Genomic DNA, 83991 nt, shown 5'->3' on the forward strand with positions numbered 1-83991 from the left:
AAATGGCCAAAAACTACAAGCACTAAGAGCAAATGAAACTATTAAAAGAATAGTATTGCTATTTATTCCTCCAAACAGCATAGCTAACGAGGCAATTAATACAAGTATTACTCCTGCGCGTAACATTAATAAAGAAAATATTTGCACAAACTGCATTCGTTTAATTTTAAATGCCAAACCAATATAAATAAGTACTAATGGAGTCATAATAATACTTAGCCTTGAAAAGGTATCCTTAAAAAAACTAGGAAGCATAGTAAGGTTAACACCAAAAACTACAAAGAGTAAGGCGGCAAAAATAAAAATATTAACGGGTTCTTTTAGAATTGAAATAAATAGATTTTTAATCTTCCTTGAATTCCCAATAACTCCAACTACATCTTGATTGTTTTGATAGTACCATTTCATTGCAATAATATACAATACAACAAGTACAAAAACTTTATTTCCTAAATCTGCCATTGCAGCTTTAGCTAAATAATCGTCTCCTAAAAATTCTAATATAAACGGAAAAGACGATAAGCCAGGAGCAAGAGAAGGGACAAGCAACCTACTTGTTCTTCCTATGGCAGTATTTTTTTCAATCCCTACCAAAGGAAGCATTAAACCAGTAATAAAGTATAAAACTACATTTAATAAAATTGCTAAAAATGGAAGTGAAATTAATGCCATACTAATATTCACCTTTAATAAAGCAATAAAAATAGTGGCAGGCAATGCAAGGTTTAAAATTATTTTTTTTAACCCTGTAACTTCTTCTGGACTTTTAAACTTAAGCTTGAGTAGAAATCCTATTAAAATAAATAGCAGTAATGATATGGTTTTTTGTAAAGCAAACTCCATTAAACAAGTATTTGATTAATTGCCTCAGCAAAATATTTCATTTCTTCCGTTGTTCCCATACTCACTCTACACCAATCTTGATCCCAAAATTTAAAGGCCCTAACCACCACTTTCCTTTCATATATTTTATCAAGAAATTCGTCTCCTGCCATTTCTATAGGAAATAGAACAAAGTTTGTTTGAGATGGGAGGTAGGAAATATTTTTTTTCTCTAATAAATTGTAGGTAAATTGTTTTGCTTCAGTAATTTTTGACTTACAATCTTCCACAAAATCAACATCGTCTAAACTAGCATTGGCAGCAGCTATTGTAGGCCCTGTAATTCCCATTCCACCTCTAGTAATTTTATTAATTTCATCTAAAGAATTCTTATTTCCTAACATATATCCAATGCGCAGTCCAGCCATTCCATATATTTTGGAAAAAGTACGAGCTACAAACACATTTTTTCCTTTTGCAACCAGAGGAGCCATGCTATTATTTAACCCACCTTCTGACAATTCTATATAAGCTTCATCAATAAAAATAGGAACCTTGTCTGATACGCGATCACAAAAATCATAAAGCTTTTTGGTGTCTGTTAATGTTCCTGTTGGGTTATTAGGATTTGTAATGTACACTAACTTTGTATCTGCATCTATAGCAGCTTCCATAGCATCTAGATCGTGTTGAAAATCTTTAGTGAGCTTAATAGGCTTCCAATTGCCGCCTGAAGCTTTTGCTACTTGAACCAAAGACATATAACAAGGGTCTCCACTAATAACATTTCCTCCATCTCTAAAATAAACCAAGGCGGTTTTCTCTAATAAATCAGACGACCCAGGTCCCATCATAATATTATCTGTAGTAACTCCTTCTTTTTGCGCTATTTTTCCTACTAATTCTCCTAAAGACCGCCATGAATAATGATTCCCTTCTGTAACAGCCTCTTGAAAGGCCTTTGATGCTTTTAAGGATGGTCCATATGGATTTTCATTCCATACCAATCTAGCTTTTACCGTACTTAAATCTGGAAATCTAGGGGGAGTAAACTCTTTAAAGCTAGTTAAATTGGAATTAAACATAAAAGGCTGTTTATTTCCATGCGCATAATCTGCCGTTGCACTCCATAAATCTATTGGTGTTAAAGCTAATGCTCCAGCAGCTAATGCTCCTTTTTTAAACCATTCTCTTCGGCTATTATTCTTTAGGTTTTTCATTTCTTGTAGATTAATTAAGTTAAGTTGCTACAAGTTATAGCAGACTAACAAAATTTCCTATGAGAAAAAATTAAAACCGAAGCTGTTAAATTTTAATATTTATAAAATAAAACGGATATATTGTGATATTTTAATCATAAATGTTAAAAACAAGATTATTTCATCTCAATTTTAACATTAAAAAGAAGTGACTTAATTCGCCAAAACACCTGCTATTCCTAACACAGGAACAGCAACCTCATTGCTCTCTGAAATCTGATACTCGTTAAAAAGGAATTTTTTTTCGTATAATTTATTATCAGCAAAAAAAGTAAGAAAAAACTCGTTTTTCAGTTTAAAAACCTCCTCTTGGATAAGTTCTACTTTCCTAAAAGATTTAGCTTCCAAATCTCCAAGTCCATGGCGCATAGTTGTAGTTTTTAACGCTTCTCCATAACCTTTAGAAACCAAAATAGTTCCTTCTATTGCACTTTCCCTATTATTTATAAGATAGATATACCAAGTTTTTGAAAGGTGCTTTTCGTCCCACTCATTTACAGCAGCAACATAAACTTCTTCAGCAATAGGGATTTCTATATCTTTTTTCATGTTTTATTTATCGTTTTAACGGTTACATGGAACCTCCAAATAATCATTCTGCTATGTGTCTAAAAATATAGACATAGATATTTATTATAAGTAAAATACCTCGGAACAATTCACGGGGCATTAAAAGGAAAAACCAAAAACATTCCAAAGCAAGCTTCGGAGCATTCAAATTTCGATTATTGAGTAATTATAAAACAGATTTAAATTGTTTTAAGAAACGGATATCGTTTTCACTAAGCATTCTAATGTCCGAAATTTGATGCAACAATAAAGCAATTCTATCTATCCCCATTCCAAAGGCAAATCCAGAATATTCTTTAGAATCAATTCCACAATTTTCTAACACATTAGGGTCTACCATTCCGCAACCCATAATTTCCAACCATCCTGTACCTTTGGTCATTCTGTAATCGGTTTCGGTTTCTAAGCCCCAATACACATCTACCTCAGCACTAGGTTCTGTAAATGGAAAATAAGATGGACGTAAACGAATCTTAGACTTCCCAAACATTTCTGTAGTAAAATACTGTAGAGTTTGTTTTAAATCGGCAAACGAAACTCCCTTATCAATATACAATCCTTCTACTTGATGGAAAAAGCAATGCGACCGAGAAGAAATAGCCTCATTTCTAAAAACACGCCCAGGAGAAATCGTTCTAATTGGCGGTTTATTATTTTCCATATAACGCACTTGCACAGACGACGTATGCGTACGCAATAAAACATCCGGATTAGTTTGCACAAAAAACGTATCCTGCATATCTCTAGCAGGATGGTATTCTGGTAAATTTAATGCCGTAAAATTATGCCAATCGTCTTCAATTTCTGGCCCTTCAGAAACATTAAATCCAATCCGAGAAAATATATCAATAATTTGATTTTTAACAATAGAAATTGGATGTCTTCCTCCCAATTCCAATGGCATTGCAGGTCGCGTTAAATCGCCATACAAATTTTCTGTAGGCTGAGCACTCTCTAAAGCTTCTTTTAAAGAATTCACCTTTTCCTGTGCAGTATTTTTTAACTGGTTAATTACCTGTCCAAATTCTTTCTTCTGCTCATTAGGAACATTCTTAAATTCAGCAAAAAAGTCATTTAAAAGTCCTTTTTTTCCTAGATATTCAATTCTAAATGCTTCAACCTCATCTAAAGTAACCGCTGTAAAGCCTTTTACTTTCTCAATATGTTCCTTAATAGTATCAATCATAACCATTTTTTCTTTGGAAGGGCAAATTTAAAGATTTCTAAAGAATATTTGCCGTTTCCTTCAACTTATAATTCTTTTTTAGAAGCTTTTTAGCTTGCGAAAATATAAATCGCTGTTTCCCGCTTTCCCCACTACACGGCTGTTTGTCTCTGCCAAACAGACGGGGTAGTTGGCTCAATCGGGGCTAGCAGCTATAACTAGCGCACTCTATATTGTTTTTTTACTATTCTATATAACCACTATCTGTAAAATACTGTACAATAGCTTCTTTCATCAAAACCGACTGTTCTCCTGCTTTTAGAGTAGGTAATTGCTCTTTCATTACATAATGTGGCCAACCATCATCATCAAAAAAATCAAACTCATAATATCCATAAGGCTCTAAAAGTCGGCAAATAGCAATATGCATTAAATTAAGCTTTTCGTCCTTTTTAAACTTTCTATTAAGTTGCCCAAGCTCTTGAACTCCTATTAAATAAATAATAGCATCAAGCTCTAATTCATCCCCATCTGCAAATTGATTTGAGAGTTTTCCAACCAACAAATCCCATTTCATTTTTAAAACCTCGTCTCTTGCCATTTTATAATTTTGTGCAAAAGTAAGAAGATAATTTTTCTATTAACATCATAGCATTTTAATTTCTAAAAATCTAAAATGTATATTTGTTAAAATGATTTTCTGAATGAATTACATTGACATCGTTTTAGGCGGACTTATTATCTTCGGAATTGTACGCGGATTTATGAAAGGGCTTTTTATAGAAGTAGCCTCCTTAGTTGCTCTTATTCTTGGAATCTATGGCGCCATCCACTTTTCATATTTTGTGGGCGACTTCCTTCAAGAAAAAGTCGACTGGGAACAAAAATACGTTAGCCTTACTGCCTTTGCTATCACTTTTATCATTATAATATTAGCTGTCTCTCTTATAGGAAAACTACTTACAAAAATTGCTAATTTAGCTGCTTTAGGCTTATTAAATAGATTCTTTGGAGCTGCTTTTGGCGGATTAAAAATAATAGTAATTCTAGGGGCTATTTTAATTTTTATAGACAGAACCAATCAAACTATTGAGTTTATAAAGCAAGAAACTATAGACAACTCAGCTACCTATAAACCCGTTAAAGAGATTGGAGGCTTTGTTTTTGATTGGGTGCTTAGAGAAACTTCCTAAAATATTAAATATAGTATCTGAATAAAGATACAAGACCCTATACTATAGGAGAAAAGAATAAATTATAGTTCCCACAAGTTATTATTTATAGAGGAAATTTTTCGTTTCTTTTCTATTTTAAACAAAAAAATGGCTGTTTAAAAAGTAATTTATAATTGTTAAAACTAAGCTTTTCGAAGTTTTAAACAACTAATACTCAAAAGCATCCTTCAACAAGCTCAGGATAACATTTAAAGTTTAGATACTTTTTAGACAGCCACTTCAATTATTAAATGGTAGCTTAATCTAAATGATAGATTTCCATAATATTTTTCAAAATACCATCTAAATCAATCTTTAAGTCAATTAATTTTCCAGTATGAATATCAAATACCCAACCATGAACTTTAAGTCCTCTACTACGAACCGCTTTTTGTACAGTTGCAGTTTTAATAAGGTTTACACATTGCTCTTGAACATTTAACTCCACTAAACGGTCGTAACGCTTATCTTCATCGTCAATAGCATTTAATTCGGTTTTATGTAAACGGTATACATCTCTAATATTTCTTAACCATGGATTTAAAATTCCTAAATCTGCCGATTGCATAGCTGCTTTTACACCTCCACAAGAAAAATGTCCACAAACCACTACATGGTTTACTTTTAAATGGTTAACGGCGTAATCTAATACAGACATTGCATTCAAGTCTGTTCCTACAACCATATTTGCAATGTTTCTATGAACAAAAACCTCACCTGGCTGTAAACCCATTAAATCCTCTGCAGTTACCCTACTATCAGAACAACCTATGTATAGTAACTCTGGACTTTGTCCTTTTCCTAAATCTTCAAAATAATTTGAATCTACATCAAGTTTAGATTCAATCCACTTTTTATTATTGTCAAATACCTTATCTAAATTCATTCTAATATTTTTCTTAAAATTAAACTTTTTTATATAATTTATTAAGCTGCTTCGCTATTTTTTGCTCTAAAAAATGAAGTGTAATTTTTAGGGTTGTACACAACTCCTTTGTTGGAAATTAACTTAACTTCTATATTTTTATCTTTCGCTTTAATAGCAAAATCATCTAGAATTTCCAAAATGTCATAGTTCAATCGTAGCGTTTTTGTAACATCTAACTCCAGAAGAGTATCATTTGGCAACGCATTTAGCTCTTTCAGAATTGCTCCTTTATTCAGAAAAGAAATCTCTTCTGCTAAAGTCATTTTTACAATATGACTCCCTTCATCTGTTTTCTCAATATGTAAGAAGTGTGAGTTTTGATAGTTCTTTATTAAAATCATTGTAATCCCTACAGCCAATCCTAATCCTATTCCCATTAATAAATCTGTAAACACTACTCCTAAAACAGTTACAATAAAAGGAATAAATTGTTCTTTTCCCAACTTAAACATCTGCTTAAACAATGCTGGTTTTGCTAATTTATAACCTACAATAAGTAAGATTGCCGCTAATACAGCAAGTGGTATTTTATTAAGTAATAATGGAATTAAAATTACAGATCCAAGGAGCAACACTCCATGAATAATTGCCGATAATTTTGTTTTACCTCCCGATTGAAGGTTAGCAGAACTACGCACAATAACTTGTGTAATTGGAAGTCCACCTATAAATCCAGAAACAATGTTTCCTGCTCCTTGTGCAAAAAGCTCTCTATTGGTAGGTGTTGTTCTTTTTTCTGGATCCATTTTATCTGTTGCTTCCACACACAAAAGTGTTTCTAAACTTGCTACAATCGCAATTGTAACACCAGTTACCCATACTTGCGGGTTTGTAATTGCTGCAAAATTAGGAAACGTAAACTGCCCAATAAAATCTGAAGCACTTTCTGGTACAGGTACCGATACTAAATGGTCTGTAGCTATTCCAAAACTAGAGTTAGAATCTACTAACATATAATATAAAATCCCAACAATTACGGCTACTAATGGCCCAGGGATAATTTTAAATATATCGTGTTTCTTTGATAATACTTTTTCCCAAAACAGTAAAATAAACAACGAAATGCACGTTACTAAAATGGCTCCTGGAGAGATAAAATCTAACATAGAACCTAATGCCGAAAACGTATTCTCACCATCTAATTGGAAAAAATCTAAATCTCCCTCATAATCGGAATCATATCCAAAAGCATGCGGTATTTGCTTTAAAAAAATAATAACCCCTATGGCAGCCAACATCCCCTTAATTACAGATGAAGGAAAATAATACCCAATAATACCTGCCTTTAAAACACCTAAGAGAATTTGAATTACACCTCCAATAATTACCGCAACTAAAAAATTCTCAAATCCTAAAGAGGCTATTGCAGCTAAAACAATAACTGCCAATCCAGCTGCTGGTCCACTTACTCCAATGGAAGAACCACTTATACTACCAACTACAATACCTCCAACAATACCAGCTATTAAACCAGAAAATAAAGGGGCACCACTGGCTAATGCAATCCCTAAACACAATGGTAGGGCTACGAAAAACACGACAAGACTCGCCGGTAAATCATTTTTTAGATGTTTAAACATAACTAACTATATTTTTGTTTTCACAAGAGGTGAAAACTTATTAAAATTTTACTTAAAATTTGCGTGAAAAACGTGTAGGTAATCAGATTTTAAATAGAATAATAAACAATAGTTAGCATATTGGAAATAACCCAATTTTTACTCTTAAAGTAGAAACTATTGGAAATAATATTCCTTAAATCTAATTAGGAAATATATTCTGGAGGTGGAATAATAACATCCATCACTTGACTATAGTGATGTTTTACGAAGTAATGGTAATTTTTTCTTTTTGTAATAATCTGAGAAATATAAAAACCTTCCTCTTTTGGGTAAGGTAACTCTTTGAGTTCTTTTAATTCACTGCTAGTATTATTGTCCTTCTTCTCTTCTTCTGTCATACTATAAAAGTAGGATACGTCTGCATCTTTCTCAACAACAGTCAATATAGCTGGAGTTATTAAGAAGGAGCAAAATATAAAGAGGAAAAAACCCACAAATATTTTCTTATTCGTATTCAATACTGACAATTAATTAACATCAATAACAAATATAATGTTTGTTACTGAATTATCTGTTAAGGATTTTTTAAAAGTCTTTAATTTCTTTTAAATCAGTATCGGGTAGCCAACCTATTTTACCATCTGCTAGCTTAATCTTTTTCCAACCTCCTAAGGTTTCCAAAATATTAACTTTAGTCCCTTCATGCAATAAAAATACCTCGGTGCTGCCCATATTAGGTTCTGACATTACAGAAGTTTCTTTAGCAAAAATTATGGCAGGTTTTCTATTGTTTTCTACTCCGTATTGGTAATATGAAAAACCATAACTAGCTATAGAAAATAACAGGAATAAAATACTTAGCGCAAAATAAATCCGCTTTCTTGTATGGTAGCTAGCAAAGTAATACAGTAAGAAACCAACAACAAACAACACCATAAATAAAATAGACAGAATAGCCCATGTATTGTATGATAATTTAAAGATTATATTGGTGGCTAATTTTGCTAAACCAGTTTGCGGCATCACATCAATAGCATCTACCGTCATGTTTTCTGCAAAGTGCAAATTATTTTTAATATCTGCATCATTAGGAGAAAGCAAGAGAGCTTTTTCATAATAATAGATACTTGGTGCTATTTGATTTAATTTATAATATCCATTGGCTAAATTATAATAAAGAGCAGCAGAATGAACTCCACTTTGAGATACCTCAAGATATTTTTCTATTGCTTTTTGATATTTCCCCTCGTTGTATAAATCGTTACCTTGCTTAAACACCGCTTCATTTTGGGCTACCCCAACATAAGCTGTCAATAAAAACAACGTAAAAACAAATCCGCTAAGTAAACTTTTACAAGCCTTCATCATGATTTAAACTGTTTATCGATTAACGAAATAACTTCGGCTGCTTTATTGTAATCGCTTTGCATTTCTGCTGTTGTACTTGGAGAATACCTTGCCAATTCACAACTTTTTAGTAATGCTATAAAATTATCTACCCCCTGCTTTTCTACATTTTTAGAAAGTAGTAATTCACTTATTTTTTCTTTACTAAATTCAGACGTTACCAACTTCAATTTTGCTCGTAAGTAATTATGTAGCGCTCTTTCTAAAGATTCGTAGAATGCCTCTTTATTACCAAGATTTCTTTTTGCTTCTGATAAATATTTCTTAGCCAACTTATTAGCCTTTCTAACTCTATTGCCAACTACATCTCCAGCCATAGCTGCTCTTTTCTTCCCTATTAAAATAGCAATAGGAATTAAAAGTAAAGGAACTAGTAGCAATATATAATACAAAATAGAACCGAAGAAAACAGAAGCTTCTTTAGCATATAAATTGGTGTCTAATTTTATAAATCTAAATTGGTCGCCCAAGGTAGCTATAGGTTGCTTATTGATAGCATCACTATCTCTGGTCGCTTCATTTGCTACCGCAGCACTGGACGGTCCTTCATAAACATTTATTAGGGATTGTTGTGAAGTAACTGTTTTGTATTTCTCTTCTTTAGGATCAAAATAAGAGAATGCTACGCCAGGAATAGGATACTTCCCTTTGAATTGCGGAACAATAGTATAATTGTCGGAAATTTTTCCGCTCATTCCAGATAAATTCGTAGAAACATTTTCTTCATGTTCAGGCTCATAAACCTCCAACGAACTTGGAAGCGTAAGCTTTGGCAAGTTAAAAAGTTTTAAGTTTCCTTTTCCAGTTACCTGAATTTTAGCAGTTAAAGATTCGTTCGCTTTTAAATCGGATTTTGAAGTAATTACATCAAAATCAAATTGTCCAACAGCACCTGTAAATCCTGCTGGTTTTCCAGCCTCTGGAAGTGGTTTTACTTTAATAATACGTTGCCCAGCAGTAACTGTTTTATTAGTTTGCGTAAACAATCTTCCGCCAAAAACATCTCTCCTATTAGTTGGAACATCTACAGTTACATCCAATGAGAGCGGTTCAATTTCTAAAGAGCCCGTTTTTTGAGGATATAATACTACACGTTTTAAAACCACATAACGGTATTGTTTTCCTTCGTACAAACCATTCTCTACCTGAAATCTGGTAACTTTTATATCTTGAGACCAAAAATTATTATACGTTGGATTTGCCTTCGGAAGAAAATTAGAAACATTAATGCTTGGACTCACATACAATTTGTAAACCACACTTACTGCCTCATTTAAATACGGACTCCCATTAGATACCTCAGCTACTAAATGCAAATTATCATCTGCAATATCATCGGCAGAAGGCGGCGCATTCGGGTCGTTAACCGCTTCGGTTACCTCTATTTTTATAGGCGTTGTTTTATACGTATTTCCTTCTATTTCAACTTTAGCCTGCTGAATTGTAAAATTCCCTTTGGACAAAGGTGTTAAAACGTAAGAATACGATTTTGAAAAAGAACGTTTTCCATTTACCCAAGAATGACTAACAGATTGATTTGGCCCCATTAAAACTCTAAAACCTTCAAAAGAAGGTGGCACAAAATTATCGCCATCCTTATTCATGCTAAATTCTACACGTAAGCGCTCATTTACGCCAAGTTTTTTCTTACTAGCATTGGCCTCAAACTGCACTTCTTCCTCTTGAGAGAATAAAACTCCCGAGAAACATATAAAAAAAGTAAGTATTAAAAATTTAATTTTCATTTTTTACCAATCTTTTTCAGATTTTACTGGTGCTCCTTTTACTTTTTCAGCATTTATTTTTTCTTGAACTTTCTTTTCTTCGTTGTTCATCGCCTCCAAAATATTTTTTACCTGCTGAGGTGATAATTGATTAGGACGAGGTTGTTGCTGTTGCTCTTGAGGCTTATCTCCAGGATTCTGCTTTTGATCTTGCTTATCGTTCTTTCCTTCGTCTTGTTTTTGATCTTCAGGATTCTCGCCTTGCTCGTCCTTATTGTCGCCTTCATTATTTTTATCATCTTCCTTCCCTTGATCGTCTTTTTTTTCATCTCCCTCATCCCCATCTTTCTTATCCTGATTGTCTTTATTATCCTGATTCTGATCTTGGTTATCTTTATTCTCGTCTTGCTTATCGTCTTTATTTTGATCCTGATTATTCTTATTTTCGTCTTGCTGTTTCTTTAGCATTTCTTTTGCCAATGCTAAGTTATAGCGAGTTTCTTCATCCGCTGGATCATTTCTCAACGCTTCTTTATAAGCCTCTACCGCCTTTTGATATTCTTTATTTTTCATAAATACATTCCCTAAATTATGGTATGCACTATGTTTTTCTTCTTTAGTTTTTGCAGTAGTTCCAGCCTCTTTATAACGCATAAAGGCCTCTCCCATACTTTCTTGCTTATAATACACATTTCCTAAGTTGTACTTTGCTTTTGCATTGTCCGAACTTTTAGAAACTGCTTTTCTATACTCCATTTCTGCTGCAATAGCATCAGAACTCTCTTCAAGCACTTCATTTCCTTTATAAGTATACTCAACAGATTCATTTAAAGCTTTTTGCTTAGCCTTTTCTATCGATTCTGTGTCTTGTGCTTTTACTACTGAAAATGAAAAAAGTCCCAAAATAGCTAAAAAAATCATTTTTCCGCTAACAGAAATCTCTTTTATGCTGATAATTTTTGTGTTACTTTTCATCTTTCTTCGTTTCATTAAACAAGTTTAACTTCTGAATCCAAACTGTTTTTCTTTCCAATAAGAAAATATCTAGAAACAAGAACAAAATTGCAGCTGCAATAAACCACTGAAACTGATCTTTAAAATCGGCATATTGCTTGGATTCAAATTCAGTTTTATCCATTTTTGTTAACGTATCCGTTACAAAATCAATTACAGATTCGGTATTTGATCCGTTAATATATTCCCCATCTCCTTCCGAAGCTATTTCTCTTAAAACAGTTTCATTAAGCTGTGTAATTACAACCTCTCCCTGCTGGTCTTTTTTATAAGAATCTATAATTCCATTTATTCTGATAGGTATCGGACCTCCTTTTTTGGTTCCTACACCAATGGTAAAAATTTTTATCCCTGCTTTTTCAGCTTTTTCTACAGACTCTAATGCCATATCCGAATGATCTTCTCCATCGGAAATTAAAAACAAGACCCTATTTGTCTGATCTTGATCGTCATAATACGTAGTTGCCAAATCAATAGCCTCATTTATGGCTGTTCCTTGAGACGACATCATATCTGTATTCATGCTCTGTAAAAACATTTTCCCTGCCGCATAATCTGTTGTAATTGGCAACTGCGGATACGCCTGTCCCGCATATGCAATAATCCCTATCCGATCGCTCGCCAAATTATTTATAATCTCAGAAACTATTCGCTTTGCTTTTTCCAATCTGTTGGGAGCAATATCTTCTGCCTCCATACTTTTTGAAACATCAATAGCAAAAACAATATCTACCCCTTCTCTTTTAACTGTTTCAAGCTTTGTGCCAATTTTAGGATTTACCAAAGCAATTGCCAAACATGCAATTGCTAGCATAATAAACACCAACTTTAGCAACGATTTAAACGTTGATTTGTTTGGACTTAATCTTTCTAATGATACCGCATTGGCAAACTTTTTCTGAGTTCTTTTTTGCCAAAACTTAAACCCTAAAAAGAGCAATAACAATACTGGAATTAAAACCAGTACGTAGAAATATATTTTTTCGTCTAACTGATATATATCCATAACTTATACAAAACTTCTAAAAACAGTATATCTCAATAAATATTCCAACATTAAGAGTCCGCATGCTAAAAGTGCAAACATTCTAAACTCCTCTTCATAATTGTAATATTTAAACTCTTCAATATCGGTTTTTTCTAATTTATTAATCTCTTCGTAAATCTCCGATAGCTTTTCATTATCGGTAGCTCTAAAATAAACCCCTCCAGTTTTTTCTGCAATATCTTTAAGCAAAGCTTCATCAATTTCTACCTTACTCATTCCATATCTAAAACTTCCATCAGGATTGTATGCAATTGGAGACAACGCCATCCCATTACTTCCCAATCCAATGGTATAGGTTTTTATTCCATACTCAATTGCCAAACTTGCAGCAGTTTGCGGCTCTATAAATCCAGAGTTATTCACTCCATCGGTTAGTAAGATAATTACTTTGCTTTTAGCCTTGCTATCTTTTAATCTATTTACAGAAGTAGCTAATCCCATTCCTATTGCTGTTCCATCCTCTAATTGTCCGTATTTAATATCGTTTAAAGAGCGTAGCACAATAGCTTTATCACTTGTAATAGGGGTTTTAGTAAAACTTTCTGCTGCATAAACCACCAGCCCAATACGGTCGTTAACACGTTCTTTTATAAAGTCCGCAGCTACTTTTTTTAAGGCAGTTAGTCTGTTTGGTTTTAAATCTCGTGCTAACATACTTGAAGAAACATCAATAGCCATTACAATATCTATTCCTCGTGTAGTTTTAGTACGTGTTGAAATATCTTCTTTTTGTGGTCTTGCCATTGCAACAATCAAAGCTGATAACGCCAATAATCTTAAAACAAATAACAAAGGTTTTAATTTAGCCAGCATTGAAGGCGCTCCTTTAAAGCCTTTTATACTCGATATTTTTAAAGAAGCTGTTTCTTTTTTTCGTTTAAAAAAATACCAAACAATAGCCACTGGAAGCATTAAAAACAACCAGAAAAATTGTGGATTTGCAAATTGTATATTTTCAAACATAATTAGCTTTCTGTTTTAAAATCTATAGAATTGGTAATTTTCTCAACAATCTGTTCTGCATAAAGATCATCTTTAGGATACACCATAATTAGCTGCTGAAACCCTCCATTTTGTACAAAACTGAGAATAACATACGCTGCTTCTCTGGTTTTTTTACTTTCTGGGTTGTCTATTTCCAGTGTTCCAAATACTTTATTCCCTTTCTTTCCTGTTGGTGTAACTACCTCATCTTGTTTTACAACCATATTTTTAGCTCCCGCTTCTTCCACTTTTGCCAAAGCAGCATCTATTGCTTTTTTAGCATCAAAATCGGCTTCCTTTTTATAAGTAGAAATGGTAGCTTGAATATAAAAATTACTTTGCAAGCCTCCATATTCAAAGACCTGATAACTATTTGTTCCAGCGCCTTCTATACTTTTCGGGATTTTATTATTTCGTTTAAGCACTTTTGGAGTTTCTAAATAAATAGCTGGAAACCCATAAGAACTTCCTACCCATTGCTCCTCTAATAAAGATTTTGTTGGGTGACCAAAAACAGAATCTTTTACATTACTAAAGCCATATTTGTAGGTAAAAATTCCAGCCACAATAATTAAAACTCCAATTCCAGCCGCAATTGCATATTTAATTTGCTGTTGCTTCTTTTTACGTTTAAAATTGGCTACATATTCTTCTTGCTCCATTAGCTCTTCCTCTGTTGGTTCTGGAAGCGCTTCTTTAGTTTTAACAACTATTTGTTCTATTGATTTTCTATCGCGATCAATAGCAGAATTTTCTGGAGTGTTTTTTGCAAATTTTACTAAATCGGCTGTTTGAAGTACATTTTTAAACTGACTAATAGTATCGTTATCTATTTTTAAACTTCCAGCATCTCTAAGCATTTCCATTTTGGTAATTAATTCGTCGGTGGTGCTTTCTAAAGCCGAAATATGTACATCTTCTTCTAAATAAGAACGTACAATATTTGTCAATTCAGAATAGTATTCTTTGTATTCAGACTGAATTAGATATTTTGATTCGTCTAGTTTTTTTAATTCCGCAATGGCACGATCGTATGGCGGAAGCAATGCTATTTTTTCTTCTTGTGTTAATGGTTTTTTTCTGAAAACAAACCAATATAATAAGCCTCCTACAATAGCAGCAATAACAAGTCCTCCTAACACCCATTTCCACCAATCGCCAAATGGTTTTTCTACCTGCGCTAAGCCTTTAATGTCGTACATTTTTTGCTTAGTAGTATCTACCACAACTGTATTTACTTCAATCTTTAAAGAATCTGTAAAATAAGGCTTATTGTTAATCATTACCTGTTGACGCGGTAGGGTATAGGTCCCAGAATCAAATTGCGTTAATGCATATTTTTTTATTAAGTTGAATTTATCTTGATTGATTAGCGTATCTGTAGGCAAGGCTTCTACTACTTCTAGCGGCATAAAAGTCTGTCCTTCTGGAAAAATTACCTGCGAAGTTGTATCTGCTTCAACTTCAAAAGTAAAATGAATTTGCTCTCCAATTTTTATAGAAGTAGAATCTACCGAAGATTTTACCTGAGGGGTAGACTGTGCAAAAGCAATACAGGATAGGCAATAGAACACAAGCAACAAAATGCTCGACTTTTTGTTAAGCAACCTATTAAACGTATTCTTAAATATTAAATTAATCATTTTTTTCAAATTTCCTGATAGTAAGATTTGGCTTATCCTCTTCGTTTAAAATATCCTAATAATTTTTTTACATAACTCTCATCAATCCGACTACTAATTACGCCTGCTCCACTTTTTGTAAATACCGTTTGGTAATAATTTACACGATCTAAATAATATTTGACATATTGATTTCTAACAGTTTTAGATTTTGTATTTACCAACATAAGCTCGCCAGTTTCGGCATCTTCCATTTGTACAAAACCAATATTAGGAATGCTTTCTTCTTTTTCGTCGTAAATTCTAATTCCTGTAATATCGTGTTTATTGGCGGCTATTTTAAGTGCATGCTCATATTTATCTGACATAAAATCGGACAGTACAAAAGCAATTACTTTTTTCTTACTAACACTCGACATGAATTTAAGCGCTCCATTGATATCTGTGTTTTTATTTTTTGGCTGAAATTCTATCAACTCTCTAATAATTCTCAACACATGAAACCTACCTTTTTTTGGAGGAATGTATAATTCTATTTGGTCTGAGAATAATATCAATCCTATCTTATCGTTATTCTGCATAGCAGAAAATGCCAAGGTGGCCGAAATTTCTGTAATGATATCTTTTTTGAATTGATCTGTAGTTCCAAAAAGTTCCGACCCAGAAACATCCACCATAAGCATCATGGTGAGTTCTCGTTCTTCTTCAAAAACTTTAATAAAAGGCTCGTTATAACGCGCAGTTACATTCCAATCGATATTTCTTACGTCATCTCCAAATTGATAACTCCGCACCTCGCTAAATGTCATTCCACGACCTTTAAAAGTAGAATGATATTCTCCTCCAAAAATATGGTCGCTCAACCGACGCGTTTTAATCTCTATTTTCCTAACCTTCTTTAGTAGCTCTTTAGTATCCATTTTTCGATTTAAAAATCAACTACCTCGAGGCAAGCCAACGAAGTATTTAAACGAAACAAATTTAACTTATTTCGACGCTGAGCGTCGGGATTTGAAATCTTTAATTCGCAACAATCATTCATTGCAAATCATTAATAGCTATTCCAAAATCCTATGGAACCTCTATTTCGTTTACGATCTTGTTAATAATTTCCTCAGAAGTAATACTTTCCGCTTCCGCTTCATAAGTAATTCCAACTCTATGACGGAGTACATCGTGTACAACGGCTCTTACGTCTTCTGGAATTACATACCCTCTACGCTTAATAAATGCATAACATTTTGCAGCCATTGCCAAGTTGATACTTCCCCTTGGAGATGCTCCAAAACTAATAAGTGGTTTTAAATCTGATAAATTATATTTCTCTGGATAACGTGTTGCGAAGATGATATCCAATATATATTTTTCAATTTTTTCATCCATATAAACCTCTCTTACCGAAGCTTGCGCTCTTAATATTTGGTCTATAGAAACTACTTGATTTACTTTATTGAATTCTCCCTTTAAATTAGCACGAATAATAAGTTGCTCTTCGTCTAATTTTGGGTAATTAATAACTGTTTTCAGCATAAAACGGTCAACCTGTGCTTCTGGCAATGGGTAAGTTCCTTCTTGCTCCACAGGGTTTTGAGTAGCCATTACTAAAAAAGGTTTGTCTAAAATAAAAGTCTCATCTCCAATAGTAACTTGCTTTTCTTGCATTGCCTCTAGCAAAGCAGACTGTACTTTTGCTGGTGCACGGTTAATCTCATCTGCCAATACAAAGTTTGCAAAAATTGGACCTTTCTTAATAGAAAAATCATTATCCTTCATATTGTAAATAAGTGTTCCCACCACATCGGCAGGTAATAAATCGGGAGTAAATTGCACCCTGCTAAAACTTCCATGCACTGCTTTTGCAAGTGTATTAATTGCTAAAGTTTTTGCTAATCCAGGAACTCCTTCTAATAAAATATGTCCTTGACCTAAAAGACCAATCAACAATCTTTCTACCATGTGTTTTTGACCAACAATAACCTTGTTCATTTCCAAGGTTAATACATCGATAAAAGCACTTTCTTTTTCAATTTTTTCGTTAATAGCGTTAATATCCAACGTAGTATTTTGCTCCATTTATGTTAATTTTTTGAGGCATCAATATAACACCATCTATATTAGGACGCAAATTGAAAATTTATTTAGACTGTGGCTGTTAACAATAGGTTAAAAAATTAAGAGTAGCCTAAAGATTAGACTACTCTTAATATATTTTTATGGATTTTTAACTATTCTAAGGTAATATCGCCTAAAGCAGTAGCTTCTCCGTCTACAACTTCTACAGCTGTAATCTCCTTAATGTTAAAAGCAGAACCTTCTGCTGGTGTTAGTGTTAAAACATATGTACCAGCAGGAACCCCTTCTAGTGTAAACACTCCTTCTGCATTTGTATCAGCAGAAACAATTTCTTCATCTACCACAATAGATGCTGTAACTGTAGCATCGGCATTTACAACTGTTCCTGAAATACTTCCACCAGAAATTTGCATTAATTCAATAGCTCCAATATCTGCAACTTCTCCATTTTCTACTGCTACCTCTTCCACTGTTGCTTCGGCATAACCAGAAGCCTCATCTGGAGTTAGCATAACGTTATACGTTCCAGCAGGAACTCCGTTTAAAACAAAAAGTCCTTCCTCGTTTGTATAGGTTGAAATAGTATCTTGATCTGCAACCACCCAAGCCAATGTCTGGAAATCTACTGGGGTAACAGCTCCCATAATTCTCCCTGAATTAACTACTGTACTTGCATTAATTACAGGTTTTAAAATAATATTATCTGAATTCCCAGCGTCAACAATCGACTTATCTGCATCAAAGTCAAGAATTAATTCATACGTATAACCGCCTTCTAATTCTGTATCTTCAAGCTTTATTTTTAATCCAGATTGTTGTGCGCTTGGAGTTTTTAAAGGGAACTCCTCTCCATCAATTACAACTGTATTATTATCTCCTAAAACAAGTCTAATTTGTTCTACTTCTCCAGCAGGAATTTCGTTATCTGCAAGTACAACACTTGCTCCTCCTGTTAACTCTAATAAGTCATAAACTCCAGCGTTTATTTCTCCTATAGTTTCCCAACCACCTTCTTCATCGTCGGTTCGGTTAATCATAACATCTTGAATGTCAATATTTACCTTCTCGTAATCTCCAGGGGCATCTACTAATTTAACAGTTACTTTAGCCATATCCGAAGAAGGCACATCGCTACCATTATTGTCGTCGTCGCTACAACTTGCAGCTACAAATAAAACTGCAAAAGCCATTAATACTCTTTGCGATAATTTTTTAAGATTTTTCATCATTGGGTTTGTTTATTGTTAATTTTTAATTCCTAAAACCTCTTGCGCAAGCGGTCTCTTTTTTATTTACGCCTGTAAAAGAAACTATAGATGTTAATAAATGTTAATATTGTAAAACTGTTTTATTGTGCAAAAACTTCACTTTTTTACTGAAGTAAATTTTAAGCTGCAATTAACTACCTCGAGGTATTCAAAGAAAAAATATTTGACTCATTTCGATGCAGACCACTTTATCAAACATAGACAGGCTTTAGCGGAATCAAATCTTGATTATTAAGTAAAAACTGTTGAAACTTTATAATTCCTAACTACATTTTTTACACACGGATATTTTATGTTTATTTTTAACTTCTGAAACTTCTTGTAGAGGGATTTATTACAACTGAAGTAATCACCTCCAAAAAAGAAAGAAGCGAAGGTTTATTGGAATAATGATTCTTTAATCAACTACCTCGAGGCAAGCCTACGAGTATTCAAAAGAAAATAATTTAACCCATTTCGACGTAAAGCCCTTCGATAAACTCAGGACAGGCTCTGGGGAATAAAACCCTCAATGGGGGATTTAATTATAAAAGATATTGAAAACTAAATGTTTAAATTTATTGATGTGAAAGATAAAATTGCACTTATAACAGGAGCTACAAGTGGAATAGGAGAAGCCACAGCAAAATTATTTGCTAACCATGGAATCCATTTAATTCTATGTGGAAGAAGAGAGGAACGTTTGGAAAAACTTAAACAAGAGCTTTCTTCAAAAGTAAAAGTCCATACCCTGAAGTTTGATATCCGAAACAAAGAGCATGTTTTTGAAGCTATTAAAAGTATTCCTTCAGCATTTAAAAAAATAGATATTTTAATAAACAATGCAGGAAATGCGCACGGACTATCCCCTATTGACAAAGGAGAAATTTCCGACTGGGAAGCTATGATAGATATTAATGTAAAAGGACTTTTATATGTTTCTAAAGCTATTGTCCCTACTATGGTGGGGCAAAAATCTGGACACATTATTAATATTGGCTCTACAGCCGGAAAAGAAGTATACCCAAATGGAAATGTATATTGCGCTAGTAAACATGCCGTAGATGCTATTAACCAAGGAATGCGAATTGATTTGCATGCGCATGGAATTCGTGTTGGCGCTATCAATCCAGGGTTGGTAGAAACAGAGTTTAGCCAAGTACGCTTTAAAGGAGATACCGAAAAAGCTGATGCGGTTTATAAAGGATTCTCTCCACTAAAGCCAGAAGATATTGCAGATATTATCTACTTTACTGTTTCTAGACCAGCACATGTTAATATTGTCGACCTTATTGTAATGCCAAGCGACCAAGCTACAAGTACAATTGTAAATAAAAATAATTAGACCTTCTAAGGCAACACAATAACTATTATGTCTTGATCCACTAAAATAAAATCTGCTAACTAGGGCAAATACAAAAGTATTCAGACAAAAAAACTTTAATCCATTTCGATGTAAAACACTTCGATATACTCAGAACAGGCTCTGGGAATTAAACCCTTGATGAAGGATTTAAAAACTAAAAGAGTTATCCGCTTTTAGTTTATAAATCTACTTTATATCTTTAATGTCAAACAATTAAGGATACCTTGTCGGATGATTAATAAACGCTTGCTCGTAAAAAACCTATTGGCTCATAACGACGAAAACAGTTTTTATGACAAAAAGCGCTTTATAAATATTGGAGATAAAGAAGGCAAAGCAAAGTTTATTAAACACATTTGTGCGCTTGCAAACTCTAACCCCAACAACAATTCTTTCATTGTTGTTGGGGTAGAAGACGAAGACAATAAAATTGTTGGTGTTGACTTTTTTGACGATAGTAAAATTCAGAATTTAGTAAATGCGTATATCGAAAATGCACCTTTTGTTTCCTATGAAAACATTTATTTCCCAGACCTCCCCGAAGGAAAAGTTGTAGGTTTGGTTACCATTCGTTCATCTGGAAAATTGGCGGCTCTTAAAAAAAACATCTGGAAATATTGGGGCGGAAGTGTATTTTTTAGAGATGGTAGCATTAGCATGCCTAAAATTTTTGATATCGAAATAAAAGACACCAACTCTACCATTGTTAACGAAATAGAACAACACGCCAAAAACAATATTGAGCTTACTTTAGATGGCGTTATTGATTTTATAAATAACAAACACCGCGATTTAGAATCCGATTACAAAGTATTTAAAGAACAATTTGTAGTTTGTTGGGCAGGAAATATCAAAAAAGTAGATTCTAAAATCTATTATTCTCGTGTAGATATTGAACTAATAAATGAGCAAGTAAAGCTTTTTTATTCCGCTTTAGATGAAGTAGAAATCTCGTATAACGATAATTCCTTTTCAATAACAGAATATGTTCAATTAGGACTCAACACTAACAAGAAATTTTATCCTCTTGAAAAAGTAGAAATTCGTTTTAACAATAATGGCTCCTATAAAATTGATAGCACCCTAATTTTCGATCCACCGCAATACGACCGAAAAATGTTATATCATATATTTAACACCAACAATACTATTTTAGAAAAGCTCAAAAAAGGACTCCCATTAAATCCCCGCGATGAAAAAGATCTAAAAAATATTCCTGCAACCCATCTTATTTGTTATTTAAACGGTTTTTCTGGTGCCAAACAAATGCTAGAAGACTACCGTTGGTTTGTAAAAGACCACAATAAAGAAGTGTACGCTTCTCTTAAAGAAGCATTGAGAATTCTTAGAAAGGTTCAATATTCTTAGTTTATAACAACTTCCTTTTTGGTTAACCATCTTTTTATATAAAAAAACATAATGTCCAAGTAAAAATACAAGACCGCTTCGCTATAAGAAAAAAAGAGCAAGAGGTCTATTTTGAAAACCTCATTTAAACCTTTTCAACGTAGAACCCTTAGATATACTCAGAACAGGCTCTAGGAATAAAACTCTCAATTAGGGATATAAGTCATTCCAACATAACACCTTTTTAATGAACTTATATTTAACTTTGAGACACCCCCTTTAAGAGATTAAAAACCGATTTGACTAGCAGTTGGCAATGCATTTATAGCCCCAAATTGTGTGGTAGTAATTGCACCAGCCTTATTTGAAATAGCAATCATCTTTTGGATTTTATTATAATCTTTCAATACAGTTTCCAAATTCTCTTCTAAAGAAAGTTGATATAAAAAACACCCTACAAAAGCATCTCCGGCTCCAGTAGTATCCACAGGATTTACTTTTGTACTTTCTATAATAATAGTTTCATTTTCCATACTTAAAAAAGTTCCTTTGCTTCCTAAAGTAACCGTAAGGAGTTTAATTCCATGCTTATGAAAAATCTGAGAAGCTTCTAATAATGTTTCTTTTCCGGATATTAACAACGCCTCTTCCTCACTAAATTTTGCAAAATCAGCTTTTTCAATAAAAGGAATACATTTTTTTATAAATTCATTTTCTCTTCCCTTCCATAAGTCTGCTCTAAAATTAGGATCAAAACTTATAAAAGCATTTTCTTTAACTGCATCAATTAAATAAGCTGTATAAGCCTCCTCTAAGTCCCCTCCTAAAAAACAGGTTGCTGCACCAAAATGTACTATCTGGTTTTTAAATTGAGTGGCTAACTTCTTAGTGTAATTTAATTCTTTATCTGCTCCTCTATTAAATACAAAATCGCGTTCCCCATTAGCAGCTATAGAAACAAAAGCCAATGTTGTAAAGATGTTTGAACGCTGTAAATTCTTAATTCCCACCTCATTTTTTTGAAGTGTTTCAGCTAAAAAATCTCCAAAAGCATCATTCCCAACACAACCCACAAACTCACTTTTCCCTTTCAATTTTGCAATTGCCGCTGCTACATTTGCTGGCGCTCCTCCTGCTTTTTTAGTAAACTCCTTAGCTTTAGATAAATCTGCTCCTTGGTTTTCAGCAACAAAATCAATTAGCAATTCTCCAATACAATAAACTTTTTTCATTCCAATCATAAGTTGTAATTTCACCATAAATATACTCTAAAAAGTAATTTCATGACAAAAAGAACGCTTGTAATTGGCGATATTCACGGTGCTTTTCGTGCTTTAGAGCAAGTTTTAGAACGTGCAAATGTAACAGAAAACGATACCCTTATTTTTTTAGGCGATTATGTGGATGGATGGAGCGAATCGCCTCAAGTTATTGACAAGCTCATTGAATTAAAAAGTTCCAATGCCTGTGTTTTTATCAAAGGAAATCATGACGCTCTTTTTTTAGATTGGCTAACAAAACAAGACGATAATGAACTATGGTTATTCCACGGTGGAAAAGCTACTGTTGATGCCTACCAAGAGCTTGATAAAACTAAAATAGACCTTCATATTAGGTTTTTAGAATCGCTTAATAATTATCATTTAGATTCAGAAAACCGACTTTTTGTACACGCAGGATTTACCAATTTACACGGTGTTACTAAAGAATATTTTCCAGAAATGATGTATTGGGATCGTTCGCTTTGGGAAATGCTTTTAGCTATGGATAAAAATTTATCAGAAGAAAATCCATTTTATCCGCAGCGATTAAAACATTATAAAGAAATATACATTGGTCATACCCCAACAATAAGAATTGGACAAACTACCCCCATAAATATTGCCAATGTTTGGAATATGGATACTGGCGCTGCTTATAAAAGTCCGCTAACCATAATGGATATCAACACCAAAGAATATTGGCAGAGTGACAATGCAAACGAACTTTACCCTGAAGAAACTGGTAGAAATTAAAAGGGCTGTCTAAAAAATATCTAAACTTTAAAGTCATCCTTCAACAAGCTCAGTTTGACACCATTTCGACAAGCTCAGTTTGACACCGTTTTGACAAGCTTAATTTGATACCATTTCGAGCTCAAGGTGACAACTGTAAATTACTTTTTAGACAACCCCTTTAACATATTTAAGTAATCTATATTTCTGTAACTCTAAGTGTATTAACCATTCCTTTTTCTTTAATTGGCATGGCTGCAAGGCTAATCATCATATCTCCTTTTTCTAGGAATCCTTTTTCTTGCGCTATTTTATTTACATCTTCAATAGTTTGATCGGTGCTTACAAACTTATCATAATAAAAAGCTTTTACACCCCACAGCAAGCTCAATTGTGTTACAATTCTATGGTTAGAAGTAAACACTAAAATATGAGCTTTTGGTCTCCACGCTGAAATCTGAAAAGCCGTATATCCACTATTAGTAAGTGTTGAAATAACTTTTGCATTAATTTCATTTGCCATACTAGCCGCATGAAAACACACAGATTTTGTAATATATCTTTTAGTTTTTATATGAGGTGGCTCTTGAGGAACTTTAATCAACGGAGAATGCTCTACACTATCAATAATACTGGCCATTCTTTCTATAACTTGTACAGGATATGACCCTACAGAAGTTTCTCCAGAAAGCATTACTGCATCTGCTCCATCCATAACAGAGTTTGCAACATCGTTTACCTCTGCTCTAGTAGGAGTTAAACTAGAAATCATAGTTTCCATCATTTGCGTAGCAATAATAACTGGAATTCTAGCTTTTTTAGCTCTTAAAACTAATTGCTTTTGAACTAGAGGAACCTCTTGAGCAGGAATTTCTACCCCTAGATCTCCACGAGCAACCATCAAACCATCACAGTGTGCAACAATTTTGTCTATATTTTCTACTGCTTCTGGTTTTTCTATTTTAGCTACAATCGGAATTTTATTATCTGTATGTTCAGCAATTAATTTCTGAAGATCCATTAGATCCTCACTATGACGAACAAAAGAAAGCGCCATCCAATCCACATCTTGCTTAATAGCAAAAATTGCGTCTTTAATATCTTTTTTGGTAAGCGCTGGTAAAGATATATTTGTATTAGGAAGGTTTACTCCTTTTTTAGACCTTAGTGGTCCTCCTTGGATAACTTTAGCTTTTACCTCTGCTTTCCCATCTGTAGTAACAACTTCAAACATTAGTTTTCCATCGTCTAATAAAATACGCTCCCCTGGTTTTACATCTCTAGGAAACTCTTTGTAATTCATGTAAACACGCTCTGCAGTACCTTCAAATGGTTCTCCAGTAACAAAGGTAATTTCGTCTCCTTTGCTTACAATTACATCTTCTTTCATTACTCCAACACGGAGTTTAGGACCTTGAAGGTCGGCAAGAATAGCGGTGTTATAATTAAATTCTTTATTTAAAGAACGAATCATTTCAATACGTTCCTTAACATCATCGTAATCTGCATGCGAAAAATTAATTCTAAACACATTTACGCCAGCTTCTATCATGTCTTTTAAGACCTCTCTAGTGCTTGTGGCAGGACCAAGCGTTGCTACAATTTTTGTCTTTTTTCTATTAGGCATTCGTTAGAAAAATTAAGTTATTTTTATATTTTAGTTGTTGTGCTTCTATTTTATATGCGGTAATAATACCAGGTATTTTATTTAATTTACTTATTACTTCTAAGGCTTTATTATAAGCTCCATCTTCGTCTATTTTAAGAAAATAGTCCACTTTACTATATTCAGGAATAAAAAAAGCGCGCTGTATTGAACTATTTTCAAACAAACTTATATCTTCTCTTTTTTGCTGAATATTAACTTTATTCTTAATCAAACTCCATGTTATTTCATTTGCCTCATCAAACCACTTATAAGCTGGCATACTCACCCGATCTGCAATGTTTACATCAACATCCAACCGTTTCAATTTTATTTTAAATACTAAATTTAAAAAATAAGCTAACCTATAATCGTCTAAAGAACCGTGAATAGCGATTAAGGTATATGAGTGTTCATAAAAATCATCTAATAGTTTATAGATAGCCATAAATGAGTTTACACGGAATTGTAAATATATAATTATAACTCTGACTTAGCAACTTTTAAGTCCTTGATTGCAATGAATTTAAAACGAAAACGTTGTAGTTTACATTTAATTATTCATCTATTTTGTGTTGCAATGCATAGTAAGCCCTTTTAGATGCGCTTTCTTCAGCTTTTTTCTTAGAAGTAGCTCTTGCTTTAGAAATTAACTCTTTGTTAATATAGAGTTTTACTGCAAAATGCTTTATGTCGTCGTTTCCATTATCTTCATAAGTATCAAATAGAAATTCTTTTTTTTCTTTTTGACACCATTCAATAATTAAGCTTTTGTAGCTTATAATTTTTCCTTCAAGATTTTCAATATCTACATAAGGTTTAATTACGCGTTGCTTAATAAATCGTTCACAATAATGATAGCCTCTATCAAGAAAAATAGCCCCTACTAAAGCTTCGAAAACATTTCCATGTATATTATCTCCAAAGTGCTCATTTGGGATTTTACTTTTTACAAATTTTATAAGATTAAGGTCTTTTCCTAATTCGTTTAAATGCTCTCTACTTACAATTTTAGAACGCATTTTAGTTAAATACCCTTCATCTCCCGTAGGAACTTCATTATATAAATAGTGCGAAATAATAGAACCCAACATAGTATCCCCTAAAAATTCTAGTCGCTCATAATTAACAGGTAATCCTTTTTCATCTTTTATATTAACAGAACGATGTGTAAAGGCTTTCCTATAAAGCGCTATTTTTTTAGGTTTAAATCCTAAAATTCGGTAGATTTCTAAAAAAAAATCCCCGTCATCTTGTGACCGGGAATTTAATATTTTTCGAATGATCTTCATTCAGTGAGATTGATATCTAATCTAGCTTTTTAAACACTACGCAAGCATTATGCCCTCCAAATCCAAAAGTATTACTCATTGCTACTTTAACTTCTCTCTTTTGTGGCTCGTTAAGCGTAAGATTAAGTTTAGGATCAATGTTTTCGTCTACTGTAGAATGGTTAATTGTTGGAGGAATAACACTTTTTTCTATAGCCATAATTGAGGCAATAGCTTCTACAGCACCGGCAGCACCTAATAAGTGACCTGTCATAGATTTTGTAGAGTTAATGTTAATATTATAGGCATCTTCTCCAAACACTTTACTTATTGCTTTAAGTTCTGCTACATCTCCTAGAGGTGTAGAAGTACCATGCGTATTAATTGCATCTACTTCAGATGGTTTTAATCCTGCATTCTCTAAACAATTTTTCATAACAGCAACAACGCCAATTCCCTCTGGATGCGGTGCCGTCATGTGGTAAGCATCAGAAGATAAACCTCCACCAACAACTTCTGCATAAATTTTTGCTCCACGTGCAATTGCGTGGTCATATTCCTCAAGTACTAAAGCTCCAGATCCTTCTCCGAGCACAAAACCATCTCGATTTGCATCAAATGGTCTAGAAGCCGATTTCGGATCATCATTTCTAGTACTCATGGCATGCATCGCATTAAATCCTCCCATTCCTGCGGCTGTTACGGCTGCTTCAGAACCTCCTGTTATTACAACATCGGTAGTTCCTAAACGAATAGAATTTAGCGCATCGATAATAGCATTTGCCGACGATGCACATGCGGATACAGTGGTATAATTAGGGCCCATGAAACCATGCTTTATGGAAATCAATCCAGGCGCTATGTCTGCAATCATTTTAGGAATAAAGAAAGGATTAAACCTCGGACTTCCATCGCCCAAAGCATAATTAGTAACTTCTTCTTGAAAAGTTTCTAATCCACCAATTCCTGCTCCCCAAATAACGCCAACTCTATACTTGTTAACCTTTTCGATGTCAAGTCCTGAATCTTTCAAGGCCTCATCTGCCGTTACCATGGCATATTGAGCAAAGCGGTCCATACGTCTCGCTTCCTTTCGATCTATAAAGTCTGTAGGATCAAAATTTTTAACTTCACAGGCGAATTGTGTTTTAAATTTGGACGCATCAAAATGGGTTACTGGAGCAGCTCCACTAACGCCATTTAAAAGACTGTTCCAATATTCGTCTACAGTGTTCCCTATGGGTGTTAATGCTCCTAATCCTGTTACTACAACTCGCTTTAGTTTCATCTGAATATTTTTTATTCTGATAAATAATCTACCAAAAAAATTTATTCACGCAATATAGCATGAATAAATTTTTTGGTCTATTTTTTTATAAAAACGTTTATTTTGCTTCTTCGATATACTTAACTGCTTGACCAACAGTAGCAATGTTTTCAGCTTGATCGTCTGGAATTTGGATATCAAATTCTTTTTCGAATTCCATGATCAATTCCACAGTGTCTAATGAGTCCGCTCCTAGGTCGTTGGTGAAGCTAGCTTCAGCCACAACCTCGTTTTCATCTACACCTAATTTGTCTACGATAATCGCTTTTACTCTTGATGCAATGTCTGACATAATTTTTTTGTTTTAAAATTTAATTGTTGGCAAAAATAAAAAACTTTGCTTTAAAAAAACGTTTTGAGGCTAAAATGTGCTTTTAAAGTTAATAATTTTTAATTCAACTATTTAATTTTTGCCTTCTATTTCTTAATTTTTATTCTTTTTTTTGCCTAGAAATTAAATCATTACATTCTATGAAAAGCATCGTAATATTAGCCTCTGGCTCGGGAACCAATGCTGAAAATATTATAAAATATTTTGAGAAATCTACAACCGCATCGGTTACCATGGTGCTGTCAAATAAAAAAGATGCAAAAGTGCTCGATCGAGCAAATAATTATGGAAAAAGTGCTATTTCTTTCAATAAAACAGCTTTTTCAAATGGTCATATCGTCGAGTTATTGTCAACTTTGAATCCAGATTTAATAGTTTTAGCAGGCTTTTTATGGAAAGTCCCTTCAGCAATAATTAATGCCTTTCCTGATAAAATTATAAATATCCATCCTGCCTTACTTCCAAAATATGGCGGAAAAGGAATGTATGGAATGCGCGTTCATGAAGCAGTTGTAGAAAATAAAGAGGTAGAATCTGGAATTACTATTCATTATGTAAATGAAAATTATGATGAAGGAAGCATTATTTTTCAAGCAAAAGTTCAAATTACTTCTACCGATACCGCTGAAGATGTGGCACATAAAATTCACCAATTAGAATATATGCATTTCCCTAAAATTATTGAAAAAGTATTGAATGACTAAACACGATGTACATATTTATACTGATGGATCTTCTAGAGGAAATCCAGGCCCTGGTGGCTACGGAATTGTAATGGAGTGGGTAGGAAAACCGTATAAAAAAGAGTTTTCTGAAGGGTTTAAAAAAACTACCAATAACCGTATGGAACTTCTAGCTGTAATTGAAGCCCTTAAAAAGTTAAAAAAAAGTAATACATTAGTAAAAGTTTTTTCCGACTCTAAGTATGTAGTAGATGCCGTAGAAAAAGGTTGGGTATTTGGCTGGGAAAAGAAAAATTTTAAGGATAAAAAAAATCCAGATTTATGGATTGAGTTCTTAAAAGAATATAGAAAGCAAAAAGTGAATTTTCAATGGATAAAGGGTCATAATAATCATCCGCAAAATGAACGTTGTGATTTTTTAGCTGTAGAAGCTTCAAAAAAACCAAACCTCCCTATAGACAAAGGATTTGAAAATAGTAGCACATAAGGTATCATTCAGAAAAAAATAAAATTAACGCCCCCATGAAAATTTTAACACTTCTCTGCATCTACTCCATAAGCTTTATTACAAACGCTCAGGAATGGAATTTAAAAAGAAATTCCAACAAAATTAAAGTCTACACAAGATCCTTGGATTCCACCAAATTTAATGAATATAAAGCTATTCTTGTTGCCAATTCCACCCCAGAAAAGGCAATTAAAATAATTACAGATGGCAACAACTTAAAAAACTGGAATTATAAAACCCCAAAAAGCGAAGTACTTAAAAAGGTTTCTGAAACAGAATATATTTTTTGGATGGAAAACGACTTACCATGGCCTGTAAACGATCGAGACAACATCTCCAGAGTAACCATTAACCAAACAGATGCATCCACTTATAAAATAAACATTGAACCCGCCGATAGCAGCTATGTAAAAGCCAATAAAAATGTAATTAGGATGGATAATTTTAAGGGGTATTGGTTAATAAAACCGATTGGGAAAGACTCGGTAGAAGTTACGCAACAAATGTATGGAGACCCTAAAGGAAACATTCCTTCTTGGATAGCAAATTCTATTCTCACAACATTTCCTTACCATTCTTTTGAAAAACTGAAAGAGATACTGGAAAACTAAGCTTATATTTGCAAAAAAATTATTGCATGGGTAAATTACTAATTGTAGGAAGTGTAGCTTTTGATGCTATTGAAACTCCTTTTGGTAAAACTGATAAAATTCTTGGTGGAGCAGCGCCATTTATAGGGTTAGCAGCTTCTCAATTTAATGTAGAAAGTGCTATCGTATCTATTGTTGGAAACGATTTTCCTCAGGAATATTTAGATCTTTTTACTGACAGAAACATCGACATTAGCGGTATTGAAGTTGTAAAAGACGGAAAAACTTTCTTTTGGAAAGGCAAATACCACAACGACCTTAATTCTCGAGACACTTTAGAAACTCAACTAAATGTACTAGCAGATTTCAATCCTATTGTTCCGAAAAGTTTTAAAGATGCTGACGTTTTAATGTTAGGAAATCTAAATCCTTCCGTCCAATTAAGTGTTATTGACCAAATGGAAGTGAAGCCAAAACTTATTGTTTTAGATACAATGAACTTCTGGATGGATATTGCTTTAGAAGAACTAATGGAAGTGATTGCAAAAGTAGATGTTATTACTATTAATGATGAAGAAGCCAGACAATTGTCTGGAGAATATTCTTTAGTAAAAGCTGCTAAAAAAATCCATACTATGGGACCTAAATATGTGGTAATTAAAAAAGGAGAACACGGAGCATTACTTTTCCATAAAGGAAGTATTTTCTTTGCTCCTGCTTTACCATTAGAAGAAGTTTTTGATCCTACTGGTGCTGGAGACACGTTTGCTGGAGGTTTCTCGGGTTATATTGCAAAAACCGACGATTATTCTTTTGACAACATGAAAAATGCTGTGATTCACGGTTCGAATCTCGCTTCTTTCAATGTAGAGAAATTTGGATCCGAAAGGCTTCAAGAGCTCACAAAAGAAGAAGTATATAAAAGACTCACACAATTTAAGAGTCTGACACAATTTGATATAAAACTTACATAAATAAACCACTGCCCTGAATAATTTCGGGGTTTTTTATTCGATTATAATGAGTGACGCTATTAAACACGAATGTGGAATTGCACTAGTTAGACTGCTAAAACCATTAGAGTACTATAAAGAAAAGTACGGAACTGCATATTACGGTATCAATAAAATGTACCTAATGATGGAGAAGCAACATAACAGAGGGCAAGATGGAGCAGGATTTGCCAGCATTAAATTAAATATGCAACCAGGAGAGCGCTATATGAGTCGTGTACGCTCAAACCAAGCACAGCCTATCCAAGATATTTTTAATCAAATTAACTCTCGTATTAACGACGAGTTGAAGGAAAACCCTGAGTACAACGATAGTATTGATATCCAAAAACGTGAAATTCCTTATCTAGGAGAGTTAATGTTAGGGCACGTACGTTACGGTACTTTTGGTAAAAATAGCATAGAAAGTGTACATCCATTTCTAAGACAAAACAACTGGATGCACAGAAACTTAATTGTAGCTGGAAACTTTAACATGACCAATGTTAACGAGCTATTTTCAAACCTAATTCGTATTGGGCAACACCCAAAAGAAAAGGCAGATACAATTACAGTAATGGAAAAAATAGGTCACTTTTTAGATGATGCTGTTTCCAAACTTTATAAGCAAATTAAGAAGGAAGGCTATACAAAAATGGAAGCTTCTCCAATTATTGCTGAAAGATTAAACGTAGCCAAAATCTTAAGAAAAGCTGCTAAGAATTTCGACGGAGGTTATGCTATGGCAGGACTTATTGGACATGGAGATGCTTTTGTATTAAGAGATCCAGCAGGAATCCGCCCTACATATTACTACCAAGATGACGAAGTAGTAGTTGTTGCTTCAGAAAGACCTGTAATTCAAACCGTTTTCAATGTAAATTTTGATGATGTAAAGGAACTAGATCCTGGAAAAGCTATTATCATAAAAAAAGATGGCTCTACTTCTACTAAAAAAATATTAGACCCTTTAGAAAGAAAAGCATGTTCTTTTGAACGAATCTATTTCTCTAGAGGAAGTGATGCTGAAATTTATCAGGAAAGAAAAAACTTAGGACGTTTCTTACTTCCAAAAATCTTAAAAGCTATTGATGAAGATATTGAAAACACAGTATTTTCGTATATTCCAAATACAGCGGAAACCTCTTTCTACGGAATGGTAAAACAAGCTCAAGATTTTTTAAATGAGAAGAAAGAAGAGGAAATACTCAAAGAGGGGGCTAACCTTACTAGCGAACGTTTACACGAAATACTTTCTAAAAGACCTCGTATTGAAAAGGTAGCTATAAAAGATGCAAAACTACGTACTTTTATTACCGAAGATAGTAGTAGAGACGATTTAGTAACTCATGTTTACGATGTTACTTACGGATCTGTAAAGCCAACCGATAATCTTGTTATTATAGATGATAGTATTGTTAGAGGTACTACATTAAAAAAGAGTATCCTTAGAATTTTAGACAGATTACACCCTAAAACAATTATTGTGGTTTCTTCTGCACCGCAAATTCGTTATCCAGACTGCTATGGTATTGACATGGCACGTATGGAAGATCTAATTGCCTTTAAAGCTGCTTTGGCTTTACATGAAGAAAGAGGAACTATAGCTATTGTAGAAGAAGTATATAAACACTGTAAAAATCAAGTAGATTTACCTGACTCAGAAGTTGAAAATGCTGTTCAAGCTTTTTATGAACCATTTACAGATGAAGAAATTTCTGCTAAAATTTCAGAACTTCTATGCCCAGAAGGAATAAATGCCGAAGTGCAAATTATCTATCAAACAGTTGAAAATTTACACAAAGCATGTCCTAAAAATTTAGGAGATTGGTATTTTACAGGTAATTACCCTACAGCAGGAGGAAATAGAGTAGTAAACCGTTCATTTATGAACTTTTACGAAGGAGTGCAAGGGAGAGCTTATTAAAAGCTCATTGCACTTTAACGTTAAAATATGCAATTTAACTGATTCTTAACTTAAAAATAGCACATATATCATATCTTTGCTTATACCATAGCATAAGTAGGTTAAGTTCATGGTAAGATTTGGGGCAAAAAAGGTGGATTAATTTCCACCTTTTTTATTTTCTACACTTTTAAGCTTCACTTTTAGAATTTCATAAATAAAATATCTCAAAGATAATTCTGGAACATTAGAAAAATATTTTGATGTAAGCGTTGAAATATTTGAGTGCATACATTTAATGTTGTATTCCATAAGCAACATTCATTTCATCTAACAAAACGTGCATTATATCCGATTCTTAAAGACAGAAACATTAGCAGTTTATATATTTACACTACCATAGCATAAGTAGGTTAAGTTCATGGTAAGATTTGGGGCAAAAAGGGCGGATTAATTTCCGCCCTTTTTATTTTTATAATCTTATTCCTTCTAAAATAACATAAAAAAACGCCTGTAAATACAGACGTTTCTTAGATTTATATTAAAGATTTTACACTTTTAATTCCCAACCTTTTCTATAAGTTCCTGTAACCCATTTATTAGCATCTGGGTAATTGGTTACTTTCATATTCTCGCCATCCCATAAAATTTTCTTTCTTCCAGGATAGTCGTATGGAGCCCAATCTCCCACTTTTTTACCAGGTTGTAACACTTTATACTGGAAGGCTTTTATAGCTAAATTTCCCATCAAAACAGCTTCTGTTAATGGTCCAGCATAAGAAAATGGTGACGAAGTTTCAATTCCTTTTAAACATCCATCAACAAAATTATTATAATGTCCACCAATAGCTCCATCTACACGTTTAAGATGTTCTTTAGGGAATGCACCTACTTTATCTTTATAATGATTTAAGATTCTAGGATTTTCTGAATACGCATCCGTTACTAAAATTCCTTTTTCACCATAAAAAATAGAACCTCCTCCTGGATCTCCAATAGTTTCTCCTTCTTGTAATTCTTCAGGAATTTTAGGCATAATTCCGCCATCATACCAATTTACTTCAATATCACCATGAGCTTCTGTATTAAACTTCAATCTAACAATAGAAGAAGGCGGACAAGCTTCATCATAATTTGCTTCTACAAAATCTCCAGACCAAACAGTAGTACAACTAGCCTCTGCTTCCGTTGGATATCCTAACTTTAAAGTTCTAAATGGAGTTTCCAAAATATGGCATCCCATATCTCCTAAGGCTCCAGTTCCAAAATCCCACCAACCACGCCATTTAAATGGCAAATAAGCCGAATTGTAGGGTCTAAACTCTGCAGGTCCCAACCACTGATTCCAATCCAACGTATCTGGTACAGGCTCTCCATCTGGACTATTTCTAAGTCCTTGCGGCCAAACAGGACGGTTTGTCCAACAATCAACTTTAAGAACCTTTCCAATAACCCCTGCTTCAATCCACTCTTGAGTAGTTCTTGCACCATCTGAAGAACTTCCTTGATTCCCCATTTGCGTAACAATTCCCTGCTCTTTAGTAACCTTAGACATTAGGCGAGCTTCAGCTATAGTGTGCGTAAGAGGTTTCTCTACATACGCGTGCTTTTTAGCTTGCATAAAAGGAATGGCTACTGTAGCATGATTATGGTCTGGCGTTGCCACCATAATTGCATCTATATCTTTTAAATGATTATCGTATACTTTTCTAAAATCGCTATAAGTTTTTGCCTTGGGGTGTGCATTAAAAGTGTCTTTTGCTCTAACATTATCCACATCACACAAAGCAACATACTTTACTTTTTTAGTATTGTAAAGCTCTTTTATAACTTGACCTCCTCTTCCGCCAACTCCAACACCCGCCATGTAAAGGGTGTCACTTGGAGGAACATGAATTCCTCCCATTACATGAGAAGGTACAATGTAAAGTGCGCTTCCTGCTGCCGCTGTGCTTTTAATAAAATTTCTCCGTTTCATTTATTAAATCATTAAAGTTTTTATTGGTTACTGATAATTTGGCAAAAAAGTTACGTAAAAAATTTAGAAGAATAATTCATTTGGTGAATGGATTTTTTCCATAATTTTGGAAAATGTCCAAAGAAAAGAATATCATAAAAGGAAGAGGCGCACAGCTGAATGTTCGGAATAAATTTCTTGAAGCATCTCATGAAACAAGAGATGATTTCTTGGAATATTGCAGATTAGAAGGAGAAGTAGCAGATAAAAATAAGACGAGCTATTTAGAAGTATTTCCAAAAACAATTGTAAATAAAGTAACCAGTCCAGATGTAGGAATGGCTTATTCCATGAATCCATATCAAGGATGTGAGCATGGGTGCATTTACTGTTACGCTAGGAACTCCCATGAATACTGGGGTTATAGCGCCGGTTTGGATTTTGAACGAAAAATTTTAGTCAAAAAAAACGCTCCTCACCTTTTAGAACAAAAGCTTTTAAGTAAAAATTGGAGCGCTAAAACTATTGTTATGGCAGGAAACACAGATTGTTATCAACCTGCGGAACAAGAATTTAGAATTACGCGGAAATGCTTAGAAATATTCTTGAAGTACAAACATCCTGTAGCAATTATTACCAAAAATGCCTTTATTAGAAGGGATTTAGATTTATTAAAAGAACTTACTGCCCATGGTCTTATTGCAGTAAATATCTCGATTACTTCCTTGAGCGAAGAAACTAGAAGGGTTTTAGAGCCAAGAACTGCCAGTATTAAAAAAAGGTTAGAAACTGTAAAACTGCTCAGCGAGAACAACATCCCTGTTAACGTAATGATTGCCCCTATTATTCCAGCCATAAATAGTCATGAAATATTACCCTTAGCTAAAGCGGTAAAAGAGCATGGTGCACTGTCCATTGCCTTTACAATGGTTAGGTTAAACGGAGCTATTGGAGAAATTTTTACTGATTGGATACAAAAAACACTTCCAGATAAAGCAGAAAAAGTATTACATCAAATAGCAGAATGCCACGGCGGAAGCTTAAACGATAGCAGGTATGGCGTTAGAAAAACTGGAGAAGGGAAAATTGCAGAACAAATTCACAACCTCATTAGAATTGCCAGAAACACCTATTTTAAGGATACTGATTTCCCTAAATTAAACCATAGTTTATTTGAAATGCAGCGTCATAAAATGAAGTATAACTCCAATGGACAAACAAGTTTATTCTAAAAATTCACCCTTCAGAAATTACAATAATAGCTGTCTGTTAAAGGAATTTATTATAGAAATAAAAAATCGGCTTTATGAATAACTCATAAAGCCGATTTCCTAAAAAACGAACTTAAGTAAACTCCCTTAGAATAAGCCCACGAAGCATTAAAGGAAAACCTAAAAATATTTTAACGCTAGCATCGGAGTATTCAAATCTCCCTTAGAGAATATTCTTATCTTAAATAGGAGATACGTCTTCCAACTTTTCAACAACTTCTTCTTTTTTACTTCTGAATTTAAGTTTTATTAAATACACTATGTAAAATAATAAAGGAACTATAATTAGGGTTAAGAATGTAGCTATAAACAGCCCAAAAATAACTGTCCAAGCTAAAGGTCCCCAAAAAATTACGTTATCTCCTCCCATATAAATATCAGGATTGAAATTGGTAAATAGAGAGAAGAAATCGATATTCAATCCAATTGCCAAAGGAATTAATCCTAAAATAGTTGTAATGGCAGTAAGTAAAACTGGTCTTAATCTTGCTCTACCAGACATAACCAATACCTCTTTCATATCATCTTTTGGAAGTATATCTTCATTTTCATTTAAGCCTAACTTTATTTTTCTTCTATCGATAAGAATTTGTGCATAGTCGAGCAATACAACCCCATTATTTACTACAATCCCCGCCAGAGAAATAATTCCCATCATGGTCATCATAATAACAAACGACCACCCTGTAATCATCAAGCCTCCAAAAACACCTATAAAACTTAAGAAAATAGCTAACATGATAATTGTAGGCTTAGAAATTGAACTAAATTGGAAGATAAGAATCAACATAATAAGTCCTAATCCAGAGAAAAAGGCACCCATTAAGAAGTTCATTTGCTTTTGCTGCTCCTCTAATTGTCCTGTATAGTCTATATGAATGTCTTCTGAAACTTCAAAATTATTCATTTCCTTTTGGATTTTTCCTACAACAGCACCAGCATCTGTATACCCTGGAGCCAATCCAGAATAAACGGTTACCACACGTTTTAAGTCTCTATGTTTAATTGCACTAAAAGAAGACGTGTTTTTTTGTTTAGCAACCGCTGAAACAGGAATTTCTTTTATTTGTCCAGATGCTTGATCACGAAAAATTATATTTTGATCGAATAACGCACTTGGATTATACCTCAAATCTTCATTAAAACGAACATAAATATCGTAATCGTCTCCATCTTCTTTATAAATCCCTGCTTTCTCTCCAAAAATAGAACGTCTTAATTGATTTCCTACTTGACCAACTGCAACGCCTAATTCCCCAGCCTTTTGTCTGTCTACCTCAACAACCATTGCTGGTTTATCTTTGTTTACATCAATTTTAAGCTCTTCAACCCCAGCTACATTTCTAGTGTTGATATAATCGCGCATTTTTTCTGCGTTAACAATTAATTCATCATAATCTTCTCCACTTAACTCAATATTAATTGGATAACCAGAAGGAGGCCCCGCAACATCTTTTTCTACTGAAATAGCAATTCCAGGAAAAACACCTTTCAAGGCTTCTTGAACCTTTTTACGAAGCACTTCACTATCTTTTCCACGACGGTATTTATACTCTCGCATGGTTGCGGTAATCTTCCCTTTGTGAGGCATTTCTGCACTAGAACCACCATCTGTTTGTGGGTTTCCAGCTCCTTCTCCTACTTGAGAAACAGCAGATTCTACCATGTAATTATAATCGCCATCCATGTATTCATCAGCATTTAAAACTGAATATACACGTTTTTCAATTTCTTTAGTAATGGCATTAGTTTTATCAATATCGGTCCCTTGAGGATACTCAATATAAACTATAATTTGATTTGGTTTGTTATCTGGGAAAAACTCAACTTTAGTTCTACCACTTCCTAAGGAAGCGCCAAACAACATAAACACAACAATTAACAAAGCAAAAGTACTTACAACATAAACCCCAGGTCTCCATCCATCAAGAGATTTTTTCAGAAAATTCTGATACTTATTCTCCAGCCAAGTTAACGTATGTTTTTGGAAATAATCTGCAGAGCCTTTTAACCAATATCTGTATACCCAGAACATAATGGCAGTAAAAATCATCAAGGTTCCAATTCCACGAATAGCACCACCGAGTATTAAAATGAGTAGCCCAGGAACTCCTAAAATTATACTCAGTCTAATAAGTTGTTTTCTAGTAAGCTTTTTTTCGGCAGTGTCCATAAATTGAGACACCAACATAGAGTTCATAAAAATTGCCACCACTAAAGACGAGCCTAGAACTACAGAAAGTGTAATTGGAAAATACTTCATAAACTCCCCCATTACTCCTGGCCACATTCCTAGCGGAATAAAGGCAGCAACCGTAGTTGCAGTTGAAATAATAATAGGGAAAGCAATCTCTCCAATTCCTTTTTTAGCAGCCTCTATTCGGGACATTTTTTCTTCATCCATCAATCGGTAAACATTTTCTACAACCACAATACCGTTATCTACCAACATCCCTAATCCCATAATTAAACCGAAGAGAATCATGGTATTTAGTGTGTAACCTAATGCCTGCAAAATCATGAACGACATAAACATGGACATTGGAATTGCAAATCCTACAAAAAGTGCATTTCTAAATCCTAAAAAGAACATTAATACTCCTACAACTAGAATAATTCCGAAGATGATATTATTTACAAGGTCGTTTACTTGATTTAATGTTTGCGATGATTGATCGTTAGCTACAGTAATTGATAAATCTAGCGGAAAATAATTTTTCTCTGCTGTTTTTATAATTTCTCGAATCTTTTCTGAAGCCTCAATCATATTCTTCCCTGCTCTCTTTTTTACATCGAGCATTACTACACTTTCTCCAAATTCTCGTGCAAAAGTAGTTTTGTCTTCCTCTTTAAAAGTTACCTCAGCAATATCTCTTAAATAAACAACCCCATCTTGAGATTTTACTACAAAATTATTGAGTTCCTTAGGATTTTCTACTTCTCCTAAAATTCTAATTGTTCTACGTTGTCCACTAGCAATCATGTTCCCCGCAGACATAGTAACATTTCCGTTTCGAATGGTGTTGAGTACATCATCAAAGCTAATTTTAGCAGCCATCATTTTATAAACATCTACAGCTACTTCAACTTCTTTCTCTTGTGCTCCTCTAATATCTACCTGCTTAATCTCTGGAAGCTCTTCAATTTTATCTTCAAGGTACTCTCCAAACTCTTTTAATTTATCAACAGGATAATCTCCTTGAATATTGATATTTAAAATTGGCATTTCCTCAGACAAATTAAGGTCGAACACATTTGGCTCTACTTTTGCGCCATTAAAAACAGGCCAATCTTCTCCTGCCTTTTCAGCATCTACCTCATCTTTAACTTTTTGCTTTGCGGCTTCTACAGTAATATCTTCATCAAACTCAACAGTAATAATAGCATAATCTTCTTGAGAAGTAGAAAGAATTTCCACTACATTACTTACATTTTTAAGTTCGTCTTCTAATGGATCTGTAATTAATCTTTCTATATCTTCAGCAGTATTTCCAGGATATGGAGTACTGATGTATATTTTAGTTTCTTTTACTTCGGGAAACGACTCTCTAGGCATTCCGAAGTAGGCAGAAACCCCCAGAGCAAGAACAATCGCTATCATTACATAGATAGTCGTTTTATTCTCGATAGCCCAGGACGAAAGTCCAAATTCTTTATCGGCGTTTTTATTAATTTTACTCATGGACTATTGCTTTAATATTTGAACGTTTTGTCCTTCTTGAACACTACGTGCCCCTTCTTTTATGATATGGTCTCCAGCTTTGATTCCTTCTAAAACCTCCACTAAATCTCCTTGTGTTTTTCCTGTTTGGATAATAGATTGATGCACTTCTGCTTCTCCACTGTCTTGAATATTTGTAGCGATATACACATATTGATTTCCATCGGCATTTTCAGAAATTACACTTTGAGGAATCAAGAAAGCATTTTCACTAGTATAATCGTTAATAATAACTTTAGCAGTTAAGTTTGGCTTTATCAATCCGTCTTTATTTGGTACGCCAACTTCAATTTTAAAAGAGCGGTTATTTGGATTAATGTAATTACTTACTTGTCTTATTTCAGTATCAATCTTTTTATTAATTACAGGAAAATCTGCAATTACTTTAGTTCCTTTTTCAATACTTGCTAAATATTTTTCTGGGACTTCAGACTCGATATACATATTGTCTAAACTCACAATCCGCATTAAAGGCGTTCCTTGCGCAACATTGCTACCTTGGTCTGACATAACTTCTTCTATTGTTCCAGAAAACGGAGCCACCACAGTAGCTTTAGCTAACTGACTTTCTAATTGAGAAACCGCACTTTTGTTAGATTCGTATTGTGTTTGTGCTTGTAAATACTGAATTTCAGAACCAATGTTTTGTTCCCACAATCTTTTTTGACGCTCATAAGTTGTTTGTGCTAAACTCTCTTGCGCCTTTAATTGTGCCAATTGTGCTCCAAGTCCGCCCTCATCAATTCTAGCTAAAACCTGACCTTTTCTAACTTCCTGACCTTCTTTTACTAAAACCTGTTGAAGCGCACCAGAATATTCGGCATTAATAATTATGTTTTCTTTTGTACTTACACTTCCTTGTAATTCTATATAATGATTAAAAAGCGAATCTTTTGCTTTAAAAGCTGTTACTAAAACATAATTTTTTGTTGTATCTAGCTTTTTAACAGCTTCATTAAGTGCTTTTAAATCTGTACTTAAGGCATCGTGTTCTAAATTTACTTCTTCCCGCTTTGCCTTTATTTGTTCTAAATTTCCGCTTGCTATAACATCTTCTACAGATTTATTATCGCCACCCCCACAAGATGCCAAAATTACGGCTGTTAATATGATTAAATATGTCTGTTTCATTTTTATGCTGATTTAGTTTTTTTCTGAATAATCTCTATTTGAAAGTTGAGGGGTATTTAATACCGTTTCTAATGTTGCTTTGGTATCTATAACATCCAACATGGAATTTATATATTCTTGTTGGGCAGTATATAACTGTGTTTGTGCTTGTCTTAAATCAAAACTTGTAGTAATTCCTTCTCTATATTTAATAAGGTTTTTACTTTCAATACGCTCAGCAAGTTTTAAATTGCTTTCTGCTGTTTGGTAGTTTTCAATAGCAAATTTATAATTGCTCTTTGCTCTTTCTAAGTCAAGATTTATTTGTTGTGTAGCCTGAACAAAATCTGTTTTTGATTGCTCCAATGCAATTTTTGCTTGTTGTGTTCTAGCGCTTCTTTGTAAGGAACTAAAAATTGGAATGTTCATGCTCACCCCAAGTACTGAAGATTGAAACCAAGAAGTTTCACTATCAAAAAATACAAATTCATTATCAAAAGCAGAAGTTCCATAATTAACAAAACCATTAATAGATGGCAACGCCTTACTCTTTTCAAGCTTTAATTCCAACTCTCTTTGTTCGGTTAAATTCTGAGCAATTCTATAATCTACATTATTCTCAAAATTAAACTCTGTTTCTGTAAGAGCCAAAGCAATACTCTCTGTAGTAAGTGTTTCCAAACTATCTTCAAGATTTACCTCTGCATCTACTGGAATTCCCAATGCTAAATTCAACATTTGCTTAGCTATAGATTCCATTCTTTCAGAATTACTCAACTGATTTTGAATTTGCGATGTGGTAATTTGCAATTGCTCTACATCTTCTTCCTCTGCAAAACCATTATCGTACATGGCTTGAGTTTCTTTTAAATTATCTTTTAAAGTAGCAAGGTTCTTTTCAAAAATAGCAACACTTTCTTGCGTTAATAAAACACTCCCATAGGCATTAATAACCCCTTTTCTAACTTCTAGAAGCGTTTTTTCGTTTGTATTCTCATTATAATCCACAAATACTTTTGCTGCTTTAAGTCCTACTAAATAAGAGCCATCAAAAATAAGCTGTGTTAAAGTTCCTGTAAGCGACATGTTTTGCTTTGTCCCAAAAACTACAGGCACAAAACTACCAGGAGCTCCACCAGCAATCTCCCCAGGGATAAGCGTTACAGGTTGTTTTAATTGATTCTGATAATCTACAACCCCATCTATTTGAGGCAAACCAGCAGCAGTAGTTTCCCACTTCTTTTTAATAGATTTTGCAATTTCTCGCCTTGAATTAATTGCTGTATAACTACTATCTAAGGCAAAATTTACCGCTTCTTCCATAGAAAAACTGTAATTTCTCTCCTGAGAAAAGCCTAAGCTAGAAATTAGTAATATGGCGATGATTGTTAATTTTCTCATCGGTTAGTTTTTGTTTTCGTTAATAAATTCATTTAAAATTTTAAGTCCACTTTCTGTGGCAATTCCACAGATATGATATTCTAGAAATTTAGTTCCCAACTCATCTGGGGCATACAAATCTATAGGGAATATTTCTGTGTCTTTTATTCCTACCATCCCACTAAAATATATTCGAGCTATAAAATCAACATCCAACTCTTTTCTAAAAAGTCCCATCTCAATTCCTTTTGCAATATTCTCCGATACACTCTCACGCATTACCTCAAATTGTTTTAAAATAAGTCGCTCATAGATTCTTGGATAATACTTTTTTAGTTGAAATTGCGCAGACGACTTCTTGTCTTTCATATAATCTCCTACAAATCTTTTTATATGAAACAATTCTTCTATAGGGTTATGAGCTGCTTCACAGATAAATTCTATTCCGCTGCAAATCGATTCAAAAATATAGAAAGCGGTTGCCTCTACTAATGCTGTTTTTGTTTTGAAATGCTGATATATTGTTTTTTTTGACATCCCTAACTCGTCAGCAATATCATCCATAGTAACGCTTTTAAACCCAAGGCTTAAAAACATTTCTGTTGCTTTATCAAGTATTTTTTCTTTCATAATTAGGGGCAAAGATACTACAGGAAACTTTAAAAACAATAAAAGTTTCCAAAGTATTTTCAATTATTTAACATTGAAATGCAATTGGGGAATTTTTTAATTATGGTATTTTAGCCAAAAATTGACTTTATGTTATCTATCGAAGCTTACAGAGACGCTTTTATTAGTCACTTAGAAAAAGAAATTGTCACAAAAGAGCCTGTAAATTTATACAAACCAATACATTACATTTTAAACTTAGGCGGAAAACGTTTACGTCCAGTGCTAACTTTAATGACTGCTGATATTTTTGGAACAGACTATAAAAAAGCTATGCACGCAGCCATGGCTGTTGAAATGTTTCATAATTTTTCTTTAGTCCATGACGACATTATGGACGATGCTCCTCTTAGAAGAGGCAAAGAAACGGTACATGAGAAATGGGATTTAAACACTGGAATTCTTTCTGGAGACGCAATGCTTATTGTAGCGTATCAATTTTTTGAAAATTATGATGCTGAAACTTTTCAGCAATTGGCAAAACTTTTTAGCAAAACAGCAATAGAGGTTTGCGAGGGTCAGCAATATGATGTTGATTTTGAAACTAGAGATGATGTAACCATCGATGAATACTTAAAAATGATAACCTATAAAACAGCCGTTCTTGTTGGAGCTGCTATGAAAATGGGAGCCATAATAAGCAAAACCGATGAAAAAGAAGCACAAGCTATTTATGATTTTGGACTTAATTTAGGGATTGCTTTTCAGTTAAAAGATGATTATTTAGATGCTTTTGGAGACCCAAAAACATTTGGAAAGCAAGTAGGAGGAGATATTATAGAAAACAAAAAAACATATTTATATTTAAAAACTCTCGAACATTTAAATACAGAAGAAGCAGAACAATTACATCATTTATACTCTATTAATCCAAATGAATCTTCCAATAAAGTACAAGCTGTTAAAGAATTAATGGTTTCCAGCAAAGCATCCGACGCTACTTTAAAAGCAATTGAAGCGTATACCGAAAAAGCATTAAACGTTCTTGAGGAATTAGCAATAGCAGCTCCTAAAAAAGAAGTTTTAAGAGCTTTTGCTAATATGCTAATGGGCAGACAAGTATAGTTAATACCTTTTAATCCAACTGATAACGAACTCCTACAAAACCTCGAATCCCTTGGTTTGGTCCATACACATAGGAAGGATCAAATGTAAGTGCATACGGATTATTGGGAGTTGCTTGCGCATTCCCTTGTGCATCAAAAATTACATTTTTATCAAAAGGGTCGTTAGCACGAGCTATTATAAATGGATTTCCTTTGTTTGGTGTCCAATTCAATAAATTTTTTACACCTCCATATATTTCGAAGTTTTTAAATCCATCATAAGTAAATTGTATGTTTTGAATACTCCAAACAGGAGAATACTCTTTTCGAGGATCCAACTCCCCTAAGAGAGGTAATCGCATCGGGCCATAAATATTTCCAGTATAATCTATATTTAAATTCCAAGGCACTATTTTATATGATATTCCCCATGTTCCAGAAAACTGTTCTGTTAGAATTTGCCGAGTGGTAATTCCATTTTCTGTTTGCGAAACATTCATAAAAGTCCCTCCTAAATTTATTTTTATTCCATTGCAGAAAACCATATCCACATTTGCACTTACCCCTGTACTCACTGCATATCCGTCCAAATTATCATATATAATTTCATTCGGATTAGTATCATAATCTGGTAAAATCATATTTGTAAAATAGGTATACCATGCCGACATATCCAAACCAATAAAACTATTGTTTTGTGTGTAAATTTTCTTCAAGTAATTAATATTAACATTATAGGATTTTTCTGGCTTTAATTCTTCTTCAATAACTACATCTCGAGCCCCAGTGAGGGCAGCATGATCTTCAGTAAAAAGATTAACTACTCTAAATCCAGTCCCAGCATTGAGTCGCAAAATATCATTTTCAGAAAGACTCCACTTATAAGCCATCCTCGGTGTAAAAATATTTCCATGACGCTTATCATAATCGTAACGCATTCCTAAAAGAAGGGTATGTTTTTTATTAAATTTTACTTCATCTTGAATAAAAATACTTGGAATAGTAACTTCATCTGGATTATTTTTATCCATTTCTGCTGTTGCAGCAGTATTATCATCGTAGAAATTATAGCGCAAAGCTGCACCAAAAAGTAAATCGTGTTTATTTATTTTTTTATCCCAAGTAAGCTGCCCAAATCCAATCCGTTGATCTGCCAAATAGGGAACATCTCCGTAAACCGAATTCTGATTATGGTCTGTATATGAAAAAGTAAAAAGGAAGTTTTCTTTAAAAGGAAGTTGATATTTTCCAAGAAATTCCCATCTAGACGTATAGATACTTTCTCCATAAATTTCATCACCTCCTCTATATTCTGGAGTCCATTGCAATTCTCCTCCCCATCTATCTTCATAAAAATAACGTGATGCTAAAGAGAATAAACGGTTATCTTTTCTCTTAAAATCCCACTTTTGAAATAAAGAAATACGATTCTGCAAAGTAAGATCAGTAAAATTATCGTTGTTATTGTCTATAGTCTGATTAAAATTAAAGTAATTAGCTCCAAATAAAAAGGAAGTTTTTTTACCTAACAAGGCTCTGTATCCAACATCCAAATTAAATTCTCCCCAAGAAGAAACAAAAGTATCTACCGTAAGTTTTGGGGCATATTGTGGAGTTTTTGTAATTATATTTATGAGCCCCCCAACCGCTTCGCTCCCATATAAAGAAGAAGCTGGTCCTTTAATAATTTCCATTCTTTCAATCAAAGAATTTGGAATTCCAGAAAGTCCATACACCGTTGATAATCCGCTTACAATAGGCATTCCATCAATTAAAACCATTGTATAAGGACCTTCTAATCCGTTTATATGAATATCTCCAGTATTACAAATATTACAATTAAGCTGTGGACGGACTCCATTTACGTTCTGCAAAGCTTCAAAAACATTTGCAGTAGGATTTTTTTTAAAAAATGCAGGCTTATATACCTCTACAGGCACTGGCGTTTCCATCCTACTTACAGGTTTCAAAGTTCCAGTAATTACAACCTCCTCCAAACTAGAATTTTCGTGCAATATAAAATTTACAGTTAGCGAATTTTCCTTCACATTAATTTTTTTGCTTTCCGTAGAAAAACCAGTATAAGAAGCTACAATTATATGTTCTCCATTACTGATATTATTAATTTCAAAAACTCCATTCTCATCGGTTGATGTTCCATTTTGCGTTCCTTTTATATACACATTCGCATAAGCTAACGGACTCCCACCTGAAGTAACAACACCTTTTACTTGTTGAGAAAATACCGAATCAAATGAAATCAAGGCTATTAATAGTACTAAATATTTATTATTAATTTTCATCTAAAATAATTTTTAGACAAATCTAAAAATTTGTTTTTAAATAATAAAATGTATTTTTGTACAAACTAAAAATAGCATGACGCTTTCAGAAGAAGATTATATTAAAGCCATATATCATTTATCAAAAGATGAGCAAAAAGGAGTTTCTACCAATGCCATAGCGGCACAAATGGACACCAAAGCATCATCTGTTACTGATATGATAAAAAGGTTAGCAGAAAAAAAAGTGGTTCATTATAAAAAATACCAAGGAGCTAGATTAACAGAAGAAGGAAAAGCATATGCGGCAAAAATTATACGTAAACATAGGCTATGGGAGTTTTTTTTAGTTGAAAAACTTAATTTTTCTTGGGATGAAGTTCATGATATTGCAGAAGAATTAGAGCATATAAAAAGTGATAAACTTATTGAGAAACTAGATACTTTTTTAGATTATCCTAGAATAGATCCACATGGCGATCCAATTCCAGACAGTAATGGAAACATTAAAAAAGTGGAAAAAACACTCCTTTGTTCAATAAAAAAAGGAAAAAAAGGAATTGTGGTAGGAGTGAAAGATTCTTCTTCAGAGTTTTTAAGATATCTCGACAAACTAAACATTGCGTTAGGAGAAGAAATTACGGTATTAAACAAGGAACCTTTTGACAACTCAGTGCTAATAAAACTCAATGATTCTGAGATTAATATCTCCGCTATGACTGCCAATAATATCTTCCTGAAAACTAATTAATATGTCTAAGGAGAGTCACCATTCATTGGATGAAGTCCATGAAAGTATTAATACTACTTCCCAAAAATCTCTTTGGAAACGTATCCTTTCATTCTTTGGACCAGCCTATTTAATAAGTGTTGGTTATATGGATCCTGGAAATTGGGCTACCGATATAGCAGGAGGAAGTCAATTTGGATATTCCTTACTTTGGGTGTTATTAATGTCTAATATTATGGCATTATTACTGCAAAGTTTAAGTGCACGTTTAGGAATTGTTAGAGGTAAAGATTTGGCTCAAGCCTCTAAAGAGAGTTATCCAAAATTTATAAACTACATTCTTTATTTTTTAGCTGAAATTGCCATAGCGGCAACAGATTTAGCAGAAGTACTTGGAATGGCAATTGGTTTACAGCTGTTATTTGACATTCCATTACTCTGGGGTGTCTGTTTTACCATGCTTGATACCTTCTTGTTACTTTTTTTAATAAATAAAGGTATTCGGAAAATGGAAGCCTTTATTATTGCACTAATAAGTATTATAGGACTCTCTTTTCTTTTTGAAATGTTTTTTGCAAAGCCAGATTTTACAGCTGTAGCCTCTGGATTAATTCCATCTATTCCAGACAGTGACGCTTTATATATTGCTATTGGAATTATTGGTGCTACAGTAATGCCTCACAATTTATATTTACATTCGTCTTTAGTACAAACTAGAAAATTTAATAGGGATTTTAAAAGCATAAAGCAGGCAATTAAGTACAATTTAATCGACTCGACAATTGCTTTAAACCTTGCTTTTTTTGTGAATGCTGCTATTTTGATCCTTGCTGCCGCCACATTCTATAAAAATGGGATGTTTCAAATTGCAGAAATTCAAGATGCACATAAATTATTAGCACCATTATTAGGTTCTAAATGGGCACCAATCCTTTTTGCTCTTGCATTAATTGCTGCCGGACAAAGCTCTACCGTTACTGGAACACTAGCGGGACAAATTGTAATGGAAGGGTATTTAAATCTGAGAATTCAACCTTGGGTACGAAGAATTATAACGAGAATTCTAGCTATAGTACCTGCGGTATTAACCATTTTAATTTTAGGAGAAGGAGCAACAGGAAAACTTCTCGTTTTTAGTCAGGTTATTTTAAGCTTACAATTAGGCTTTGCCGTTATTCCTCTCATACATTTTGTAAGTAATAAAAAATTAATGGGAAAATTTGCCATTAAAACACCTATTAAAATTATTTCTTGGATAATTGCTTTGGTCATTATTTCTTTAAATATAAAACTCGTTTACAACGAAGTTTCTAAATGGCTACTCACTAGCCAACACCCTCTATGGATCTGGGTAGTTATAATTCCTCTAGCTATTGGAGCTATTGCGCTGCTTTTTTATATTTTATTTTATCCCACTCATAAAGAACGGAAAGAAAAACATGTTCCTCATATTGATAAAGTTCAATTTAATAAACTCCCTACTGCACATGATTATACAAACATTGCAATTGCAATTGATTTTTCTGAGGCTGATAAAAAAGGGATTGATATGGCTCTAAAATTAGGTAAGAATAATGCTGAATACACACTAATTCATATTGTAGAAACTGCTGGAGCTTTAATTTACGGTAAAGAGATTAACGACCATGAAGCAGCAACCGACAAGGAATACTTAGAGTCTTATCAAAAAATATTAATAGCACAAGGCTATAAAGTCGATATAAAATTGGATTTTGGGAGTCCAAAAAAGCAAATCCCAAAAATTATAAATAACGGAAATTACAATCTTCTCATTATGGGAACTCATGGTCATGAATTTTTTAAAGACTTAATTTTCGGAACAACGATTGACAAAGTACGTCATCGAGTAAAAACACCAGTATTAATTGTAAAATAACCAATCCTTATGTTTAACGATATTGTAAATTATTTAAGAGAAATAGATCCTACTTTAGCTGCTTTTTATGCAACCCTTTTTACTTGGGGACTTACAGCAATAGGTGCTTCTCTCGTTTTTTTCTTTAAAAAAATGAATCGGAAACTCTTTGATGGAATGTTAGGGTTTACGGGAGGTGTAATGGTTGCCGCTAGTTTCTGGAGCTTATTAGCACCAGGAATTGAAATGAGCCCTGGAGAAGGATTTATAAAAACCATCCCGGCAGTTACTGGCTTTGGATTAGGAGCTTTATTTATCTTCGCCTTAGATAAAATACTACCTCATTTACATGTTAATTTTAAAATGAGCGAAAAAGAAGGTATTAAAACCCCTTGGCATAAATCTGTATTACTTACACTTGCTATTACCATGCATAATATTCCTGAAGGATTAGCAATTGGAGTTTTATTTGGGGGTGTTGCCGCTGGAATTCCAGAAGCTTCTATTGAAGGTGCTGTTATTTTAGCACTTGGTATTGGAATTCAGAATTTTCCTGAAGGTTTTGCTGTAGCTATGCCCTTGCGAGGCTTAGGTTTAAGTAGATGGAAAAGCTTTAACTACGGACAATTATCGGCTATTGTAGAGCCTATTGCTGCTGTTCTCGGCGCATGGGCAGTACTTACCTTTGAGCCAATTTTACCATATGCACTCTGCTTTGCTGCTGGTGCAATGATTTTTGTAGTGGTAGAAGAAGTAGTTCCAGAATCTCAACAAGCAAACCATACCGATATCTCTACCTTAGGTTTTATTGGTGGTTTTATTGTAATGATGACTTTAGACGTGGCATTGGGTTAATTTTACCCAATAATAAATACTAAAATTGATACTTGAACGAAATTTTTTTAGTTTGCAGACGATGTATGGTCGCTTATTATAACCCATTGTCCATCAAACTTACGCCATACCAATGTAAAATAACCACTTAAATCGCCTATAGTTCTTTTTAAATAAAAGGATCCTATCATTTGCGCTACCCCGTCTTTTACTTGTTGTAGTTTAATTACTTCAAAAGTTAATTTCCCCATTGCAGTAGTATCTGGGTAACTTTTTAGGTAGCGCTCTTTTGTTGCCTCCCATCCAAATACAGCCCCCGAGGAACCTGAAAAGGCTAAATCTTCAGATTTCCAATACCCTTCCATAAATGCTGGGATATCTCCTCGATTCCAAGCTAGTTCTTGCTGATTAAAAACCTCTAAAATTTCAGATTTATTAATATCCGAAAGCTTTTCTTGTGCTGTAATAATTCCTAAAGAAAAACAAAAAAATAGTAGCGTATTGTATAGTTTTTTCATTCGAAAAATTTTAAGTTAATTTTCAATATTTTATATAATTAAGCGCTAGTGTCTGAACAAAGATACAAGACCGCTTCGCTGTATAATAAAAGACCAAACTGTAATGACCATAAAATCTTGCTTTCTTAAAAACCTTCACTTTCTTTATCCTTTTGTAAAGGTTATTATTTTAGTCATTGCAAGCCTCTCAAAGAGAGTTTTATCAGTATAAATTTAAAGGAACAAAATATGAATTATTATCCAAAGTAAAGTTACTTTAATAATCCTCAGGCTAAGATTTATGGAATTAGACTTTCCACGAAGAATCAATCTACTAAATCAAGAGAAGCTTCAATGATGTGTAGCGATGACCATTGCTGGCTTTTTGCTTCTTGATAAATAGCAACTAACCTTTCTTTATAATCGCTCATGAGTCCGTGTTGCATGGTATATTTAACAGCTTCATCAAAAGACTTTGCCATACTCTTATAAAAAGCATCACTTTTAAGCATTTTTTCTTTATTAAAAGTTTGAGCTATTTCAATGTTAAACCACATTACATCTGCAACTAGAATTGAATTAACTCCCAACTCTAAAAAATGTTTTATATATTTTTGAGCGATGGAACGTCTGGCTTTTGGTTTTCTTCTAGTTACTGGGAAATACTCGTTAGCAATTTTTGTTTTTGCTTCGTCAATTAATTTATCTTCTTTCGGATTAAAAACAAAATCATAATACACTTTTACGTCTTTAAAGCGAGTATATAAATCTAAAACTTGTGCCTCAAGTTCTTTCTTTTTTAAAGTTTGAAGATACTTTTTTAAATCGCGTTTCGACATATATTAATGGCAGTTACAATCTCCTTCCCCGCAGTTTCCGTTATTATTTTTCCCTAATAAGGAATTAAGTGTTTTAGGGAATATAAATTTAAGCGTTAAATATGCAACAGCTAAAATTAAGATGATATAAACTATAATACTTTGAAAATCCATTCTAAAACTATTTAATTAATTGATACGCAATTAGCGCTACAACATAAGCAAATCCACTCATAAATATTAACTGAGCGGCAGGCCATTTCCAACTATTTGTTTCTCGTTTTACAATAGCAAGTGTACTCATACATTGCATTGCAAAGGCATAAAACAATAGTAACGAAATTCCAGAAGCTAAATTAAACAGCGGCGCTCCTGTTTCGGGATGCGTTTCTGATGCCATTCTGTTTTTTATAGTCTCTTCTTCGTCACTTCCAACGCTATAAATTGTTGCTAATGTTCCTACAAAAACTTCTCTAGCTGCAAACGAACTGATTACTGCTATTCCTATTTTCCAATCGTATCCTAAGGGTAAAATAGCAGGTTCTATTGCTTTTCCAGCAATCCCAATATAAGAATTTCGTAATTTATAAGACGCTATTTTTGTAGAAAGTTCGTCCTCCGATAAATGTTGAGACTCGCTTTGCGCAGTAATTATCTCTGCTGCATTATGGAACTTCTCTGAAGGACCATTGGAAGCTAGAAACCATAAAACTATAGAAATGGCTAAAATAATTTTACCTGCGCCAAACACAAAGCTTTTTGTTTTTTCCACCACCGTAATAACTACATTTTTTAACAACGGAAGCTTATAACTTGGCATTTCTACCACAAAGAAAGTTCTACTTTTTATTTTTAAAATTTTATTTAAGAGCCATGCAGAAAAAACGGCCATTCCAAAACCTAATAAATATAGCAACATCAAGGTAAAACCTTGCAGATTCATCCCTAAAAAACGATCGTTTGGAATAACCAATGAGATAATAATTAGATATACAGGGAGCCTAGCAGAACAGGTTGTAAAAGGAGTTACCAAAATAGTAATAAGGCGCTCTTTCCAGTTCTCTATATTTCTGGTAGCCATTACCGCTGGAATAGCACAAGCAGTTCCAGAAATTAAAGGCACCACACTCTTCCCACTTAGCCCAAACTTACGCATTATTCTATCCATTAAAAATACAACGCGACTCATATATCCAGATTCTTCTAGGATGGAAATAAAGAGAAATAAAAAGGCTATTTGTGGAATGAAAATCACAATTCCTCCAAGTCCAGGAATAATACCTTCAGCAATTAAATTGGTTAACGTCCCCGGTGGTAAGGTTTCTTTTGCCCACTCACTAAACGATGCAAAAGTAGCATCAATAAAATCCATTGGATAGCTACTCCAATCGTAAATAGCTTGAAAAATAGTAAGAAGTATTAAAAAGAAAATTACATATCCCCATATTTTATGGGTTAAAATTCTATCTAAAGAAGCACGAAACCCTTTAGCAGCATTTTCATCAACTTTATAACCTTCTTTTAAAACTCCATTTATAAATTGGTATCGCAACACCGTTTCTTTGTGTTGCATTCTTTTTAATTCTGATTTAGATTTTGTGGAAAAAGCAGAAGTATCTTTCACTAAATTCCTATCTAAATTAACAAAGTTAGCATCTTGAGTAATTACCAACCATAATTTATAAATATCCTGTTGTGGGAAAGCCGACTTTAATCCGCCGAAATATTCAGAATCTATAACCGTTGCATCTACGCAAGGTTCTGTAGATATATTTTTATAGTTTGTAATTAATTCTTTTAGATTATCTATCCCTTGCTTTTTACGTGTACTTACAACAGCAACCTTGGTATTTAATCTCTTTTCAAGAATTTCTTGGTCTATAGAAATCCCTCTCCGCTCCATTCTATCTGCCATATTAACAACTAGAATAGTCGGTATTTTTAAATCTTTAATTTGTGTAAAAAGAAGTAAATTTCTTTTAAGGTTTTCAACGTCTGTAACAACAATAGCAACATCTGGAAAGTCTTTGTCGTTTTTATTCAGCAACAATTCTATAACTACATTTTCGTCAAGAGAATTGGCGTTTAAACTATACGTTCCTGGTAAATCTATAATATGAGCTTTTACGCCTCTCGGAAGTTTACAAACCCCTTCCTTTTTTTCAACCGTAATTCCTGGGTAATTCCCTACTTTTTGATTTAATCCTGTTAACTGATTAAATACTGAAGTCTTTCCTGTATTTGGATTCCCTATGAGGGCAACATTAATCTGCTTACTCATATGGCATTGTTTTCAATAATGTCTATTTCTATCTGAAGCGCAGTTTCTCGACGAATTGCCAAAAACGAACCATTTATGTTTAAATACAAAGGGTCTTTAAAAGGCGCTATTTGGAGCAGTTCAACTTCATTCCCCGGCAAACAACCCATTTCAAGGAGCTTAATTGGGATAATATCTGTAGAAAATTCTTTTATAATGGCGCGTTCGCCTCGTTTTAAATGTGCAATTGTCAACTTCAAACCTTATTTAGATTCATTTTAAGTAAGCAAAAGTAATATAAAAATTAGGTTTGAAGAAATTATTTAATAGATGTTTATGACGATTGGCAAGAAAACAGTAGGCAGTAGGCAGTGTTCAGAAGACGGAAGTCCGAAGTCGGAAGACAGAATGCAGTGTTCAGAAGACAGAAGACAGAAGACAGAAGGTAAAAAACTTCCCTGAAACATCGTAACAACATAACTCGATAACTTCTTAACTTTTTGATTCAAAGTTGCAAAGAGGCAAAGGTTCAAAGGGACAAAGGGACAAAGGGACAAAGTTATAAATATGCTAATTTGGAAATGAGGAAATGAAATGAAGACGGAAGTCGGGAGTTGGGAGACAGAATGCAGTGTTCAGAAGACAGAAGACAGAAGACAGAAGACAGAAGACAGAAGACAGAAGACAGAAGACAGAAGACAGAAGACAGAAGGTAAAAAACTTCCCTGAAACATCGTAACAACATAACTGGATAACTTCTTAACTTTTTGATTCAAAGTTGCAAAGAGGCAAAGGTTCAAAGGTACAAAGGGACAAAGCTATAAATTTGGAAATGAGGAAATGAAATAAAGACGGAAGTCGGGAGTTGGGAGACAGAAAACAGAAGACAGAAGGTAAAAAACTTTCCTAAAAACATGCTCTAAGCTATTTGCTGTCCTCTCTTTACTCCCGACTTCTTCAATTTTTCAATACAAAGAAAAATATTCAGTTGGCAGTTTTTTCTTTATAAACTTCTGTCTTCGGACTTCTGACTTCACAGATCTATATTCTCTTCTCTTTATTCTTATTAGCTTCGGTCTTCCGTCTTCCGACCTCTTTCAATCCTTCAATCTTTAAATTTTTCAATAAAAAGAAAAGTGTTCAGTAAGCAGTTTCTTCTTTGTAACAGCGTAACTCCATAACAGCGTAACTTTTTGACTCAAAGAGGCTAAGGTTCAAAGAGACAGAGGGGCAAAGTTATAAATATGCTAATTTGGAAATGAGGAAATGAAATAAAGACGGAAGTCGGGAGTTGGGAGACAGAATGCAGTGTTCAGAAGACAGAAGGTAAAAAACTTCCCTGAAACATCGTAACAACACAACTCGATAACTTTTTGACTCAAAGAGGCAAAGGTTCAAAGGGACAGAGGGGCAAAGTTATAAATATGCTAATTTGGAAATGAGGAAATGAAATGAAGACGGAAGTCCGAAGTAGGGAGTCGTTGTATTCAGTAAGATGTAGGATTTAGGGAGTTTTTTTCTTTGTAACAGCGTAACTCCATAACAGCGTAACTTTTTGACTCAAAGGTGCAGAGAGGCTAAGTTATGATTGTATAAATTGTCGAATTTTTTATTGTTTATGGTAAACTAAAGATTCTCAAAAGAATAAGGATACAAATCTATATTCCCTTCTCTGTATTCTTATTAGCTTCCGACTTCGGTCTTCCGTCTTCCGACCTCTTTCAATCCTTCAATCTTTAAATTTTTCAATAAAAAAAGGATTCAGTAAGCAGTTTTTTTCTTTGTAACATCGTAACAACATAACTCGATAACTTCTTAACTTTTCACTTTACAAACTCTCCACTCCCACCTTTCAACTCAAAAAAAACCTAAGAACCAGATTTATACTCATTTTTTAGCACTTCAATATCGTGTAGGAGTTGTTGGATATCTTCTTCTTTAGTGCCATCGTAAAAACCACGAATTCGTTTCTCTTTATCAACTAAAATAAAGTTTTCGGTATGAATCATATCAAAAGGGCCGCCATCTCCAACAGTTTTAACAGCCAAATAACTTTTACGAGCAAGGTTATAAATCTGTTTTTTATCTCCAGTAACCATATTCCATTTACTGTCAACAACCCCTTTTTCTTCTGCATACGCTTTGAGTCGCGGTACAGAATCTATAACAGGCGTAACCGAGTGAGAAAGCAACATCACCTCGGGATCGTTTATAATTTTTTCCTGAATTCTAACCATATTATCGGTCATCATTGGACAGATAGAAAGACAAGTAGTAAAAAAGAAATCGGCTACATAAATTTTATCTTTATAATTGGCTTCCGTAATAGTATCTCCATTTTGATTTATCAATTTAAAAGGAGCAATTTTATGATACTTCCTAATGTATTGCACACTAGTGTCCACCAATTCCGCATTCACCATAGAAGGTTCGTAAATAGCCAAACGCTCCTTTGGTTTTAGGGCTTGGTAAATTAAACTGATAATAATTACCGAAAGTACAAAAAGGGTAATAAATAAGTATTTGAATTTGCTAAAGAATTGTAGCATCTTGTTACATTTAATGTGCTTGCAAAAATACAACAATAGGCAGGAAAAATGAGCTTTTTATCTTAAAACCATCATAAAAACTTAGGCATACTTCATTTTGATTGTGCTATATAGAAGTAAAACGTTACTTTTGTCCGATTGAAAATGAAACCTAATTTATGAGTCCAATTTTAGTTAAGGCTATTCAACTTTTTTTAAGTTTATCTATACTTATTATTTTACATGAGCTTGGTCATTTTATTCCAGCCAAAATCTTTAAAACTCGTGTTGAGAAATTCTTTTTATTCTTTGATGTAAAATTCGCTTTATTCAAAAAGAAAATAGGCGAAACCGAATATGGTATCGGGTGGCTTCCATTGGGAGGTTATGTTAAAATTTCGGGAATGATAGATGAGAGCATGGACAAGGAGCAGATGGCACAACCACCTCAACCATGGGAATTCCGTTCCAAACCAGCTTGGCAACGTTTAATTATTATGTTAGGCGGGGTTACTGTAAACCTTTTACTTGGTTTCTTTATCTATGCCATGGTATTATATGCTTGGGGAAGTAATGAAGTTTCTCAAAATGTTTTTCCAAATGGATTTGCAGTTGCAGATCAAATAGAGCAATATGGATTTAAAGATGGAGACAAAATATTAAAAATTGATGGCAAAGCTCCTGAAAATATACTAGATATAAGCAGATTGGTTGTTGTTAGAGGCATTGAAAATATAGAAGTAAAGCATCCTAACGGCAAAACTGAAACTTTAAGTTTGCCCGATACCTTAGGCACCTATTTATACAAACAAGGAGTTTTAAAACCTTTTACACCCCGTACAGCTCCAATTTTAGATAGTATATTTCCCGATAGACCTGCTGCTATGGCTGGACTGCAAACTAACGACAGAATTGTTTCTGTAGATGGTAATGCTATTACTTTTGCTGATGAATTTTCCGACAAGCTAAAAAATGCAAACGGGAAGGCTTTAAGTCTTGTTGTTGAAAGAAATAAAATTACCGACACCATATCGGTTACTCCAGAAGAAGATAATACTATTGGAATTTCCTATGGATATTCTTTAACTGAAAAAGATATTACCAAGAAAACATATAGCTTAGCGGAAGCTATTCCTGCAGGAATTAACTACGGATATTGGACCTTAAGAGATTATATAAGCTCCATGAAGTTTCTTTTTACCAAAAAAGGAGCTACAGAAGTAGGTGGATTTGGAACCATTGCGAAGCTTTTTCCTGAGACATGGGACTGGCAAGGATTCTGGCTTTCTACCGCCTTTATATCTATAATTCTGGCATTTATGAACATTTTACCAATTCCAGCACTCGATGGAGGACATGTAATGTTCTTATTATATGAAATGATTACGGGAAGAAAACCAAGTGAAAAATTCTTAGAATATGCACAAATGATTGGTTTCTTTATATTAATTGCATTACTTTTGTACGCCAACGGAAACGACCTTTATAAGGCGATTTTCAAATAAAATAAAAAAGTTTATTTTTTGTTTGGTGTAAAGAAAAAAACATATATATTTGCATCCGCAAAACAGGAATAAAAAGCTTCTCAAGCAAGCATCTATAAAGGCTTAGAAGTATTTAAATATAAATTCCTCCTTAGCTCAGTTGGTTAGAGCATCTGACTGTTAATCAGAGGGTCCTTGGTTCGAGCCCAAGAGGGGGAGCAAAATTAGAATCCAGTCTACAAAATAGGCTGGATTTTTTGCTTTTATAAGCTTTTGTAATGCAGGTTTAACTACATTAACTGCATTTTACGTATTTCCACTAAAAAGTCAACTTGTTAAGTTTTTTGAGAGAAATTAGGTTTCTAATTAGGTTCCCAAAAAAATATATTGGGTTCCCATTATCAAAACTGAATTGTATGCCAATTGTTCAACTTAAAACGAATTGGTTATGCATCAAGAAAAATTATCAATCCTTTATGTAGTTAGTAAAACTAAAACAAACAAGAGAGGTGTCTGCCCTATCATTTGCAGAATTACATTTAAGAAGAAAAGAAAGCCATTTAATACTGGATTATTTGTAAATCCTGATGATTGGAATTCCAAAAAACAGCTAGCAGTATCTAATAGCAAAAACAACTCCATTCTTAATGCAGAATTAGCACTGATTAAATCTAAACTTGAAAAAGCATATCTAAAACTTCAATTAGAAGATAATGACTTTACAGTTAATGATATTCTGCTAAAATATCTAAACAAGAATGTAAAAAAAGAAGATGGTGTTGTTAGTTATTTCAAAAAATACTTAGCTAAACAAGAAAAACTTATCGGTAAGGATATAAAAAGAGCTACTTGGAATAAATTCAATTATGTCTGCAACCATGTAGCTTCATTCATACAAAACGAATATAAAAAGAATGACTATCCACTTAATAAACTTAATCAGCAGTTTTTAGATGATTTAGAATACTATCTGAAAATAGAAAAGAACCAAGCTCAGATAACAATAAACAAGTCTATACAGCGCTTTAGGAAGCCTATTAAAATAGCTGTATCAGAAGGCTACTTAGACAAAGATCCGTTTATGCTACACAAACCAAAGAAAGTAACTAAAAGCGTCGTTTTCTTAAACCAGAAGGAATTAGAAAAAATAGAAAATCATAGCTTCCATCAAAGTAGATTAGAATTTGTACGAGATTTATTCATCTTCTGTTGCTACACTGGTTTAGCCTATAATGAAATGAGTCGACTAGAAAATAGGCATATAATTAATGGGTTTGATGGAAACAAGTGGATTCAGATGAAAAGAGAAAAAACAGGAAAAGACATAGCTGTTCCTTTACTCCCAAAGGCTTGCAATATTATGGTAAAGTATGATTCTGGATATAAAAATAAATATGTATTCCCTAAAATCAGTAATCAGAAAATCAATTCATATCTAAAAGAGATTGCAGTAATTATTGGTATTGATAAAAGAGTAACCCATCATACCGCTAGAAAAACCTTTGCTTCTACAGTACTTCTTTACAACAATGTACCCATGGAAATAGTATCTGAATTATTGGGACATTCAAGCATGAGTATTACTGAAGATTATTATGGAAAAATAGTTAAAAAGAAAGTAAGTGAAGAAATCAACATTTTAATGAAAAAATTAAATAAATAAACCAAATACGGAAAACCGTAAATATAAAACTCAATAAATCATTATTTTTAAATCAAACTAATACTACTATGAGATTATTTAAATTATTAACTACACTTTTAATTATAGGACTATATCTATCTTGTTCAAATGAAAATAACTCCAAAGAAGAACATAAAATATGGAGGGCTGAGGAATATTCTTTTACTTCAATAAATCAAATGAACAGTTTTTTAGATGGAGATTTAAATAAAAAGCAACCTTTAGTATATATATACGATATATCTGGAAACTTAATCGAACTTCACAAATATGATTATAAAGGGAGAATCTCAAATTCAATAATTTACGAATATGATTCCTTTGGTAATAGAATAAAATTTAACCGAAAGGATTCTAATATTTTTGGTAAATATGAACACACCTCCGGAATTAGCAAAATAGACAACAATAGAGTGATCGAAGAGTCTTTTATTAATAAAAATGGCGATATATATTTAACTGCGTACTATAATTACTTTAAAGATAGTATAAATATAACTGGCAGAAGGTTTAACGACAACATACCCTACACTCCTGATTTTGAAATCTTTCCTGACAACAATAATTTACAATTGAGATATGGATATAATTATTCAAATCAGAATAGTATAAATTTGCAAATATCGAAATATGTTTTTAACAAAAAAGGCTTGTTAGATTCTGTATACTATAGTTCAGGTAATAGTTTCGGTAAAAGATTTGGAACTCAATATAAGTATGAGTACAATAAAAAAAATCAATGGATTAAAAAATTTGAAATACGATTAAATAAAGAGCCTATTGAATATAAAAGGCGAGATAAAACAATTTTAATAACTGATACTATTAAGAGTATTAAATATAGAAAAATTATTAATTACCCAAATGAAATTGAAAATGACAGTAAGTTTGTGGGCGCTTGGAATGATTATAAATCTAATGATTGGATAGTTTTTTCTTTGGACGGAAAATTTGAGATTGGTAATTCTGATAGAATAGAGTATCAAGGAGAATGGAAATTAGACTCAGACTATCCTTCAATAACCATACAAGAAGAATATCCGAAAAAATATGCATATAAGTTTACAAATAAGCAAAACTTGATTTTGTATAATTTTGAAAACGGGAAAGAGATAAGTGTTTTAACAAGAAAATAAACCCATATACTTACAGACAATTGATCTATTAATTTAGCATCCTGCTTTAGAACAAGAGTTTTAGGCAAAAACTATTAATTTTTATTATTAATTACCACAAACAGAGTATATTAAAGACAGATACAGAAAACCCTACACGAAATAGACTCTCTTTTTTGGATTTACAATCTGTATAAACGAGTAACAATCCATACATCACCCCCCCTGCTTTAGTAATTGGGGGGACACCCCCGTCATTGTATAACTTATAACTTTTAAAATTATGGTAACCGTAAAAGATTTTAAGACCATCACCAAAAGTGAAGGTGAGAGTTTCTATGCTTTAATACTTCAAGGAGGTGTTGAACCTGTTAAAAGTGAAAAAACAGGAAGGATTTATTTTACTGCTAGAACAAGCACAGTTCCTACAACTTTTGATAAAGAAACATGCAAAAATTTAGTAGGCACTCAGTTTAATGGAGAAATTAGACGAATAGATTGCGAACCCTATCAATATGTAATTGAAGATAGCGGAGAGGTATTACAGCTTACCCATCGCTGGGAGTATGTTGATGAGAATTTAGAAGTCTTAAATCAACATGTTATGAATGCTAATGAAAAAATTATCTAACTAAAACTTAATATAACAGATTTAAAGAGTTCCTATTATGGAGCTCTTTTTTTGTTATATGGTTAATAAAAAATAGAATTATGAAATTACAAGTAGCTCAAAGAGAAATAATTAAACTTAGAATAGGTCTTTCTGGAGCATCAGGGTTTGGCAAGACGTATTCCGCATTACTATTAGCCTATGGCATAACAAACGATTGGACTAAAATAGCCATAATAGATACAGAAAACAACAGTGCTAATTTATATGCAAATCTGGGCGATTTTAATGTTTTACAATTAAATGAACCATATAGCCCAGAACGGTATATTCAAGCCATTAGAGCCTGTGAAAATGCTAAAATGGAGGTTATTATTATTGATAGCATAACACACGAATGGCAAGGCAAAGGAGGATGTTTGGAAATTCATGAAAAATTGGGAGGTCGGTTCCAAGATTGGGCTAAAATAACCCCTCGCCATACTGCTTTTATAGATGCAATTTTACAATCTAAATGTCATGTAATTACAACTGTTCGTAGAAAAATAGATTATTCAATGGAATCAGATATGAATGGTAAAACAAAAGTAGTAAAACATGGTACTAAAGAAATAACAAGAGAAGGATTTGAATATGAACTTACGGTAAACTTAGAACTGATTAATGATAAACACTTAGCTAAAGCATCAAAAGACAGAACTGGTCTATTTATGAATAAACCTGAGTTTGTTATTAACTCCACAACTGGGAAGAAATTAGTGGAATGGGGCCAAGGCATATATTCTATAGATAAGATAAAAGATGAAATTAATGAATGTACTACTATTGAAGGCTTACGTCACCTTTACAATAAATATCATTTTATTAAGTCACAAATTCAACCTCTTATAATAGAGAAAAAAACTGAGTTAGAAAACATCAAAACTCACTTATTAAACGATTCAGAAGTATTAAATCACCAAAAAAATAAAAAAAATGGAAATCATAACTAACAACCATGTAATTAGAGACGAGGAAGTTTTATCTATAAATGAGAATAAACAATTTATAGGAGCAAATACAGTTGAAGTAACATTAAATCATTTAAAAAACGATTGTATTATCCCAGTATTTAGTAAGGATAACGAAACCACAATAAGCCATTATGAATTTATTAATGAAACTCAAAACATAGTTGAGGATTTACTTCCTGAATTTACTCCAAACAAGCCTAATATCAGAGTTTCTCATATGATTAAGGGAAGAATACCGTCTGCCATAGGAAAGCCCGTAAAAGAGCTCGTAGAGCATGAAAAAACCATTTATTATGAAAGATGTGCTTTCCTAATTGAAATACCTCAAATACAGACTAAGATACAAAACAACACCCTTTCTTTAACTGTAGGTGGAGTGCGATCTTTAAATCAAGAGAATCTTTATAGTAAAAAAACAGTTGAGAAATTTAAAGTTTTTATAGGGTTTCAAAACAAAGTGTGCACAAACCTATGTGTAAGCACAGATGGTTTATGTAATGAAATTAGAATTTCTTCTATTTCAGAATTACATACAGGCATTTTAAACTTATTTAAAGAATACAATCAGCAAGAGCAAATAGAAGCTCTCAACAATATGAGCTCACACTCTCTTTCTGAAAAGCAGTTTGCCCACCTTATAGGTAGATTAAGGATGTACCAACATTTACCAAAAAACGAACAGTGCGGCATATTCCCTGTACTATTAAACGACTCACAGATTAACAATGTAGTTAAAGAATATTATAATTGTTCAAATTTCAGTAGAAATTCTAATGGAGATATCAACCTATGGCGGTTATATAATTTATTAACCGAGGCAAATAAATCCAGTTATATAGATAGTTTCTTAGAACGATCGGTAAACTCTTTCGAGCTAGTCCAAAACATAGGTGTTTCATTAAAAAACGGAACACCAAATTGGTTTTTAAATAATTAATTTATTCATATTTCTACAGTTTATGAATGAGAAGCAATGGGCTGATTTGTTAAAATATGCTTCCCCATATAGTATTCTTGTAGTTACCTTTTACGGTCGAATTATAGAGCTAAAATGTCCGTTTAAGGTTGAATTGAAATACAATATTGCCACAATGAAAGAGGGAGAATTAGTATCTGTAGAGCAAGTAAAAATAAGTAGCTCTTTAATAACAGTTTATATAATTCACGGGGAAGCATATTACTACTATCATTTCAATATTATAATCGAATAATGAGGTTAAATCTATTATCTATATATAAGTAGATACTTAAAAGTAATTATTTATTTAATAAATAACCCTTTATAACAGCAGTAAAATAAGGGCTCAACACAACTTGAGCTCTTATTTATTTAAAAAAGTAATATTTTTTTTGGTTATTAAAAAAATTATTCTTTCTTTTGCAAAAATTCAAATGAAGCTAAGGACATTAAATTACAAAATTCTTCAAATTATATTATAAAAATTTAAGCTTCAAACAAAATTCCATAAAGGACATATTTTGATATGCCTATATACTAACATATAATTCTAGATATGTATAGTAAATAGGTAAAAGGACATTAATTATATTATAAATAAATGTATTATAATAATATTAAACTGGTAACTAGTATTAGTACAATTACTACTAACTATGTTACCCCTTTATCTACAGATATATTAACAACAGAAAACCCTTTTACAGCAAGGGTTTTAAGAGTATTTTACGGAAAATTTTTAAGTCTTTTTAATGACACTTTTCCGACTCCGTTATGCAGAGCTAAAACCATTTCAATTCCTAGAGGAGTTAAAAGAGCAATAGAAAGATTACCAAAGAATATCCTCAACAGGATAGATAAGAATAAGGATATAGCTGTTGAAAAATGCTTAATTATGGTATCAAACTTAACATCCACTATCTTTAAAGAGAATGATGAAGGGTATAAATGTCTATCTTCTAAAATTCTACATAAACAATTAAAAAAAGGGAATAAGAATACGTATAACTATACTCATGTTTTAAATGCATTAATGTATGGAGCTTACCCCATAATAGAGTGTAAAAGAAATAAAAAAAATCGTGAAACATACCAATCTGGAGTAGCTTCAAAACAATACAAACTAACAGATAAATTTCATGAAAAAGATTTAACAACATATAAATTAAAAAACCCTGATTCCATTAGCAAAAGGAAGCAGTTAATTCTTGAAAAACAAAAAGAGGCTAAAAAAAATCCTATTGGCAAGAATTTATTATCAGTATATGGGAGAATTACAATTCCATCTAATGAAGAAATTATTAAGCATGGAAAAGAGTTAATAAAGCAAGGGTATAAAACTAAAAAAGGTAAACAACTATCATCCTTGAATAAAAAACCTAAGAAGCACTATAAAGATAGAGAAAATAGAAGCTTTATTGAAGATAGTATAAAGAAGTTCAAACACTTAACTTCACATGGATATATGACTCCAATTATTGGAGACTCTAAATCAGGGGGAAGAGTGTTTGATAGCTTTAATCTTATGCCTTCCTGGATAAGAGAATTGTGTTTAATTGACGGAGAAAAGATAGTAGAGTTAGATTTTACTGCATTACATCCAAATATTGCTATATCCATCTATGGGGGTAAAATAAAATATCTAACTCATCAGGATGTTGCAAAATCATTGGGAAAAGAAATTAAAGAAGTTAAAAGAGAGCATTTAGCCTTTTTTAATAAAAATCCAAAGCATATGAAAAAAAGCATTCTATTTAATTACTATAAAAAGAATGAACCAAAAATGCTTAATAAAATCTTACAAGATAAAACTCGAAACGGCTATAAGAGCACTTCTAGGCTGCTATTTAAGAAAGAGGTGGATATCATGTCAGAGGTAATAGAAAAGCTCAACAGAGAGGATATATATGTTCTTTATGTCTATGATGCACTGTACTGTAAAGAGAGTGATTCTGATAGAGTTAAGGAAGTAATGGACAAGACTAGAAAAGACCATGGAGTCTTTACATGTGTAAAATAAAAATGAATCAAAAAATTATATATAAGGTAATAAATACTAAGAATAATAAAATATATATAGGTGCTACAACGGTCAGTTTAGAATCAAGGAAATACGACCATTTATTAAAAGCTAGAATTAATAAAGGAAGTATCTTACATAAAGCAATAGCTACATTTAAACCAGAGGACTTTAATTGGGTACAGTTAGACACCGCAAGTAATAATAATGAATTAGCAGAAAAAGAGAAACAGTATATTCTTAAGTATAATTCAAAAGAAGATGGATATAATGCCGATTCAGGTGGTGGTATTAAAAAAACCGTTTATCAGTACAGCAAAAAAGGTGAATTATTAGCAGAATATGATTGTTTAGAAAGTGCGGCAAATGCAGTTAATGTGCACAAAAACTCAATAAGCAATACCTGTTTAGGGCAGAATAAAACTTGCACAGGATTTTATTGGAGTTATAAATTGTATGAAAAATATCCCATTATTTTGGATTTCAGGAAAAAGAAAGTTCTCCAAATAGATTTAAAAGATAAAATAGTTAACGAATTTGACTCTGTATCAGAAGCCAGCAGGGTAACAGGAATATCTAAAACCTGTATTGCAAGAGTCTGTAGGTCTGAAAGGAAACAAACGAGCGGATACAAATTTAAATATAAATAGAATTAAGAGGGGTAGCAGAAATGCTACTCCTTTTCTTTTAGAACTAAGCAACAGCATATTTAATATTTAAAACATAAATTCTATTATTTATAATGCTATATTATATTTTTAGAAAAATTCTACATTTTAACACCTCTAAACTGAGTTCTAAAAGCTTTTATTTTAGCATTGAAGATTATTATTCACAATTTAATTATTGCTTTTATAAGGGGTTAAATAATAGCATTACGGTTTTCCGTAAGTCTTTTTTATAAGAGTTAAGTAGTTTTGATATCTATAAACTACAACCCTATGAAAAACATAATCCTAACTGTCTTTTTGCTGTTATTAACCTACGGAACTCAGGCACAATCTTGCGATGAATTAATGGAATTTGTAAAATCTGAAAGCTATGGTTCAACTTATAATAGCCCTAGTAGTACGGCAATTTCCAAGGTTACATTTTACACTACCACCATAGATTATCAAACTTATTATTTTGCTATTGTATGTTTTAAAAAGAATGAATACTCTTATAATTGTAGCGAGTACTTATACCAAGTAGCTTCTAATACAAAACTTAATTACTCTTACGATTACCTCAACAGTGCAGGAAAAGCATTTTGGAAACACATCCAGCCTTATAATGAAAATTTAGGGTGTGCACCCGACTTTTAACCGATGTCTTATTTTAACCATTTTATATATCCTTACATTCATACCTAGAATAAATCATTTGTTTATTTTTACATTTCGTGCTTAAACTAAATACCAAAAATGTCTGAAGATCATAAAAAACTACTCGAACAACAATTGTGGAATATCGCCAATACCCTCCGTGGGAAAATGGGAGCAGATGAGTTTAGAGACTACATCTTAGGCTTTATATTTTACAAATACCTATCGGAAAAACAATACATATATGCCAATTACTTATTAGAGGGAGAAGAAGAAACCGATTACCATAAAGTAACCGATGCAGATACTTTGGATGCTATTATGGACGAATCTCTTAATAAACTAGGCTATTTTTTAAAACCTAACGAGCTTTTTCATACCATTGCTGCCAAAGGAAATACAAAAAATGAAGGGCAAAGCAGTTTTATTCTAGAAGATTTAGAGCGTATTCTTAACAGTATCGAGCAAAGTACCATGGGTACAGAAAGTGAAGACGATTTTGTTAAGCTCTTTGAAGATTTAGATTTAGGAAGCACCAAACTTGGAAGAACGGTAGAGGCTAGAAACGAGCTAATTGCTAAAGTCTTGTTTCATTTAAATAAAATAGATTTTAAGCTCGAAGATACCGATGCCGATGTTTTAGGAGATGCTTATGAGTATTTAATTGCTCAATTTGCTTCTGGAGCAGGAAAAAAAGCAGGGGAATTTTATACTCCTCAGCAGGTATCTACCATTTTAGCAAAATTAGTTACCGCTGGTAAAAAAAGACTTAAAAGTGTGTACGATCCAACCTGTGGGAGTGGATCTTTACTGCTACGAGTGGCAAAAGAGGTAGAAGATATAGATGAGTTTTACGGACAAGAACTCAACCGTACTACTTACAACTTGGCTCGTATGAATATGATTTTACACGATGTACACTACCGCCAATTCGATTTAAAACAAGAAGACACCCTAGAGAACCCACAACACCTCGACCAACGGTTTGAAGCCATTGTAGCCAACCCGCCGTTTTCTGCTAAATGGAAAGGAAAAGACAACCCTTTAAACAACAACGACGAACGGTTTTCTCAATACGGAAAGTTAGCCCCTAGCAGTAAGGCAGATTTTGCTTTTGTACAACATATGATTCACCAATTGGCAGACAATGGCACCATGGCTTGTGTGCTACCACACGGTGTATTATTTAGAGGAGCTGCAGAAGGACACATACGAGAATACCTTATAAAAAACCTAAACTACCTCGATGCTGTAATAGGCTTGCCTGCCAATATATTTTACGGAACAAGCATTCCTACCTGTATTTTAGTATTGAGTAAATGCCGTACAGAAACCGAAAATGTACTGTTTATAGATGCCTCTCAGCATTTTGAAAAGGTAGGAAACCAAAACCAGCTACGAGGAGAAGATATCGATAAAATTATAGATACTTATAAAGAAAGAACCACTACCGATAAATACAGTTATGTAGCTACTTTAGAAGAAATTGCAGAGAACGACTACAATTTAAACATCCCACGGTATGTAGATACTTTTGAAGAAGAAGAGCCAGTAGACCTACAAGCGGTAGCACAGCAATTACAAGCTTTAGAAGGAAATATACAAGCTGTAGACAAAGAAATAGCCGCATTTTGTAAAGAGCTAGCAATAGAAAAACCTTTTTAAGATGAAGGAAAAAAAATTAGTACCCACCTTGCGGTTTCCTGAGTTTGAAGGAGAATGGAAGAAAAAAGCAATAAATAAAATAGCTTCAGTAGTAGGTGGTGGCACACCTTCAACTTCAAATAAAGAATACTGGAATGGAAACATTAATTGGTTTACCCCAACAGAAATAAAACATAATTACGTAGAATCCAGTACAAGAAAAATAAGTGAATTAGGTTTAAAAAAATCCTCTGCAACTTTATTACCAAAAGGAACAATACTATTAACTACAAGGGCTACTATTGGCGAAGTTTCAATTGCCAATAAAGAATGTACAACAAATCAAGGATTTCAATCTTTAATAGTTAATAAACTTAATTCAATCTATTTTGTCTTTAATTTAATAAAAAACAATAAAAAGCAACTTTATAAAAGAGCAAATGGATCTACATTTTCTGAAATTAGTAAAAAAGAAGTCGAAAAAATAAAAGTTTTAATCCCCTCCCTCCCTGAGCAACAAAAAATAGCTTCCTTTTTAACATCGGTAGATGAAAAAATACGCTTGTTAACCGAGAAAAAAGCATTGTTGGAGCAGTACAAAAAAGGAGTGATGCAGCAACTATTTAGTCAGCAACTCCGCTTTAAAGACGACAATGGCAAAGATTTCCCAGATTGGGAAGAGAAGAGATTGGGGGAGATTGGAGACATTGTTACTGGGAAAACTCCCAAAACATCCGATAAAGCCTTATGGAATGGTAATATAGCTTTTATAACTCCTACAGATATTGGAATGAATAAATATCAATTATTGGTAAACAGAACAGTTAAGGATAATAAAAAAATAAAAATCTTACCAGTAGGTACAGTAGTATATACTTGTATCGCTTCAATAGGTAAAATATCTATTACTACTCAGCCCTCAATTACTAATCAACAGATAAACTCAGTCATAGTGAATAAACAGGTGCTTTCTGAATTCTTATATTATTCACTATTAAAAATGACACCTAAAATAAAGGCTACACTATCAAATAATACTTTACCAATTATAAATAAAACAGAATTTTCAACATTTAAAATTTCTCTCCCATCCAAAAAAGAACAAACCAAGATAGCAGACTTTTTAAGCAGTATCGATACCAAAATAGAAAAGGTAGCTACACAGCTACAACACACCCAGCAATTTAAAAAAGGCTTGTTGCAGCAATTGTTTGTGTAAAATGGAGAAAACAACAACTATGAAAATATTACTAGAAAAAGTAGGGACAGTACTTAAACAACAAGAAGCCTCAAGAATAGCCAAAGGAGAAACCTTTAATATCTTTTCTATTCTAAAAATGGAAAGAGCAGAAGTAAATACACACTCTGCTTTTCTAGCCGAGCTACTCAACCCAAAAGGTTCTCACCTAATGGGCGGTGTTTTTTTAGAGGCTTTTCTGTCGGTTATTAATCATCCTACAGCAATAGACATTCCTACCGCCAAAGTGTTTGTAGAATACTACATAGGCATGGTTAAAGAAACCACAGGCGGTCGTATCGATATTCTTATAAAAGATGGTAAAGGAACTTGTATCACTATAGAAAACAAAATAGATGCAGGAGACCAAAACAACCAATTAGTTCGGTATAAAAATTATAATACTGAAAAGAACACTGTTTATTACCTCAATATAGATGGTAAAGACCCTAGCAATAGCAGTAAAGGAGGGTTGGAAACAGGAAACGATTTCTCCATTATTAGTTACAGAGACGAGATTATAGCATGGCTACAGCAATGTTTATACATTTCCGCAGAGCAACCCCTACTTAGAGAGAGCATTAAACAATACTTATTGTTAATTAAAAAAATAACAAATACTTTGGATAATACACAGGAAAAAGAAGTCACAAATCTTATAATAAACCACCTAGAAGAAGCGGAACAAATTACTGTTAAATACAACAAGGTTTTAGAAGAAATAAGAGAAAATTTTAGAACTAAATTAAATACTTATTTAAAAAATCTACAGGAAACAGGGGAGTTATTAGAAGAGTTTGAGCCAATAGAGAAACATAAAAATGTTAATGATAGTTATTCAGGAATTTGGATACCTTTAAAAGAGAATCCTAAAAAAATGTTTGGCATAAGTAGTTTTAGCGGCAAAGGGCATGTAAATGGAAATTTCTTTATTGGTTTGTACGACCAGTTAAATAAAGAAAAATACCCTGTAGAAAATTACAACACCATTACTACTAATCCAGACTGGGTGCACCATCAGTTACTTACATATACTTTTAATGAAGATTCTGAGTATATAATAAACCTTGGAGATAAAAAGTTTATAAAGTACATCGCAGAAGATGCTAACTTAGAAAGTGTTTTAAAAGAAGTAGAATCACAAGTAAAAATCTTTATAAAAGAGCATATAAAATATCTAAATGGAAGTAAATGATAATGATACTTTTTTAAACAATGAAGTTTGGGTGTTAACATTTGGAGCTGCCTTTCAGCGAGCCAATATTTATAATAAAACAGCTACACAAGCTCAAAAGAAACAGTTTAAAAATGAACTCAGGTTTTATATTGAAAAGCTCGTTTTAGAAGAATACCACAAGGAAGGTATTACCGATGAAGCCCATATAAACAACATAAACTCAATAGTAAACTATACAATTAACTATAATAAAGAAAACAATATTTTAAGTAATGGAAAGTTAAACTTTGGAGTTAGTCAAAAGCTATTAAATTTATATTTAAAATATAAATGGTGCTTAAAAGAGATTCCTACACCACCACATTTTCCTGTAGATAGAAGGATACAATCTATTCTTAAAATGAAAAAGATTGCTTCTTGGACACAAATGAGCGATTCAAAAGAATACGAAAAAATTATAGCAGCAGTTAGGGACTTGGCAAAGACGGAAGAACTTTCGGTTGCACACTATGAGTTAAAATATTTTCAAAGAAGTCAGAATATCTAAACAACCAAAAAGTTCCCAATATTTAAAAAGACTGCTGTAGAATTGTCTTTGTTAAAGTGAACTTTAAACAAACTAAAGAATACTATAATTAAAACTATATAATGAAATTTACCTACCACCTTATTTTTGTATTATTTTTTCTAATCTCATGCTCTAATGAAACAGATGACGAAACGGATACCAATTGCTCCATTACACCTACCCTACTTACGGAAGAAGTAGAAAATATTACAGATGTTAGTGCTGAATTTAACGGACTAATAACCCCGCCAACCTGTGAGAGTACGGTTACTACTCAAGGTTTTGTGTATGCAAAAACTACCTTCCCTAAAACAGACGATACTGTACTAGAAATAAATGGAGACAACATATCGTACGAAGTAACAAATCTAGAACCAAACACCAAGTATTATGTAAGGACATTTTTTGTAAATCCTACAGGAGAGTATTACGGCAATCAAGTAGAGTTTACTACTTCTGTGGGAGATATAGAAATAGAAACTAAAAACATTCAAAATATTACCCACAATAGCGTAAAAAGTGGAGCAGTTATTAATAATGATGGCGGTGGAAGCATTATAAACAAAGGAGTATGCTGGAGCACCTCGCCAAGCCCAACAATAGAAGATAATGTAGTAGAAAATGATTCTGAAAATCTAGATTTCGATTCAGAAGTTACAGGTTTAACAAGTAACACCACCTATTATTTAAGAGCTTATGCTACCAACGAAAAAGGAACTACTTATGGGGAAGAAAAGATGTTTAAAACCATCACATCAAACTATAAGGTTGAGTTAAAAATAACAGGACATATCGACCGATGTAGTGTTACAGCAGAATATTTTTATTATGAATTAAATTATTATTTTGATGATAATGATGCCATTTTTGAACCAGCAGAAGGGTTAAATGAAACTACCTATAACCATTCACAAGAGGGAGCAGTTAATGAAGAATTAATAATTTCTATTCATCTTGCTCAGTTTGATCCTGACAATCCAAACGAAAAATTTATAGGGAATTATTTAGAAGACATCCCAATTGTAATTACAAATACAGAAACGAATGAGGTAGTTGTAAATACTGAATTACCCTATTTAATTATTTGTACTGATGCTTATTATAAAACTATTTTTAGCTTTAACCCAAATGATGGAAGCTATAATATCGAACAATTAACATCTAGTTTTAATTTTTTATAATTCTATTTTATTAAGAAATTAACCTTTTTTAATTGCTATGACTAAACAGCCAGAACAAATACTAGAAAATAACCTTATAGAGCAGTTAGCAGACTTAGGCTATAAAAAGGTTATTCTAAAAGATGAAAAAGAATTACTTGCCAACTTAAAAGCACAATTAGAGAAGCATAATAAAACTAAGCTATCCGATGCTGAATTTGCACAAGTAACGAATCATCTAAGCAAGGGAAATGTATTTGAAAAGGCTAAAACTCTAAGAGATAAAGTACAATACACCAAAGACAACGGAGAAACAGGGTATTTAGAGTTTATAAATCAAATTCATTGGTGCCAAAATGAGTTTCAGGTAGCACAGCAAATTACACAAGAGGGAAGTTATAAAACCAGATACGATGTTACCTTACTTATAAATGGCTTGCCATTAGTACAAATAGAGCTTAAAAGAAGAGGCTTAGAGCTTAAAGAAGCCTTTAACCAAATAAACAGGTATCATAGGCATTCTTTTTGGGCTAATACAGGCTTATTTCAGTATGTACAACTATTTGTTATAAGTAATGGTGTAAACACAAAGTACTATGCTAATAATAAGAAACAGAGTTTTAAACAAACCTTTTTCTGGAGCGAGCAAAACAACAAAATCATTACTCAGTTAAAAGATTTTGCCAATGTATTTTTAGAGCCTTGCCATGTTTCTAAAATGATTACTAAATATGTAGTCCTTAATGAAGCTCAAAAAATGCTCATGGTGCTCCGCCCTTACCAATATTATGCTACGGAAGCTATTGTTGAGCGAGTTAAAACTAGCACCAAGAATGGGTATATTTGGCATACAACAGGATCTGGAAAAACACTAACCTCTTTTAAAGCAAGTCAGTTACTTACACAACTTCCAAATGTCGATAAAGTAATATTTGTAGTCGACAGAAAAGATTTAGATTACCAAACCACCAAAGAATTTAATAGTTTTAGTAAAGGGAGTATAGACGGTACGGGCAACACCAATAACCTAGTAAAACAGCTAGAAGACCATACAAAATTAATTGTAACTACTATTCAAAAACTAAATACTGCCATTTCTAAACAGCGGTATTTAAACAGAATTAAGCATTTAAAAGAAGAGCGAATTGTTTTTATTTTTGATGAATGTCACCGTAGCCAATTTGGAGAAACTCATAATAGAATAAAAGCTTTTTTTGAAGGAGCACAGATGTTTGGTTTTACAGGAACTCCCATTTTTGCTGAAAATGCAGTTAGTAATGCCTTAGGTAAAAGAACCACAAAAGAGCTTTTTGAAGATTGTTTACATAAATATGTTATTACCGATGCTATTAGGGACGGAAATGTACTTCGTTTCTCTATTGAATATATCCAAACTTTTAAGCAAAAGGAACACATACAAGACCTTCAGATTGAAGATATAGACGATGCAGAAGTACTCAATGCCCCTGAACGATTGGAAGCAGTTACGGATTATATTATTAAAAATCATGCTAGAAAAACACACAATAAAACTTTTACAGGAATGTTCTGTACAAGTAGTGTAGATTCTTTAATAAAATACTACGATTTATTTCAGCAGAAAAAAGAGCAAGGAGCACATAACTTAAAAATTGCTACTATATTTTCCTACCAAGCCAATGAAGATGATAAAGATGCAAATGGGTATATTCCAGACCCAGAATTTCTTCAGGCAGCAGAACCAGATGCCGAGTATCAAAATGAGCATTCTAGAGATTCGTTAGATCGTTTTATTAGCGATTACAATGGCATGTATGGCACTAATTACTCCACAAAAAACTCTCAGGATTTTTACAACTACTATAATGATATTGCAAAACGAGTAAAAAACAAACAAGTAGATATTTTATTGGTTGTAAACATGTTTCTTACAGGTTTTGATAGTAAACCATTAAATACATTATATGTAGATAAGAATTTAAAGTACCACGGACTCATACAAGCCTTTTCTAGAACAAACAGGATATTAGACACAGTTAAATCACAAGGGAATATAGTATGTTTTAGAAACTTAAAACAAGCCACAGACGATGCTATTACACTCTTTTCTAATCCCAATGCTAAAGATGAAATTATCTTAGCCCCTTATGAAGATTATATAGAAACATTTAAGGAAGCATTAAAGAACTTAATTAAAGTTGCACCCAGTGTAAGTAGTGTAGATAAATTAAAAGATGAAGAAGAGGAATTAGAGTTTATAAAGAAGTTTAGAGCCTTAATGCGGGTAAAAAATGTATTGAGCACTTTTACAGAATTCTCTTATGAAGATGTGGATATGGAGGAGCAGCTGTTTGAAGACTATAAAAGTAAATACCTCGATTTATATGAAAAAACAAAGTCTACTCCCTCTAAAGAAAAAGTTTCCATTTTAAACGATGTCGATTTTGAATTAGAGCTTATCCATAGAGATGAAATAAATGTAGCATACATTTTAAAATTACTAGCAAATATAAAAGATGCTCCTGCTTCTGAAAAAGAGAGTAAGACCAAGGCCATTAAAGAAATATTAGCTAGTGAAACTCAGTTAAGAAGTAAGAGAGAGTTAATTGAAAAATTCATTCAAGAACATTTACCGCTTATTGAAGATACAGAAATGATAGAGAGTGAGTTTGATGACTTTTGGAGCAAGGAGAAAGCAAAAGCAATCTCTTCTATGAGTAAAGAGGAAAATCTAGATATAGAGCAGTTACAGGATGTAATAGGAGACTTTCTGTTCACCGAAAAGAAACCTTTGAGGGATGATGTTATAAACATGATGAATAAGCGCCCTAAGCTTAAAGAAAGAGCCACTGTAGCAGAGAGAATTACAAATAAAATAACAGAGTTTGTAGAAACTTTTATTAGCGGGATAGCTAGTTAAAAACTATTTTTATTTTATATTTAGAATAAGAATTACAGTATTATAATAAATTAAAAAAAGGCATACAATTCGGTAACAAAAGCTGATGAGTTAACTACATAGCTGGAAAATACTAAATATCCCAACCTTGGTTCGAGCCCAAGAGGGTAGCAAAATTAAAATCCAGTCTACAAAATAGGCTGGATTTTTTGCTTTTATAAGCTTTTGTAATGCAGGTTTAACTACATTAACTGTATTTTACGAATTTCCACTAAAAAGTCACTATTTACGTAAATTCATATTAATCATGTAATTTGCTATCTTTGATATATGCTAACACAAAGTCAAATAGACATTATTATTGATGCTATGAAACCATTTAATCCTACTAAAATTGGGGTGTTTGGTTCTGTGGCAAGAAGTGAAGCTACAGAAAGTAGTGATATTGATATATTATATCAGTTTAAAAATACTATTGGTCTATTCAAGTTAATAGGATTAAAACAGGATTTAGAAAAAAAGCTGAACAAAAAAGTAGACTTAGTATCCGAAAAATATATCAACCCGAAACTTAAGCCTTATATTTTAAATGACTTAAACATTATCTATGGCAATGAATAAAAATCTATTCAGGTTGGAGCATATACAGGAATGTATTGCCTAAATAGAAGAATTGGTTAAGATTATAAAGACCTATGATAATTTTGAGGAAAAATGGATTGAACAAGATTCTGTAATAAGAAATCTTGAAATAATTGGAGAGGCTTCCAACCATATTTCAGATGATTTAAAACAAAAATATCCTGATGTGGCGTGGAATCAAACGAAAGGGATGCGTAATTTTATGACCCATGAATATTTTGGACTTCAATTGGACACTATTTGGGATGCAGCAGTTAATGACATACCAGTGCTTAAAAAGCAAATTCAACAAATTATACAGGATATAGCTAAAGGGTAACATTTACCTCTGGCTATTTAGTAGTTTATGCAAAAATTGTGGTTGATCTGAATAAGAAGAATTCTACATTTTTGACACCTCTATATTGAATTCTAAAAATATTGAATCATTTACAAAATGGTTATTCCTATCATTCAAATGGAATTAAATGTGTAGTTATATCTGGAGGTTTTGGTATAAACCTTTCTAAATTATCATTATAAATATCATAATAATCTTTAAAAAAATAATTCTTAAAAGATATTGGATACACATTATCAGCATTAATTCCATCTACCTTTAGAATATATGGTATTAATTGCTTCTTTAAATTGTAAGAATAATTAAATTCATTAAAATCTAGCTTACTTGATGATAAGTAAAACGAATTTAATGAAGGCAACTTAATTGAATCATTAGCGGTCTGACAATATCCTTTCAAGGAGAAAAATATAAGAGATAAAACTAGTATTCGATTTTTCATTCTTCAGAAATTAAAAAATTATCCTTTTAAAATTATAAATAATAATTGATATCCCATCGATTATTAAACCTAATATTTTGCTAAAAATTAGGTGTGAAACTTAGAAGAATTGAATAAGAGAGGGTTATTTCAGGCTATTGAATGTATCTGTATAATCTCCGGTAATAGTTACATTACCATTTTTAGTCACTTTTCCGTAAACTGTTATGGAAGACTCACTCCCTAAAAATTGGAGAGTTGCCCCATTATTTAAAATCATATTTCCGTATATAACCAAGCTTCCTTCTATCTGTAACACTCCATCATTATTAACAATTAAAGCATTATACGGAGCTTTTGTAGTGCCTTGAGCTAATGCTCCTTTTATTAAAAATGTTCCTTTACTATTTACATTAACCCCTTTATTTACCGCAAGAGCACCGCAAAAAACAAGATTGGCCTTAGCGTTTACATTAACCCCCATTAAACTAGCAGACCCGCTATAAGCCTCCTCTCTATTAGAATTTACATTTAGCCAATACCCCCCTGTATATGGAGGGTAATCTGAACATACAATCCCGCTTCCAGAATCTGGAGTGGTAACTGTTTTAAGTATTTTTAATCCCTCTTTACCATCTGCAACAAAAATATAGTCATTCTTACTTTTTATATAGTTTGCAGACCCTTCTAAATTAAGAGTTCCTATGGTGATGAAATTATTTATAGCATCATTTATTTTATAAACAGAAACTCCTCCAGCTCCATTTGCAGTAAAAATATGTTCGTTCTCTACAGAAACAGCATTGGTAACAACGTCATTAGGGTTGATAGCCTCCTCAGAATCAACTTCAGGAATATCTATTGTTGCTACTTTAGATCCATTACTAATTTGGTATACCCCTAAGCCTTTAGGCCCCTCAGAAACCAACACATTATTTTTATAAAAATCAATGGTTCGCTTTGCTTCTGCTACATCTTGACTGGTTTCGAAACTATTGGTTTCATTTAAATTACTAGAATTATACACATGAATTCCCTCTGTACCACTCAATACAATAATTTTATTGTCGTTATAAATTTCTACAGCTCTTAAATCTGTTAAAAAAGCATCTTGATCTAGTTGTTGGGTATTTAGATTATATTTCCCCAAAATACCATTGTCTCCCGAAACTCCAAAAACGCCATTGGTATTTACCACAACATCTGTTGCTACATATCCCGGCATGTCCATTATAGTTAAGTTTTCGGTAAGAAGCCCATCCTGTAATTCCATTTTAAGTATGAAAGCTGGGTTTGCATCATCGGTACTCATTGATGGATTTGCTCCAGCCATGTATAATGCATTTTGATAAAAATCTAATGAACTTATATCTGTATTTGGGAATATAGCTTGTAATACCACTGAAGGATTTAACGGGTTTGAAATATCTATTACATCCACAGCTCCTAAATATGTATCTCCTTCCACATTATAAGAAACGTATGCATAGTTACCATTTATAGCTACATGTGTTGCTCTTAATACAGTACCATTATAAACTGGCGCAGAAACCTTAGCTATTTGCACAAGCGGAAGATCACTAGCTACCTTATCTTCTCCAGGAATTTTACTTGAATTTTTCTCAGAAACTTCTTCAGGATTCTCTAAAGGAGCTCCTTTTACACTAACCACCCCTGTAGATTTAAAATTTATACGCTCTGAAAGATTATTACTATTTAAAATAACATTGCTGTTTTCTGGATTCGGTAGGTTTGAACTGTCATCATCAGACTGACAAGCAATTAATACAATAACGAATATTAGTAGGTATATACGTATAATTTTCTTCATCCAATTCTTATTTTTTATACAGATATTACATATCTATAAGTTTACCTTAAAAATAAGAAAAAACGCTCATTTTATTAAAAAGATAACTCATTAATTCCAACAAAATATAATAACTTGTATTGCGAATTCCCAAAAAGAAATGCTAATGGTTCAGACCAATTTATATAAAAAAACCATATTATCTATAACCACTATTATCCTACTTGTATCTATTTCTGCTATTCTAGGATGGTTATTTAATATTGAAATGCTGACAGAAGTCATTGCTGGACTCCCTACAATGAAGTTTAATACCGCATTATCTTTCTTTCTTCTAACTATTACTATTTATTGTATTCAGCAAAAAGTAAATACAACTATTGTATTTGTCTTAAATATCCTATTAATAGTTTTATGCACTTTTACTTTACTGCAAGATATCGGAAATTTTAATTTAGGCATAGACCAATTAATTGTTCCAGATAATAAAGGGCAAATGCTTGGAAAACCCACTCCTGGAAGAATGTCGATGGCAACTTCTTTATCTTTTATCCTCCTTAGCATTTCTATATTTTCTATTATTGGAAAAAGCCAGAAATTAAAAAGAATAGTAGCTTACTTACCTCATCTCGTAACATTTTTTGCTTTTTTAGCTATAGTAACATTCTTTTTTGATATTCCTACCATAGATAAAATCATCTTTATCTCCTCAATGGCTATACATACGGCTATTGGATTTTTTATTGCGAGTATAGCAATCTCTTTAATGCTTCCATATTATGGAATTACAGAACTTTTTATTGGTAAAAAGATAGGAAGCCTTGTAATGCAAAGGTTATTTTTCCAGCTAGCATTAATTACGCTTATAATTTCTTACATAATACTTTATTGTTATCGAAAAGGATATTTTACAGCAGATTTTTCTATCACTATTCTTGGAGTCGCTTTTATTGCTGTAGCCTTATTAATACTCATTTTAGTGGGGCATTCTATAAATAAACTTGAAAAAGAGAGAATGAGGATTGAAGAAGAATTGCAAATAACAACCACTTATTTAAATGCAACTCCAGATCCAATAATTATAGTTGATAGAAATTTAAAAATACAGCTTTCTAACACCCTCATGAAAAAGGTTTTTGGTTATGACGAGTCTGATTTAATTGAAAAAAATATAAGCACACTAATTCATAAAGAAGACCAAGAAAAACACAACCTGCATATAACTGATTATATTTCTAAACAAAAAAATAAAGATTCCGATATTTCCGAAATAAATAAAGGCAATCATACGTCCATGATTGAATTAAAGGCGTTGAAGAAAAATGGAAATGAGGTTCCAGTGGAAATGACTCTTAATACAATTTGGACAAAAAATGGTATTATAACCTTAGTTGCCTTTCGAGACATTTCTCGTAGAGTTTTAGCTGAGGAAAAGTTTAAAGCCGCCAACCTGAAAGTATTAACAGCATTAGATGCCTCTATAATTGGGGTATGGGATTTGGACTTAGTTAATTCTAAATTAGAATGGGATGAAACTATGTATAAATTATATGGCTTACCTCCTAAGGACACTGAAATTTCTCTTGAGGTTTGGAGAAAATGCTTACACCCAAAGGACATTGACCGTGTGTTGAATTTATTTAACGATGCACTAGCCAATAAAGCTACTTACGATACTGATTTCAGAATTATTTGGCCAGATGGTTCTTTACATTACATTCGAGCTAAAGGCTCGCTCCACAGAGAAAATAATAAACCTGTAAGAATGTCTGGTACTAATTGGGACATTACAGCTCAAAAAGAATCTCAATTAGAACTGGAGAGTAGCACTAGACAAAACAAGGTTTTTATTGATGAAGCACCATCTGCTATAGCCATGTTTGATAAGAATATGGTATACCAAGCAGCTTCCAAAAAATGGTTAACAGATTATGGTATTACAAAAAAGGTAATAGGTAAATCTCATTATGAAGTATTTCCTGAAATAGGAGACGAATGGAAAAAAATACATCAAGAATGCTTACAAGGAGCAGAAAACACATGTAGTGAGGCTCTGTTTGAACGTGCTGATGGAACAGAACAATGGATTACATGGAAAATAAAACCATGGTATAAAAAAGAAAATGAAATAGGCGGTTTATTAATGTATACCGCAAATATTACTCAATTCAAAAAAAGTATTTTAGAACGATTACGATTGCAGGATATGCTAGATCAATCTAATGAAGTAGCAAAGATTGGAAGTTGGGAATATGATGAAGAAAAAGATTATTTAAGCTGGAGCGAAATGACCAAAAAAATACATGAAGTTCCTGATGATTATTCTCCAACCAGAGAGGATGCTTTTACCTTTTATCAAGAAGAAGATGCTGAGAAATTACATATTTCTACCGATAGAGCGCTGGAAAAAGGAACTCCTTTTGATCTTGAGCTCCGATTTGTTACTGCTAAATCCAATAAAAAATGGGTCCGTATTATTGGTCGCACTAAAAGCCTAGATAAAAACAACAAAGTATACGGAATTGTACAAGATATAAGCACTATAAAAGCTTATGAAGCATCTTTAATTGTTGCAAAGCAAAAAGCAGAAAAAGCAAACAGATCGAAATCAGAATTTTTAGCAAATATGAGTCATGAAATCCGAACACCACTAAATGGGATAATAGGATTTACCGATTTATTAATGAAAACTACGCTGTCCGATAGTCAGGAAAAATACATGCAAACAGTATACAATTCTGCAAACCATCTGTTAGACATTATTAACGACATATTGGATTTCTCCAAAATTGAAGCTGGTAAATTAGAATTGAGCATAGAAAAAGTAGATATTATTGAACTTTGCAGCCAAACGGTAGATATTATTAAACATCAAGCACATGCTAAAGAACTAGAAATCTTATTAGATATTTCCTCTACCATAGATAGATTTGTGTATGCAGATGCTATACGCTTACGCCAAATTTTAACAAACCTCTTAGGAAATGCCGTAAAATTTACACATCAAGGAGAAGTAGAAATAGCTATTAAATGCATAACAAATCCAACCGATAATGAAACTAAGAGATACGTTTTCTCCATTAGAGATACTGGCGTTGGAATAGCTTCTCATAATCTTACGAGAATATTTAAGGCCTTTGATCAAGAAGACGCTTCTACTACTAGAAAATATGGAGGAACAGGACTCGGATTGACTATAAGTAACCGCTTATTAGAACTAATGGGGAGTAAATTAGAGGTTAAAAGCAAACTAGGTAAAGGAAGTACTTTCTCTTTTGTAATTGACTTTAAAACTGAAAAAGGAGAATGTGAAAATGCAATAACTACTTATGAAAGCATCCATAAAGTATTAATTGTGGACGATAATAGTAATAACCGAACCATTTTGAAGGAAATGCTTCAGGTAAATAATATAAACTTTACTGCCGCTTCTAATGGAGTTGAGGCTTTAGAAATCTTAGAACAGAAAAACAATTTCGACCTACTAATTATAGATTTTAATATGCCGTATTTAAACGGAATTGAAGTTGTTGAGCATATTAGAAACAGTTTTAAAATAGGAAGTGATCAATTACCAATAATGCTACTACATAGTTCTGTAGATGATGAGTATATAAACAAAGCCTGTAAAGAACTTCAAGTACAATTTAACATTACAAAGCCAATTCTATATCATCAATTATATAATGTTATAAATCGTATTGAAAAACCAAACAAGGATGAAATTGAAGTTGCTACTACCAACCAGATTATATTAGAAAATATAAATTGTACCATACTTATTGCTGAAGACAATCCAGTAAATAAATTATTAGCTCGAACTTTAGTTCAAAGAATTCTACCTAAAGCTATTATTATAGAAGCTGAAAATGGAAAGGAAGCAGTAGCACTATTTAAGAATAATAAAGTTGATTTCATATTTATGGACATCCAAATGCCTTTAATGAGTGGTTTTGAAGCCACACAACAAATAAGGGGTTTAGAAAAAGAGAATAGCCATGTTCCTATTATTGCATTAACAGCAAGATCTATGAAAGGAGAAAAAGAACGATGTCTAAAACAGGGAATGGACGAGTATGTTTTAAAACCTGTAGTTTATGAAACAATAAAAGAAGTATTAATACATTATTTAGAAGAAGGAAAAATATTATAAAATACTTGGTTAATTCTTACTTATAACCTAACTTTTAGTCAAAGACCAATTGCTACCTTAATGTCAAAATATTTAAACATGCTATTTATAAATAGTGACCCATCAGAAGTTGATGCGTTTTCACTACTTTCTGAAAATTATAATTGGAACATAGAATCTTCAAGTAATAGTTTTCAAGCCATTCAGAGAATAAAAGAAAATCCTATTTATAATGCTCTTATAATAGATCATGCTATACAACCCCTTACCCCTATTCAGCTAATAGATTATTTAACTATAGAATTAGACATAAATATTCCTGCAGTACTTATTATAGAAGAAAGTGCTTCAGAAAATCTTAAAAATGAAGAACTTTTTCTTGTCATGAAGAAGCCTATAACTAAAGGCAAGCTTGATAAGATACTTTATTTTGTTAGTGAATCTGTTGGGAATTCTAACAATCAAATCAAGCCGTATTCTCTTGATTATTTAAAACAATTATCCGACAATGACACTGCATTTATATTAGAATCCCTACAAATTTTTAAAGACTCTGTGTATGTAAAAATTAATGAATTAAAACAAGCTATTAAAAATCTAGAATACAACACCGCCCGAGAAATAGCACATAATATTAAGCCTTCTTTTGAAATGCTTGATAATAATTATAGTAAAGTGCTCTGTAATAATATATGTTATGAGGTCAAAGATCAAGAAATCTCTTTTTTAGCTGAAAAGCTTTCTCTAGAATATACAAAGATTGTAACAGAATTAAAAAAGGAATTCCCCAATATTAAATGAAAAAGAAAATATTAATTATTGAAGATAACCCAATGATAGTCAAATCATTGGAATTTAAATTAACAAAAGACGGATATGAGATTGTAGTAGCTCATGATGGCCGGAAGGCGCTAGATATACTTAAAAATGAGACTTTTCAGCTTGTTATTACAGATTTGATGTTGCCCTTTATTAACGGTACAGAACTAATAGAACACATAAAAAATAATATTCCTGAGTTACCTATTATTGTTCTATCAACTTCAAACCAAGAAGAAATTATAATGGATGCCTTCAAAATGGGTGTAAACGATTTTATAACGAAACCTTTTAGTCCTAACGAATTATCGTTAAGGGTAAAAAGAACAATAGAAAACAATTAATTTTTTGGACTCCCTAGAAAATATAATAAATAATTGGCCCTGGATATTAAAAGTGAATACTTTTTTTATAGCTATATTTTTAGTGTTCATAATTATAGGCATAGGGTTTCTTACCTACTTCCGTATTCGCAAAAATAGACGAGAAAAACTTAAACATATTTATCAAGAAAATACAGATGAATTTTTAAACAACTATATGTTTAATGATGATTTTGATATAAAAAGAGAAATTGAAGACTTTAAAATAAAACACTTAAACACCTCCTTAAAGAAAAAAATAACCCTCCGACAAATTTTAGTTTACAATGAAAATTTTACTGGCGAGTCTTCCGTTCTCATAAAAAAAATATTCCAAGAGTTAGAATTAGACCAATTTGTGTTTGATATCCTCAAAAAAGGGGAATGGTATGATAAGGCACGAGCAATATATGCATTATCTGAGCTTTTTGTTATAAATCCAAAACTAGTAGCTCCCTACTTAAATTCGAAACGAGAAGAAGTTAGAGAGCAAGCCATTTATTATTTTCTAAAAACAGCAACCGAAGATCCGCTATCTTTTTTTAAGAATTTAAAAGAGGAATTAACACTATGGGAACTTATCTATGTTGAAGACAGCATAAAATATGTGTATTCTGGAAAGATTCCCGATTTTTCATATTGGCTAAACCATCATTTATCTACTGTTGTCATCTTTTCAATTAGAATGATTCAATATTTTAATCAGTTCGAAAATGTTCCTAAAATAACGCCTTTTTTAGATCATGAAAATCCTTTAATAAGAAAAGAAACAATTAAAGCACTTTATAAACTTCAATATGAAAACCTATTAGAACAAGTGTTAACCAGCTTTGAAAAAGAAGAAGAAGTTGTTAAAAAGGAAATAATAAAAGCTATTCAAGCAATAGGAAACATTACACTACTCCCCATCTGTAAGACAGTTTAAATATATATCTAATTATTTATGATGCTATTCTTTTTGTATTATAAATTTGATCAGGTGGTACTTTTCCTATTTCAGTATGCCTTCTTTTGGTGTTATAGAATTCAATA

General features: G+C 32.7%; 74 protein-coding genes and 1 tRNA gene (1 of these 75 running past the window's edge). 39 read left to right on the forward strand and 36 right to left on the reverse strand.

Annotation, left to right across the window (positions count from 1 at the left end; all coding sequences use genetic code 11):
• The 5 genes from AC13CQ_RS11960 to AC13CQ_RS11980 all read right to left on the reverse strand — a co-directional run.
• Positions 1 to 843: the 5' portion of an AEC family transporter gene (locus AC13CQ_RS11960; protein ID WP_474507647.1), read on the reverse strand. The gene continues 288 nt to the left of window position 1, outside the view; only the first 843 of its 1131 coding nucleotides appear in the window; it begins with the start codon at positions 841 to 843; its stop codon lies beyond the left edge, outside the window.
• Positions 843 to 2042 carry a pyridoxal phosphate-dependent aminotransferase gene (locus tag AC13CQ_RS11965; protein WP_008611146.1) on the reverse strand — a complete coding sequence of 400 codons (1200 nt, stop codon included), beginning with the start codon at positions 2040 to 2042 and terminating at the stop codon, positions 843 to 845. The genes AC13CQ_RS11960 and AC13CQ_RS11965 overlap by 1 nt, the downstream gene beginning before the upstream one ends.
• 192 nt (positions 2043 to 2234) lie before the next feature.
• A complete protein-coding gene (locus AC13CQ_RS11970) occupies positions 2235 to 2630 on the reverse strand; it encodes a hypothetical protein (protein WP_456867935.1) in 396 nt (131 codons plus the stop codon).
• Positions 2631 to 2817: 187 nt separating this feature from the next.
• The gene (gene pheS / locus AC13CQ_RS11975) at positions 2818 to 3837 is read right to left on the reverse strand and encodes a phenylalanine--tRNA ligase subunit alpha (protein ID WP_008611148.1); all 1020 of its coding nucleotides are present in this window, start codon (positions 3835 to 3837) and stop codon (positions 2818 to 2820) included.
• A 223-nt stretch (positions 3838 to 4060) separates the two neighbouring features.
• Entirely contained in the window at positions 4061 to 4417 is a 357-nt protein-coding gene (locus tag AC13CQ_RS11980) for a hypothetical protein (protein WP_008611149.1), read from the reverse strand.
• A 103-nt stretch (positions 4418 to 4520) separates the two neighbouring features.
• Here AC13CQ_RS11980 and AC13CQ_RS11985 point away from each other — a divergent pair, with 103 nt between their 5' ends.
• On the forward strand, positions 4521 to 5009 hold the full coding sequence (locus AC13CQ_RS11985) for a CvpA family protein (protein ID WP_335587158.1): 489 nt from the start codon (positions 4521 to 4523) through the stop codon (positions 5007 to 5009).
• Positions 5010 to 5289: 280 nt separating this feature from the next.
• Here the strand turns inward: AC13CQ_RS11985 and AC13CQ_RS11990 are convergent, their stop codons facing one another.
• The 12 genes from AC13CQ_RS11990 to AC13CQ_RS12045 form a co-directional block, all read right to left on the reverse strand.
• The gene (locus tag AC13CQ_RS11990; RefSeq protein WP_008611151.1) at positions 5290 to 5916 is read right to left on the reverse strand and encodes a carbonic anhydrase; all 627 of its coding nucleotides are present in this window, start codon (positions 5914 to 5916) and stop codon (positions 5290 to 5292) included.
• 41 nt (positions 5917 to 5957) lie between these two features.
• Positions 5958 to 7538, reverse strand: coding sequence for a SulP family inorganic anion transporter (locus AC13CQ_RS11995; RefSeq protein WP_008611152.1), 1581 nt, complete (start codon positions 7536 to 7538; stop codon positions 5958 to 5960).
• Between the two features lie 185 nt (positions 7539 to 7723).
• Positions 7724 to 7963, reverse strand: coding sequence for a hypothetical protein (locus AC13CQ_RS12000; protein ID WP_008611153.1), 240 nt, complete (start codon positions 7961 to 7963; stop codon positions 7724 to 7726).
• A gap of 142 nt (positions 7964 to 8105) precedes the next feature.
• Complete coding sequence (locus AC13CQ_RS12005) at positions 8106 to 8888, reverse strand: tetratricopeptide repeat protein (RefSeq protein WP_335587155.1); 783 nt, start codon at positions 8886 to 8888, stop codon at positions 8106 to 8108.
• Positions 8885 to 10672 carry a BatD family protein gene (locus tag AC13CQ_RS12010; RefSeq protein ID WP_008611155.1) on the reverse strand — a complete coding sequence of 596 codons (1788 nt, stop codon included), beginning with the start codon at positions 10670 to 10672 and terminating at the stop codon, positions 8885 to 8887. Before AC13CQ_RS12010 ends, AC13CQ_RS12005 begins: the two co-directional genes overlap by 4 nt.
• Before the next feature lie 3 nt (positions 10673 to 10675).
• Positions 10676 to 11626: a tetratricopeptide repeat protein gene (locus AC13CQ_RS12015; protein ID WP_335587153.1), complete on the reverse strand. Its 951-nt coding sequence runs from the start codon at positions 11624 to 11626 to the stop codon at positions 10676 to 10678.
• The gene (locus AC13CQ_RS12020; RefSeq protein WP_040879884.1) at positions 11616 to 12665 is read right to left on the reverse strand and encodes a VWA domain-containing protein; all 1050 of its coding nucleotides are present in this window, start codon (positions 12663 to 12665) and stop codon (positions 11616 to 11618) included. The genes AC13CQ_RS12015 and AC13CQ_RS12020 overlap by 11 nt, the downstream gene beginning before the upstream one ends.
• Positions 12666 to 12674: 9 nt before the next feature.
• Entirely contained in the window at positions 12675 to 13676 is a 1002-nt protein-coding gene (locus AC13CQ_RS12025) for a vWA domain-containing protein (protein ID WP_474506805.1), read from the reverse strand.
• Between the two features lie 2 nt (positions 13677 to 13678).
• Positions 13679 to 15340 (reverse strand): BatD family protein, encoded by a 1662-nt coding sequence (locus tag AC13CQ_RS12030; protein WP_474506806.1) that lies wholly within the window; start codon positions 15338 to 15340, stop codon positions 13679 to 13681.
• Between the two features lie 32 nt (positions 15341 to 15372).
• Complete coding sequence (locus AC13CQ_RS12035) at positions 15373 to 16239, reverse strand: DUF58 domain-containing protein (protein WP_474506807.1); 867 nt, start codon at positions 16237 to 16239, stop codon at positions 15373 to 15375.
• A gap of 151 nt (positions 16240 to 16390) precedes the next feature.
• A complete protein-coding gene (locus AC13CQ_RS12040; RefSeq protein WP_008611163.1) occupies positions 16391 to 17392 on the reverse strand; it encodes an AAA family ATPase in 1002 nt (333 codons plus the stop codon).
• Positions 17393 to 17544: 152 nt separating this feature from the next.
• Positions 17545 to 18618: a DUF4382 domain-containing protein gene (locus AC13CQ_RS12045; protein ID WP_482882918.1), complete on the reverse strand. Its 1074-nt coding sequence runs from the start codon at positions 18616 to 18618 to the stop codon at positions 17545 to 17547.
• A gap of 589 nt (positions 18619 to 19207) precedes the next feature.
• Here AC13CQ_RS12045 and AC13CQ_RS12050 point away from each other — a divergent pair.
• Both AC13CQ_RS12050 and AC13CQ_RS12055 read left to right on the forward strand, forming a co-directional pair.
• Positions 19208 to 19984, forward strand: coding sequence for an SDR family NAD(P)-dependent oxidoreductase (locus AC13CQ_RS12050; RefSeq protein WP_482882919.1), 777 nt, complete (start codon positions 19208 to 19210; stop codon positions 19982 to 19984).
• Positions 19985 to 20236: 252 nt separating this feature from the next.
• The gene (locus AC13CQ_RS12055; protein WP_008611166.1) at positions 20237 to 21373 is read left to right on the forward strand and encodes an ATP-binding protein; all 1137 of its coding nucleotides are present in this window, start codon (positions 20237 to 20239) and stop codon (positions 21371 to 21373) included.
• Positions 21374 to 21639: 266 nt separating this feature from the next.
• Here AC13CQ_RS12055 and AC13CQ_RS12060 read toward each other — a convergent pair whose 3' ends face one another.
• Positions 21640 to 22584, reverse strand: coding sequence for a carbohydrate kinase family protein (locus AC13CQ_RS12060; protein ID WP_474507139.1), 945 nt, complete (start codon positions 22582 to 22584; stop codon positions 21640 to 21642).
• A 51-nt stretch (positions 22585 to 22635) separates the two neighbouring features.
• On the opposite strand from AC13CQ_RS12060, the gene AC13CQ_RS12065 reads away from it, so the two are divergent.
• Positions 22636 to 23367: a metallophosphoesterase family protein gene (locus tag AC13CQ_RS12065; protein WP_008611170.1), complete on the forward strand. Its 732-nt coding sequence runs from the start codon at positions 22636 to 22638 to the stop codon at positions 23365 to 23367.
• Between the two features lie 178 nt (positions 23368 to 23545).
• Here the strand turns inward: AC13CQ_RS12065 and pyk are convergent, their stop codons facing one another.
• From pyk to AC13CQ_RS12090, 5 genes are all read right to left on the reverse strand, one after another.
• The gene (gene pyk / locus AC13CQ_RS12070) at positions 23546 to 24973 is read right to left on the reverse strand and encodes a pyruvate kinase (protein ID WP_008611171.1); all 1428 of its coding nucleotides are present in this window, start codon (positions 24971 to 24973) and stop codon (positions 23546 to 23548) included.
• Positions 24966 to 25439: an IPExxxVDY family protein gene (locus AC13CQ_RS12075; protein ID WP_008611172.1), complete on the reverse strand. Its 474-nt coding sequence runs from the start codon at positions 25437 to 25439 to the stop codon at positions 24966 to 24968. Before AC13CQ_RS12075 ends, pyk begins: the two co-directional genes overlap by 8 nt.
• A gap of 109 nt (positions 25440 to 25548) precedes the next feature.
• A complete protein-coding gene (rnc, locus tag AC13CQ_RS12080) occupies positions 25549 to 26283 on the reverse strand; it encodes a ribonuclease III (protein WP_008611173.1) in 735 nt (244 codons plus the stop codon).
• A gap of 16 nt (positions 26284 to 26299) precedes the next feature.
• Positions 26300 to 27550, reverse strand: coding sequence for a beta-ketoacyl-ACP synthase II (fabF, locus tag AC13CQ_RS12085; protein WP_008611175.1), 1251 nt, complete (start codon positions 27548 to 27550; stop codon positions 26300 to 26302).
• Positions 27551 to 27647: 97 nt separating this feature from the next.
• The gene (locus AC13CQ_RS12090) at positions 27648 to 27881 is read right to left on the reverse strand and encodes an acyl carrier protein (RefSeq protein ID WP_008611177.1); all 234 of its coding nucleotides are present in this window, start codon (positions 27879 to 27881) and stop codon (positions 27648 to 27650) included.
• 179 nt (positions 27882 to 28060) lie between these two features.
• Between AC13CQ_RS12090 and purN the strand changes: the two genes are divergently transcribed.
• Genes purN through AC13CQ_RS12115 form a run of 5 tightly spaced genes read left to right on the forward strand, consistent with a single transcriptional unit; the run spans position 28061 to position 32620 of the window.
• Entirely contained in the window at positions 28061 to 28624 is a 564-nt protein-coding gene (gene purN, locus AC13CQ_RS12095; protein ID WP_008611178.1) for a phosphoribosylglycinamide formyltransferase, read from the forward strand.
• The gene (gene rnhA / locus AC13CQ_RS12100) at positions 28617 to 29090 is read left to right on the forward strand and encodes a ribonuclease HI (protein WP_474507140.1); all 474 of its coding nucleotides are present in this window, start codon (positions 28617 to 28619) and stop codon (positions 29088 to 29090) included. The genes purN and rnhA overlap by 8 nt, the downstream gene beginning before the upstream one ends.
• Before the next feature lie 35 nt (positions 29091 to 29125).
• Positions 29126 to 29722: an START domain-containing protein gene (locus tag AC13CQ_RS12105; protein WP_474507750.1), complete on the forward strand. Its 597-nt coding sequence runs from the start codon at positions 29126 to 29128 to the stop codon at positions 29720 to 29722.
• A 26-nt stretch (positions 29723 to 29748) separates the two neighbouring features.
• Positions 29749 to 30675, forward strand: coding sequence for a PfkB family carbohydrate kinase (locus AC13CQ_RS12110; protein ID WP_474507749.1), 927 nt, complete (start codon positions 29749 to 29751; stop codon positions 30673 to 30675).
• A gap of 46 nt (positions 30676 to 30721) precedes the next feature.
• Entirely contained in the window at positions 30722 to 32620 is a 1899-nt protein-coding gene (locus tag AC13CQ_RS12115) for an amidophosphoribosyltransferase (RefSeq protein ID WP_008611182.1), read from the forward strand.
• Positions 32621 to 33149: 529 nt separating this feature from the next.
• Here the strand turns inward: AC13CQ_RS12115 and AC13CQ_RS12120 are convergent.
• Positions 33150 to 34577: a Gfo/Idh/MocA family protein gene (locus tag AC13CQ_RS12120; protein ID WP_474507141.1), complete on the reverse strand. Its 1428-nt coding sequence runs from the start codon at positions 34575 to 34577 to the stop codon at positions 33150 to 33152.
• Between the two features lie 113 nt (positions 34578 to 34690).
• Here AC13CQ_RS12120 and AC13CQ_RS12125 point away from each other — a divergent pair, with 113 nt between their 5' ends.
• Entirely contained in the window at positions 34691 to 35788 is a 1098-nt protein-coding gene (locus AC13CQ_RS12125) for a PA0069 family radical SAM protein (protein ID WP_008611189.1), read from the forward strand.
• A 220-nt stretch (positions 35789 to 36008) separates the two neighbouring features.
• On the opposite strand, the gene AC13CQ_RS12130 is transcribed toward AC13CQ_RS12125, so the two are convergent.
• Genes AC13CQ_RS12130 through AC13CQ_RS12145 form a run of 4 tightly spaced genes read right to left on the reverse strand, consistent with a single transcriptional unit; the run spans position 36009 to position 42668 of the window.
• Entirely contained in the window at positions 36009 to 39509 is a 3501-nt protein-coding gene (locus AC13CQ_RS12130; RefSeq protein WP_474507142.1) for an efflux RND transporter permease subunit, read from the reverse strand.
• Positions 39510 to 39512: 3 nt separating this feature from the next.
• Entirely contained in the window at positions 39513 to 40679 is a 1167-nt protein-coding gene (locus tag AC13CQ_RS12135) for an efflux RND transporter periplasmic adaptor subunit (RefSeq protein WP_335587142.1), read from the reverse strand.
• A gap of 12 nt (positions 40680 to 40691) precedes the next feature.
• Positions 40692 to 42059, reverse strand: a complete 1368-nt coding sequence (locus AC13CQ_RS12140; protein WP_474507143.1) for a TolC family protein — start codon at positions 42057 to 42059, stop codon at positions 40692 to 40694.
• Between the two features lie 3 nt (positions 42060 to 42062).
• On the reverse strand, positions 42063 to 42668 hold the full coding sequence (locus AC13CQ_RS12145; RefSeq protein WP_008611193.1) for a TetR/AcrR family transcriptional regulator: 606 nt from the start codon (positions 42666 to 42668) through the stop codon (positions 42063 to 42065).
• A gap of 129 nt (positions 42669 to 42797) precedes the next feature.
• Here AC13CQ_RS12145 and AC13CQ_RS12150 point away from each other — a divergent pair, with 129 nt between their 5' ends.
• On the forward strand, positions 42798 to 43772 hold the full coding sequence (locus AC13CQ_RS12150; protein WP_008611195.1) for a polyprenyl synthetase family protein: 975 nt from the start codon (positions 42798 to 42800) through the stop codon (positions 43770 to 43772).
• A gap of 10 nt (positions 43773 to 43782) precedes the next feature.
• On the opposite strand, the gene AC13CQ_RS12155 is transcribed toward AC13CQ_RS12150, so the two are convergent.
• Entirely contained in the window at positions 43783 to 46056 is a 2274-nt protein-coding gene (locus AC13CQ_RS12155) for a TonB-dependent receptor (RefSeq protein WP_474507144.1), read from the reverse strand.
• Positions 46057 to 46132: 76 nt separating this feature from the next.
• On the opposite strand from AC13CQ_RS12155, the gene AC13CQ_RS12160 reads away from it, so the two are divergent.
• Genes AC13CQ_RS12160 through AC13CQ_RS12170 form a run of 3 tightly spaced genes read left to right on the forward strand, consistent with a single transcriptional unit; the run spans position 46133 to position 49496 of the window.
• Positions 46133 to 46786, forward strand: a complete 654-nt coding sequence (locus AC13CQ_RS12160; protein ID WP_474507145.1) for a metal-dependent transcriptional regulator — start codon at positions 46133 to 46135, stop codon at positions 46784 to 46786.
• 1 nt (position 46787) lies between these two features.
• Complete coding sequence (locus tag AC13CQ_RS12165; RefSeq protein ID WP_456867945.1) at positions 46788 to 48662, forward strand: Nramp family divalent metal transporter; 1875 nt, start codon at positions 46788 to 46790, stop codon at positions 48660 to 48662.
• A 9-nt stretch (positions 48663 to 48671) separates the two neighbouring features.
• Positions 48672 to 49496, forward strand: a complete 825-nt coding sequence (locus AC13CQ_RS12170) for a ZIP family metal transporter (protein WP_008611203.1) — start codon at positions 48672 to 48674, stop codon at positions 49494 to 49496.
• A 47-nt stretch (positions 49497 to 49543) separates the two neighbouring features.
• Here AC13CQ_RS12170 and AC13CQ_RS12175 read toward each other — a convergent pair whose 3' ends face one another.
• From AC13CQ_RS12175 to AC13CQ_RS12190, 4 genes are all read right to left on the reverse strand, one after another.
• Entirely contained in the window at positions 49544 to 49993 is a 450-nt protein-coding gene (locus tag AC13CQ_RS12175; RefSeq protein ID WP_008611205.1) for a YybH family protein, read from the reverse strand.
• Positions 49994 to 50298: 305 nt separating this feature from the next.
• Entirely contained in the window at positions 50299 to 50811 is a 513-nt protein-coding gene (locus AC13CQ_RS12180) for a DUF6155 family protein (protein ID WP_474507146.1), read from the reverse strand.
• 160 nt (positions 50812 to 50971) lie between these two features.
• A complete protein-coding gene (feoB, locus tag AC13CQ_RS12185) occupies positions 50972 to 53071 on the reverse strand; it encodes a ferrous iron transport protein B (protein WP_335587133.1) in 2100 nt (699 codons plus the stop codon).
• Positions 53068 to 53310, reverse strand: coding sequence for a FeoA family protein (locus tag AC13CQ_RS12190; protein ID WP_040879490.1), 243 nt, complete (start codon positions 53308 to 53310; stop codon positions 53068 to 53070). The genes feoB and AC13CQ_RS12190 overlap by 4 nt, the downstream gene beginning before the upstream one ends.
• Positions 53311 to 53386: 76 nt before the next feature.
• On the opposite strand from AC13CQ_RS12190, the gene AC13CQ_RS12195 reads away from it, so the two are divergent.
• Entirely contained in the window at positions 53387 to 53512 is a 126-nt protein-coding gene (locus tag AC13CQ_RS12195; RefSeq protein WP_456867948.1) for a hypothetical protein, read from the forward strand.
• Positions 53513 to 53644: 132 nt separating this feature from the next.
• The gene (locus tag AC13CQ_RS12200) at positions 53645 to 53779 is read left to right on the forward strand and encodes a hypothetical protein (protein ID WP_482882923.1); all 135 of its coding nucleotides are present in this window, start codon (positions 53645 to 53647) and stop codon (positions 53777 to 53779) included.
• A 1139-nt stretch (positions 53780 to 54918) separates the two neighbouring features.
• Here the strand turns inward: AC13CQ_RS12200 and AC13CQ_RS12205 are convergent.
• On the reverse strand, positions 54919 to 55599 hold the full coding sequence (locus AC13CQ_RS12205; RefSeq protein WP_474507610.1) for an SCO family protein: 681 nt from the start codon (positions 55597 to 55599) through the stop codon (positions 54919 to 54921).
• A gap of 158 nt (positions 55600 to 55757) precedes the next feature.
• On the opposite strand from AC13CQ_RS12205, the gene rseP reads away from it, so the two are divergent.
• From rseP to AC13CQ_RS12300, 19 genes are all read left to right on the forward strand, one after another.
• Positions 55758 to 57083 carry an RIP metalloprotease RseP gene (gene rseP / locus AC13CQ_RS12210; RefSeq protein ID WP_417198146.1) on the forward strand — a complete coding sequence of 442 codons (1326 nt, stop codon included), beginning with the start codon at positions 55758 to 55760 and terminating at the stop codon, positions 57081 to 57083.
• Positions 57084 to 57207: 124 nt separating this feature from the next.
• Positions 57208 to 57281, forward strand: a tRNA-Asn gene (locus AC13CQ_RS12215).
• Between the two features lie 229 nt (positions 57282 to 57510).
• On the forward strand, positions 57511 to 58725 hold the full coding sequence (locus AC13CQ_RS12220; protein WP_335587132.1) for a site-specific integrase: 1215 nt from the start codon (positions 57511 to 57513) through the stop codon (positions 58723 to 58725).
• A gap of 68 nt (positions 58726 to 58793) precedes the next feature.
• Complete coding sequence (locus tag AC13CQ_RS12225; RefSeq protein ID WP_335587131.1) at positions 58794 to 59882, forward strand: hypothetical protein; 1089 nt, start codon at positions 58794 to 58796, stop codon at positions 59880 to 59882.
• A gap of 262 nt (positions 59883 to 60144) precedes the next feature.
• Positions 60145 to 60492, forward strand: a complete 348-nt coding sequence (locus AC13CQ_RS12230; RefSeq protein ID WP_335587130.1) for a hypothetical protein — start codon at positions 60145 to 60147, stop codon at positions 60490 to 60492.
• Positions 60493 to 60572: 80 nt separating this feature from the next.
• A complete protein-coding gene (locus AC13CQ_RS12235) occupies positions 60573 to 61463 on the forward strand; it encodes an AAA family ATPase (protein WP_335587129.1) in 891 nt (296 codons plus the stop codon).
• Positions 61447 to 62421 carry a DUF3871 family protein gene (locus AC13CQ_RS12240; protein WP_335587128.1) on the forward strand — a complete coding sequence of 325 codons (975 nt, stop codon included), beginning with the start codon at positions 61447 to 61449 and terminating at the stop codon, positions 62419 to 62421. The genes AC13CQ_RS12235 and AC13CQ_RS12240 overlap by 17 nt, the downstream gene beginning before the upstream one ends.
• A gap of 22 nt (positions 62422 to 62443) precedes the next feature.
• Positions 62444 to 62695, forward strand: coding sequence for a hypothetical protein (locus AC13CQ_RS12245; RefSeq protein ID WP_335587127.1), 252 nt, complete (start codon positions 62444 to 62446; stop codon positions 62693 to 62695).
• A 348-nt stretch (positions 62696 to 63043) separates the two neighbouring features.
• Positions 63044 to 64462 (forward strand): hypothetical protein, encoded by a 1419-nt coding sequence (locus tag AC13CQ_RS12250; RefSeq protein ID WP_335587126.1) that lies wholly within the window; start codon positions 63044 to 63046, stop codon positions 64460 to 64462.
• 2 nt (positions 64463 to 64464) lie between these two features.
• Positions 64465 to 65112, forward strand: coding sequence for an NUMOD1 domain-containing DNA-binding protein (locus tag AC13CQ_RS12255; RefSeq protein WP_335587125.1), 648 nt, complete (start codon positions 64465 to 64467; stop codon positions 65110 to 65112).
• A 291-nt stretch (positions 65113 to 65403) separates the two neighbouring features.
• On the forward strand, positions 65404 to 65769 hold the full coding sequence (locus AC13CQ_RS12260) for a hypothetical protein (protein WP_335587124.1): 366 nt from the start codon (positions 65404 to 65406) through the stop codon (positions 65767 to 65769).
• 99 nt (positions 65770 to 65868) lie between these two features.
• The gene (locus AC13CQ_RS12265) at positions 65869 to 67434 is read left to right on the forward strand and encodes a type I restriction-modification system subunit M (RefSeq protein ID WP_335587123.1); all 1566 of its coding nucleotides are present in this window, start codon (positions 65869 to 65871) and stop codon (positions 67432 to 67434) included.
• A 1-nt stretch (position 67435) separates the two neighbouring features.
• Positions 67436 to 68632, forward strand: coding sequence for a restriction endonuclease subunit S (locus AC13CQ_RS12270; RefSeq protein WP_335587122.1), 1197 nt, complete (start codon positions 67436 to 67438; stop codon positions 68630 to 68632).
• A gap of 19 nt (positions 68633 to 68651) precedes the next feature.
• On the forward strand, positions 68652 to 69845 hold the full coding sequence (locus AC13CQ_RS12275) for a PDDEXK-like family protein (RefSeq protein ID WP_335587121.1): 1194 nt from the start codon (positions 68652 to 68654) through the stop codon (positions 69843 to 69845).
• On the forward strand, positions 69832 to 70374 hold the full coding sequence (locus AC13CQ_RS12280) for a hypothetical protein (RefSeq protein WP_335587120.1): 543 nt from the start codon (positions 69832 to 69834) through the stop codon (positions 70372 to 70374). The genes AC13CQ_RS12275 and AC13CQ_RS12280 overlap by 14 nt, the downstream gene beginning before the upstream one ends.
• Before the next feature lie 101 nt (positions 70375 to 70475).
• Complete coding sequence (locus tag AC13CQ_RS12285; RefSeq protein WP_482882924.1) at positions 70476 to 71576, forward strand: hypothetical protein; 1101 nt, start codon at positions 70476 to 70478, stop codon at positions 71574 to 71576.
• A gap of 37 nt (positions 71577 to 71613) precedes the next feature.
• Positions 71614 to 74454 (forward strand): type I restriction endonuclease subunit R, encoded by a 2841-nt coding sequence (locus AC13CQ_RS12290; protein WP_482882925.1) that lies wholly within the window; start codon positions 71614 to 71616, stop codon positions 74452 to 74454.
• Positions 74455 to 74763: 309 nt separating this feature from the next.
• Positions 74764 to 75054, forward strand: a complete 291-nt coding sequence (locus AC13CQ_RS12295) for a nucleotidyltransferase family protein (protein WP_456867957.1) — start codon at positions 74764 to 74766, stop codon at positions 75052 to 75054.
• A 52-nt stretch (positions 75055 to 75106) separates the two neighbouring features.
• Entirely contained in the window at positions 75107 to 75394 is a 288-nt protein-coding gene (locus AC13CQ_RS12300) for a HepT-like ribonuclease domain-containing protein (protein WP_456867958.1), read from the forward strand.
• 130 nt (positions 75395 to 75524) lie between these two features.
• Here the strand turns inward: AC13CQ_RS12300 and AC13CQ_RS12305 are convergent, their stop codons facing one another.
• A complete protein-coding gene (locus tag AC13CQ_RS12305; protein WP_335587117.1) occupies positions 75525 to 75857 on the reverse strand; it encodes a hypothetical protein in 333 nt (110 codons plus the stop codon).
• 124 nt (positions 75858 to 75981) lie between these two features.
• A complete protein-coding gene (locus AC13CQ_RS12310; protein WP_456867959.1) occupies positions 75982 to 77667 on the reverse strand; it encodes an LVIVD repeat-containing protein in 1686 nt (561 codons plus the stop codon).
• Between the two features lie 145 nt (positions 77668 to 77812).
• Here AC13CQ_RS12310 and AC13CQ_RS12315 point away from each other — a divergent pair, with 145 nt between their 5' ends.
• From AC13CQ_RS12315 to AC13CQ_RS12330, 4 genes are all read left to right on the forward strand, one after another.
• Entirely contained in the window at positions 77813 to 81799 is a 3987-nt protein-coding gene (locus tag AC13CQ_RS12315; RefSeq protein ID WP_474507526.1) for a response regulator, read from the forward strand.
• A 78-nt stretch (positions 81800 to 81877) separates the two neighbouring features.
• Entirely contained in the window at positions 81878 to 82579 is a 702-nt protein-coding gene (locus AC13CQ_RS12320) for an Hpt domain-containing protein (RefSeq protein WP_456867961.1), read from the forward strand.
• On the forward strand, positions 82576 to 82941 hold the full coding sequence (locus AC13CQ_RS12325; protein ID WP_335587113.1) for a response regulator transcription factor: 366 nt from the start codon (positions 82576 to 82578) through the stop codon (positions 82939 to 82941). The genes AC13CQ_RS12320 and AC13CQ_RS12325 overlap by 4 nt, the downstream gene beginning before the upstream one ends.
• A gap of 82 nt (positions 82942 to 83023) precedes the next feature.
• Positions 83024 to 83884 carry a HEAT repeat domain-containing protein gene (locus AC13CQ_RS12330; RefSeq protein WP_474507527.1) on the forward strand — a complete coding sequence of 287 codons (861 nt, stop codon included), beginning with the start codon at positions 83024 to 83026 and terminating at the stop codon, positions 83882 to 83884.
• Positions 83885 to 83991: the final 107 nt, after the last annotated feature.

The organism is Galbibacter sp. L-19, from assembly GCF_056857615.1.

What these genes read in the sequence shown, in the direction of transcription:
- AC13CQ_RS11965 (WP_008611146.1), bottom strand. Translation starts at nt 2,042, where the DNA reads ATGAAAAACCTAAAGAATAATAGCCGAAGAGAATGGTTTAAAAAAGGA.
- AC13CQ_RS11970 (WP_456867935.1), bottom strand. Translation starts at nt 2,630, where the DNA reads ATGAAAAAAGATATAGAAATCCCTATTGCTGAAGAAGTTTATGTTGCT.
- pheS (WP_008611148.1), bottom strand. Translation starts at nt 3,837, where the DNA reads ATGATTGATACTATTAAGGAACATATTGAGAAAGTAAAAGGCTTTACA.
- AC13CQ_RS11980 (WP_008611149.1), bottom strand. Translation starts at nt 4,417, where the DNA reads ATGGCAAGAGACGAGGTTTTAAAAATGAAATGGGATTTGTTGGTTGGA.
- AC13CQ_RS11985 (WP_335587158.1), top strand. Translation starts at nt 4,521, where the DNA reads ATGAATTACATTGACATCGTTTTAGGCGGACTTATTATCTTCGGAATT.
- AC13CQ_RS11990 (WP_008611151.1), bottom strand. Translation starts at nt 5,916, where the DNA reads ATGAATTTAGATAAGGTATTTGACAATAATAAAAAGTGGATTGAATCT.
- AC13CQ_RS11995 (WP_008611152.1), bottom strand. Translation starts at nt 7,538, where the DNA reads ATGTTTAAACATCTAAAAAATGATTTACCGGCGAGTCTTGTCGTGTTT.
- AC13CQ_RS12005 (WP_335587155.1), bottom strand. Translation starts at nt 8,888, where the DNA reads ATGATGAAGGCTTGTAAAAGTTTACTTAGCGGATTTGTTTTTACGTTG.
- AC13CQ_RS12010 (WP_008611155.1), bottom strand. Translation starts at nt 10,672, where the DNA reads ATGAAAATTAAATTTTTAATACTTACTTTTTTTATATGTTTCTCGGGA.
- AC13CQ_RS12015 (WP_335587153.1), bottom strand. Translation starts at nt 11,626, where the DNA reads ATGAAAAGTAACACAAAAATTATCAGCATAAAAGAGATTTCTGTTAGC.
- AC13CQ_RS12025 (WP_474506805.1), bottom strand. Translation starts at nt 13,676, where the DNA reads ATGTTTGAAAATATACAATTTGCAAATCCACAATTTTTCTGGTTGTTT.
- AC13CQ_RS12030 (WP_474506806.1), bottom strand. Translation starts at nt 15,340, where the DNA reads ATGATTAATTTAATATTTAAGAATACGTTTAATAGGTTGCTTAACAAA.
- AC13CQ_RS12035 (WP_474506807.1), bottom strand. Translation starts at nt 16,239, where the DNA reads ATGGATACTAAAGAGCTACTAAAGAAGGTTAGGAAAATAGAGATTAAA.
- AC13CQ_RS12040 (WP_008611163.1), bottom strand. Translation starts at nt 17,392, where the DNA reads ATGGAGCAAAATACTACGTTGGATATTAACGCTATTAACGAAAAAATT.
- AC13CQ_RS12045 (WP_482882918.1), bottom strand. Translation starts at nt 18,618, where the DNA reads ATGAAAAATCTTAAAAAATTATCGCAAAGAGTATTAATGGCTTTTGCA.
- AC13CQ_RS12050 (WP_482882919.1), top strand. Translation starts at nt 19,208, where the DNA reads ATGTTTAAATTTATTGATGTGAAAGATAAAATTGCACTTATAACAGGA.
- AC13CQ_RS12055 (WP_008611166.1), top strand. Translation starts at nt 20,237, where the DNA reads ATGATTAATAAACGCTTGCTCGTAAAAAACCTATTGGCTCATAACGAC.
- AC13CQ_RS12060 (WP_474507139.1), bottom strand. Translation starts at nt 22,584, where the DNA reads ATGAAAAAAGTTTATTGTATTGGAGAATTGCTAATTGATTTTGTTGCT.
- AC13CQ_RS12065 (WP_008611170.1), top strand. Translation starts at nt 22,636, where the DNA reads ATGACAAAAAGAACGCTTGTAATTGGCGATATTCACGGTGCTTTTCGT.
- pyk (WP_008611171.1), bottom strand. Translation starts at nt 24,973, where the DNA reads ATGCCTAATAGAAAAAAGACAAAAATTGTAGCAACGCTTGGTCCTGCC.
- AC13CQ_RS12075 (WP_008611172.1), bottom strand. Translation starts at nt 25,439, where the DNA reads ATGGCTATCTATAAACTATTAGATGATTTTTATGAACACTCATATACC.
- rnc (WP_008611173.1), bottom strand. Translation starts at nt 26,283, where the DNA reads ATGAAGATCATTCGAAAAATATTAAATTCCCGGTCACAAGATGACGGG.
- fabF (WP_008611175.1), bottom strand. Translation starts at nt 27,550, where the DNA reads ATGAAACTAAAGCGAGTTGTAGTAACAGGATTAGGAGCATTAACACCC.
- AC13CQ_RS12090 (WP_008611177.1), bottom strand. Translation starts at nt 27,881, where the DNA reads ATGTCAGACATTGCATCAAGAGTAAAAGCGATTATCGTAGACAAATTA.
- purN (WP_008611178.1), top strand. Translation starts at nt 28,061, where the DNA reads ATGAAAAGCATCGTAATATTAGCCTCTGGCTCGGGAACCAATGCTGAA.
- rnhA (WP_474507140.1), top strand. Translation starts at nt 28,617, where the DNA reads ATGACTAAACACGATGTACATATTTATACTGATGGATCTTCTAGAGGA.
- AC13CQ_RS12105 (WP_474507750.1), top strand. Translation starts at nt 29,126, where the DNA reads ATGAAAATTTTAACACTTCTCTGCATCTACTCCATAAGCTTTATTACA.
- AC13CQ_RS12110 (WP_474507749.1), top strand. Translation starts at nt 29,749, where the DNA reads ATGGGTAAATTACTAATTGTAGGAAGTGTAGCTTTTGATGCTATTGAA.
- AC13CQ_RS12115 (WP_008611182.1), top strand. Translation starts at nt 30,722, where the DNA reads ATGAGTGACGCTATTAAACACGAATGTGGAATTGCACTAGTTAGACTG.
- AC13CQ_RS12120 (WP_474507141.1), bottom strand. Translation starts at nt 34,577, where the DNA reads ATGAAACGGAGAAATTTTATTAAAAGCACAGCGGCAGCAGGAAGCGCA.
- AC13CQ_RS12125 (WP_008611189.1), top strand. Translation starts at nt 34,691, where the DNA reads ATGTCCAAAGAAAAGAATATCATAAAAGGAAGAGGCGCACAGCTGAAT.
- AC13CQ_RS12130 (WP_474507142.1), bottom strand. Translation starts at nt 39,509, where the DNA reads ATGAGTAAAATTAATAAAAACGCCGATAAAGAATTTGGACTTTCGTCC.
- AC13CQ_RS12135 (WP_335587142.1), bottom strand. Translation starts at nt 40,679, where the DNA reads ATGAAACAGACATATTTAATCATATTAACAGCCGTAATTTTGGCATCT.
- AC13CQ_RS12140 (WP_474507143.1), bottom strand. Translation starts at nt 42,059, where the DNA reads ATGAGAAAATTAACAATCATCGCCATATTACTAATTTCTAGCTTAGGC.
- AC13CQ_RS12145 (WP_008611193.1), bottom strand. Translation starts at nt 42,668, where the DNA reads ATGAAAGAAAAAATACTTGATAAAGCAACAGAAATGTTTTTAAGCCTT.
- AC13CQ_RS12150 (WP_008611195.1), top strand. Translation starts at nt 42,798, where the DNA reads ATGTTATCTATCGAAGCTTACAGAGACGCTTTTATTAGTCACTTAGAA.
- AC13CQ_RS12155 (WP_474507144.1), bottom strand. Translation starts at nt 46,056, where the DNA reads ATGAAAATTAATAATAAATATTTAGTACTATTAATAGCCTTGATTTCA.
- AC13CQ_RS12160 (WP_474507145.1), top strand. Translation starts at nt 46,133, where the DNA reads ATGACGCTTTCAGAAGAAGATTATATTAAAGCCATATATCATTTATCA.
- AC13CQ_RS12165 (WP_456867945.1), top strand. Translation starts at nt 46,788, where the DNA reads ATGTCTAAGGAGAGTCACCATTCATTGGATGAAGTCCATGAAAGTATT.
- AC13CQ_RS12170 (WP_008611203.1), top strand. Translation starts at nt 48,672, where the DNA reads ATGTTTAACGATATTGTAAATTATTTAAGAGAAATAGATCCTACTTTA.
- AC13CQ_RS12175 (WP_008611205.1), bottom strand. Translation starts at nt 49,993, where the DNA reads ATGAAAAAACTATACAATACGCTACTATTTTTTTGTTTTTCTTTAGGA.
- AC13CQ_RS12180 (WP_474507146.1), bottom strand. Translation starts at nt 50,811, where the DNA reads ATGTCGAAACGCGATTTAAAAAAGTATCTTCAAACTTTAAAAAAGAAA.
- feoB (WP_335587133.1), bottom strand. Translation starts at nt 53,071, where the DNA reads ATGAGTAAGCAGATTAATGTTGCCCTCATAGGGAATCCAAATACAGGA.
- AC13CQ_RS12195 (WP_456867948.1), top strand. Translation starts at nt 53,387, where the DNA reads ATGACGATTGGCAAGAAAACAGTAGGCAGTAGGCAGTGTTCAGAAGAC.
- AC13CQ_RS12200 (WP_482882923.1), top strand. Translation starts at nt 53,645, where the DNA reads ATGAAGACGGAAGTCGGGAGTTGGGAGACAGAATGCAGTGTTCAGAAG.
- AC13CQ_RS12205 (WP_474507610.1), bottom strand. Translation starts at nt 55,599, where the DNA reads ATGCTACAATTCTTTAGCAAATTCAAATACTTATTTATTACCCTTTTT.
- rseP (WP_417198146.1), top strand. Translation starts at nt 55,758, where the DNA reads ATGAGTCCAATTTTAGTTAAGGCTATTCAACTTTTTTTAAGTTTATCT.
- AC13CQ_RS12220 (WP_335587132.1), top strand. Translation starts at nt 57,511, where the DNA reads ATGCATCAAGAAAAATTATCAATCCTTTATGTAGTTAGTAAAACTAAA.
- AC13CQ_RS12225 (WP_335587131.1), top strand. Translation starts at nt 58,794, where the DNA reads ATGAGATTATTTAAATTATTAACTACACTTTTAATTATAGGACTATAT.
- AC13CQ_RS12230 (WP_335587130.1), top strand. Translation starts at nt 60,145, where the DNA reads ATGGTAACCGTAAAAGATTTTAAGACCATCACCAAAAGTGAAGGTGAG.
- AC13CQ_RS12235 (WP_335587129.1), top strand. Translation starts at nt 60,573, where the DNA reads ATGAAATTACAAGTAGCTCAAAGAGAAATAATTAAACTTAGAATAGGT.
- AC13CQ_RS12240 (WP_335587128.1), top strand. Translation starts at nt 61,447, where the DNA reads ATGGAAATCATAACTAACAACCATGTAATTAGAGACGAGGAAGTTTTA.
- AC13CQ_RS12245 (WP_335587127.1), top strand. Translation starts at nt 62,444, where the DNA reads ATGAATGAGAAGCAATGGGCTGATTTGTTAAAATATGCTTCCCCATAT.
- AC13CQ_RS12250 (WP_335587126.1), top strand. Translation starts at nt 63,044, where the DNA reads ATGTATTATAATAATATTAAACTGGTAACTAGTATTAGTACAATTACT.
- AC13CQ_RS12255 (WP_335587125.1), top strand. Translation starts at nt 64,465, where the DNA reads ATGAATCAAAAAATTATATATAAGGTAATAAATACTAAGAATAATAAA.
- AC13CQ_RS12260 (WP_335587124.1), top strand. Translation starts at nt 65,404, where the DNA reads ATGAAAAACATAATCCTAACTGTCTTTTTGCTGTTATTAACCTACGGA.
- AC13CQ_RS12265 (WP_335587123.1), top strand. Translation starts at nt 65,869, where the DNA reads ATGTCTGAAGATCATAAAAAACTACTCGAACAACAATTGTGGAATATC.
- AC13CQ_RS12270 (WP_335587122.1), top strand. Translation starts at nt 67,436, where the DNA reads ATGAAGGAAAAAAAATTAGTACCCACCTTGCGGTTTCCTGAGTTTGAA.
- AC13CQ_RS12275 (WP_335587121.1), top strand. Translation starts at nt 68,652, where the DNA reads ATGAAAATATTACTAGAAAAAGTAGGGACAGTACTTAAACAACAAGAA.
- AC13CQ_RS12280 (WP_335587120.1), top strand. Translation starts at nt 69,832, where the DNA reads ATGGAAGTAAATGATAATGATACTTTTTTAAACAATGAAGTTTGGGTG.
- AC13CQ_RS12285 (WP_482882924.1), top strand. Translation starts at nt 70,476, where the DNA reads ATGAAATTTACCTACCACCTTATTTTTGTATTATTTTTTCTAATCTCA.
- AC13CQ_RS12290 (WP_482882925.1), top strand. Translation starts at nt 71,614, where the DNA reads ATGACTAAACAGCCAGAACAAATACTAGAAAATAACCTTATAGAGCAG.
- AC13CQ_RS12295 (WP_456867957.1), top strand. Translation starts at nt 74,764, where the DNA reads ATGCTAACACAAAGTCAAATAGACATTATTATTGATGCTATGAAACCA.
- AC13CQ_RS12305 (WP_335587117.1), bottom strand. Translation starts at nt 75,857, where the DNA reads ATGAAAAATCGAATACTAGTTTTATCTCTTATATTTTTCTCCTTGAAA.
- AC13CQ_RS12310 (WP_456867959.1), bottom strand. Translation starts at nt 77,667, where the DNA reads ATGAAGAAAATTATACGTATATACCTACTAATATTCGTTATTGTATTA.
- AC13CQ_RS12315 (WP_474507526.1), top strand. Translation starts at nt 77,813, where the DNA reads ATGGTTCAGACCAATTTATATAAAAAAACCATATTATCTATAACCACT.
- AC13CQ_RS12320 (WP_456867961.1), top strand. Translation starts at nt 81,878, where the DNA reads ATGCTATTTATAAATAGTGACCCATCAGAAGTTGATGCGTTTTCACTA.
- AC13CQ_RS12325 (WP_335587113.1), top strand. Translation starts at nt 82,576, where the DNA reads ATGAAAAAGAAAATATTAATTATTGAAGATAACCCAATGATAGTCAAA.